Source organism: Microbacterium sp. T2.11-28, assembly GCF_950097975.1.
In the GTDB taxonomy this organism is placed as follows: Bacteria; Actinomycetota; Actinomycetes; order Actinomycetales; family Microbacteriaceae; genus Microbacterium.
Genome location: NZ_CATNHF010000001.1, coordinates 449,944 through 563,392 on the forward strand (window position 1 = coordinate 449,944; position 113,449 = coordinate 563,392).

A 113,449-nucleotide genomic window follows, 5' to 3' on the forward strand; every position below is an offset into this window, starting at 1 on the left:
TTCCACAGCCCGAATGCGAGCCCGGACGCCCGTGGTCCCGCTAGATTCGCCTCGGCGGACGTCGTTCCGCGGAAGGAGCGGGTGCGATGCTCAGCATCCCCGAGGCACTCGAGGCGCAAGCCGATGCGGCGATCCACAAGACCGAGGCGGTGCGCTCCCCCGGCCGCTTCCTCGTGTCGGGCATGCTGGCCGGCGCCTACATCGGCATCGGCGTCGTCCTCATGGTCGCGACCGCCGGCCCGCTCATCGAGGCGGGCACCGGACTCGGCAAGCTCGTCAGCGGACTCGTCTTCGGCGTCGCGCTGACCCTCGTCGTGTTCGCCGGCGGCGACCTGGCCACCTCGGCGATGATGGTGCTCCCCCAGGGCGCGCTCATGCGGGCGATCCGCCCCTGGCCTGCGGCCGGCACCCTCCTCGCGACGGTCGCGGCGAACCTCGTCGGGGCCTTGGTGTTCGCGGCGCTCATCGTCGCCTCGGGTGTGCTGCACAGCAACGCGCCGGCGGGCGTGATGCTCCAGGACATGCTGACGGCGAAGGCCCACGAGGCGCCGCTGGAGCTCTTCGTCCGCGGCATCCTCTGCAACCTGCTCGTCTGCCTCGCGGTGTGGATGGCGTCGCGCGTCGCCTCGGACGTCGCCAAGATCCTCCTCATCTTCGCGGCGATCCTCGCCTTCATCAGTTCCGGCTTCGAGCACGTCGTCGCGAACATGACGACCTACGGCATCGGCCTCTTCGGCGGCTACGCGGATGCCACGTGGTCGCTGTTCGCCGCCAACGTGCTCTGGGTGGGGCTCGGCAACCTCGTCGGCGGCGGACTGTTCGTCGGAGTCGCCTACTGGATCATCGCGGGCTCGCCGCGCCGCGATCGCGCCGGCGCCGAGTCCCCCGCAACGGCACGCCTGCACGCCTGACGCACCCGGCGGATTCGCAGGCCCGGGACGTCACGCGCTTGCGGTGCCCGTCGGTAGAATGAGCACCCTGCGGGAGTGGTGGAATGGCAGACACGCAGGATTTAGGTTCCTGTGCCGAAAGGCGTGTGGGTTCAAGTCCCACCTTCCGCACGGCCGACGGTCCTGAGACCTGCACTTCCTTTCACAGCACCGCGGAATAGGCCGCCGACCGACGCACGACCGACGGGACCCCTGTGCACTCCATCGCCCTCATCCCCTGGCTCGATCCGACCACGATCATCGAGGCGGCCGGCCCCTGGGCACTGCTCGTGGTCTGCTTCATCGTGTTCGCCGAGACCGGCCTGCTCGTGGGCTTCCTGCTGCCCGGCGACACCCTGCTGATCATCTCGGGCCTACTGACGCACACGAACGAGATCTTCGGCGTCAACATCTGGGTCGTCTCGCTCCTCATCGCCCTGGCCGCCTTCCTCGGCGGCGAGGTCGGCTACTTCATCGGCCACAAGGGCGGGCCGGCGGTGTTCGAGCGCAAGGAATCGGGACTCTTCAGCAAGAAGAACGTCGAGCGGACGAACATGTTCTTCGAGCGCTACGGGGGCCTGACCGTCATCCTCGCGCGGTTCGTGCCCATCGTCCGCACCTTCGCGCCCGTCGCCGCGGGCGTCGGTCACATGCCGTGGAAGCGCTACAGCCTCTACAACTTCATCGGCGCCATGATCTGGGGCTTCGGGCTCACCATGGTTGGCTTCCTCGTCGGGTACATCCCGTGGGTGGCGCACCTCGTCACCGAGTACATCGACGTCATCCTCCTCGTCGCAGTCGGCGGAACGGCGCTGTTCACCCTCTGGCACTACTTCAGCGAGCGCCGCAAGGTGCGCAAGGAGGCCGAGGCCGGCGGCGACGTCGTGATCGACGCGGAAGAGGCAGAGGAACTCGTCCTCGATCCCGAGGTGTTCGAGCGCGAGCCCGACCTCGGCGGGCACGGCGAGACCGAGCCGCCGCGCGTCTGACGCGACCCGCGACGCCTGGAGGCGCGTCTGCGCGTCTGCGCGTCAGGAGGCCTTGCTGGCCTTCTTCGCCGGCTTCTTGTCGGAGGCCGAGGCCTTCTTCGTGCCGCCGGACTTCTTCGTGGGCTTCTCGGCCTTCGACGACGACGCGCTGCTCTCGCCGCGCGCAGCGCGGCTGCGCTCGACGCTGGCGCGAAGGGCCGCCATCAGGTCGATGACCTCGCCGCCGGACTCCGCCTCCTCCGAGGCGCCGAACGTCTCGGAGGTGTCGAGCGCGTCGCCCTTCTCGAGCTTGGCGTCGATGAGGGTCCGCAGCTCCTGCTGGTACTCGTCGGTGAACGCGGTCGGGTCGAAGTCGCTCGAGAAGCTCTCGACGAGCGACGCGGACAGCTCCAGCTCCTTCGCGGAGATCTTCACCGGCTCGTCGAGGCCCGCGAACGAGGCCTCGCGCACCTCGTCGGCCCACAGCAGCGTCTGCAGCACGAGCACGTCGCCGCGCACGCGCAGCGCGGCCAGTCGCGTCTTCTGCCGCAGCGAGAAGCGGACGATGGCCGTGCGATCGGTCTGCTCGAGGGTCTTCCGCAGCAGGACGTAGGCCTTCGGCGACTTCGAGTCGGGCTCGAGGTAGTAGGCCCGGTCGAGGGTGAGGAGGTCGATCTGATCGGACGGCACGAACTCCACGACGTCGATCTCGCGACTGCGCTCGGCGGGCAGCGACGCGATGTCGTCCTTGGTCAGCACCACCGTCCGCTCGCCGTCGTCGTACGCCTTGTCGATGTCGGCGAAGGGCACGACCTCGCCGTCGATCTCGCAGATCCGCTGGTACCGGATGCGGCCGCCGTCAGCCGCGTGCACCTGGTGCAGGGGCACGTCGTGGTCCTCGGTGGCGGAGTACACCTTCACCGGCACGTTCACGAGGCCGAACGTCAGGGCGCCCTTCCAGATGGATCTCATTCCCCCAGTACACACCGCGCGCGGCCTCCCCTGCCAGGGGTTGCACATTAGCCTTGCGGCATGGCATCCGCAGCGCAGACGGTCGAGATCGGCGGTCGGCGGCTGCGCGTGAGCAATCTCGACAAGGTGCTCTATCCCGCCACGGGCACCACCAAGGGCGAGGTGATCGACTACTACGTGCGCATCGCGCCGCACCTTCTGCCGGTGCTGGCCGGTCGGCCCGTGACCCGCAAGCGCTGGCCCGAGGGCGTCGATCAGCCGCCCTTCTTCGCCAAGGCGCTGGAACAGGGGGCGCCGAGCTGGCTCCGACGGCACCCGATCGAGCACTCGTCGGGAGCGAAGGAGTACCCGGTGGTCGAGGAGACGGCGGCCCTCGCCTACCTCGCACAGGTGGCGAGCCTGGAGCTCCACGTGCCGCAGTGGCGTTTCGACCGCACCGGCGACCGCCTGCCGCCCGATCGCGTGGTGCTCGACCTGGACCCCGGCCCGGGCGTCGGCCTGGTGGAGTGCGCCAAGGTCGCCCGCTGGTGCCGGCTCGTGCTGAGCGACCTCGGGATGGATCCCGTCCCGGTGACCAGCGGCAGCAAGGGAATCCACCTGTACGCGCGACTGGAGGGATCCCGCTCCAGCGACGAGATCTCCGCCTTCGCCAAGGAGCTCGCGCGCGCGCTGGAGGCCGACCACCCCGACCTCGTCGTCAGTCAGATGAGCAAGAGCGCGCGTCCGGGCAAGGTCTTCCTCGACTGGAGCCAGAACAACGGGTCGAAGACGACGATCTCGCCCTACTCGCTGCGTGGCCGCGACGAGCCGACGGTCGCCGCGCCGCGCATCTGGGAGGAGCTCGACGACCCGGATCTGCGACAGCTCCGATTCGACGAGGTGCTCGCTCGCGCGGCGGAGATCGCCGCCGGGGCCGTCGATCCGCTCGCCGCACTGGTGCCCCATCGCGTGCCCGCGCTCGATCCCTATCTGGCCAAGCGATCCGCCGACCGCACACCGGAGCCCATGCCCAGTGCTCCGCCCGCGCTGCTCGGGGCGGGCGACTCGCCCCGGTTCGTCATCCAGGAGCACCACGCGACCCGGCTGCACCATGACCTGCGGCTGGAGCGCGAGGGCGTGCTCGTCAGCTGGGCGGTGCCCCGCGGTGTTCCCGACTCCCCCGACACCAACCACCTGGCCGTCATGACCGAGCCCCACCCGCTCGAGTACCTGACCTTCCACGGCGAGATCCCCCGCGGCGAGTACGGCGCCGGGACGATGACCATCTGGGACACCGGCACCTACGAGCTGGAGAAGTGGCGCGACGACGAGGTGATCTTCACGCTCGTCGGCGCTCCGGGCGGTCCGCTCGGCAGCGTCCGCCTCGCCCTCATCCGCACGTCCGGCGACGGCGAGAAGTCCCAGTGGCTGCTGCACCGGATGAAGGATCCGGCCTCCCGCGCACCGGCCGGACGGCACCGCCCGGGGCGTGCCCGCGCTGCGGCGCCCGCCGCATCCACCGGCGACGCGCCGATGCTCGCCACCCTCTCCACCCCGGGGCAGGCCACGGCCGCCGCCCGGCGCTGGGCCGAACGCAGCGGCGAGGTCTGGGCGGAGTTCAAGTGGGACGGCGTGCGCGCGATCGGCACGTGGGACGGCGACCGGCTGCGGCTGCGTGCACGCAGCGGCACCGACATCACGGCCCGCTACCCCGAGCTCACCGACCTCGATGCCGGACTCGGCAGCGAGCCGTGCGTGATCGACGGCGAGATCGTCGCCCTCGACAGCGCCGGCAGGCCCAACTTCACCCGCCTGCAGAACCGCATGCATCTGACCAAGCCGCACGAGATCCAGCGGGAGACCGCGCGCACCCCGGTCGCCTACTTCCTCTTCGATCTGCTCGCCCACGGCGGTACCGATGCTTCGGCGCTCCCGCTGACCGACCGCCGCGCACTCCTCGAACAGGTGGCCGCCGACGCGGTGGACACGATCGCGGTCCCGCCCGTGTCGCACGACGTCGACGCCGCCCTGGCCACCGCGCGCGAGCTCGCGCTGGAGGGCATCGTCGTCAAGGACCCGCGCTCTCGCTACCGCCGCGGGGTGCGGAGCGAGGAATGGCTGAAGGTCAAGCTCACGCAGACGCAGGAGGTCGTCATCGGCGGCATCCGCCCGGGCAAGGGCGGCCGGACCGGTCAGATCGGCTCCCTGCTGCTCGGCATCCCGGGCGACGACGGCCTGTCGTATGTGGGGCGGGTCGGCTCGGGGTTCAGCGAGGCCACGCTCGCCCGCCTGGAGGACCTCCTCACCCCGCTGCGGACCGATGTGAACCCGTTCGTCGGGGTGCCGGCCGCAGACGCGTCGGATGCGCTGTGGGTGCGGCCCGAGACCGTCGGCGAGGTGGAGTTCGCCGAGTTCACCCCCGGCGGCACGCTGCGACACGCACGGTGGCGGGGGCTGCGCTCCGACGTCGCCCCGGGCGACGTCACGCGCTGACGCAGGGTCAGTGCGCGTGGTGCTCGACGTGCCCGTCGGGTTCGAACTGGAAGGTCGAGTGCTCGACGTCGAAGTGCTCCGACAGACACGACTGGAGGCTCGAGAGAAGCTCCGGGGCGCGCCCGTCGGCGAGCACGGCTGCTTCGACCACGACGTGCGCGGTGAAGACCGGCGCGCCGCGGGTGAGCTGCCAGACGTGGACGTCGTGGACCGCCGTCACCCCCGGCTTGCTCAGCAGGTGCGCACGGATCTCCTGCACCTGCGTCCCCTCCGGCACGGACTCGGCGAGCACGGAGACGACCTCCCGCAGCAGCGCGATCGCGCGGGGGACGATCATCGCGGCGATCAGGAGCGAGGCGATCGCGTCGGCCGGGAGCCAGCCCGTCGTCACGATGACGACTGCGGCGACGATCACCGCGACCGAACCCAGCAGGTCGCCCAGGACCTCCAGGTAGGCCCCCCGCACGTTGATGCTGCGCTTCTGCGCGCTGGAGAGCAGCCACATCGCGACGGCATTGGCGAGGAGGCCGACCACCGCCACGACCAGCATGAGGCCGCCCGCGACCTCCGCGTCGGCGGGCTCCGCGAGGCGGCGGACGCCCTCGAACGCGATGGCCGTCGCCAGGACGAGGAGGATGATCGCGTTGATCAGGGCCCCGAAGACCTCCGCGCGCTGATAGCCGTAGGTGCGCCGGTCGTTCGCCGGTCGCGCTGCGACGGCACTCGCGACCAGGGCGATGATCAGTCCCGACGCGTCGGTGAGCATGTGGGCGGAGTCGGCCAGGAGCGCGAGCGATCCCGACAGGAGCGCACCGACCACCTGCACGAGGAAGACCACGCCGGTGAGTCCGAGCGAGATCGTCAGGAGGCGGCGGTTGCTCGCTCCTCGAAGCCCCGTGCCAGGCGCGTGATCGTGCATGCCACCAGGCTAGAGCCGCCCCCGGCACGCGGCGGCGCGGAACGCCTAGACGGGAATGAGAACGGTTATAGGTCGCGCAGGAGCGGCGCCAGCGCCACGAAGGCTCGGGCCCGGTGCGACTGCGCGTTCTTCTCCTCGGGCGACAGCTCGGCCGCTGTGCGCTCCGGACCGGTCTGGTCGTCGGGGATGAAGATCGGGTCATAGCCGAAGCCGCCGCCGCCGGCGGCTGCGGTCGCGAGGCGGCCCGGCCAGATGCCCTCGACGACGTGCTCCGCCCCCTCCGGTGTCACGAGCGCGATGACCGAGGTGAAGTGGGCGGTGCGGCGCGGATCGGCGATGTCGGCCAGCTGATCGAGGAGGAGCTCGACGTTGGCGGCGGCGTCCTTGCGGTGCCCCGCCCAGTACGCCGAGAAGGCCCCCGGCGCCCCGCCGAGGGCGTCGACGCAGATGCCCGAGTCATCGGCGAGGGCGGCCAGGCCCGTGTGCGCCGCTGCCGCCCGGGCCTTGATGAGCGCGTTCTCGGCGAACGTCACGCCGTCCTCGACCGGTTCGGGACCGTCGTAGGCGACGACCTCCAGGTCGGGACGGGTCGCTGCGACGATGTGACCGAACTCCTCCACCTTGTGGGGGTTGTGGGTGGCCAGGACGACGCGCGGCACGTCACGCCTCCGCGACGTCGCTCGCCAGCGCGCTGGACTGGAGGTCGCGCAGCGACGCGCAGCCTGCGAGCCCGAGCTCGAGGAGCGCGTCGAGCTCGCGCTTGTCGAACGGCGCGCCCTCGGCGGTGCCCTGCACCTCGACGAACAGGCCGCGCCCGGTGACGACGAGGTTCATGTCGGTCTCGGCGCGCACGTCCTCGACGTAGGCGAGGTCGAGCATGGGGGCGCCGTCGATGATGCCCACCGACACCGCCGCGACCGAGTCGACCAGCACCTGCGCCTTCTTGGCCACGAGACCCTTCGCGCGACCCCACTCGACGGCGTCGGCCAGCGCCACATACGCCCCCGTGATCGCCGCGGTCCGCGTGCCGCCGTCGGCCTGCAGCACATCGCAGTCGATGACGATCGTGTTCTCGCCCAGCGCCTTGGTGTCGACCACGGCGCGCAGGGACCGCCCGATCAGCCGGGAGATCTCGTGCGTGCGGCCGCCGATGCGCCCCTTGACCGACTCGCGGTCGTTGCGCGAGTTGGTCGCCCGCGGGAGCATCGCGTACTCGGCGGTGACCCAGCCCTTGCCCTTGCCGGTGAGCCAGCGGGGCACGCCGCCGGTGAAGGACGCGGTGCACAGCACCTTCGTGTCGCCGAACGAGACCAGCGCGGACCCCTCGGCGTGGGCGCTCCAGCCGCGTTCGATGACGACCGGTCGCAGCTGGTCGGTGGTGCGGCCGTCGGCGCGGACGATGTCGGTCATGGGGTCCCCTTCGGAAGGTCGATGGCGCCGGTCTGCACGAGGCGGACGCTCGAGACGCCGCGCCCCATCAGCCGGTGGGCGAGGCTCAGGAACTCATCGGCGGAGTCGCCGGTGGCTTCGTACACGTGGGTGGCGGTGGCATCGGGTCCGGCGAGGAGGTCGCGCGACACCAGCTGGCGGTACACGTCCTTCGCGGTCTCGGTGTCGCTCGAGACGAGCGACACGTCCGGTCCCATGACGTAGCTGATCGCGCCCTCGAGGAACGGGTAGTGGGTGCAGCCCAGCACGAGGGTGTCGACGCCGGCATGACGCAGCGGCGCCAGGTAGTCCTCGGCCACCGCGAGCACGTCGGGCGAGTCGGTGACACCCGCCTCGACGAACTCCACGAAGCGCGGGCAGGCCTGCGCGAAGACGGTCAGGTTCTCGTTCACCCCGAGCATGTCCTGGTAGACCCCCGAGCCGACGGTCCCGGCGGTCCCGATGACCCCCACCCGCCCGTTGCGCGTGGTCGACATCGCGGTGCGCACCGCGGGCCCGATCACCTCGACGACGGGCACGTCGTAGCGCTCGCGCGCGTCGCGGAGCATGGCAGCCGACGCGGTGTTGCAGGCGATGACGAGCATCTTCACGCCCTGATCCACGAGCGTGTCGAGCACCTCGAGCGCATAGCGGCGGACGTCGGCGATGGGCTTGGGGCCGTACGGCGAGTGAGCGGTGTCGCCGATGTAGAGCACGGATTCCCGGGGCAGCAGCTGCGAGACCGCGCGCGCCACCGTGAGTCCCCCGACGCCTGAATCGAAGATCCCGATCGGCGCGTCATTCACGATCCCAGCCTACCCGGCGCAGCCGGGCCGGATGCCGGCGGCGTCGATAGAGTGACCGCATGAGCGTCGCGCCGAGCGAGTCCCCGCACCCCTCTCCGAACCACTCCCCGAGCACCGCCCTCCTCACCGACCGGTACGAGCTGACCATGCTCGACGCCGCGCTGCGCGACGGCACCGCGGCGCGGCACTGCGTGTTCGAGCTGTTCGCGCGCCGGCTCCCCGGTGCGCGCCGCTTCGGCGTCGTCGCGGGCACCGGGCGCCTCCTGGCCGCCCTGCAGGACTTCCGCTTCGGCGAGGACGAGCTGCGCTTCCTGCGCGACGAGCACGTCGTGAGCGCCGAGACCCTCGCCTTCCTGGAGTCGTACCGCTTCTCCGGCTCGATCACCGGCTATGCCGAGGGCGAACTGTACTTCCCCGGCTCCCCCATCCTCACGATCGAGGGGTCCTTCGCCGAATCGGTCGTGCTCGAGACGCTCGCCCTCAGCGTGCTCAACCACGACTCCGCCGTCGCCAACGCCGCCGCCCGCATGAGCATCGCCGCCGGCGACCGGCCGCTCGCGGAGATGGGCTCCCGCCGCGCGGCCGAGCAGTCCGCCGTGGCCGCCGCGCGCGCCGCCTACATCACCGGTTTCGGCGCGACGAGCAACCTCGAGGCGGGCCGCCGCTGGGGCATCCCGACGATGGGCACCGCCGCGCACGCCTGGACGCTGCTGCACGACAGCGAGGAGGCGGCCTTCCGCAGCCAGATCGAGGCGCTCGGCACCGACACCACCCTCCTGATCGACACCTACGACATCCGCGAAGGCGTCGCCGCGGCCATCCGCGTCGCCGGCACGTCACTCGGCGGTGTCCGCATCGACTCGGGCGACCTCCCGACGGTGGCGGCCGAGGTGCGCGCCCAGCTCGACGAGCTCGGGGCCACGTCGACGCGGATCACCGTCACCAGCGACCTCGACGAGTTCGCGATCGCGGCGCTCGCGGCGTCTCCCGTCGACGCGTACGGCGTGGGCACCTCCGTCGTCACCGGCTCGGGCGCACCCACGGCCGGGATGGTCTACAAGCTGGTCGCGCGTCAGGCCGCCGACGGCTCCTGGGTGGGGGTCGCGAAGAACTCGACCGACAAGGGCTCCCGCGGCGGACGCAAGGCCGCCTTCCGCGAGCTCGAGCGCGGGAAGGCGGTCACCGAGCTCGTGACCGTCTCGGACGGGTTCGAACCGGTGCCCACACCCGCCGACCACCCCGACGCACGGGCGCTGCAGGTGCTGCTGGTCGATCACGGCGACACGGATGCCGCTCATCTCGGCCCGGAGGGCGTTGCCGCCGCCCGGGCGCACCACCTGCGGGTACGCGAGGAACTGCCGGTGCGGGCGCTCGCGCTCAGCCGCTCGGATCCCGCCCTGCCGACGGTCTTCCGCGACGTGGAGTGACGCTCAGCCCATCAGGGACTCGTAGATCTCCTTGCACGTCGGGCACACGGGGAACTTCTCGGGATCCCTCCCCGGCGTCCACTTCTTGCCGCACAGCGCACGGACCGGCTTGCCCGTGAGCGCCGACTCGAGGATCTTCTCCTTCTTGACGTAATGGGAGAAGCGCTCGTGGTCGCCCGGCTCGACGTTCTCCTCGCGGATGAGCTCTTCGAGCTCGCGATCGAGGGTGGCGAGGCCTCCCTGGTCGGGACTGTCCAGTGGCGTGCTCATGGACAGCGAGTCTACTGGCGCACGGTCACCGGCGGACGGTTCACGCCGATTCGACGAACTCCATCAGTCGCCCGCCGCGGCGCTCGAAGAACCAGCCGCCCAGGAGCACCCCGGCCGTCAGGACCGAGGCGCCGATCGCCAGCCCGCCCCAGAACGCCGACCATGCGGCCTCGTCGTCACCGCCGAGCGTGAGCCAGCCCCACCACAGGGCGGGGGCGCTCACGACGAGCGTGCCGACGAGCACGGCGCCCTGGGCCAGCGCTCCCCCGGTGCGCTGCGGCTGCTGGAAAGGCCCGTCGCCCGGTCGCGAGGCCGGGTAGGGGGCGAGCACCGACGAGAGCGAGGAGAGGCCGAGGCCCGAGAGGAACAGGCTGGCGCAGACGCCCACCATCGCGGGAAGCAGTGCCCACCGGCCGTGCATGCCGACGGTCACGGGGACGGCGATCGCCAGCAGCGGCACCGCGATCAGGGTCACCGGAACGAGCCGGCCCAGACGGTCCGCCGCACCGCGGACCGCTGAGGCGACATGCATCCACAGCGCGGTCGAATCGTAGGCGAGGTCGTTGTGCGCGAGCCAGCCGAAGAAGAGCGCGATGAAGGGTGCCGGCAGCAGCGCGGCGAGCGACAGGGGCACCCCGACCACGACCAGCGGCACCATCGTGAGGATCGCGGAGATCGGGACGACGAGGAAGTTCATGATGTAGCGCGGGTCGCGGAGCCAGTAGATGAGGCTCCGGGCGGCGATCGCGCCGGAGGGGGTGCCGGGGGTCACCGCGAACCATCCGAGCCCGCGCTGGGCGCGGGAGCTCAGCGGTCGCTCGGTCGTGGTGAGGAGCCAGTGGACCAGAGCCCACCACGTCGCAGCGAGCAGCAGGACGGTCCCGACGGCGACCAGCGCGGGCAGGAGCGCCGCATCGTCGAGAGCCCGCCACGGGAGCGCCCACGCGGCCCCGACGGGGGTGACCGCGAGGATGTCGACCGCTTCGGTGAGCTGGGTGGGGACGCGGCCGCGCCACTGCAGCGACGCCAGGAAGACGACGACCGGCACGACGACCACGAGCAGCCCCACCAGGAGCAGTCCGGTGAGCTCCCGGGAACGGCGGTGGCGGAGCACGCGTGCCGCGAGCGCGGCGGCCACCTTGCCCCCCAGCACGCAGGTCAGGATGCCGAGCACGACAGAGATCACGCCGACCGCCGGGGCGGCCCCGTGCGCGCCCCACAGCGCGACGAGTGCGACGCCGAGGGCCATCAGGGAGAGGACGGGCACGCTCGCCACGCTCGCCAGGAGCACCGAGCCGGCCAGAGCCGTCGGAGAGACGCCGAAGACCGCGAACCGCCGGGGGTCGAGCGGATCCTCCGGCCCGCCGAGGAGCGGGGTGACGAAGAACCCGACCGTGATGCCCGCGCCGCCGACGATCGTCACCGTCTGCGCCACCTCGTCCGGCGCGTCGCGCAGCCGGAGAAGACCCCAGACGACGGCGCCCAGTCCCACCACGAGCGCGGCGAGGACGGCGACCGACCGCGTCACCTGACGGGCATCGCCGCGGAGCGCACCGACGAGGAGAGCGAGCCTCAGCCGGAGAACGTGTGCAGCCACTCGAGGCCCTCCACGTCGCTCAGTCCGCCCGCCAGCTCGATGAACCTCTGCTCGAGCGTCAGCTCGCCGCGGACCTCCTCGACAGTGCCCTCGGCGAGCACCTGTCCGGCCACGACGACGGCCACCCCCGAGCACACGCGCTCGACCAGATCCATGCCGTGGGAGGAGAGGACGACCGTTCCCCCGTGGGCGACGTACGCCTTCAGGATGTCGAGGATGATCGCGCTGGAGACGGGGTCGACGGCTTCGAACGGCTCGTCGAGCACCAGCACTCGCGGCGAGTGGATCATCGCGCCCGCGAGCATGACCTTCTTGGTCATTCCCGCGGAGTAGTCGGCGACGGTGCGCCCCAGATCGCCGGCGAGATCGAACGCACGGGCGAGGTCGGCGGCGCGGCTCTCGACGACTGCCGGCGCCAATCCTCGCAGCACCCCGTAGTAGTGCAGGAGCTGCCGACCGGTGAGCCGGTCGAACGTGCGCAGCCGGTCGGGGAGGATGCCCATCATGCGCTTCGCGCGAGTCGGCTCGGCGGCGAGGTCGAGGCCGGCGATCTCGATCGTGCCGCGGTCGGGACGCAGCAGCCCCGCGATCATCGAGAGGGTCGTCGTCTTGCCGGCGCCGTTCGGGCCGACCACGCCGTAGAAGGTGCCCGCCGGGATGGACAGGTCGATCGCATCGACCGCACGGGTCTCGCCGAACGACTTGGCCACACCGCGCAGCCGCACGGCGGGGACGTCGGTCTCCGTGACGTCCTCCGACCCGGAAGCGACGTCGACCAGGACCGTCTGCCCGGGCGAGGGCTCCTCGCCGCCCGTTCCGACGTCGGCGACATCGAGGGGGTCGGCGACGACCTCCGCGGTCTCGGTGAGCGCCGGATCGACGGGCGACGCCACGTCAACCGGTTCGGAGGCACCAGCCGCCGAGCTCTCCGGCTCGGGCTCGGCGAGCTCGGGCTCGACGGGCTCGGCGAGCTCTTCCTCGGGTTCGGGTTCGGGTTCGGGCTCGGGCTCAGGCTCAGGCTCAGGCTCAGGCTCCGGCTCCGGCTCCGGCTCCGGCTCCGGCTCCGGCTCGACGATCCCCGAGGCTGCTTCCTCGGCCTCGTCGATCTCCGGCGCTGCCGCCTCGGGCTCGACGATCTCGGGCGCTGCCGCGTCGGGTGCGGCCACCTCGACCTGCGGAACGTCGGCCTCGGGCTCGGCCGGCACGACCGGACCTGCAGGGGACTTGGGCGGCTTCCGTGCGGGCGTCCTCTTCTTCTTCGGCGTCGGTCGGACCGCGGGCGCCGTAACCTCGTCAACCGTCGCGGAGGCGTCCGGCTCCGGCGCGGGCGGCACCTCGGCCGCTCGCTCGATCGACGCCTCGTCGCGGTACTGCGCGGCCACGGCGGCAGCCGACACCTGCGGCTTCGGCGGCGTGGCCGGCGGCTGCTCCGTCGCGGAGTCGTCGACGGCGGCCTTCTTGGGCCGAGGGGCGGCCTTCGTCCCCGATGCCGAGGACGTCGCCCGCGCCGACGATGATCGCGCCGGAGTGGGGCGCGGCGGGCGGGGCGGGCGGGGCGATGCAGCGGGTGCGGGAACCGTGCTCTCCGCCGCCTCGGCCGCAGAGATCCCCGGAAGCGGAGGGGCGGCCGAAGAGGAGTCCGTGATGTCCAAAGGATCTTCCTGCGACGGCGAGAGGGAGGCTGTCACCCGACCAACCTAGCAAGACCTCGCCGGGAGTCCGCCGGGTGCGTCACGGTGCGCCACGGACCGCCGCAGGTCACGAAAGGGCAACGAGCCGCGGGCATTCTGCGGGTTCCCAGGCGTCTTCGGTAGCATCGGATGCGGCACGAAGGCGTGTCTCTTTGTCTAACAGACAGTGAACACCTTCAGGAGCATCATCGTGACTCTTCAGATCGTCATCCTCGCAGCGGGCATGGGCTCGCGGCTCGGGCGCAGCCTGCCCAAGCCGCTCACCGAGCTCGCCGACGGTCGCACGATCATGCAGCAGCAGCACGACAACATCCGCGCCGCCTTCGGGCGCGACGCGCGCATCATGACCGTCGTCGGCTACCGCGCCGAGACGATCGTCGAGGCGTTCCCCGAGGTCGACTACGTCTACAACGACCGCTACGACCAGACCAACACGTCCAAGAGCCTGCTGCGCGCCCTCAAGGCGACGGGCAAGGGCGGCGTGCTGTGGATGAACGGCGACGTCGTCTTCGACCCGCGGGTGCTCGGACGCGCCATCGCGCACATCGAGCGCGGCCAGTCCTTCGTCACCGTGAACACGGCGAAGGTGAGCGACGAAGAGGTCAAGTACACCGTCACGCCCGACGGATACATCGACGAGCTCTCCAAGGTGGTCGTCGGCGGGATCGGCGAGGCGGTCGGCATCAACTTCATCTCCGCGGAGGACAAGCGCACGCTCATCGCGCACCTCGGCCGCGTCGACGACCAGGACTACTTCGAGCGCGGTCTCGAGAAGGCCATCGCCGAGAACGGCCTGCGCATCGAGCCGCTCGACATCTCCGACCTCTACGCGGTGGAGGTCGACTTCGCCGAAGACCTCGAGCGCGCCAATCAGTTCGTCTGACCTCGCGCCCCGGGCTCGGCGGCGCGCCCGCGGCCATCAGCACTCGCCCAGCGAGTGCTCCTACGATCGTGGCTGATATGGCCGAGGTCCCCCGCATCCACTCCCTGCCTCCCGACGCGCCGTGGGCCGGCGGCATCCCACCCGAGGGATCGCCGGAGCATCCGCGCGTGATCCGCATGCTCGACCGGGTCCTCGCCGTCCAGCGACCGGTCGTGGTGGCCCACCTGCGCAGCATCCGGCTGCGCCACCCCGGCGCCGACACCGCGCAGGTCGTGCGGATGCTCGAGCGGCGCTACCTCGCCGCCGTCACCACCGGAGGCGCCGCCGTCGGGGCGACCGCCGTGGTCCCCGGCATCGGCACCGGGATGACCCTCGCCCTGAGCGGCGTCGAGACGGTCGGCTTCCTCGACGCGACGGCGCTGTTCGCCCAGTCCCTGGCAGAACTCCACGGCATCCGCGTCGAGAACCCCGACCGCGCGCGCGCCCTCGTCCTCACCCTGATGCTCGGATCCGAAGGCGTCGACCTCGTGTCGCAGTGGGCTCGGCAGGCGTCCGGCAAGGGCGCCCCGCGGGAGAAGTACTGGGGTGAGCTCATCACGAAGTCTCTCCCCCGCGCCGCCGTCGGCCCGCTCGTCGACCGTCTCAAGACGGCGTTCGTCCATCAGTTCGCGGCCAAGGGCGGTGCCTCGATCCTCGGCAAGGCGCTGCCGTTCGGCATCGGCGCAGCCGTCGGCGGCACCGGCAACCACCTGCTCGGCCGCCGCGTGCTCGCCAACTCCCGGCGCGCTTTCGGAGCGCCGCCGCTCACCTACCCGGTCGAGCTCGAGCCCAAGCCCGGGGCCGTCCGCGTGGAGCACTCGCTGGTGCGCGCCGCCCGCCGCGCCGGCGGCGCGGTCGCGGGCGCCGGCAGGAGCGTCACCGACGCGGTGGGCCGTGCCGCCTCCGCTCCGCGCGCTGCGCTGACCCGACGCACGGACGCGGCCCCGACGGCCGACCCGGACGACCTCGGCGACGACTGACCCCCCTGACAGCGGCGCCGCCCGGGCGGTAGCCTCCGGGCGGGACCATTCGACGGTCCCGGACCTGGGCGAGACCACTGTGCGGGCAGGAGGGGATCGTGACGTCGTCGGAGCGGGACGGGCGGCCGGCGCTGCCGCGCGAGTTCGGGGTGTCGGGCACGGTGCCCGCGGTGGACGGGACGGAGCCGGCACCTCCCGGGCCGCCTCCGGCGTTCCCGCTGCCGGGGATGCCGTCGACGGTGTCCCTGGTGACGGACTCGGTGATCACCCGCCCGCTGGCGGAGCGGATGGCGGGCTCCGGCGACGGCGAGCGCATCGGCATCGTCCTGGAGGTGCGCAGCGACGGCGGGCTCGCGACCGACGAGGCGATGTCGCAGCTGCGGGTGCTGATCACCCTCACGGCTCCCGACGCGCCCGTGTGGGAGACCCGGTCGTACGTCCTGGCGGCCCTCACCCGCGAGGAGATCCTCGAGCTCGTCGAGCGCGACGCCGCGGCGGTCGACGGGGGTCGCGCGCCCTCACGGCACTCCCAGCGCAACGCGCCGCGCCGGTTCATCTCCCGCATCTGGCCGAACTTCGAGGTCCGCGCGACGATCCACCGCTCCGCTCTCACGGTGAAGGCCGATGCGGCGGTGCGATCCTTCGAGGCGACGGGCGCCGGGATCGTCTGGGCCGTGCTCGACACCGGCGTCGACGCGCGCCATCCGCACTTCCAGACCTACGACACCCTGGACCTGCCCGGCCGGCTCGCCCACCGGAGCTTCGTGGCGGGCAGTGACCGCCCTCTGGCCGACGAGAACGGTCACGGCACGCACGTCGCGGGCATCATCGCCGGCGGGAGGACGGCGACCGCGCGCAAGCCGATCGTCGCGGCCACCTGGTACCGCACGCCCGACGGCGGCGCCGGCGTCGAGCGCGTCGAGCTGGAGCGCATCAGCGGGATGGCGCCGCAGACGAAGATCCTGTCGCTGCAGGTGCTGCGGGAAGACCGCACCGGCGACGTGGCCGCGCTGCTCGAAGCGCTCGAATACGTCCAAGAGCTCAATCGCGGCGGTCGTGAGCTCAACGTCCACGGGGTGAACCTGTCGCTGGGCTATCCGTTCGACCCGTCCTGGTTCGGCACCGGGCTCTCCCCCGTGTGCCGCGAGGTGGACCGCCTCGTCGCGATGGGCGTGTGCGTCGTCGCGTCGGCAGGCAACACGGGCTACGGCGCAGCGCGCGACACGGCCGGGCGCGAGATGCGGCTCGGCTTCGGCATGACGATCAACGACCCGGGGAACGCCGCACGGGCCATCACCGTCGGATCGACCTCCCTCAAGCCGTATCAGACCGGCGTCTCGTACTTCTCGTCCAAGGGACCCACCGGCGACGGGCGGTCCAAGCCCGATCTGGTCGCCCCCGGCGAGCGCGTCGTCAGCGCCGGCGCCGGATCGATGCTCGCCCGGGCGCGGGAGCACGTGAAGGACGCCGGATACGTGGAGGATTCCGGGACGTCGATGTCGGCACCGCATGTATCAGGAGTGGCGGCCGCGTTCCTCTCTGTCCACAAGGAGTTCGTCGGCAGACCCGACGACGTCAAGCGCATCCTCATGGATTCCGCGGGCGACCTCGGCCGCGAGCGGACCTTCCAGGGCGCGGGGATCGTCGATGCCATGCGGGCGATCCAGTCCGTGTGAGGAGCGAGGAGGACGCGATGAAGCTTCCGTACGCCGAGGTGCGGATCGACGGGAAGGGCGCCTGGGTGGAGCCCGACGACGTGGACGGCGCCTCCGATCTGCTCGCCACCCACGCCGCGACCGATGTGCTGATCCTCTGCCACGGCTGGAACAACACCCCCGGCGACGCCCGTGCGCTGTACGAGCGGCTCGTGACGTCGATCGTCGCGGTGCGGGACGCCGTGCCCGGGAGTCGCCGCCGGCAGTTCGCCGTGGTCGGTGCGATCTGGCCGTCCATCCAGTGGGCACCGCCGGAGAACTCCGGCGCGGGCGCGGGGGCGGACGGCCCCGCGGAGGCCCTCCGATCCGAGATCGAGACCATGGTGACAGGTGCCGCCGCGCGTCGGAGGCTGCTGGCGCTCGTGGACCGGCTGGAGCACGACCCGGACGCGGCGGTGCAGTTCGTCGAGGTGCTGCGGACCACCCTGCCCCGCTCGACGAAGGGCGAGGACGCCGCGGCGTTCCGGATCTTCCGCAGCGCGCCGGCCCTGGAGGTGATCGAGGCCGTGCGCGGCGGCGCCGACGAGACCGCACCCGCCGCCGTCGGCGGAGCGGCCGTGCTGGACCTCGCGGCGCCGCCCGAGCCGGTGGACGGCGGCGGCGCAGGGCTCTTCTCCTCGCTGATCGACGCTGCGCGCAACGCGCTCAACATCGCCACGTACTACACGATGAAGGAGCGCGCCGGAGTCGTGGGGAGGAAGGGGATCGCACGGCTGCTCGAGCGCCTCCACGCGGATCATCCGCAGGCGCGCCTGCATCTCGTTGGTCACTCCTTCGGGGGCCGCGCGGTGACGGCGGCCGCCGACGCCGCGAGGGCTCCGGTGTCGTCGCTCACGCTTCTGCAGGCGGCTTTCAGCCACTTCGGGATGGCGCGGAACTGGGACGGGGCGGGGACCGACGGGCTGTTCGCCGGCGTGCCGGCCAAGGTGGAGGGCCCGATCCTCGTCACGTTCACGCGCAACGACACCGCGGTCGGTCTGGCCTACGCGATCGCCTCGCGCCTCGCCCGTCAGATCGGCGCCGCCATCGGCGACGAGAACGATCCGTACGGCGGAATCGGACGAAACGGCGCGCTGAAGACGCCGGCGTCCCTCCCGCCCGGGAAGCTGCGCGCCGTCGGCGGCGCCTACGACTTCCCGCCGGGACGGGTCGCCTCCCTCAACGCCGACTCCTACATCACCGGGCATTCCGACGTCACCGGCCGACAGGTCGCGTACGCGCTGCTGCGCGCCGTGGACGCCCCCGGCTGAGCGCGGGACGGTGGACGGCTGCGGCGCTCAAGTGAGACGCTGGCTCCTCCCCAGGTCGCTCTGCGTCGCCGCCATCCACCGCGGACCGGCGCCGAGGGTCGTACGCGTCCTCGGGCGTCGGACGCCGTACCTACGGTGGGGGCCATGCTGCACCTCCGGGAACCCGATCCGACGCCGGCCTACCGCGTCCCGTGGCGGGTCGAACGCCCCAACGAGACCCACCCGCTCATCGTGAACGACGGGGACGCGCCGGTCGACTTCGTGCGGGTCTTCCGCTCAGACGGGACGACCGAGCAGTGGGGCCGGCTGCACCCGGGGGAGACGATCGATCTCTGTCTCTGCGACACCGATCTCGATGCGGTCGTCGTGACCGTGTGCTGGTTCCGATCCGGTACGGGAGTGGAGTACGCGTGGCGATTCGTCATGTGACCCGGCGCTGGCCGCGACGCCTCGAACGGAGGACAATGGCGGCATGGGACTGTTCCAGCAGCGACCGGAAGAGCCGTCCGAGTGGGCAGGGCTTCCCGCCGAGCCGTGGGAGCCGCGGGAGCCCACCGAGGTGCTCGCCGAGCGCACGGCGGCCTTCGAGCTGCCGCTGTTCGGCGACGCGCCGCCGCGCGAGACGATCGCCTACACGATCCACACCGCTGAGCCCGCGTCGCAGGCGACGGGCGGCGATCACGTCGACGGGGACGACGCCGACTGAGTCGCGGCGCTCAGCCGATGGACTCGCGCCGCCGCAGCTCCCGGCGGAAATCGGCCTCGGAGTACGGGGTCAGGTCCTCCGGCAGGTCGGCCGCACCGAGTCCGGCGACGAACTCCTCCGGCCGGACGTCGAGCGCCGTGGCGAGCTGGATCAGCACGTAGAGCGTGGGGTTGCCCTGGCCGTTCTCGATCCGCGCGAGGTGCGACACATCGAGGTCGGCACGCTCGGCCAGCGTCTTCCGGCTGATGGTCTGTCGGTCCCGCAGCGCACGTACGAGCTGGCCCACATGGGCGGATGCTCTCGAGCGGGGTTCAGCCATGCCTACAGCCTGCGGGCGGCGTGCGCGATGTCAGGGGGCTTTCATGCGTGGGCTTTCCTGCCTATGCTGTGCCTCGCGGCGGAGTGAAGCTCCGCGCGGCGCCTCGACGCGGGCATGGCCCCGCACCGCGCGGCGCGCTCGACATGACCCGGGGGCGGCAATACGCTCGCGTCATGGACAGCACGCTGGCGTGCCTCGTCGACTGGATGCCGCGCCAGCGCTGGTACACGTCGAAGGGCCACTCCCCTCGCCTGCGCCTCCTCGGGGCGCTCGACCTCACCTCGCCCGACCCTTCGGCGCGCGTGCGGGTCCTCGTCGTCGCGGACGACGCCGTGGTTCCGGTGGTGGTCTACCAGGTCCCGGTGGTCCTGCGCGCGGGCGCGCCCACCGGCGCGGCGCTGATCGGCCGCACCCCCGACGGGCTCGCGCTCGTCGACGGACCGCACGACCCCGCCTTCACGACCGCGCTGCTGGCGGAGGTGTCGGACCACGCCGCGGCGGCGTCGGGGATGACCGCGCGCGTGCTCTCGGGAGAGCAGTCCAACACCTCGATCATCTTCGAAGGCGCGGGGCCGCCCGTCATCTGCAAGGTGTTCCGGCAGCTGAATCCCGGAGTGAATCCCGACATCGAGCTCCAGACGGCGCTGACCGACGGGGGCTCTCAGCACGTGCCGCGTGCGATCGGCCAGCTGGCCGCCTCGTGGACGGACCCGGCCGAGCCCGGACGGGAGACCACCGGATCGCTCGCCTTCGCGCAGGAGTTCCTGCCCGGGGTCGAAGACGCCTGGCGGGTGGCGCTGCGCGCCGCGGCCGCCGCCGAGTCCTTCACGTCCGCCGCGCACGCGCTGGGGGCCGCCACCGCCGACGTCCACCTCTCCCTCGCACGCCTGCTGCCGACGGCGGCCGCCGACGACGACGCCCGTGCGGCGGTGACACTCGCATGGCAGCGCCGCCTGGACATCGCCATCGCCGAGGTGCCGCCGCTGGCGCGGCATCGCGATGCGGTGTCCGCCGTCTACGAGCGCGCGCTCCGCACGCGGTGGCAGCCCCTGCAGCGCATCCACGGGGATCTCCATCTGGGACAGGTCCTGCACGCACCCGCCCGCGGCTGGGTGCTGGTCGACTTCGAGGGCGAGCCCATGCGCCCGATCTCCGAGCGACGGCGGCCCGATTCGGTCCTGCGCGATCTGGCCGGCATGCTCCGCTCCTTCGACTACGTGGCCGGCTCGCTCGGTCGTGACGGAGCGACCGCCCCGCCGGCGTGGGCGCCCGACGCGCGCCGCGCCTTCCTGGGCGGGTACGAGGGCCGGACCGGACACCCCGCCACCGGTCCGCTGCTGGACGCGTTCGAGCTCGACAAGGCCGTCTACGAGGCGATCTACGAGAGCCGCAACCGCCCCGACTGGCTGGCGATCCCGCTCGCCGCGATCGACCGCCTCGTCGGCACGGGCTAGCGCGTCCGGCATACGTCCAGCGGCGTAGTCGATACCCTGGGTCCAATGTCCAGTCCTTCGCCTCGGGTCGACGGCCGAATCCCGAGCCTCGACGGTCTTCGCGGTCTCGCCGCGACGATCGTGCTGCTGCACCACTGGCTCCTCATCGCACGGCCGCTGCTCGAGGGGTCGCTGAGCTGGGCGATCATCTCCCAGTCGCCCGTGAAGCTGCTCACCGCGGGCAACGAGGCGGTGCTGGTCTTCTTCGTGCTCTCCGGGCTGGTCGTCGTGCTCCCGGTGTTCCGTCCCGGGTTCTCCTGGATGGGCTTCCTCTCGGCCCGCATCGTCCGCCTGTACGGCCCGGTCATCGCCGCCCTCGCTCTGAGCGCCCTGCTGATCGTCCTCGTCCCGCGAGACCGCTCGACGATGCCCCCGGGATCCTGGATGGCGGAGACCCACGCCGACACCGTGACCTGGCAGGCCTTCCTGTCGCAGGCCTCCCTGGTCCCCCGCCAGTACTCGCTCAACAACCCGCTGTGGTCGCTGCACTGGGAGCTCCTGTACTCGATCCTTCTCCCGTTCGCCACGGCCCTCGCGCTGCTGGTCCGCCGCTGGGCGCTCACGGCGGTCATCGTCTGCTGCGTTCTCAGCCTGATCGGTCGCGTGTTCGAGCAGAGCGAACTGCTCTACTTCCCGATCTTCCTCATGGGCACGATCATGGCCGCGCGGATGCCGGATCTCCTCGCCTGGGTCGAGCGGCCCCGCGCCCGATGGTTCATGCCCGCGTTCGCGACCGCGAGCGTGCTCATGCTCATCGCCAGCTGGCTCGCGCGCCCGATCGCGCCGAGCGGGAGCGAGCTGAGCCACGTGCTCTGGGCGCTCGCCGCACCGGGGGCCGCCGGCATCGTCGTCGTGAGCCTCGCCTGGGCGCCGGCCATCCGCTTCTTCTCGACGCGCGTGCTGCAGTGGCTCGGCAAGATCTCGTTCAGCCTGTACCTCGTGCACGTGCCCGTGCTCGCCACCCTCGCGTTCGCGCTGGGCTCGGACCAGTGGCCGCTCGTCGGACTCATCGGCATCCCGCTGAGCTTCCTCGTCGCCTGGGTGTTCTATCAGGCGGTCGAAGCTAGAATCCATCAGGCTGCACGCCGCGTGCACCGAGCCGTCGCAGCCCGCGCGCATCGGCGTGCCGGCGAGATCGCGCCCTGAACGCCTCCGAACGAGAGCCCCACACCGTCATGCCCATCCGTCTGCCCTCCGCCGCGCGCTCCCTCCCTTCGCGCGCGCGCCGGATCGTCGCCGCCGAGCAGATCGCGGCGGCGCGGATGCTTCCGCTGCGACCGCGGACCGTCGTCTACGAGTCGTTCGCCGGCAACGGCGCCCTGTGCAATCCCGAGGCCATCTTCCGCGCACTCCTGGCCGACCCGGAGTTCGCCGATCTGGAGCACGTGTGGGCGATCAGCGAGCCGGGTGCGGCGGCGGCGCTGAAGCGCGAGTTCCGCGGCGTCAGGAATGTGCGCGTGGTCCGTCGCGGCGGCGCCGCGTACTGGCGCGCCGTGTCGACGGCGGGATACCTCGTCAACAACGCGACCTTCCCGCCCGCGTTCGGCAAGCGCACCGGTCAGGTCTACCTCAACACGTGGCACGGCACCCCCCTCAAGCTGATGGGCTTCGACATGCCCGGCGGTGCGATGGAGTCCGCCAACACGCTGCGGAACCTGCTCGCCGCCGACTACCTGCTGGCCGCCAATCCCTTCATGACCGAGGTCATGTACGAGGGCGCCTATCAGCTGCGCAACGTCTACCGCGGCGAGATCATCGAAGAGGGCTACCCGCGCATCGACCGCCAGCGGCTGAGCGACGCGGACACGGCGCGGCTGCGGGCCGAGCTCGCCGGATCCGTCGAGGCCGCACTCGACGGCCGGCGCCTGGTGCTGTTCGCGCCCACGTGGCGCGGCTCGTCCTTCCAGTCCCCCGATGCCGACCTCGCCCACCTCGCCTCCCAGGCTCAGCGCCTGCAGGAGGAGATCGGCCCCGACGCGGTCGTGCTCGTCAAGACCCACCAGGTCGTCCACGGCCTCGCGCGCCGCATCCCGGCGCTGGCGCGCCTGCTCGTGCCGAACACGATCCCCACCAACGCGCTCCTGGGCCTGGCCGACGCGCTCGTCACCGACTACTCGTCGATCTTCTTCGACTACCTCGCGACGGGGCGCCCCATCGGCTTCCTCGTTCCCGACGGCGACGCCTACGCCGCCGAGCGCGGCACCTACGTGCCCCTGGACGAGCTTCCCGGCCCGGTGCGCACCGACCCGGCGGCGCTCGGACGCGACCTCGCCGCTCTGCTCGCTCCCGGCGCCGAGCAGCACCCGCAGTACGCGACGTGGGCGGAACGGTTCACCCCCTACGAGGACGGTCACGCCACCGAGCGCGTCGTGGACGTCGTGTTCCGCGGCCGGACCGAGGGGCGTCGCGTGCGCCGGCCCGCGCGCGACGGCCGGGTCCGCCTGCTGTTCTACCTCGGCGGCATCCGCATGAACGGCATCACGACCTCGGCGGTCAACCTGCTGAACTCCCTGGATCCCGAGCGGTACGACGTCACCGCGCTCATGGCCCTCCCCCGCGGCGAGACCACCCGTCGCAATCAGCAGCGCCTGAACCCCGGCATCCGGCAGGTCTTCCGCATCGGCGGGATGAACGGCCTCAAGATCCGGCAGGTGCTGCGTCGCGTCGCCGACGTCAGCACCGATCCCCTGCGCGCGCACCGCCGCCTGGGTCACCGGACCCTCTGGCACGACGAGTGGACGCGCATCTTCGGATCGGCCAAGTTCGACTGGGTCGCCGACTTCAGCGGGTACAGCCCGTTCTGGGCCCACCTCATGCTGCATTCGCCCCGCGCGGTGCGGGCGATCTGGCTGCACAACGAGATGGCCGCCGACCGGGAGCGCACCGTCGCGGGACGCCAGCCCTTCCGCCACTCGCTCGGCCGGGTGTTCGCGATGTACCGGGCGTACGACCAGCTCGTCTCGGTGTCGCCCGCGCTCACCGAGCTCAACCGGGTGGAACTGGCGGCCTATGCCCCCGCCGACCGCTTCCGCACCCTGCGCAACCTGCCCGACGCGGTGAACGCGTCCGCGGCCGCCGCGCCGCCGGCGGACGCAGACATCGACGTCGATCCGGACGAGCCGTGGCGCGTGGCCCTGCGCGCGCCGGGTGCTCGCCGTTTCGTCACGGTCGGCCGTCTCTCCACCGAGAAGAACCACGCCCGCCTCGTCCGCGCCTTCGCACAGGTGCACGCCGACGCACCCGACACGCAGCTGTTCGTCGTCGGCGGCGGTCCCCTGGCCGCAGCGCTGCGCGAACAGGTGGCCGCCGCGGGGCTCGAGGAGAGCGTCTTCCTGACGGGCCCGCAGGCGGACCCGATCTCGATCATGCGCGCGAGCGACTGCTTCGTCCTCTCCAGCGACTACGAGGGGCAGCCGATGGTGCTCATCGAAGCCGCGCAGCTCGGCCTGCCCATCGTCTCCACGGCGTTCGGCTCCGCCGAGGGCGCCCTGCCCGGCGATGCCATGCTCATCGTCGAGCGCGACGACGCCGCGCTGGCGGAGGGCATGCGCGCGTTCCTCGGGGGCGGCGTGCCCCCGACGACACTGGACGTCGCCGAGTACACCGCCGAGGTGCTCGCCCAGTTCGACGTGCTGGTCCCCGATCCGGAATGATCGACGGCATGACCCGTGACGCCGCCGTCCCTCCCGCCGGAGCGGGCGTCACCTTCGTCATGCCGGTGCTGAACGAGGCCGACTACCTCGAGCGCGCGGTGCAGACGGTGCTCGCACAGGAGTTCGACGGCCCGGCGGAGATCGTGCTCGCGCTCGGCCCGTCGACCGACGGGACCACCGAGGTCGCCGAGCGGCTGGCTGCCGCCGATCCCCGCATCCGGCTCGTGCACAATCCCGAGGCCGACATCCCCGTCGGGCTGAACCTCGCGATCGCGGCGGGCTCCTATCCGACCATCGTCCGCGTCGACGCCCACTCCGAGCTCGCGCCGGGCTACACGGCCCGGGCGCTGGCCACCCTCGCGCTGGTGCGCGCCGCCAACGTGGGAGGCGTCATGCGGGCGCGGGGCCGCACGCCCTTCCAGCGCGCGGTCGCCTTCGCCTACAACTCGCCGATCGGCCTCGGCGGCGGCGCCTACCACAGCGGCGGCGCGGCCGGAGAAGCGGAGTCGGCGTATCTCGGCGTGATGCGGCGTGCGGTCGTCGCGGAGGTCGGCGGGTTCGACGAGTCGATCCGCCGCGGCGAGGACTGGGAGCTGAACCTGCGGATCCGCAACGCCGGCTACCGCGTGTGGTTCGAGCCGGCGCTCGCCGTCACCTACTGGCCGCGCGAGAGCTGGGTGCGCCTCGTGCGCCAGTTCCGGGCGACCGGGACGTGGCGAGGCGAGCTGGTGCGCCGCTTCGGCCGGCGCAACTCCGTGCGCTTCTTCGCGCCGCCCCTGCTCGTGCTGCTCCTCGTGGTGGCCCTCGGGGTCGCCGTCGCCCAGCTGACGAAGGTCCTGCCGGCAGCCTGGTCGCTCCTGGCCGCCGTCGTGTACGCACCGCTCGGGGCGTACGTGCTCCTCGTCGCGGCGGTGTCGCTCTTCGGTCGCGGCCCGGACGGGCGCGCCTCCTGGCATGAACGCCTGTGGCGCCTGGCCGTGATCCCGTCGATGCACGTGGCCTGGGGCCTCGGATTCCTCGTCGGCCTCGCCCGCGGGGCGCGCGACACGGTCGACACGTCGCGCCTGGCACGCAACACCCCGCTTCCCTGAGCGCGGCTGCGCGGGCCTCGGCGCACCTCCCCGGGGCGGCCGGAGCGCGCGTCAGCGGTCGATGAACCCCTGATCGAGGATCCGCGCCACGACGCGCTCGGCGGCCCCGCCGTCGTCGCGCGCGTTGAAGCGCGCCCGCCATGCGGCGTACCGATCGGCGTGACGGGCGGTGAGCGTGTCGTCGGCCAGGGCCTCCTCCAGCTCGGCCTGCGTGCTCACCAGCGGACCCGGCGCCGTCGCAGCCAGGTCGAAGTAAAAGCCGCGCAGCTCGCCGCGGTAATGCGCGAGGTCGGGGACGAAGAAGTAGACCGGCCGCCCCGTCACGGTGAAGTCGAACATGACCGACGAGTAGTCGGTGATGAGGGCGTCCGCGGCGAGCAGGAGTCGGGCCACGTCGGGGTAGGCGGTGACGTCGACGACCCGTGTCCCGCGGGCGTCGGCGCCGGGAAGCAGAGTGCGCGAGTGCCCTCGCACGAGCACCACGGCACCGGCGGCCGCCGCCAGCCGGTCCAGGTCGAGGAAGTCGACGATCCGCTCGCGGTCGTCGCGCCAGGTCGGCGCATAGAGGAGGACGCGCTCGTCGGCGCCGATCCCGAGCTCGCGCCGCACGGCCGATCCGTCTCCCGTCACCAGGACGTCGTTGCGCGGATACCCCTCGACCCAGACCGGGCGGCGACGGAAGGCGTATGCGGCGCGGAGGATGGCGGCGCCGTAGCCGTTCTGGGCGAGCAGCACGTTCCACCGACGCGACTCGCGCAGCACGGCGAGGATCCGGCGGGGGTCGAACCCGCGGCGATGAAGGGCGAGTCGCTTGAGAGGCGTGCCGTGCCAGGTCTGCAGGACGACCTGCCCCGGACGACGCGCGAAACGGCGACGCAGCCAGTCGTTGACGACGAGCAGCCGCGCCGCGCCGCGCGCCCGCCACCACTCCGGGCTGCCCTCGACCACCGGCACTGCCCCCTCGGGCACCTGCACCGAGAGGTCGACGACGCTCCAGTACCGCACCACATCGGGCGCCGCGCGTGCCAGCTCGCGATCGATCGCGAGCGGGTTGCAGCTCGCGTTCCGGCCGTAGAAGCTCTCGAAGAACACGGCGTTCTCCAGGCCCTGCGGTCGCGTCGCGTAGCGGCGCTCCAATGCGTCCTGCCCCTCGCCGGAGTCGTAGGCGGGATCCACGGGCGGTCCCACCACGAGCGCGCCGTCCCCCAGCTGCGCACGGAGGGTGCCGAGCTGGGTCAGCGGGATCTCCGCCTCGACCGGCTGCGGGCCGCCCCCGTCGGCGGGGGTGACGCCCACCTCGTACACGCCGGTGGGCAGCGGCAGGGCGGGACCCGACCAGCGCGACGCCCGGAGCGGGAGCACCGCACGCCAGGTCGTGCCGCGTCCGGTGAGGGCTGCCTCCACGCGCGCACGCGGACCGATCAGCTCCACGGCACGCGGCCTCGCGCCGGTGCCGCGCAGCTCCAGCACGGGTCCCTCGTCGAAACGGGCACGGATCATCGTCTGACTCCTTCCAGGCGCCGGCGGATGACCGCGTAGACGCGTGCCGTGTTCCGGCCGTCGCGGTGGGCGTGCACGCGCGCGTCGAGGGCGACCGCCCGCGCGACGCGAGCCGATCGCTCGGGCCCGGCCGGGATCACCTCGGCCAGCTGCGCCGCCGCCTCGGTCCAGGTGCGCGCCTGCGTGCCCTCCGTGACGTCGTCGTATCGTCCGTAGAACCCGCGCTCGACGGCGTAGTCCTCGGCATCGGGCGCGAGGAACACGACCGGAAGCGGCACCAGCGAGGCATCGAACACCAGCGACGAGTAGTCGGTGACGAGCACGTCCATCCCCGGAAGCAGCGGGGTGACGTCGGGCACGAGATCGCTGCCGAACAGCCGCACGCGCTCCCCCGCACCCGCCGTGTAGTCGCCGGCACCCAGCGGATGGGAGCGGATCAGCAGCACCGCATCGGTCGCCTCGAGCATCGCGTGGAGCGCCCGCCAGTCGGCGGCGTCGGGGACGGCCGGGTCGGGGTCGCCGTCACGCCACGTGGGGGCGTAGAGCACATAGGCGCGGTCGTCCGCGCCGGCCGGAGCGCCGACGAGCTGCGCGATGCTCGCCCGGGCGCTGTCGCGGCGTTGCGTCGCGGAGCCGGTCGAGAGGACGTCGACCCGCGGCTCACCGGTCACCGGCACCCGCTCGTCGTCGAGCGCGAAGGCCGACTCGAGTCGTCCCCGCACCAGATGCGACGCGGCGGGGAGCACGGCGATCCGCCGCTGCGTGGCGCGGTAGAGCGCAGCCACCAGCGGCGTCAGGAAGGGCAGCGGCGCACGCACGGTCGCCGGGGAGTCGAGGCCGATGCGCTTGAGCGGGATCCCATGCCACAGCTGGACCACGAGGGCTCCGCCCGTCGCGTACCGGTCGACGTCGCCGAACCCGTGGGTCACCACGACGACGCGCGCCCGCGCGGTCACCCAGAAGCCGCGGAGCGTTCCGCGCCGCACCGTGGGGATGCCCATGTCCGCGGCCTGAGCGTCCTGGGCCGCGTCCGCGGTCAGCCAGACACCCCGCTGGCCCTCCGCCGCGGCGTGGCGCCAGAGGGCGAGCGCGCCGTCGGCGATGCCGACCGCGCTGCCGAAGACCCAGCCGTCGCGCGTGCGGGGAATCACCCACGTCGCGACGCGACCCGCGAGGTACAGCGGTATCCGCAGGAGCTTGGCGGCGTTTCCCGCGCCGAATGAGAAGGACGCCACCCCGCGAGCCTATCGCGGGGCGGCGTCCTTCTCGTGGGGACGCGGGGGCGCGTCAGGGGGTGAGCTCGCCGAGAGTGACGTCGACGGATGCGGTCTGGCCGTCCCGCTCGTAGACCACGGTGGCGGTAGCCCCCGCGGCGAGGGCGCGCACCTGCGCGGTCAGGTCGGTCGCGTCGGTGATCGGCAGGCCGTTGAACGAGGTCACCACGTCGCCGGCGCGCAGGCCCGCCTCGGCGGCGGCGCCCCCGGCGGTCACCTCGCTGATGTAGGCGCCTGCGGTGGTCGCGTCCTCCTGCGAGGCGGCGTCGCCGACCATCGCACCGAGGAGGCCGTGGGTGGCCTCGCCGTTCTCGATCAGCTCGTCCGTGATGCGTTCGACGACGTTCGAGGGGATCGAGAAGCCGACCCCGATGGAGCCCGCCTGGCTCGAGCTGGAGCCACCGGTCGAGGCGATCGCCACGTTGATGCCGATGAGCCTGCCCTCCTCGTCGACGAGCGCGCCTCCCGAGTTCCCGGGGTTGATGGCAGCGTCGGTCTGGATCACCGCGATCGAGATCGAGCTGGTGGCCGTGGACTGCTGGTCGCCCTGACCGAAGTCGAACTGGAACGGCGACTGGCCGCCGCCCTGCTGCTGGTCCTCGTCCTCACCGTCGGGCGCTGCCGACGACGCGATCTGGATCGAGCGGTTCAGGGCGCTCACGATGCCGGTCGTCACCGTGTTCGACAGCCCCAGCGGGGCGCCGACGGCCACGGTCTGATCGCCCACGTTGAGGTCGCTCGAGTCGGCGAACTCGATGGGCGTCAGGCCCGACGCGTCCTCGAGCTTGATGACGGCCAGGTCGTAGGTGGGATCGGTGCCGACGACGGTGGCCTGGTACACCTTGCCGTCCGACGTGGTCACCGTGATGTCCGCGCTCCCGGTCGCGCCGTCGAGGGTGACGACGTGCGTGTTGGTCACGACGTAGCCGTCGCTGGTGAGCACGACCCCCGAACCGGTGCCGCCCGACGACGAGGAGGTGGCCGAGATCGTCACGACGCTGGGGAGCACCTTCGCGGCGATGGCCGTCGTCTGATTGACGGAGTCCGTGTTGTTGACCGTGACGGTCGACGGCCCGGCGGTGACGACGCTCGAGCCGGACGCGCCGAACAGCGACGCTCCGGCGGCCGAGCCGCCCAGGCCGGCGGCGCCGCCCACGAGGGCTGCGGCCACCATGATCGCGACGATCTTGCCGGCGCCGACGCGGCCCTGGTCGGCTTCGGCCGTGTGCGCACCGGTCGAGGCGGCCGGGCCGCCGGTGACGTGCGCGCCCTGCGGCTGGAGGGGCGCGGTGGGCTGGGTGTGGAAGGCGGACCCGTACGACGGGCCCTGCGGTGCGGGGGCGGCCGCCGGCAGCGGCGGGCGCGGCGGCAGGGACTGCTGCTGCGGCGCGGCGACGGCCTCGGACGCTGCAGGGACCTCGGGCGCGGCGGTGGGCGCCGCGGCAGCGGCAGGAGCCTCGGGCGCTGCGGGGGCCGAGGTCTCCGCGGGGGCGACGGACTCACCGGCGGCGGACTCGGCGGGGGTGGAGTCGTTCTCGTGGGATGACGTGGTGCTCATGGCGATTCCTTCTTTCCGGACGACTTCAGCATGACCCCGGAGTCTGTGCGTTTCTTATGGCCACACCCCGATGAGCCTATGCGTGTAGCGTGATCGCGATGCGACACATCCCCGGGGCCTGGTCACGCGCGGCGCGCGGCGCCGGCCTGCTGGCCCCCGACGGCACCGCCGTGGCCACGATCTTCGCCGAGATGAGTGCGCTCGCCGTGTCGACCGGAGCGATCAACCTCGGCCAGGGATTCCCCGACGAGGACGGGCCCGCCGTCGTGCTCGAGACCGCACGCGAGGCGATCGCGGCGGGGGCGAACCAGTACCCGCCCGGGCGGGGCATCCCCGATCTGCGCGCCGCCATCGCCGAGCACCAGGAGCGGTTCTACGGGATGGTCCTCGACCCCGAGCGCGAGGTGCTGGTGACCGCCGGGGCCACCGAGGCCCTCGCGGCGACGCTCCTCGCCCTGATCGACGGCCCCGAGGACGAGGTCGTCGTCTTCGAGCCGTACTACGACGCGTATGCGGCCTGCGTCGCGCTCGCCGGGGCCCGGCTCGTCGCCGTGCCGCTGCGCCGACCCGACTTCCAGCCCGATCTCGACGACCTGCGGCGCGCCGTCGGACCGCGCACGCGCCTCATCCTCGTCAACGATCCGCACAACCCGACGGGGGCGGTCTTCGCCCCGGAGGTGCTCGACGAGGTCGTCCGGCTCGCGGAGCGACACGATGCGGTGATCGTGACCGACGAGGTGTACGAGCATCTCGTCTTCGACGGCGCCCATACGCCGATCGCGGCGCGCGAGGACGCGCGCTCGCGCACCCTGACCATCTCGTCCGGCGGAAAGACCTTCTCGGCCACGGGATGGAAGATCGGCTGGGTCAGCGGCCCCGCCGACCTCGTCGACGCCGTCCTGGCGGTGAAGCAGTGGCTGACCTACGTCAACGGCGGCCCCTTCCAGCCGGCGATCGCGGTGGGCCTGCGCCTGGGCGACGAGTTCTTCCGGGACATGGCCGCGGCCATGCGTGCGAAACACGACCTCCTGGGCGCGGGGCTGCGCACCGCCGGCTTCGACGTGATCCCGCCGCGCGGCGGCTACTTCACCGTCGCCGACTCGTCCCGGGTGTGCGACCGCCTCGGAGTGGCCGACGCCGACGCCCTGTGCCGCATCCTCCCCGAGCGCGCGGGGGTCGCGGCGATCCCTCTCACCGCGTTCGTCACGGCCGAGCACCGCGCCGAGTACGCCACGCTCGTGCGGTTCGCCGCCTGCAAGCGCGTCGACGTGATCGAGGAGGCCTCCGGCCGCCTGGCGGCGCTGGCCGGCTGACGTCAGTCGCGGGGCTCCACGCGGAAGCGGCGCAGCCGGAGTGCGGGGTTGACGCGTCGCACCCGCTCGACGGTCGCGGTGTCGACGTAGGCGACGGCGACGTCCTGGGCCGTTCCCACGCCGGCGATCTCCACGCCCTGGGGATCCACGACGAGCGACGCCCCCACCCCCAGCGGCGGCGGGTGGTCGGCGGCGGCGACGAAGAACGTGTTCTCGATCGCCCGCGCGTGCAGGAGCGTGCGCCAGTGGTGCTCCTTCAGCGGCCCGCGCACCCACTCCGCCGCCACCAGCACCGCGTGCGCCCCGGCGTCGGCGAGGATGCGCGCGACCTCGGGGAACCGCAGGTCGTAGCAGGTCATGAGCGCGAACCGCACCTCCCCCACCTCGAACGTCTGCGGCGCGGCGATCTGCCCGGGCTCGACCCAGTCCGACTCCCGCTGTCCGAACGCGTCGTACAGGTGCAGCTTGCGGTAGGTCGCCAGAACCCCTGTGCCGTCCACCGCGACGACCGTGTTGCGCACGCGACCGCCCTCCCCGGGGGATCGCGTGCCGCGCTCCAGCAGTCCGGCGACCACCGTGATGTCGTGCCGTCGGGCGAGCTCGACGAGCGCCGCGACGAAGGGCCCGTCGATCTCCTGGGCGTGCTCGCTCAGCGTGTCGTCGAACGGGTCGACGAAGTAGGACGAGTACTCGGGGAACAGCACGACGCGCGCTCCGCGAGCGACCGCCCGCTCGGTCAGCGCGGCGATGGTGACGAGGTTGGCCGTCTCGTCGGCCGCGGGGGCGAACTGCGCCACCGCGACTCCCACGGCCTCCGCGCTCATCGGGAGCCGCCCCGCCGGCCGCGCATCGCCGCGGGCAGTGCGAGCCACAGCAGGGCGATCACCACCGCCAGCACCGCCGCCGCGATCCACGCCGCGGTCTCCCCCACCACGATGTCGAACACGAACGCGACCACGCCGACCGTGAGAGCCGACACGGTCACCAGGGCGGTGAGCAGTGCGGCATGCCCGTAGGCGACCGTCAGCGGCTTCTCCCCGCGGCGGAACAGGCGCCGGTGCAGGGCGACCGGGGCGAGCGCGATGATCGCGCTCAGCGCGGCGAGCACGACGAGCACGAGATAGAACACGCGCTGCCCGCCCGAGAGGTCGGCGAACGCCGGCTGGAAGGCCAGCGCCAGCAGGAAGCCGGTGAGGATCTGTGTGCCGGTCTGGAGCACGCGCAGCTCCTGCAGCACCTCGTTCCAGTTGCGGTCCGCGCGTTCGTTGCGGGTCTCATCGCGGCCGTCGCCCGGGCGGGCGTCGGTACGGGTCTCGGAGCGCGACGCGTCCGCAGTTGCAGCCATGCTCACATCCTCGCCGCTGGCCGGCACGCACGGCAACCGCCCGCCACCCGGATTCGCCCCCTCCCCGAACCCGTGCTAGGCTTTCTTCTTGTGCCGCGGGGTGGAGCAGCTCGGTAGCTCGCTGGGCTCATAACCCAGAGGTCGCAGGTTCAAATCCTGTCCCCGCAACGAGAGAAGGCCCGGAATCCTCGAGATTCCGGGCCTTCCGCCTGTCCGGGCATCCCTCGCTGCGTCCTCACTCGGCGGGAGAAGGCCCCGTGAGCGCCTCCGCCATGTCGTCCAGGAAGCGCACCACGGCGCGCAGCTCCTCGTCGCCGTAGTCGTCCATCGCGGCCGTCATCCGCCGTATCCACTCCCCGAAGTGGCGGGCGAACTCGGACCTGGCGCTCTCCGAGAGCACGACGATGCGCGCCCTCCGATCGTGAGGGTGCGGCCGGCGCTCCAGGTGGCCGCTCTCGGTCAGCCGGTCCAGCAGCTTGGTGGTCGACGCGGTCGAGATCGCCAGGTGCGTCGCGATGTCATGGGGCGACACGTAGCGCCCCCGTCGCTCGCGGACGATGAGCATCCGCAGCGCGGCGAGATCGCTCGCGTTCATGTCCATCTCGCCGCGCATGCCCATGTTCATGCGATCCACGGCGTCGGAGAAGGCGCGCACGGCGTGCAGCGCATCCCTCACGAGACCCTCGCGGGCGGTCTCGGGAACCCAGCCCCGCTCCACCGTGTGGACACCTCCTCTGCGAGTAGGTAGTATCGCTGAAAATCGCTAGATAAACTAGCAATAGGAGGCAGAATGTCCCCCGTCGACCTCGTCGTCCTGCTTGATGACGATGGCCGCGAGATCGGTACGGCACCCAAATCGAGTGTGCACGGCACCGACACCGCCCTTCATCTCGCGTTCTCGTGCCACGTGTACAACACGCGAGGCGAGACCCTCGTGACCCGCCGCGCCCTCGACAAGGGCACCTGGCCCGGGGTGTGGAGCAACTCGTTCTGCGGCCACCCGCGGCCCGCCGAACCGGTCCTCGCGGCCGTCCACCGCCGGGCGGAGCACGAGCTCGGGATCACACTGCGCGACGTGCGCCTCGCCCTCCCCCTCTTCCGCTACCGCGCGGTCGATGCCAACGGGATGGTCGAGCACGAGGTCTGCCCCGTCTACCTGGCGGTCACCGATGACGAGCCGGAACTGAACCCGCGGGAGGTCGCCGAGGCTCGCTGGGTCGATCCCGCCGAGCTCGCGGCAGGACTGCGCGCCACGCCCTGGGCGTTCAGCCCGTGGCTGGTGCTGCAGGCCGAGCAGCTGGACGTCCTCTCGAACGAACAGGAGCGGAGAGCCTCGTGATCGAGCTCTCCGACGCGCATCGCGCCCGCGTCGACGCCGCCATCGACCGGGCGCTGGCCCGGCTCACCGCGCGCTGCGCACCTCACGGCGACGGCGCGCAGGCCCTCGCCGCCGCCGTCAGCGCCTCCGCAGCCGACGGCAAGCGGCTGCGTCCGGCCCTTGTCGTCGCCTCCTTCACCGCCTTCGGGGGCGACACGGCCGCCACGCCGGCGCTGTGGGATGTCGCCGCGGCGTTCGAGATCCTCCACACCGCCCTGCTCGTCCACGACGACCTCATCGACCGAGACGTCGAACGGCGGGGCATCCTCAACGTCGCCGGCCGCTTCCGCGAACGCGCACACGCCTACGGGGCGGACGACCGCGGAACGGCCACCGTGGCCGACGCAGCCGCCGTGCTCGCGGGCGACCTGCTCCTCTTCGAGGCCACCCGGCTGGTGGCCACCGCGGCGCTCACCGACGACGAGCGCGACCAGCTGTTCGCGGTGCTCGACGAGGCGATCCTCGTCTCGGCGGTCGGCGAGCTCGCCGACGCGGAGCACGCCGCGCGCGCCGACCTCCCCGACGCCCACGCCCTGCTCACCGCCGCCCACGACAAGACGGCGGTGTACTCGTTCCGCGCGCCGCTGCGCGCCGGCGCGGTGCTCGCCGGCGCCACCTCGCACGCGGCGCTCTCCGATGCCGCCGCCGCGCTGGGGCTCGCCTTCCAGCTCGTCGACGACCTCATCGGCACCTTCGGATCCCGCCGCCAGGCGGGACGCGACCCGGGTGCTGATCTCCGCGAGGCCAAGCGCACGCCGCTCATCGCGCTGGCCCGGCAGACCGACGCCTGGCCGCGCGTGAGCGACGCGCTCGCGGTGGCCCACACCGGTCCCATCGCCGTCCGGCGCGCGCAGCGCGAGATCGAGGCGAGCGGCGCGCGGGTCGGGCTCGAGGAGCTCGTCCACGACAACCTGCGCCGAGCCCGCGCCCACGCGAGCTCCGCCGAGCTCCCCCCGCAGGCGGTCGTCCTGCTGGCGGCCCTGGCCGACGCCATCGAGAGACGGATCCCGTGACCGGCGGCGCGCTCTACGACCGCTGCGCGAGCGACGCCGCCGCCGCGGTCATCGCGACCTACTCGACCTCGTTCTCCCTCGCCACCCGCCTGCTCGGCGCGCGCGTGCGCCCGCGCGTGCGCGAGGTCTACGCCCTGGTCCGCCTCGCCGACGAGATCGTCGACGGCGCAGCGGAGGCTGCGGGGGTGCCCACCGCCGAGCAGCGCGCCCTGCTCGACGCCCTCGAGGACGAGACCCTGGCCGCGATCGGGCGAGGGTTCAGCACGAACCTCGTCGTCCACGCCTTCGCGCTCACCGCGGCGCGCTGCGGCATCGGCGAGGATCTCGTGCGGCCGTTCTTCGCCTCCATGCGCACCGACCTCGACCTCTCCCGTCACGACGCGGCATCCCACGACGCGTACGTCTACGGCTCGGCGGAGGTGGTGGGGCTCATGTGCCTGCAGGTCTTCGTCAACGCCGGCCGCGCCGCTCCCGTCGCGCCCGCGCCGCATCTCGTCGAGGGCGCCCGGCGCCTGGGAGCCGCATTCCAGGACATCAACTTCCTGCGCGACCTCGCCGACGACTCGGCACGCCTCGGACGCGACTACCTCGCGATGGGCGACGCGAGCGACCGGGCGGGGGTGCTCGCGCGCATCCAGGCCGACCTCGACGCGGCGGCGGTCGTCATCCCCGAACTGCCGGCGGACTGCCGTCGCGCCGTCACGACGGCGCACGGCCTGTTCGCCGAGCTCACGCGGCGACTGCGCGACGACGACGGCGACGCGCGCGTCAGCGTGCCGGCGCCCGTCAAGGCGGCGATCGCCGCGCGGGCCATCGCCGGACGACCTCCCAGGAAGGCTGACGCATGACCGCACGCACGGCGACCATCATCGGCGGCGGCATCGCGGGGCTCGCGACCGCCGCGCTCCTGGCCGACGACGGCTGGGAGGTGACGCTCTTCGAGGCCCGCGACGACCTGGGCGGCCGCGCCGGGTCCTGGGCGCGGGACGGCTTCCGCTTCGACACCGGGCCCAGCTGGTATCTCATGCCCGAGGTCTTCGAGCACTTCTTCGCCCTGCTCGGCACGTCGGCGGCGGCCGAGCTCGACCTCGTCGAACTGACTCCCGCCTACCGCGTGTACGCCGAGCCCACGGGTGACGGGCCCGGCGAGCGGGTCGACGTCACCTCCGGGCGGGACGCCGTGCGTTCGCTCTTCGAGGAGCGCGAGCCCGGCTCGGGTCCCCGCCTCGACGCCTACCTGGACTCCGCCGGCGACGCCTACGACCTCGCGGTCTCCCGCTTCCTCTACGACACCTACGCGTCTACCGAGGGGCTGCGCGATCGCCGCGTCGTCTCCCAGCTCCCCCGCCTCCTCCCCCTCCTGACGCGGCCGCTGGCCGGGCATGTGGCGAAGTTCTTCCAGGAGCCGGTGCTGCGGCAGATCCTCGGGTACCCCGCGGTGTTCCTCGGCGCGTCGCCGTTCGAGGCCCCGAGCCTGTACCACCTCATGAGCCACCTGGATCTCGACGACGGGGTGCTCTATCCCCGCGGCGGCTTCTCCGAGCTGATCGCCGCCGTCGAACGGCTCGCCCGCGGGCGGGGGGTCCGGATCCTGACGGGCTCGCCGGTGCGGGAGATCCTCGTCGACGGCAGCACGGCGACCGGCGTGCGCCTCGAGGACGGAACCGAGCACCGGTCCGATGTCGTGGTCTCCGGCGCCGATCTGCACCACACCGAGACGACCATGCTCCCGCCTCGGCTCCAGTCCTACCCCGATCGCTGGTGGGCGTCGCGCACCCCGGCGCCGGGTGCGCTCCTGCTGCTCCTCGGCGTGGACGGCGAACTGCCCGAACTGGCCCACCACACGCTGCTGTTCGCCCGCGACTGGGAGAAGAACTTCGGCGACATCTTCGGCGACCGCACGCGCATCCCCGATCCCGCATCGCTCTACGTGTGCCGCCCGTCGGCCACCGACGAGACCGTCGCTCCCCCCGGCTCGGAGAATCTCTTCGTGCTCGTGCCCATCCCGGCCGACCCCGGTCTCGGGCACGGCGGGACCGACGGGGGCGGCGACCCCGAGGTCGAGCGGGTGGCAGACCGCGTGATCGACCAGATCTCGCGATGGGCCGGGATCCCCGACCTCGCCTCCCGCATCCGCGTCCGCCGGACGATCATGCCCGCCGACTTCGCCGACGACCTCGGCATCTGGCGGGGTACGTCCCTGGGACTGGCCCACACGCTGCGGCAGAGCGCCGTGTTCCGGCCCCGGAACGTCTCGAAGAAGGTCGAGGGGCTGCTCTACACCGGCGCGTCCGTCCTTCCCGGGATCGGCCTGCCGATGTGCCTCATCTCGGCCGAGCTCGTGGTCAAGCGGCTGCGCGGCGACCGGGGCGCGGGACGGCTCCCCGTGCCGGTCGAGGCGGAGCGCTGAGGTGCCCGGCCTGTATCTCCTGTGCCTCGTGGTGTCGGCGGCCGGACTGGTCGCGCTCGATGCGCGGTTCCGTCTCGCGTTCTGGTGGACCCCGGGGCGCACCGCTGCCGCCGTCGCCCTCGGCACCGCCTTCTTCCTCGCCTGGGATGCCGTGGGGATCGCGACCGGGGTGTTCGTGAAGGGAGACAGCCCGGTGCTCCTGGGCGTGGATCTGGCCCCGCACCTTCCTCTCGAGGAGCCCGTCTTCCTCGCCTTCCTCTGCTACCTCGCCCTGCTCGTGTTCGCCGCCGTGCGGCGTCGGCAGGATCGGGCCGCAAGGGAGGACCGGTGACCTACGCGCTCATCGTGCTCCCGTTCGCCCTGGTGACGGCCGCAGTGACCCTCTCGACGCTCCGCAGGCCCCGCTTCGGCCGGCGCATGGCCGCATCGGGCATCGCCGCCGCCGTGCTCGTCGTGCTGACGGCCGTGTTCGACAACGCGATGATCGCCGCGGGGCTGTTCACCTACCCCGAGGAGCTCATCAGCGGCGTGCGGATCGGGCTCGCCCCCGTCGAGGACTTCGCGTATCCCGTGTGCGCGGCCTTCCTCGTCCCCGCCGTGCACGCGCTCCTCACGCCTCGGGGCGCGCCGGCGGCACCCGCCGGAAGAGAGCGGCGGGCGGCGGCATGACGGGCACCGTCCGGCAGCTCCTGCTCGCCTCGCGCCCTGTCAGCTGGGTCAACACGGCCTACCCCTTCGCCGCCGCGTACCTGCTCACCGTCCGCGAGGTCGACGCCGTGCTCGTGGTGGGCACGCTCTTCTTCCTCGTGCCCTACAACCTCGCGATGTACGGGATCAACGACGTCTTCGACTACGAGTCCGATCTCCGCAACCCCCGCAAGGGCGGCGCGCACGGATCGGTGCTGGACCGCCGCTTCCACCGCACGACGTTCTGGGCCTCCGCGCTCTCGTGCCTTCCGTTCGTCGTGTACCTCGTGGCCGTCGGCTCACCGGCGTCCTGGGGCGTGCTCGCGGTGAGCCTCTTCTTCGTGGTGTTCTACTCCGCTCCGCCGCTGCGCCTGAAGGAGCGGCCCTTCGCCGACTCCGTGACCAGCAGCATCCACTTCTTCTCGCCCGCGGTGTACGGGCTGGTGCTCGCCTCGGCCACCTGGACATGGCCGCTCCTCGCAGTGATCGGGGCGTTCGCCCTGTGGGGCGTCGCCTCGCACGCCTTCGGCGCGGTGCAGGACATCGTCGCCGACCGCGAGGCGGGCATCGCCTCCATCGCGACCGCGCTCGGCGCGCGCACGACGGTGCGTCTCGCCCTCGCGTGCTACGCGCTGTCCGGTCTCGCGATGCTCGGCAGCGCGTGGCCGGGACCGCTGGCGGCCGTGCTCGTGCTCCCGTACCTGGCCGCCGTGTGGCCCTACCGGAGCCTGGCCGACGAGGAGTGCACCGCAGCGACGACCGGCTGGCGACGGTTCCTGTGGATCAACCAGCTCACGGGCTTCGCCGTGACGCTGCTCCTCATCTGGTGGTGGTTCCTGACGGGGTGACCCGCCAGAGGGCGGGCCACCCGGTCGGAGGTCGATCGGCGCTCAGTCGCCGCTCAGGGCGATGAGCTTCTCCACGGCGGCGGTCAACTTGTCGTCGGCGACGGCGAAGGCGGCGAGATCGCCCGCCTTCAGCGCCGCGTCGCGCTCGAGCATCGCCTGCTGCGCCTCGCGGAGCGCGGTCTGGATGGCGACGTCCGTGCCCTCGCCGGGATCGGTCGGCTCCTCGCCCGGCGTGCCGCTGGGCGTCGGCGTCGGCGTGACGTCGCCGTCTCCGGTGCTGGCTCCCGAGTCGCCCTCGAAGATCGCGTCGAGCGCCTCTTGCAGCGTGTCCTCGAAGGCGACCTCGTCACCGAAGGCGACCAGGATCTTCCGCAGCGCCGGCAGCTGGGTGCCGCTGGAGGCCTGCACGAACACCGGCTGGACGTAGAGCAAGCCGCCGCCGACCGGGAGGGTCAGCAGGTTTCCGTTGAGCACCTCGGACTGCCCCTGCTTGAGCAGGTTGATCTGCGAGGAGATCTCCTGGTCCGAGTTGAACGTGTTCTGCACCTGGCCGGGACCCGGCACGCTCACGTCGGCGCTGATCTCCAGCATCCGCAGCTTGCCGTAGCCCTCGCCCTTGACGCCCTTGGTGGAGCCGGCGTTCGCATCGACGGCCAGATACCCCATGAGGACGTTCCGCGACCCTTCGCCCTCGGAGGCGGGGATGAACGACGTGAACATGGAGTACGTCGGCTCGTCCTGCCCCGGCATCTGCATCGTCAGGTAGTACGGGGGCTGGAGCACCTCGGTGCGCGAGACGGGGTCGTTGGGCGTCTTCCAGGCGTTGTCGCGCGCGTAGAACGATGCCGCGTCATCGACGTGGTAGGTGCCGAGCATGGCGCGCTGGACCTTGAAGAGGTCGCTCGGGTAGCGGACGTGGCTCATCAGGTCGGCCGACATCTCCGACACCGGCTTCAGCGTGCTCGGGTACACCTTCTGCCACGCCTGAAGCAGCGGGTCGGTCTCGTCCCAGGCGTACAGGGTGACCGAGCCGTCGTAGGCGTCGACGGTGGCCTTCACCGAGTTGCGGATGTAGTTGACGTCGTCGAGCGCGACCCGCGCCGCGTTGGTGGTGGTGTCGCTGATCGCCTGGCGGAGGCTCACGATCGACGAGTACGGGTAGTTGGCGCTCAGGGTGTATCCGTCGACGATCCAGACGATGCGGCCGTCCACGATCGACGGGTACGGGTCGTTGTCGAGCTCGAGGTAGGGCGCCGCCTTCTGCACGCGGTCGACGGGGTTGCGGTCGTAGAGGATCTGCGACTCCTCGTTGACGGCATCCGAGAAGAGGATGTCGGTCGACTGGAACTTGAGTGCGTAGATCAGGCGGTTGAAGATGCCGCCGATGGTCGGCCCGCCGTCACCGGTGAACGTCGTCTTGGTCTGGGCGGCGCCCTCGTCGGTGCCGCGCGGGTAGTCGAGCTCGATGTCCTCGGTGCCCTCGGGGGCGCCGACGATCGAGTATGTCGGCGAGGACTCGCCGAAGTAGATCCGCGGCTCGTACTCCTCCTGCGACGAGAGGACGCCCGAGGTGGGGATGCCGCGCTCGAGGAAGACGGGGTTGCCGTCGGCGGTGCGGTCGTTGCCCTTGGCGGCGACCATGCCGTAGCCGTGGGTGTACACGAGGGTCGTGTTGTACCAGGACGCGGCCTGACCGAGCTGACCGAGGTTGAGCTCGCGGACGGCCATGACGGTGTCCTGGGACTCGCCGTCGATCTCGTAGCGGTCGACGTCGAGGGCTTCGGAGAACTGGTAGTACGAGCGGTACTGCTCGAGCTGGCGCACCGTGGGCGGGATGATCGCGGGGTCCATGATCCGGATGGACGAGGTCGTCTCGGCGTCCTCGCGCAGCTGACCGGACTCCACCGTGGTCACCGCGTCGTAGCCGATCTTCTCCAGCCCGTCGATGCCGTACGCCTTCTTCGTGGCGTCGATGTTGCGCTGGTAGTACGTGCTCTCCAGGCGCTCCTGGTTCGGGATCACCTGGAACTGGTTGACGAACCACGGGTAGGCGACGCCGACGACCAGCGACGAGACGATCAGCAGTCCCGTCGCGATCAGCGGGAAGCGCCAGCGGCCGATGATCGCCGTCACGAAGAACAGGGCCGCGACGATCGCCGCGACGATCGACAGGATCGCCAGCCCGGGGATGATCGCGTGCACGTCGGTGTAGCCGGCGCCGGTGATCCGCTCGCCCTCGGACAGCAGCGTCTTGTAGCGGTCGAGCCAGAGGCTGACGGCCTGCACCGCGAGGTAGAGCCCCGCGAGGACGGCGAGCTGGATGCGCGCCGACTTGGAGATCCGCAGCTCCCGCTGTCCCACGCGGACGGCGCCGTACAGGTAGGCGACCACGGCCGAGACGGCCAGGCACACCAGCAGCACCGCTGAGGCGAAGCCGAGCAGCGACGTGTAGAACGGCAGCTCGAACAGGTAGAAGCTCGTGTCCAGCCCGAACTGGGGGTCGGCGTCACCGGTGGCGACGCGGTTCATCCACAGCCAGACGGTCTCCCACTGGGCCGACGCGGCGAAGCCGGCGAAGAAGCCGAAGAAGACGGGGATGCCCCACATGGCGAGCCGGCGCAGCGGCTCGACGACCTCCTGATAGTGGTCGAGCTGAGAGGTGAGTCGCGCGTAGACGGGCCGGAGGCGGTAGGCCAGCTGGATCGCGATGAAGACGGGCACCGCCATCGCGGCGAAGCCGACCAGGAACATGACCACGCGCGCCGTCCACTGCGTGACCAGCACGCCGTCGAAGCCCAGCTGCTCGTACCACAGCCAGTCGGCGAACAGGCTCGCGAACGTGAAGAAGGCCACCACCAGGGCGGCGATCACCGCCAGGGTGATGCCGATGGCGCGACGGAGCGGGTTGGGCGTGGCCTGGTTCGGCGCTGAGGTCGTGGTCACCCCTCCATCCTAGGCGCGCCCTTTCTGGGTGGACGCCGTGGAGATTCCTCGATCTCTCCCAGGAACGACCCGTCGACCGGCCCGGTTCACTCGCAGCCGGGCAGGGCGTCCAGATCGCCGCCGTCGCGCAGCGTCTCGAGCACCGTGAGCGCGTCGTCGAGCGTCGCCACGGAGAACACGCGCAGCCCTGCCGGAACGTGCCCCACGACCTCGTCGCAGTTGCTCTCGGGCGCGAGGAAGTAGTCCGCCCCGGCGTCGACGGCGCCGTAGAGCTTCTGCCGGATGCCGCCGATCGGTCCCACGGTGCCGGCCGAGTCGATCGTCCCGGTGCCCGCGATGTCCTCGCCGCCGTTGAGCTCCCCCTCGCTGAGGGTGTCGATGATGCCCAGCGCGAACATCATGCCCGCACTCGGGCCGCCGACGTTATCGAGCTGGATGGTGACGTCGATCGGGAAGACGTAGTCGTGGAGCGTGGTCACGCCGATGAGCCAGAGCGTCTGACCGTCGACGTCGGCCTGGCGCGGCGTCACCTCGACCGTCTCCTCGCGTCCGTTCCGCTCGATGACCAGGGAGACCGGCGATCCGCCGCCCTCGTTGATGACCGCGCGCAGCGCCTCGGTGTCGGCGATGTCGACGCCGCCGGCCTGCCGGATGATGTCATCGGGTTCGAGGATCCCCTGCGCCGCCGAGTCCTCCGTCAGCGCATAGACGCGCACCATCGGCTGCACGTCGTAGCCGAGCTCGGTCAGCGCGGCGGCGGTGGCCTCCTTCTGCGAGTCCACCATCATGGCGGCGCTCTGCTCGTTGCGCTCCTCGGTGGTCTGATCGGGCGGGAAGACGTCCTCGATCGGCAGCACGGCTCGCGAGGGATCGAACCAGGCCATGGCCAGCTCGAACCACGACGGCGTGCGGTCGCGGTTGCCGACCACCTGCACCGTCAGGAGGTCCAGCGACCCCGCCGTCGGGAACGTCTCGGCGCCCGACACGGAGATCAGGGGCACCTCGGCCCCGTCGGCGTCCTTCGCCGTGCCGAGCGTGTTGAACACCGGGCCGGGCTGCTGCACGACGAACGACGTCGGCAGGACCGTCAGCGCCAGCAGCGCGAGCAGCGCGACGGTGAGGGCCCAGATGCCGGCGACCGCCGAGCGCGGCAGTCGTCGACGGGGAGCGGGCACGACGTCGTCGCGCTCATCGAACAGTGCCACGTCAGACCTTCCTGGCCGGACGTTCGCGGCCGGCGTACACGAGACGCCCTCGAGCCGGACGGGCGTCGAACACGTGCGACTAGCGTAGAACGCGATGTCATCATCCTGCTGAAAGGCGCCTGACATGACCGACGACGACCGACCCGATCCCGACGACTTCGCCGAGCTGCTGCGCAACCTCCTCGGCGGCCAGGGCGGTTTCCCGAGCGGACCGGGCGGCATCGATCCCGCCCAGTTCGAGCAGCTGCGCGGCCTCGGTCTGGACCCGGCGATGATGCAGCAGGTCATCCGACAGCTCCAGGGCGCGTTCGCCGCCGGCGGCGACGGGGGGATCGACTGGGCCGCTGCGCGCACGCAGGCCCTCCACCTGGCCAACAAGGACGGTCTGGGCATCTCGAGCGGCGACCGGCAGGACTTCGATCACGCCTTCGCGCTGGCCACCCTGTGGCTGAGCGAGGCGACGACCATCTCGGAACTGGCCACCGCGCCGCGCGCTCTGACGCGGGGACAGTGGGTGGAAGCGACGCTGCCCGTCTGGCAGGAGCTCGCCGAACCGGTGGCGACCTCCATCGCCGACGCGATGACCGAGGCCATCGGCACGCAGCTCCCCGAGGAGATGAAGGACATGGCCGCCGGCGCCGGGCGGCTCATGCGCACGGTGGGCGGCTCGCTGTTCGCCGCGCAGCTGGGCGCCGTGGTCGGCGCCCTCTCGCAGGAGGTCGTGTCCGGCGGCGACGTTGGGATCCCGCTCCTGCCCGACGGCGAGGCGGCGATCCTGCCGCAGAACTTCGCCGACTTCGGGCGCGACCTCGAGATCGACGACGAGCAGCTCGCTCTCTACCTGGCCACGCGCGAGCTCGCCCACGCCCGCCTGTTCCGCCACGCCAAATGGCTGCGACTGCATGTGATCTCGCAGGTCACGGAGTTCGCGCGGGGCCTGCACGTCGACACCGACGCGCTCGAGGAGCTCGCCTCGCGGTTCGACCCGTCCTCGCCCGAGGAGCTGCGCCAGGCCCTCGAGTCCGGAGCACTGCTGCCCGCACGATCCGAGGCCCAGACGGCGGCCCTGACGCGCCTCGAGAACCTGCTCGCGACCATCGAGGGCTGGGTCGACGTCGTGACCGCGGACGCCACCGAGCGGCTTCCCGCCGCCGACCGCATCGCCGAGGCGGTCCGGCGCCGCCGGGCCGTGGGCGGTCCCGCGGAGCGGGCCATGGGCTCGCTCGTCGGCCTCGAGCTGCGTCCGCGCCGACTGCGCGAGGCGGCCGCGATGTGGCGCGCGGTGACCGACGCGGTGGGCACGGCCGGGCGCGACGGACTGTGGGACTATCCCGACCTCATGCCCTCGGCCGAGGACATCGACGACCCGGCCGCGCTCATCGCGCGGCTGCAGGCGGCCGCGCGCGGAGACGCGCCCGAGCGCGACGCCATGGACGACGCCCTCGACGCCCTGCTGGCCGCGGCAGCCGACGGATCCGAGGGGCTCTCCCCCGACTCCCCCGCCGGACCGGAAGGCGACGCGCAGACGGACGACGGGACGGACGCGCCGGAGGACCCCCGCCCGGTCTGAGCGTGGGCCGCCGCTGCGGCTCCTCCCCACGATCGCCGGTCCCGCCCGGTCTCCGCCTGATGTGGACAGTCGGCCCGGCGGGTTCGGGCGACCCGCAGAATCGGGCCATGCTGCGGCTCGCCCCCTCTCACGTGCCCCTGTGGCGCACGCCGACCTCGGTGCAGTTCGGCGCCGACGCCGTCGCGCGGATCGACGACGTCACACCATGGCAGGAGCGGTTGATCGATGCGCTCCAGTCGGGGGTGCCCGATGCGATGGTGGGGCGTCTCGCGGCCGGGTTGGGCGCTGCCCCCCGCGACGTGGAGCGGTTCCTCGACGACATCCGTCCGGCTCTGATCTCCCGGGCCGAGGCCGGTCCCGATGTGGTGCTGGAGCTGCCGCCGGACTTCGACCGGCTCGAGGCCGCGACGCTCGAGGAGGCGCTGCGCGACGCGGGAGTGCGCGTCGCGGCCGTCCGTCGCTGGCCGACCGACGACCACCGGCTTCCCGTCGCCGTCGTCGCCCACCGGCTGGTGGACCCCCGGCGGGCGGCGCAGCTCGCCTCGGCCGACGTCACCCACCTGCCCATCGAGCTGTCGGGCGACCGCGTCGACATCGGACCGCTCGTCGTCCCCGGCCGCACCGGCTGCCTCGCCTGCCTGCATGCCCACCGGCGGGAGGCGGACGCGGGATGGCCGCTGCTGGCCGCACAGCTGCTGGCGAGACCGCCGCTGCCCACCGAGCCCGCGCTCCTGCTCGAAGCGGCGCTCCTGGCCGCCCGTCTGCTGCGCACTCCGGCGCAGACGTCGTCGATGTCCGTGTCGGTCAGCGCCGCGAGCGCCCGGCGGAGGTGGCGCGCCCATCGGCCGCACGCACGGTGCCTGTGCCGATCTCCTGAAGGAACCGCGACCGCTGACGCTCTCGGTGACCGCTCGTCTGCGACCACGACAGCGACAGCGTACGCGCGGCCCGCGTGACCCCCACGTAGGCCAGTCTCCGCTCCTCGTCGATCTCCGTGAAGCTCGTGGCGTACGAGATCGGCAGAAGCCCTTCGGACATGCCGGCCAGGTGCACGTGGTCCCACTCGAGCCCCTTGGCGGCGTGGAGCGTCGCCAGCGTCACGGTGCGCAGCGCGAGCTCGTGCTGGTCCTTCGCGCGGGCCTGCAGGGTGTCGGTGAAGCGGCGGAGGGTCATGTCGGCGGGGGCGTCCTCGGCCAGCCGCAGCAGAGCGGCGCGCGCCTCCCACGCCTCCCGCAGCGCGCCGCCCGCCGGCGGCGGCTCATCGGTGAGGCCGAGGGAGCGCAGCACATCGCGGACGGCGGCGACGAAGCCGCTGTCGGTGGGTGCGACGGACGCGCCGCGGAGGGCGAGGAGCGCCTGGCGGACCTCGGGGAGATCGAAGAACCGCGTGCCGCCGAGCACCGTCGCGGGGATCCCGCGCGCGGCGAGAGCCGACAGCAGTGCCGCGGACTGCGCATTGGCGCGATACAGCACGGCGATGTCGCTCGGATCGGCCCCGGCCGACAGCTGCGTGGCGATCCGGCCGGCGATCCCCTGCGCCTCCGTCGCGTCGTCGGCGTACGCCGTGACGACCGGAGTCTCGCCGCGCGCGGCGTCCGAGTGGAGATGGAGTGCGCCCGGCCTGCCGCGCATGAGCTCGTTGGCCACGTCGAGGATCGCCGGATCCGAGCGGTAGTTGCGCTCCAGCCTCACGACCTTCGCGTCGGCGTAGCGCTCCTCGAAGCCGAGCAGGAAGCGCGGATCGGCGCCGGCGAAGGAGTACACGGTCTGGCTGGCGTCGCCGACCACGCACAGGTCGCGGCGGTCGCCGAGCCAGAGCTCGAGCAGCCGGTTCTGCAGCGGCGACACGTCCTGGAACTCGTCCACCGTGAAGTGCCGGTACTGCTCGCGCACCTGCGCGGCCACCCGCGGCTCGGATTCGAGCATGCCCGCGCAGGCCAGCAGCACGTCCTCGAAGTCGAGCTGGCGCCGCTCGTCCTTGATCTTCTCGTACGCCCGCTGGAGGTCGGCCATCGCCTGCACGTCCACGCGCCCGATCGCATCGGGGCGGTCTCGCGCCGCCTGCTCGATGGAGCGCATCGTGACCTTGCGCCATTCGATCCGGGCGGCCACATCGCGCAGGGTCGCGCCGTCCAGGTTGAGCCCGAGCGCGTCGGCGGCCTGCCCCAGCACCCGGACCTTGCCGGAGAGGATGGTGGGCGCCGTGTCGCCGGCGACCTGCGGCCAGAAGTGGTTCAGCTGGGCCAGTGCGGCGGCGTGGAACGTCCGCGCCGCGACGCCCTCGACTCCCAGCGCGCGCAGGCGGCCGCGCATCTCGCCCGCGGCCTTCGCGGTGAACGTGACCGCCATGACGCGCGCGGGCGAGTAGGCCCCCGTGTCGACGCCGTGCGCGATGCGGTGCGTGATCACCCGCGTCTTGCCCGTCCCCGCGCCCGCCAGCACGCAGACCGGGCCCCGCAGGACGGACGCGGCCTCCCGCTGCGCCCCGTCGAGGGCGTCGAGGGGGTCGCGGACGTCGAGAGGGTCGCCGCTCACGCCTCGACCCAGTCGCGGATGAGCCGGTGGGCGATCGACGCGCGTCCGGGGAGGCGGACCTCGCCCTCGCCGGCGAAGGCGGCGACGAGTTCGGCCCGGGTGAACCACCTGACGTCGACGATCTCCTCGCCGTCGGGGCGCGCACGGTCCGGGTCGGCGGCGACGGCGTGGAAGCCGAGCATGAGCGAGCGCGGGTACGGCCAGGACTGAGAGCCCCGGTACCGCAGGTCGGTGAGGTGCACGCCCGCCTCCTCCTCGATCTCCCGCAGGATCGCCGATTCGAGGGACTCCCCCGCCTCGACGAACCCCGCGAAGGTCGAGTACATGTTGCGCTCGGCCCACACGGCGTTCTTGCCGAGCAGCAGGCGTTCGCCGGGCTCGTCGGTGACCGCGACGATCACCGCCGGATCGGTGCGCGGGAAGTGCTCGCGTCCGCACACCGTGCACGAGCGCGCCCAGCCGCCCGATCGCAGCGTGGTCGTCCCGCCGCAGCGAGGGCAGTAGGCGGCGTCGATCAGCCAGCGGCCGAGAGCGAGCGCGCCGACGAAGAGGGCGGCCTGCTCGGCGGGGAGGTCGCCGCCGACGACGCGCAGCGAGCCCCACGTCGACGCGGCGACCGGTGCGTCCGCCTCGGCGTCGACGGCCGCGACGAGCACCGCCGTGCCGTCGGTCGTGCGGCCGAGGAAGGCCCAGACGGCTCCGGCACCGACCTCGGCGGGGGCGGACAAGGCGAGCGTCCCGTCCTCGGACAGGGGCGCGGTGTCGCCGCGCACGACGAGGACCCGGGTGTCGGAGCGGCCCCGGAGGCGCTCGACGATCCCCGGCTCGGCGCGCTCGTCGGCCGCGCGGTCGAAGCTCGCGCGTGCCAGCGGGGGCAGCTTCGGGGCGTCCGTCGGCGTCATCGAGGACCTCTCTTGCGGGCGTGGCGCGAAGGCACCGGGACGTGCCCCGCCTACCCTGGGGGGCATGGCACGCTCACCTCTCACTCTAGCCGCGTCGGTGACGGCCGCCCTTCCTCGCGCGGGAGTCGTGGGCGTCGCCTCGTTGACCGAAGGCGCCGCCGGACGCTACGACAGCGCCGTCGCCGCGCTCGACGACGGCCGCCGCGTGGTGGTCCGCGTGCCCGTCGACGCCGACGCCGACCGCGACCTGCGCGCCGAGGCCCGCGCCCTCGCCGCTCTCACCGCCGGCGTGCGGGCGGTGGTGCCGTTCACTGCTCCCGCCGTCCTCGGCGACACGGTCCTCGGCGGCAGCGCCGTCGTCGTGCAGACCTGGCTGCCGGGATACCGGGTCGATGCGGCGCAGGTCCCTCCCGGACCGGGCGTGGCGACCGCGCTCGGCGCCGCGATCGCGACCGTCCACGACCTGCCGGCCTCCGTCGTCCGCGACGCCGGGCTCCCGGTGCTCGACGCGACCCGGGTGCGCGCCGAGGCCGAGCGACTGCTCGATCGCGCCGAGGCCACCGGCCTTCTCCCCTTCGGCCTGCTGCGCCGCTGGAGCGCGGCGATCGCCGCCGACGCGCTCTGGCACTTCGAGACGACGGTGATCCTCGGCGGCGTCGACCCCGCCTCGTTCCTCTTCGAGGACGACGCCGAGGGCGTCCCGACGATCACGGGTCTGCTTCACTGGGGCGGACTCGCCGTCGGCGACCCCGCCGTCGACCTGCGCTGGCTCGCCTCCGGACCCGATGCCCGCGTCGACGTGCTCGACGCCTACGCCGAGGCGTCCCACCGCGCCGTCGACGGCGCCCTCTGGGAGCGGGCGCGCCTCCACGCCGAGCTGGAGTTCGCATCGTGGCTCGTGCACGGACACGCCGAAGGCGCGGACGGCGTCGTCGCCGACGCGGTCGCGCTGCTCGACGCCCTCGACGAGAGCGTGCGCGATGCGCCGCCCCTCGCGCAGGAAGCCGTCACCGTCGACGACGCCATCGCCGCGTTCGGACGGGTGCCCGAGGCCGCGGCCGTGGACACCTCGATGCAGACCGACACCTACGACGCCGAGGCGCTCGGGGAGTACACGAGCGATCACCCCGCCGAGGCGGCGACGAGCGGCACCGGCGTCACGGAGGAGGAGACCGCTCCGATCGAGCTGTCCGAGTGGTCGCCGCAGCTCCCCTCGGAGCACGCCGACGCCGACGACCCCGACCAGGCGGCGCGCAACGCGCTCCGGCGCTGGACCGAGACGGCCTGACCGCAGCACACCGGCGCGCAGGCGCGGCGGCGTCAGCCTCGGAGAACGAGGTCGTCGGCGACGTAGTACAGGACGACGTCGATGCGCTCCAGCGGCGTCCCGTGCTTGCGGTGGTACGCCTGCCGGTACAGCTCGAGCTGCAGCATCCGCTCCTCCCGCTCCGCGGCGGTGCGGGGCGGGCGTCCCGTCTTCCAGTCGACGATCTCGATCCGCCCCTCGCGCTCGTACACGGCGTCGAGCTTGCAGATCACGACGTGGGGGCGGCCGTCCGGCAGCAGGTCGTCGGCGGTGAAGTCGATCTCGGTCTCGACGGCGATCGGCTGCAGGCCGGCCCATTCCGAGGCGAGGAAGCGCTCCTTCAGCCCGGCGAGCGCTGCGGTGTCCGCGCCCGCCATCGCGGTCGACTCGTCCTCCTGCTCCCACAGGCCGTCGTCGTCGGAGGCGCCCGCGCCGCTGATCCCCGAGCGCTGCTCGACCCACGCGTGGAAGAGCGTGCCCAGCCGCGTCTGCCGATAGGGCCTCTCCGGCAGCGGGCGCGCCGCCGCCGCGGCGGCAGCGGCGTAATCCCCCGCGAACTCCTTGAACCGCGACGCCGGGATCCGCGTCGGCGCGACCGGCGCCGGGCCCGACCGCCGCGCCTCCCGCTCCGCCAGGAGCAGTGCCAGATCGCGCGACGGTTCGGCCGGGGGCCGCCGGGCGGCCGCGCGCACGGCGGCGGCGGCCTCCTCGACCCGTCTCCGACGCTCCCCCAGCGGATCGAGCGGCCACGACAGGAGGCGACGCTCATCGAGGTACGGATCCTCACCCGGGTCGCCGTCGGCATCGAGGGCGAGGTCCAGCGCGGCCGCGATCTCGCGGAGGAACGGGCTGGCCGCCCTCGGCGCGCGCGTGCCGGACCACGCGGCACCGGTCAGGAGCAGATGATCGCGGGCGCGCGTGACGGCCACGTACGCGAGCCGGCGCTCCTCCTCGAGGCGGCGCTCCTCCAGCGCGTGCTTGAAGGCCAGGAGCTCGTCACGGAGATCCTGCTGGGTGGGAGCGTCGTCGGCTCCCCACCGCAGCCGCGGCAGCCAGTCGCGGTCGCCGCGGAACGGATACGGGAGCACGCCGAAGCGCAGCCAGCCGAGACCGTCCCGCGCCTTGGCCGGCAGCTCCTCCTCGACGGCGCGGACGACGGCCACGGCGTCCCACTCCAGACCCTTGGATCCGTGGATCGTCAGGAGCTGCACGACGTCGTCCTCGGGCGGCTCGGTGCGGGGCGCGAACTCGTCCAGTCGTTCGGCGCGGTCCAGCCACGCGAGCAGCGCGGAGAGGGATCCGGAGTCGTCGGTGGCGAGGAAGCCCTGCAGCTCGTCCACGAACGCACGCAGCTGATCGCCGGCGATGCGCGCCGGACCGCGCGACTCGTTCGCGGCCAGCTCGATGTCCAGCCGGAGCTCGATCTCGATCAGTCGCACCAGATCGGGCACCGGGATGCCCACCGCGCGTCGGAGGCCCGCGAACACGGCGGCGGCCTCGCGGAGCCGGGCGCGGCCGGCGTCGCTGAATCCCGTCAGCCAGCCGTGGTCGGCCGGCTGACGAAGCACGAAGTCGAGGGCGTCGACGAGCGAGGCGGACTCGTCGCCCGCGCGGCGCATGCGGTCGGCGACGTCCGCGTCGAGCTGCTGCAGGGCGGTGTCGTGACGAGCGATCCGCCGCGCGAGGGCCGCCAGCGCGCGAAGATCGGCGAGACCGATCGCCCACCGCGGCCCCGACAGGAGCCGGATGAGCGCGGATCCCGCGGTGGGATCGCTGATGACCCGCAGCGCCGAGACCACGTCGACGACCTCGGGCGTGGACAGCAGGCCCCCGAGCCCCAGGATGCGGTGCGGGATGCCGCGGCGCGCGAGAGCGTCGGCGAAGCGCACCATGTGCTTCTTCGCACGGAACAGCACCGCACCGGTGGTCCCCCGACCCTCGGCGGCACGCTCGGTGCGCACGCGCGCGAACCACTCGGCGACGCGCTCCGCCTCGCCGTCGGCGTCGGTGTCGTAGCCGACGTCGACCCGGCCCCGCGGCGCCTGCGGGCGGGCCCGCAGCTCGCCCACCGTCACCTGCGACCGCGTCGCCAGCGGCTCGAGCACCGCGTTCGCGGCGGCGAGGACCGACTCGCTGTTGCGCCAGCTCGTCAGCAGCGCGAAGGTCTCGCTGTCGCCCGCCGGAGCGAACGCCGCCGCGAATCCGCCCAGGTTGCCCGCGCTCGCGCCCCGCCACCCGTAGATCGACTGATGCGGATCGCCCACCGCCATGACCGCGGCCCCCGCGAACACCTCGGCCAGCAGGTCGCTCTGCACCACCGACGTGTCCTGGTACTCGTCCAGGAGGACGACGCGGTAGCGGCTGCGCAGCTCCCCGGCCACCGACGGATGGCCGCGGACGATCTCGAGCGCTCCGGCGACCTGGTCGGAGAAGTCGATCACGCCGCGCCGCCGCTTCTGCTCGGCGTACTCGCGGGCGAGCGAGGTGAGGACGCCGAGGCCGTCGATCGCCGCGAGCGCCTTGTTCACGTCGGCGTAGACGCCCTGGCCCTGCCGGCGGGAGGGCCGCTCCCGCACCTGCGCGAGGGTCTCCGGGAAGGCGGCGAGCAGGTCGAGGTCCACCAGGTTGTCGGCGGCATCGCGAGCGATCCGCAGGGCGGCGTCGATGATCGTCGAGGGCCGGTACTCGATGCCCTCCAGACGCGGGTCGTCCGCATCGTGCACGACCCGGCGCATGAGCAGCCACGCCGCCGACTCGCTCAGCACCACGGCCTCGGCGTCGCGGCCCACGCGGACGGCGTTCTCGCGCACGATCGCGTCGGCGAAGCTGTTGTACGTGGCGACCGTCGGGCGGTGGAGCATCGCGTCGGCGGGGGCCTCGGCGGCGGGAGCCCCTGCCGCCAGGGCGTCCAGCGCGGCGCGGCGCGCACTCTCCGGCGCGCCCGCCTGCTCCATCCGGGCGAAGACGTCGAGGGCACCGGCTGCATGCAGCTCGGCGAGGCGGGGAAGCAGCCCGCGCTGCTCGAACTCCGCCAGCCGCTGGAGCCTGCGCTGGATGCGCTCGGCCAGCTCACCCGCCGCCTTGCGGGTGAAGGTGAGGCCGAGCACCTCCTCCCGCCGCACCAGACCGTTCGCGACCAGCCAGACCACGCGCCCGGCCATGGTCTCGGTCTTCCCGCTGCCCGCGCCGGCGACCACCAGCGCGGGCGCCAGCGGTGCGGCGATGACCGCGGCCTGCTCCTCGGTGGGCGGGAACTGTCCCAGGGCGGCGGCGACCGCATAGGGCGAGAGGAGCGCGCGGGTGCCGTCGGTCACGTGGAGCTCACCGCCCCGACCGTGTGGATCCGGCAGAGGCCGTGCGTGTGGTCGTCCCGGCAGTGCGCCTCGTAGGGGGCGAGGAACTCGCGCCCGCCCATCACCTGCACCGCCTGCTGGATGCGGGTCAGGAACGCGCCGCGCGTCTCGTCGTCGAAGGGCTGCTGCGCGGGCGTCGCATAGGGCGCGTTGCGCGTCTGCCGGAGGACCAGGAGCTTGGCGCCTCCCGCGGGCAGTCCCGCCGCGGCGGGGATCGCCCCCCGCTCGTGGGCGAGCTGGTACGCGCTCAGCTGGGGGTTGCCGGTGGCCGCCGCCGTCCCGGTGGCCTGGGAGCGGCCGGTCTTGAGGTCCACGATCACGACCGTGCCCTCGGCGGTGAGCTCCACGCGGTCGACCGTGCCGCTGATGACGGCGGGAAGGCCGGCGCCCTCGACGGGGACCTCGAGCTCGAAGTGCGGCTCCGCGCTCAGCAGGCGCGTTCCGGCGGCCTGCACGTCGCGCAGGTAGCGTCCGAGGCGCGACACGAGGTCGCGGGCTCGCACGCGCTCGGCGCGCTCGATCCAGGCCGCCTCGAACTCCAGCTCGCCCCACCGCTCCTCCACGACCGCCCAGAGGGCCTCCTCGTCGGCGCCCTCCGCATGCTCGAGCGCGGCGTGGATCAGGGTGCCCAGGCCCGCCGTCACACTGCCGGAGTCACCGCCCAGGTCGCCGATCACCCAGTTCAGCTGGCACTCGTCGATCGACTCGAGCTTGGACGGCGAGACGCGGGCCTGTTCGGTGCCGAGGTCGTAGAGCGGCGTGTCGGTCGACACCGGCGCGATCCCGTACCAGTGCTCGGGCGGCGCCCCCGCCACTCCCGCGGCCGCCAGCAGCGCCAGCTGCTCGGCAGCCTCCTGCCGCACGGGCGGCGGGACGCGGTCGGCGGTGAGGCTGCGGCGATGCTGTGCGACGAGACCGCGCAGCGACAGCGGGTGCTCGGCCGATCGCGGGGCCGGCTGGGCCGGCGGCAGGAGCTCGAACAGCACGCTCGGACCGGTGTCGTCGTCGTCGACGGCCGTGACGACGACGCGGCTGCGTGCCCGCGAGACCGCCCGCGCGAACAGCCGCAGTTCGTCGTGGAGCACCGCGCGGCGCCGATCGACGGTCGCCGGATCCACGCCTTCGTCGAGTCCGAGCCGCCAGGTCTCCAGGAGGCTCCCGCGCACCCGCAGGTTCGGCCAGACGCCGTCCTGCACGCCGGCGACCACCACGGTGTCGAACTCGGCGCCGAGAGCGCCGGCCGGCGTCATCACGCGGACCGCGTCGTGCGGCACGGGGGCGCTCAAGCGGTCCTCGGCGACGTCCGAGTCCAGGACGCCGCGGACGAACGCGAGCGCCGACGTGCCGTCCTCGCGCTCACCGTGCCGCTTGGCCGCCTGGAAGAGCGCCACGACCGCGTCGAGATCCCTGCCGGCCTGGTCGGCGAGCGGGCCATGGCCGCGCGCGGCCTCCTGCCATGCGCGCTCGCGTCCCGAGCGCTCCCACGCGGTCCAGAGCAGCTCGTGCGCCGTCGCCCCCTCCGCGAGCTGGCTGCGCAGCGCCTCGAGCGTCTGGGCCACCCGCGCCGCGCGGCGTCCCTCACGGGTGTCGAGCAGCTCGAACTCGAGCGGATGCCGCATCGCCGACAGCAGGAGCTCCCGCGCCGGGGAGTCGTCGGGATCCTCGCGACGGAGTGCGGCGTGACGCAGCGCGGTGCGCAGACGACGAAGCTCCACCGTGTCCATCCCGGCCCCGCGCAGCGCCTCGACGACCGCGTCCGCCTCCCACTGCCGCGGATCCTCCGCGGCGAGCTCGACCATCCGCAGCAGGTCGCGCACGGCGGCCGACGAGGCCAGCGTGCGCGTGGGCCCGGTCGCCCCGGTGGGCACCTCGCGCGCCGCGAGCTCGTCCTCGAGCGCCGCGACCTGCCGCGCGTCGTGGGCGATGACGGCGCACTGGGCCCACGGGATGCCGTCGTGCACGTGCCGCTCGCGCAGCAGGCGGGCGATCGTGTCGTACTCCTCGCCGGCCGACCGGAGCGCGTGCACGCGCACCGATCCGTCCGGATCGGCCCCGCTCGGCCGCCGTCTATGGGACACGACGCCACCGGCCCCGATGCGCGAGGTCACCTCGGCGACGAGGTCGAGCTGCGACGGTGTGCCGCGGTGCGAGCCGGTGAGCACGTGCACCTCGCCCGCCGAGGCCAGGCGGGCGAAGTTCTCGGGGGAAGCCCCCCGGAAGGCGCCGGAGCCCACATCGGGGTCGCCGAACGCGAGCACCGCGACGCCGCGGGCGCGCAGCGCCTCCAGCAGCTCGACTCCGCCGCTCGTGAGCTCCTGCGCGTCGTCGACCAGCACCACGCGCAGCGAGGCCAGCGGACCCAGCTCGCGCGCACCCTCGGGGAGCGCCCGCAGCAGCGAGACCGCCTCGCGCACCAGCCCGGCCGCGTCGCGGTGCGCACCGCGCATCCGCGCACGGACGTCGTGGTACTCCCGGGCGAAGGAGGCCATCGACGCCCACACCTCCACGCCCTCGCGCTCGGCGCGCGTCGCGAGCATCGGCGGGTCGATGCCGAGCGTGGTCATCTCCGCCAGGAAGGCGCGCACCTCCGCGCGGAAGCCCCGGGCGGCGCGGACATCGGCCGGGAGCCACGCCGGCCATCGCGACGCCCCCTCCGCCTCGTCCTCCGCGTCGCCGGCCAGCAGATCCTGGATGATGCCGTCCTCGTCCGGACCCGTGAGGAGCTGAGGCGGATCGGCGTCGGCGCTCACGCGGACGCTGCGCACGACCTGGAACGCCAGAGCGGCCACCGACTTCGCCAGGGGACCCGCGGTCGCCACCCCCACGGCCAGCGCGAGCTCGTCGCGCAGCGCCGTCGCCGCGGGCCGCGTCGGCGTGAGGACGACCAGCTCCTCGGGCGACAGTCCACCGCCGATCAGCGCCGCCACCCTCGCGAGGATGACCGAGCTCTTGCCCGATCCGGCAGCGCCGACCACGACGCCCGAGGCGTCCGCCGGCAGCGCGATCACCGTGCGCTGGGCGTCGTCGGAGACCAGAGCGGGAGACGGCGGCATACGCTCCACGCTAGCCGCCGCGCCCGACACCCGAGGGTGTCGTAGAGTCGGAGTGGCGCGCGAGATCGCACGCCGGAAAGGCAGTCACCCGTGGAGATCCGCATCGGCCTCGCGAACAGCCCCCGCGAGCTCAGCTTCGAATCCGAAGAGGCGGCCGACGCCGTCAAGAAGGCCGTCACCGACGCTCTCGAGTCCGGCACCGGCCACCTGTCCTTCACCGACGCGAAGGGCAACTCCTACGTCGTCCCCACCGCCGCGATCACCTTCGTCGAGGTCGGCACCGACCACTCGCGCCGCGTCGGCTTCGTCGCCTGACATGCAGATCATCATCGCGCTGGTGTTCGGCGCCGGCGTGGGCGGGCTGCTGCACTACCTGCAGCCCGGGCGGGACGTGCGCGGTGCGGCGCTCGCACCCGTCGTCGGCGCGTTCGCCGGTGCGTTCGTGTGGATGGTGCTGACCTGGCTCGGCGTCACCACGCTGAGCCCCTGGCTGTGGCTCGTCTCGTTCGCGGCCCCGCTGGTCGTCGTCCCAGTCCTTCTCGTCGTGCTGACGCGTCTGCGCGCCTCGCACGATGCGCGCGAGCGCGTGCGTCTCGGCATCGCCTGACGCAACCCGCGCGACGCCCTCACCGAGCCGACACGCCGCGTGCGAGCCGACACGGTACGACGCGCACCGAGCTTGTCGGCTCGCGCGGATCTTGTCGGCCCGGCACCGTACCGCCGGCACCGTGCAAGCCGGACGGCGCGGGATCAGGCGTCGAGGCCCATGGCGGCCATGCGACGCGAGTGCGCGCCGAGCAGCTCGGTGAACACCGGCTCCACGCGCTTCTCCTCGGCGGCGTCGAGGGACTGCGGGCGCAGCGCGCCGCGCGCGATCAGCAGCGTGTCGCCGACCAGCCGCCGGCCCCACAGCGCCAGCAGCGACCGCCATTCGGCGTCGGCGGCGATGGCGTCGGTGACGATCCCGACGAGTGCATCCCGCTCGTCATCGCGGTCGAGGATGCCGGCGACGCGCCGTCCGGTCGCCCCGTAGCTGGCGGACAGCGCCCGGTAGAAGTCGTCGAGCATGCCCGCGGTGATGTGCACCGACAGCATCGTCTCCAGCGGGCGGGCGCCGTGCGTGGCGCGACGGAAGGCGTCGAGGGGCTCCCGGAAGGGCAGCATGAGGTCGAGCGGATCCTGACCGCGCTCGCGGATCAGGTCGAGCAGCGCGCGGTGCTTGAGGAGCGCCGATCCGGCGGCGAGGGTGAGCGATTCCTTCTGCGTCAGGTCGGGCGTCGGGGCGATGAGCTCGCTCAGCGTCTCGAAGTAGCCGAGCTGCAGATACGCCGCCTGGCCGAGGAAGGTGTCGACCTCGGGCGCGAGCTCCTCGAAGTCCACGCGCGACACGTCGCCGTGATCGCCCCGGGAGCGCACCTTCAGCGTGCGCTCGGGAGCGCGTCCGCGTTGCCAGAACCACCTCACCACGGGTACAGCCTAGGGCGCCCCGCCGCGGCGCGCGGGGACGCCTCGCGAGGCCTCGCGGGGGCGCTGGGCTAGGCTGGGTGCGTCCCGGCGTCGGATCGGGACCCCGCGCCTGTGGCTGAGTGAAGGGCGTGGACCTCATCACCCGGCGGCTTCTCACCGCCAGACAGGCATGGAAACGTGACGACTTTCGCGGACCTCGGAGTCGATCAGGACATCGTCGACGCCCTCACCACCAAGGGCATCGTGGACGCGTTCCCGATCCAGGAGCAGACGATCCCCCTCGGACTGCCCGGTCAGGACATCATCGGTCAGGCCAAGACGGGCACCGGCAAGACCTTCGGCTTCGGAATCCCCGTCGTCCAGCGTCTCGGACTCGACCCCGCGCCCGGGGTCAAGGCCCTCATCGTCGTGCCCACGCGCGAGCTCGCCGTCCAGGTCTACGAGGACATGGACATGCTCACCTCCAACCGCTCGACGAGCGTCGTCGCCATCTACGGCGGCAAGGCGTACGAGGGCCAGATCGATCAGCTCAAGGCGGGCGCGCAGATCGTCGTCGGAACCCCCGGGCGCCTCATCGATCTGAACAACCAGCGCCTCCTCGACCTGTCGAACGCGACCGAGGTCGTCCTCGACGAGGCCGACAAGATGCTCGACCTCGGCTTCCTGCCCGACATCGAGAAGATCTTCACCAAGGTCGCGCAGGTCCGCCACACCCAGCTGTTCTCGGCCACCATGCCCGGGCCCATCGTCGCGCTCGCGCGGCGGTTCATGTCCAACCCCATCCACATCCGCGCCACCGACCCGGACGAGGGCCTCACCCAGGCCAACATCCGCCACCTCGTGTACCGCGCGCACTCGCTGGACAAGGACGAGGTCATCGCCCGCATCCTGCAGGCCGAGGGCCGCGGCAAGACCGTGGTATTCACCCGCACCAAGCGCGCGGCGCAGCGCCTCGTCGACGAGCTGAACGATCGCGGATTCAACGCGGGCGCGGTGCACGGCGACATGAGCCAGGAGTCGCGCGAGCGCTCGATGGCGGCGTTCAAGGCCGGCAAGAAGGACATCCTGATCGCCACCGACGTGGCCGCCCGCGGCATCGACGTCGACGACGTCACACACGTCATCAACCACACCATCCCCGACGACGAGAAGACGTACCTCCACCGCGCCGGCCGCACCGGTCGCGCCGGCAAGACCGGCATCGCGGTCACCTTCGTCGACTGGGAGGACCTGCACAAGTGGGCCCTCATCAACCGGGCGCTGGAGTTCGGTCAGCCCGAGCCCGTCGAGACCTACTCCTCGAGTCCTCACCTGTTCGAGGACCTCGACATCCCCGCCGGCACGCGCGGGCGCATCACGACCGCTCCGCGGACGCAGACCGTGCGCACCCAGCAGCCGGCGCGCGCGGCCGATGCCGCCGCCGGCGACACGACCGAGGGCGGCAGCCGTCGCCGTCGCCGTCGCCGCACCGCGTCCGGCGAGGGTCGCGTCGGCGCGACGTTCACCGAGGGCGCCGCCGACACCGGCGCCGGAGCGGGCTCGACCGACGGCGGCAGCGACCGCTCGGCCGACGGCGCCGGCACCCACGACGGTGCCGGCAAGGAGCACCACGACGGCAAGCCCGCCCCGGCGCGCCGCCGTCGGCGTCGTCGCGGCGGCTCCGGCTCAGGCGTCCCCGTCGCCGGCGCCTGACTCCGGCCCGGTCGACGGCGTCCGTCGCCGATCGTCGTCGACCGCTCGCGGCGGGTACACCCACGTGACCATCACCACCGAGATGATCATGAGCAGGAACCACGAGCCGAGCTTCGACGGCGACACGGGCTGCCAGCCGTCCAGCTGGTCGGGGTACAGCCACGCCCCGGCGCCGGTGCCGATGTTCTCCGCGAGGTAGATGAACAGCGCCACCCCGGCGAAGGCCGCCAGCACCGGGATCCGGATCACCCGGCGCCAGACCCGCGCGTGCATGATCGTCGGCAGCCACAGCGCGATCACCGCCGCGAACAGGAGCACGCGCGCGTCCCACCAGAAGTGGTGGGTGAAGAAGTTGGCGTACACGGCGATCGCGACCACGGTCGTCGCCCAGACGGGCGGATAGCGACGGAACCCCAGGTCGAACAGCCGGTGCACCCGCACGAGGTAGGAGCCCACGGCGGCGTACATGAAGCCGCTGAACAGCGGCACTCCCCCGATGCGCAGGATGCCGTCGGCGGCATACGTCCACGACCCGGCGTCGGTCTTGAACACCTCCATGGCGGTGCCTGCGATGTGGAAGAGCACGATCACCCACAGCTCGCGCCCCGTCTCGAGGCGGAAGGACACCATCGCGACCTGGATGAGGACCGCCGCGACGGTGAGGGCGTCGTTGGGCGCGACCGCGGCGTCGTCGGGCCACCAGACGCGCACCACGACGATCACCACGAGCAGGCTCGCACCGAACACGCACGCCCAGGCCTGCTTGACGACGAAGACGGCGAACTCCACGAGGCCCGCGCGCAGCCCGCGCGCCGGTGCCCGCGCGAGCAGCCGGTGCGCGGCGGCGTCGAGGCGGCGCTCGAGCGGGGTCGGCTGCTGCATCCTCCGACCGTAGCCGCCGCGCCGCCTCTGCGTCGCCGGCGTCAGGGGTAGACGGGGGCGCTCCCGCTTCCGAGGGCGATGAGCCGGGCCACCATGTCGTCGGCGGTCGTGTTCTCGCCGGGCAGGTTCGGCTTGCCGAGTCCGTGGTAGTCGCTCGAGCCGGTGACGAGGAGATCGTGCCGCTCGACCAGGGTCCGCAGGCGGGACAGCGCGGGCTCCTGGTTCTCCCGGTGCCCGAGCTCGTACCCGGCCAGTCCCGCGGCCAGCATCTGATCGGTGAGGCGTGCCGGCAGCAGCCCCGCGCGGCCGGCGGGATGCGCGACGACCGCGACGCCGCCCGCCGCCGTGACGGCGGCGACCGCGGTGACGGGGTCGGGGGCGTAGAGGGCGATGTAGTAGTCGCTGGCCGGGTGGAGGATCCCGGCGAACGCCTCACCGCGGTCGCGCACGAATCCCTTGGCCACGAGCGCGTCGGCGATGTGGGGTCGTCCCACGGTCGCCCCGGTGGCGGTCTGGGCGACGATGTCGTCCCAGTGCAGGTCGTAATCGCGCGAGATGCGGTCCGCCATGCTGCGGGCACGGCTGAGGCGCGAGTCGCGGATCCGGTCGGTGAGGGCGCGCAGCACCGCGTCGTCCGGATCGAACAGGTAGGCGAGCACGTGCACGCTCCGCCACTCGTGGCGCGCCGAGAGCTCCATCCCCGGGATGAAGGTCATGCCGAGTGACGTCGCCGCCTCGGCCGCCTCCGCCCACCCGGCCGTGGTGTCGTGATCGGTGAGGGCCACCGTGCGGAGCCCATGGCGGTGCGCAGCGGCCATGACCTTGGCCGGGGGCTCCGTGCCGTCGGAGTGGTCGGAGTGCAGGTGGAGGTCGCTCGGGCCGACGAACCGCCGACCGTCCGATCCCCGTCCCGGGACCCGGCGCTGAACGTCCGACGGCATCCTCCGAGCGTACCGCGATGCCGCGAACTCTCAGCCTGCTGACATAGAGTCGGCGGCGTGCTGCGGTTGCTCGGAATCCTCGTGACGGTGGTGTTCGCGATCGCGGCGGCACTCGTCACCTGGCCCCAGTTCTTCCGCCTCGAGCGCACCTTCCCCCTGGCCCAGATCGTCTCGCTGCGCGGCGCCCTCGCCCTCGCCTTCGGACTGATCGCCCTGCTCGCGCTGCTGCTCTGCATGGCCCGCACCGCCCGCGCCTTCGCCGCCTCGCTGCTGGCGATCGCCCTGGTCGCCGGCGGCGCGAACGCCGCGATCCTCCTCTCGCGCGGCACCGGATCGTCCGCCCTGCCCGAGCGCACCGAGCAGTCCCTGCGCGTCATGACCTGGAACACCGCGGGCGCCGCCGCCGACCCGGCGGTCATCGCGCGCACCGCCGTCGCGATGCAGGCCGACATCGTCGCCCTCCCCGAGACGACGATCGAGACCGGCGAGGAGGTCGCCGTCGCGATGCGCGAGATGGGCCACCCGATGTGGGCCCATCACGAGGACTTCGGCGAGCGGGAGGACTACCCCGACTGGGACGCCAACTCCACCACTCTCCTCATCTCGCCGGATCTCGGCGACTACGCCGTGGTGGAATCGACCTCGGCCGGGACCACCAACACGTCGGCGGTGCCGAGCGTCGTCGCGATGCCCATCGACGGCACGGGCCCGATCGTGGTCGCCGTGCACGCCGTCGCGCCGCGGCAGGACGCGATGGCCGCGTGGCGCGCCGACCTGCAGTGGATCGCCGACCAGTGCGCCGCGGACGACGTCATCCTCGCCGGGGACTTCAACGCGACCGTCGACCACATGGACCGCCTGGGCGTCGACGGCGGGACGATCGGGCGCTGCCGCGACGCCGCGAGCGCGACCGGAAGCGGTGCGGTCGGCACCTGGTCGACGACGTGGCCGCCTCTTCTGGGGACGCCGATCGATCATGTGATGGCCACCGAGGCATGGACCCCGGCGGCGTCGGTCGTGCTCACCACCCTCGATGACGCGGGCAGCGACCACCGGCCGCTCATCGTCCAGTACGAGCGCGCCGAGCCCTGACCGCCGGCCCTCGGGTCACGTGCTCGGGGCGGGAGCGGCCGTGAAGTGCGAGACTGGATCACATGAGCACGAGCGACAGCGACACCATCGCCGACACCCCCTCGGACGCGGCAACCGCCGAGCCCCAGCAGGCCGCCGAGCCCCAGCAGGCCGCCGAGCCCCAGCAGGCCGCCGAGCCCCAGCCGACCGCCGAGCCTCAGCCGACCGCTGAGCCTCAGGAGAACGCCAACCGCAAGCAGCCGTTCCCGCAGGGCTTCCTCGACACCATCTCGACCGGCTGGGCCGAGCGCCCGAGCGCCACCCCGGTCGAGCGCGCGCAGGCGCCGTACGCCGCCGCGCGCCGCCGCGCCGTCTCCGCCGAGTTCCCGGGGCGACGCCTCGTGATCCCCGCGGGCTCCCTCAAGCAGCGCTCCAACGACACGGACTACCCGTTCCGCGCGCACTCGGCGTTCGCCCACCTCACCGGCTGGGCCGCCGACGCCGTCCCCGATTCGATCCTCGTGTTCGACCCGACCGACGACGGGCACGACGCCACCGTGTACCTCCGCGAGCGCGCCGACCGGACGACGGCGGAGTTCTACGCCGATGCGTCGGTGGGCGAGTTCTGGATCGGCCCCCGCCCCGCGCTGGAGGGCGTGGCGAGCGATCTCGGCATCGCGACCGCGCACCTCGACGACTTCGAGGCCCATGACGACGACGTCGTGCTCGACGAGGACGCCGAGCTCGCCCGCTTCGTCTCCGAGCTCCGGCTCGTCAAAGACGCGTACGAGATCGAGCAGATGCGCCTCGCCGTCGACGTCACCGCACGGGGCTTCGACGACATCGTCGCCGACCTCCCGCGGATCATCGCCACGCCGCGCGGCGAGCGCGCGGTGGAAGGCGTCTTCCACCACCGCGCCCGCGTGGAGGGGAACGGCGAGGGCTACGACACGATCGCCGCCTCCGGGCCGCACGCGTGCTACCTGCACTGGACGCGCAACGACGCCCCTGTCGTCCCGGGCGACCTCATCCTCATCGACGCCGGGGTCGAGGTCGACAGCCTGTACACGGCCGACATCACGCGCACGCTGCCGGTGTCGGGCACCTTCACGCCGATCCAGCGCACGATCTACGAGACGGTCCGCGAGGCGGCCGACGCCGCGTTCGCCGCCGCGCGCCCCGGGGTCACCTTCCGGTCCGTGCACGAGGCGGCGATGAAGGTCATCGCCGCGCGCGTCGCCGAGTGGGGGCTGCTCCCGGTCAGCGCCGAGGAGGCGCTGGATGCGACCTCCGGCGGACAGCACCGGCGCTACATGGTGCACGGCACCAGCCACCACCTGGGCATCGACGTCCACGACTGCGCCCAGGCGCGGCGCGAGATGTACTACGACGGTCTGCTGGAACCCGGCATGGTCTTCACGATCGAGCCCGGTCTGTACTTCCAGATCGACGATCTGACGGTGCCCGAGGAGTACCGCGGCATCGGCGTGCGCATCGAGGACGACATCCTCATGACCGAGGACGGGCCGGTCAACCTCTCCGCAGGGATCCCCCGCACCGCCGACGACGTCGAGGCGTGGATCGCCCGGCTGACCGCGTGAGCTACACCGCGCCGGCAGCCTTCACGACCCGCCCGCAGCTGGAGGGCTCGCACGGCTTCGCCGCCTCGACGCACTGGCTCGCCACCGGTGCCGCTCAGGCCGTCCTCGAGCGCGGCGGCAACGCGTTCGACGCCGTCGTGGCCGGCGGGTTCGTCCTGCACGTGGTGGAGCCGCACCTGAACGGTCCCGGCGGCGACCTCGTCGGGATCTTCCAGGCGGCCGGGGCGCCGGATCCGATCGTCCTCATGGGTCAGGGTCCCGCTCCCGCCGGGGCGACGATCGAGCACTTCCGCGCAGAGGGCCTGGATCTCGTCCCGGGCGCGGGGGGCCTCGCCGCGGCGATCCCCGCGGCCGTCGACGCCTGGCTGCTGCTGCTGCGCGACCACGGCACGCTCGAGGTCGGCGACGTCCTCGCCGCCGCGAGCGGGTACGCCCGCGAGGGCCATCCCCTGCTCCCGGCGGCCGCCGCGACGATCGGACGCGTCGCGGACCTGTTCCGCCGGCACTGGCCGACGTCGGCGGACCTGTGGCTGCCAGGCGGCGAGGTTCCCCGCGCCGGCGACATCGTGCGCAACCCCGCGTACGCCGAGGTGCTCGAGACGCTGATCGCCGCGGGTACGGCCGGGCAGACGCGCGAGGAGCGCATCGACGCCGCCCGGGCGGCCTGGCGACGGACCCTGCACGACGCCGTCGACTTCCTCGCCGTCCCCCACCGCCACTCCTCCGGGACGGACCACGCCGCGGTGCTGACGGCCGGCGACGTGGACGGCTTCTCGGCAGGCTACGAGGACGCCCTGACCGCGACCTTCCGCGGCTTCACCGTCGCGAAGTCCGATGCGTGGGGACAGGGCCCCGCCCTGCTGCAGGCGCTGCGCATCCTCGAGCCGCTTCCGGATGAGCGCCTCGACCCGTCCACCGAGGAGGGCGCGCACACCGTCGTCGAGACCCTGAAGCTCGTGCTGGCCGACCGCGACGCGCACTTCGGCGACGGCGTCGACACCGCGCCCCTGCTCGCCGACGCCTACATCGCCGAGCGACGGGCGCTCCTCGGTGCGACGGCCTCGCGCGAGTGGCGGCCCGGATCCCCCGCGGGCGCCGCACCCCACCGCCCGCCGCTGCGTGAGGAGCAGGGCCGCACCGCCGGCACCGGCGAGCCGACCGTCGCCGTCTCGGGGCGCACCCGCGGCGACACCTGCCACATCGACGTCGTCGACCGCTGGGGCAACATCGTCGCCGTGACGCCCTCGGGCGGCTGGCTGCAGTCCTCGCCCACCGTCCCCGGACTCGGATTCTGCCTGGGCACGCGGCTGCAGATGTGCTGGCTCGATCCCGCCTCCCCCTCCGCGCTGCGGCCCGGCGCGCGCCCGCGCACGACCCTCACCCCGACGCTCGTCCTCCGCGACGGGGCGGCGGTGATGGCGCTCGGCACGCCCGGCGGCGATCAGCAGGACCAATGGCAGCTTCCGATGCTGCTGCGCATGCTCGTCGGCGGCTACACCGCGCAGCAGGCGATCGACGCGCCGACCCTCCACACGACCGCGATGATCGACTCGTTCTGGCCGCGCACGTGGAATCCGGCGGGCGTGGTCGCGGAGGACCGGCTCGGCGACGGCGTGCTCGACGGCCTCGCCGCGCGCGGGCACGACGTCGTCCGCGCGGGCGACTGGTCGCTCGGCCGGCTCTCCGCCGTCGGCATCGACGAGGTCCGCGGCGTGCTGTGGGCGGCCGCGAACGCGCGCGGGATGTCGGGGTACGCGGCCGGCCGCTGAGCGCGGCGCCCGCTCACGCGGAGGACAGCCGCCGGCCGAGCCAGGCGACGACGGGCGCCGCGAGGCGGGCGCCGACCTCCGCGGCCGGCCGCTTGGCGCCGGCGACCTCGAAGGAATGACCGCCGCCGTCGATCCAGAACACCTCGGCGTCGCGGCACGAGGCCACCACCTCGTCGAACTGCGTGAGCGGCTGGATGAACGGGTCCTTGGAGCCCTCGACGAACAGCTGAGGCGCGGCGATCGCCGGAAGGTGCGCCGCCCGCACCTTCAGCGGATCGCCGGGCGGATGCAGCGGGTAGCCGAGGTAGACGAGCGCCGACGGATCGATGCGGCCCTCGGACGCGGCCATCGACGCCATGCGGCCGCCGTACGACTTGCCGGCGGCGACGGCGGGGATCCCCGGCAGCTGCCGGCCGGTCTCGGCGAGGACGGCCTCCCACGTCGCGGCCGCGTGCGCTGCGGGACCGGGCATCCGCCGACCGGCCTCCACGTAGGGGAAGTTGAACCGCAGGCACGCGACCCCCGCCTCGCGCAGCGCGTCCGCGAAGCCCGCGAGGAACGGATGATCCATCCCCGCACCCGCACCGTGGGCGAGGGCGACGACCGCCGTCGGCGAGGCGGGGGCGCTCCACGCGATCGTGACCGGCGTCGCCCCGGCGGGGAGGGCGACGGGGATCGTGCTCACGCGACCGGGTTCGCCGGAGGCGCGGGGTCCTCGCCGGGTTCGCCGGGATGCGCCGACGGCCCGGGCTCCGGGTGGGGCGCGGGAGCCGGGGCCGGATCGATGCGCTCTCCGTACTGCGGCGGGACGGAGGGATCCACCGCCGGCGCGGGCGGCGCGGCCACCGCCGCGGGGGCGCCGAGGATCTCGCGCGCGCGGCGCAGCGACCGCGGCAGGACCGTGACCTCGTAGTGGTCGGCGATGAGCTGCGTGATCGACGTGTAGTCGCGACGACGACGGAGCACCGAGTAGGTGATGATGCTCATCAGCATGCCGATCGCGATGCCGACCAGCATGACGCCGACGAAGAGCTGGATCGCCGCGTTGGGGGTGCCCAGCACGAAGATCGCCGAGAACAGCAGGCCGAGCAGGATGCCGTTGATGGCCCCCTGACGCGCCGCGGCGGCGTAGCCGAGGCGACCGGTGACCGTCTCGACGGAGCGGAGCCCCCGGCCCACGATCGCGATGTCCTTCGCGGGGATCTCGGCGGCGATGAGGCGCGAGACGCTCTTCTGCGCGCCCTCGTACGAGGGGTACTCGGCGATGGTCTCGCCGTGCTCCTGGGGGGTCCCGCCCATCATGCTCACGCGGTCCATCTTGTCACGCCGGGCTCGGAAAGGCCCGAGTGCGACAGACCGGCCGCGCACGGGCGCCCCGCGGACACGCGCACTACGCTGGTCAGGTGAGTACGCAGCGGGTTTTCGTCGCGCGCCTGGTCGGGTGCGCCGTCTTCGACCCCGCCGGCGACCGGCTCGGCAAGGTCCGGGATGTCGTCGTCATCTTCCGAAAAGACGATCCGCCCCGCGTCGTCGGCCTGGTCGTCGAGATCCCCGGGCGTCGGCACGTGTTCCTCTCGATCGGGCGCGTGACCTCGATCGCCACCGGGCAGGTCATCACGACGGGTCTCATCAACGTGCGCCGCTTCCAGCAGCGCGGGGGCGAGGTGCGGGTCATGGCCGAGCTCCTCGGCCGCCGCGTGTACCTGCGCGACGGGTCGGGACCGGCGGTCATCGAGGATGCCGCGATCGAACGCAACCGCCTGGGCGAGTGGGACATCGGGCAGCTCTTCCTGCGCCGCCCCAAGACCAGCGCCTCGCCGTTCGCGAAGGGCCCGACCACGTTCGCGCAGTGGAGCGACGTCCGCGAGGACTCCACGCCGGGCGAGGCGCAGTCCGCCGAGCAGCTGGTCGCCAGCTACTCCGAGCTCAAGCCCGCCGACCTGGCCAACACCCTGCTCGACCTTCCCGAGGAGCGTCTCCTGGAGGTCGCCGAGGAGCTCCCCGACGACCGCCTCGCCGACGCGCTCGAGGAGATGCCCGAGGAGGAGCAGGTCCACATCCTCGAGGCCCTGGGCGACGAGCGCGCCGCCGACATCCTCGACCAGATGGAGCCCGACGACGCCGCGGACGTGCTGGCCCAGCTTCCCGAGCAGCAGCGCGAGGAGCTCCTCGAGCTCATGGAGCCCGAGGAGGCCGAGGACGTCCGCGAGCTCCTGAAGTACGGCTCCGACACCGCCGGCGGTCTCATGACGAGCGAGCCGATCGTGCTGTCGGCCGACGCGACGGTCGCCGAGGCGCTCGCCCTCATCCGGCGCCACGAGCTGCATCCCGCGCTGGCCGCCGCCGTCTTCGTCACGCTGCCGCCGTACGAGACGCCGACGGGACGGCTGCTGGGCACCGTGCACTTCCAGCGGATGCTGCGCTATCCCCCGCACGAGCGGCTCGGCGCGATCATCGACGACGCGGTCGACGCCGTGCCGGTGACCGGTTCGGCCGCCGAGGTCGCGCGGCTGCTGGCCAGCTACAACCTCGTCTCCCTTCCGGTGGTCGACGCCGCGCACCGTCTGGTGGGCGTGGTCAGCGTCGACGACGTGCTCGACTACCTGCTGCCCGAGGACTGGCGCTCCCATGACGGCGACGCCGCTCCCGCACCCGCGACGGCGCGAGGGAGGCGATGATGGCCCGCACCCCCCGCCAGACCACTCCGCTGGACGCCCCGCTCGGACGCACGACCCGGCGCGCCCCGCAGCCGTCGCGCGACCGCTTCGGCCGCTTCACCGAGTGGATCGCCCGCGCCATGGGAACGCCGATGTTCCTCCTCATCCTGTCGCTGTTCTGCATCGGCTGGATCTCATGGAACACGCTGATGCCGGTCTGGCTCCGCTTCGACTCGCAGGAGTACGGATTCACCGTCCTCACCCTGGTGCTCTCCCTGCAGGCGTCCTACGCGGCCCCGCTCATCCTTCTCGCCCAGAACCGCCAGGACGACCGCGACCGCGTGCAGATCGAGCAGGACCGTCAGCGGGCCGAGCGCAATCTCGCCGACACGGAGTACCTGGCCCGCGAGGTCGTCGCGCTGCGGATGAGCATCACCGATCTCACGGGCGAGCTCGTGACCAAGGACGCACTGCGGCAGGAGCTCGCCCGGCTGATCGAGCAGCTCGACGCGCGCGAGACCGCCCCGACCGACGACGCGCGACCGTGAGCGCGGACTCCCCCGCCGACGAGGTGCGGCGGGCGGTCTCGGCCGTCATGGATCCCGAGCTGCGCCTGCCGATCGGCGAGCTGGACATGGTGCGCGAGGTGGTCGTGACCGGTGACGTCGCCGAGGTGGCGATCGCCCTGACGATCGTCGGATGTCCGGCCGCCGACCGGATCGAACGCGAGGTGCGCGCCGCCGCCGCGGGCGTCGCCGGCATCGGGCGGGTGGACGTCGCGGTGGGCGTCATGTCGCCCGCCGAGCGCGCCGCGCTCACCGAACGGCTGCGCGGCGGCCGGCGCCGGATGCCGTTCGGGCCCGAATCGCTCACCCGCGTCATCGCCGTCACCAGCGGCAAGGGGGGCGTGGGCAAATCGACCGTCACGGCGAACCTCGCCGTCGCCCTGGCCGGGCGCGGACTGGCCGTCGGCCTGATCGACGCGGACGTCCACGGCTTCTCGATACCGGCGCTGCTCGGACTCGTCGGCCCCGACGGACTCCCGCCCCAGCCGACCCGGGTCGACGACCTGATGCTGCCGCCGGTCGCCTACGGCGTCAAGGCGATCTCGATCGGGATGTTCCTCCCCCGGGGCGAGCGCGGCGGCGGGGCCGTCGCGTGGCGAGGACCGATGCTCCACCGCACCATCCAGCAGTTCCTCACCGACGTGTACTTCGGCGACCTCGACGTGCTGCTCATCGACATGCCCCCGGGCACGGGCGATGTGGCGATCTCGGTGGGCCAGACCCTCCCCCACGCGGAGGTCGTCGTGGTCACCACCCCGCAGGCCGCTGCCGCCGACGTGGCGATCCGCAGCGCGCTCGTCGCGCGTCAGACCGGTCAGAAGGTGGTCGGCGTCATCGAGAACATGGCCGCGATGACCCTGCCCGACGGCACCGTCCTCGAGCTGTTCGGTGCGGGCGGGGGCGCTGCCGTCGCCCAGGCGCTGAGCACCGACGGGGACGTGCCGCTGCTCGGATCGATCCCCCTCGACGCGCAGGTGCGCGTGGGCGGCGACACGGGCGCGCCGATCGTGGTCTCGCACCCGGACGATCCCGCCGCCCGGGCGATCCTGTCGGTCGCCGAACGGCTCATCGCGCGGCCTCGCGGACTCGCCGGCCGCGCGCTGCCCGTCACCCCCCGCTGATCAGGTGGCCTCGGAGTCGAACGGCACCGGGGCGTCGGGATCGCGACCCGGCCGGGGATCGGAGTCGGCGAGCGTGCCCGTCGGGGACGGCGCGACAGCGGGCGCGGCGACGACGGCCGGGGCGATCGCCGAGGCCCGGGACGGCGGTGAGGGGGTGTCGTCGAGGAGCGCGTCGCGGATGATCCGCCGCGGGTCGTACTGCCGCGGGTCGAGCTTGCGCCACTCGATGTCGTCGAAGTCCTCGCCCATCTCGTCCTTGACGCGGGAGCGCGCCCCGTTGAGCCAGTCGCGGGCACGCACGGTGAACTTGGCGAGCAGCTCCGCGTAGCGGGGAAGCTTCTCCGGGCCGAGCAGGAGCGCCGCCACCACGAGGATGATGACGATCTTCTCCATGTCGATGCCGAAGAACATGGCTCAAGGTTACCCGTGCGCCTCGGCCGTCACGGCGCCCTCGCGGCCTACTCTGGCAGAGGAGGTCCAGGCGATGCGTGACAACGAGGCGGCCCGCGAACACGAGGCTTTGCGCCGGTACGCGGATGAGGCGACGATCGAGCCGGAGGCGATCGCCCGCGCGCGCGCTCACGCCCTCGAGCTGGGCGCGGACCCGGTGAGTGCGCCGGTGGGAGCGCAGTGCGCCGTCATCGCGGCGGCGACCGCGGCGCTCAACATCGTCGAGATCGGCACCGGCGGCGGCGTGTCTGGGCTGTGGCTGCTGCGCGGCTCGCCGCGCGCCACGCTCACCACCATCGACATCGAGCCCGAGCATCTCGCCGCCGCGCGCAGCGCGTTCGCCGACGCCAAGGTGCCGCCCGCGCGCGCCCGCTTCATCTCGGGCCGCGCCGCCGACGTGCTGCCGCGGATGAACGAGGCGTCCTACGACATCGTGCTCGTCGACGCCGACGCCGAGGGCGTCATCGAGTACGTCGAGCACGGCCTGCGGCTCGTGCGCGCCGGCGGCACGGTGCTGGTCCCCCGGGTGCTGGCCGGGGGCGCCGTCGCGGATCCGGTCAAGCGCGACGCGATCACGAGCGCCTACCGCTCGCTGATCCAGGAGACGCAGTCCTCGCCGGCGGTGCTCGGCGCACTGTCGATCGTGGGCGAGGGCCTGTTGCAGCTGACCACCACGGCGACCGACGGCCGCTGAGCCCGCCGCGCCGCGGACCGAGCGGAGACGACGAGAGGCCGGTCCGAAGACCGGCCTCTCGTCTGTCGTGAGGTCAGGCGGCGCCGACGACCTCGCCCAGAACGCTGTGGAGTTCCTTGGCCTCGTCGTCGTTCACCGATACGACCAGACGTCCGCCGCCTTCGAGAGGCACGCGCACGATGATCAGGCGTCCCTCCTTCACGGCCTCCATCGGTCCGTCACCGGTTCGCGGCTTCATGGCTGCCATTGCGGCTCCTTTTCGTTGACTACCTGTCAAGTTTACCCGTCCGCGCGGAGAGCGCGTTCCCAGGGCCGAGGAATCGTCCGCAGAACGTCGACGCGTGCGCTCAGGGGATCTGGAAGTAGGTGCTTGCGAGGGCGAACATGTTGTAGATCCACCACCACTGGCCGACGAGGCACGCGGCGAGCACGCCGAACCGCCACGGCATCGAGCGCGGGACCGCGAACGCCCCGAACAGCGGCGACAACGGCACGAGGAGGCGGAAGATGCTCGACTGCGGGAAGAACACCGCGAGCAGGTACAGGAGGTAGGACGCGGACCACAGCCGGATCTCCGCCCCCAGCCGCTTCACCGGCGGGGCGAACAGCAGGAGCGCCGCCGTCGCGGCCACGCCGAGCGCGAGCGCGACGTAGCCCCACGCCTCGGGAAGCCCCCACAGGCGGAACCAGATCGCGGCAGCCTGCACGAAGCCGTCGAACGGCACGAACGCCCCGTCCTCCCCCGTCCACGAGCGCCGCCAGCTGAGCTCGGTCTCGAGATATCCCGAGGGGTCCCCGGTGACGGCGCCGGCGATCAGCTGCCAGGAGAACCCGACGGCCGCCGCCAGGAGGCCCGTCGCCACGATGTGGACGATCTCGCGCCCGCCCAGCGCGTCGCGGTCCCGGCGCAGCCAGCGCCAGATCCCGTAGAGCGCCAGGAAGAGCGAGAAGGCGAGCACCCCGGGGCGGGTGTAGCCCATGAGCGGGATGAGCGCGTACAGCCAGCCGAAGCGGCGCTGCTGCACGCACCGCAGCGCGAGGAACAGCCAGAGGAGGAACAGCGACTCGGCGTAGCCGATCTGGAAGAGGGCCGCCAGCGGACCGTTCGCGAAGAGCACCACCGCCCACATCGCCGCGGTCGCGCCGATGCGTCCGCGGAGCAGGGCGAACAGCACGAGCGCGGCGAGGTACCCCGCCACGAGCGACACCACGAGGGCGCCGCGCGAGTAGTCGCCGAGGCCGACCACCTTCGCCAGCGCCGGGTACAGCGGCATGAACGCCCACTGGTTGGTGGTGACGTTCCCGGCGTCGTCGCGCGGCAGCTCGGTCGGATAGCCGACGCCCGCGATGAACGAGTACCACTCGGCATCCCACCCCATGACGAACGAGCCGACGGTGGCCTGGTCGCCGAACCGCGACCCGGGTCCGGAGAGTTCCGCCGCCACGAAGAGCATGGCCGTGGTCACCGCGCGCGCGAGGAGGTACACCACGGCGACCCGCGCAGCGACGGGCAGCCGGCGCCAGCGCGCGTGCGCGAACGCCCCCGCCGATCCCCCTCGCCGCCCGCGCCGGGGCGGGCCGGCGGCGTCGCCCGCGCTCAGGGCGCCGTCAGCCACGCCCGCAGTCCCCGCTCGACGTCCTCGATCTGGGCGACGGGCACGCGCTCCTCGTCGTGGTGGGCCAGGTGCGGATCGCCCGGCCCGTAGTTGACGGCGGGCACCCCGAGCTGCGAGAACCGCGCGACGTCGGTCCAGCCGTACTTGGGGCGCGGCTCGGCGCCGACCGCGGCGAGGAACTCCTGCGCGAGCGGCGCGTCCAGCCCGGGGCGGGCACCCGGGGCGACGTCCACGATCTCCACGTCGAAGCCGGCGAAGACGTCGCGCACGTGGGCCGCGGCCTCCTCGCCGCTGCGCTTGGGCGCGAAGCGGTAGTTCACCTCGACCTCGCACAGATCGGGGATGACGTTGCCGGCGATGCCGCCGCGGATGCCGACCGCGTTCAGCCCCTCGCGGTACACCAGGCCGTCGACCTCCAGATCGCGCGTGCGGTACTCCGCCAGCCGGGCGAGGATCGGCGCCGCCTTGTGGATCGCGTTCTCCCCGATCCAGGAGCGCGCACTGTGGGCGCGCACGCCGCGGGTGCGGACGACCGCGCGGAGAGTTCCGTTGCATCCGCCCTCCACCTGTCCGTTGGAGGGCTCGCCGAGGATCGCGAAGTCGGCCTGGAACAGGTCGGGCCGGGTCTCCACGAGGCGGGTCAGCGCGTTGCGGTCGGAGTCGACCTCCTCGTGGTCGTACCAGATCCACGTCAGATCGACACGCGGCGCGACGAGCTCGGCGGCGAGTTTGAGCTGCACCGCGACCCCGGCCTTCATGTCGACGGTGCCGCGCCCCCACAGGTACGCCTCGTCGTCGATCTCCATGTCCCGCGTGGGGAGATTGGCGTTGATCGGGACCGTGTCGATGTGGCCGGCGATGGCGACCCGCTGAGCGCGTCCGAGCCGGGTGCGGGCGATGATGGTGTCGCCGTCGCGCTCGACGTGCAGGTGCGCGTACGCGCTGATCGCCGCGTGGATCGCGTCGGCCAGGGTGGTCTCGTCGTCGGAGACGCTCGGGATGTCGCAGATGGCCCGGGTGAGCTCGAGCGCGGACACGGTCAGATCCAGCGTGGGCATGACGACGAGTCTACTGAGGCGTCGGGGCCCACTAGCCTGGAGGGATGAGCGATCAGCGTCGGGTGTGGGGTGTCGGTCTGGCCACGGTGAGCGCCGATGGGACGGTCCTCGACACCTGGTTCCCCGAGCCCGCACTCGGCTCCGCGCCCGCGGACGCCGACACGGAAGCCCTGGCAGGCGCCGCCGGTCCCGACGAGCGGCGGGCGGTGACCGTCGAGGTCGTCCTGATCGAGGCCGATCTCGACGAGGAGCCCGCCGGCACCTCCGACGCCTACCTGCGCCTGCACGCGCTCTCGCACCGCCTGGTCGCGCCGAACGACGTGAACCTCACCGGCATCTTCGCCCACCTGCCCACCGTCGCCTGGACCAACGCGGGCCCCGTGCACCCCGATGAGCTCACCCGCCTGCGCCCGCAGCTCCAGCGCGCCGGGATCCAGGTGCAGAGCCTCGACAAGTTCCCGCGCCTGCTCGACTACGTCGTGCCCTCGGGGGTGCGCATCGCCGACGCCTCGCGTGTCCGCCTGGGCGCCCACCTGGCGGCCGGCACCACGGTGATGCACGAGGGCTTCGTCAACTTCAATGCGGGCACGCTCGGAACCTCGATGGTCGAGGGGCGGATCTCGCAGGGCGTCGTCGTCGGAGACGGCAGCGACATCGGCGGCGGGGCCTCCATCATGGGCACGCTGTCGGGCGGCGGCAGCCACCGCGTCTCGATCGGGCGCCGCACCCTGCTGGGCGCCAACGCCGGCATCGGGATCTCGCTCGGCGACGACTGCGTCGTCGAGGCCGGCCTGTACGTCACGGCCGGGTCCAAGATCGTGCTCGCCGACGAGCCGCCGCGCGCCGACGGATCCCGGCCGACGGTCAAGGGCGCCGAGCTGTCCGGTCGCGACGGCATCCTGTTCCGGCGGAACTCCCTGACCGGCGCCGTGGAGGCCGTCCGCCGCGCCGGCGCGGGCGTCACCCTCAACGACGCGCTCCACGCCTGAGAGCGCGGCCTCAGCCGCGCAGTACGGCGGCCCGCGCCTCCCGGTGCTCGTCGGCGGTGATCACCCCGCGCGCCAGCAGTCCGTCGAGCTCGGCGAGGCGCTCCTCGATGGAGCGCGGCGCCGTCGCAGGCTCGTCGGAGCCCCGGAGCACGTCGCTGCGGAGCACCTTTGCCGCCACCGCCGCATCCACGGTGAACGGATCGGTCCCGGCGTCGCGCAGGATCCGGTACTTGCGGATGCCGACGACGGCGCTGAAGATCGCCGCCCCGATGAAGAGCACGACGAAGAGGCCGATGAAGCCCCCCATGCCGGTGGCGGCACCCATCGTGGTGGGATCGATCACGGGGTCGTCGACGAGACCGGCGGTGCGCATACGGTCAGCGTAGAGCCCGGCGACGGGCTCGTCGAGATGCGGTGAGCCGTCAGTCGCGGATTCGCACCGAGAGGCAGGTGACGCAGCCCTCGAGCTTCTCGAACTCGCTCACCGGCACGGTCACCACCTCCAGGCCGCGTTCCCGGTAGACCGCCGCGGTCCTCGGCGCGTCGTCCGACATCAGCACCGTGGCGTCGTCGAGCACCACCACGGCGGTGCCGTGCTCCTCGGGGATGCCGAGGAAGACGGGGAAGAGCGACGGATCGTCGACCAGCGGCGCGAAGCCGACCACGGTGCCGTCGGGGAGCGCGGTGACCCCCGACTTCAGATGCAGCACGAGGGTCACCGGGATCTCCACCACGTCCCAGCCGCGGGGCTCGAGCAGTGCGCGCAGCTGTGCGATGCCCGCCGCGTTGGTGCGCGAGGAGGCGCCGACGTACACCGTGCGCCCGACCTTCAGCACGTCGCCGCCGTCGAGGGTGCCCGGCTCCTCGATGCTCTCCACCGTGAGTCCGGTCGCCCGGGCCGCCGCGGCGGCGGTCGTCGCCTCTCCGCGCCGGCTCTCCGCGCCCGCCCGGCAGAGCACCACGAGGTCGCCGAAGACGATGAGCGCGTCCTCCACGAACACGCCGTCCGCCTGGGCGTCGTCCGGCTCGATCTCCACGACGTCCCACCCGCGCCTACGGAAGACGTCGACGTATCCCCGCCATTGGCGCACGGCCAGCTCGGGGTCGACGGGCACCCGCTCGAGGTGGGTGAGCTCGCCGTCGGCGAGTCGCGGGGACGGGCGGCGGACGAGGAGTCGAGGCATCCCTCGACCCTAGCGCCAGGAGGATCCCGGTGCGGCGCGCGTCAGACGGTGCCGGGGTAGTCGCGCTCCGCCGCACCCGTGTACAGCTGCTGCGGGCGACCGATCTTGGTCTGCGGGTCGAGCTGCATCTCGCGCCAGTGGGCGAGCCAGCCGGGAAGTCGGCCGATCGCGAACAGCGGCGTGAACATGCGCGTCGGGAAGCCCATCGCCTTGTAGATCACGCCGGTGTAGAAGTCGACGTTGGGGTAGAGCCGACGCTCCTTGAAGTAGTCGTCGTTGAGGGCGATGTCCTCGAGCTCCTTGGCGAGGTCGAGGAGCGGGTCGTGCACGCCCAGCTCTGCGAGGACCTCGTCGGCGGACTCCTTGACGAGCTTCGCGCGGGGATCGTAGTTCTTGTAGACGCGGTGCCCGAAGCCCATCAGCTTGACACCGTCCTCCTTGTTCTTCACGCGCTCCACGAAGCGCTGCACCGTCTCGCCCGAGTCGCGGATGCGGGCGAGCATGTCCAGCACGGCCTCGTTGGCGCCGCCATGGAGCGGGCCGTAGAGCGCGTTGATCCCCGCGGAGATCGACGAGAACTGATTCGCGCCGGTCGAGCCCACCAGGCGGACCGTCGAGGTCGAGGCGTTCTGCTCGTGATCCTCGTGGAGGATGAGCAGCCGCTCCAGCGCGCGCGAGGTCACCGGGTTCACCTCGTAGAGCTCCGCGAGGACGCCGAAGTTCAGCTTGAGGAAGTTGTCGACGAAGCTCAGCGAGTTGTCGGGGTACAGGAAGGCCTGGCCGATGCTCTTCTTGTGCGCGTAGGCCGCGATCACCGGGAGCTTGGCGAGCAGGCGGATCGTGTTGAGCTCGACGTGGTCGGGGTTGTTGGGGTCGGACTGCCCCTCGTAGTAGGTCGAGAGGGCCGCGGTGGCCGCCGACAGCATCGACATCGGGTGGGCCGTGTGGGGCAGCGCGGAGAAGAAGCGCTTCAGGTCCTCGTGCAGCAGCGTGTGGCGGCGGATCTTGTCGTCCCACTCGGCGAGCTGATCGGCCGTCGGCAGATCGCCGTAGAGCAGCAGCCACGCCACCTCGAGGTAGGTGCTGTTCGTGGCGAGCTGCTCGATCGGATAGCCGCGGTAGCGCAGGATGCCGGCGTCACCGTCGATGTAGGTGATCGCGGACTTCGTCGCCGCGGTGTTGACGAAGCCGTAGTCCAGCGCCGTGTGGCCGGTCTGCTTCGTGAAGGTCGAGAAGTCGACGGCGGGAGTGCCCTCGGTTCCGGTGAGGATCGGCAGCTGCGCCGTCCGCTCTCCGACGGTGACAGTGGCCTGCTGGGGGGTTCCCGACTCGCTCACGAAGCCTCCTTGCGGTCGATCTGGGCGTCCTTACAGCCTAGTGGGCCCGGCGGCCTACTCCGATCGGAGCCAAAGGATCACGGCATCCATAGGAGGAAATCTACGACGAGCGCGAGGCGTCCAGGCGTGCCGCCGCCGCGGCGATGCGCTCATCTGTGGCCGTCAGCGAGAAGCGGACGTGCTGCGGGAAATGTGTCCCGTAGAAGTGGCCGGGGCCGGCGAGGATGCCGATGGCGGCGAGCCTCTCCATCGACGCCCAGGCGTCCTCGCCCGCCGTCGCCCAGAGGTAGAGGCCGCCCTCGCTGTGGTCGATGCGGAATCCGGCCCGCTCCAGGGCGGGCTTCAGGAGGTCCCGGCGGGCGCGGTAGCGCTCGCGCTGGGCGACGACGTGCGCGTCGTCGCCGAGCGCCGCCGTCATCGCCGCCTGCACGGGGGCGGGGAGCATGAGGCCGAGGTGCTTGCGCGCGGTCAGGAGGCCGGCGACCAGGGCGGCGTCGCCCGCGAGGAAGGCGGCGCGGTAGCCGGCGAGATTCGACTGCTTGCTCAGCGAGTAGACGGACAGGAGCGAGGAGACATCGCCTCCGGTCACGCGCGGGTCGAGGACGCTCGGCACGGGCTGCTCCGCCCACGGGCCCTCCCAGCCGAGCTCGGCGTAGCACTCGTCGGACGCCAGCACGGCGCCGAGCTCGCGCGCCCGCGCCACCGCGGCGCGCAGCTCGTCGACGTCGAGGACCCTGCCGTCGGGGTTGCCCGGCGTGTTGATCCAGATCAGACGGGCGCCCTGGGGCCACTCGGCGGGATCGTCGGCCGCGACCGGCGTCGCACCCACGAGCTTGGCCCCGACCTCGTACGTCGGATACGCGGCCCGCGGATGGACGACCACGTCGCCCGCTCCCAGGCCCAGCAGCAGGGGCAGCAGCGCCACCAGCTCCTTCGAGCCGACGGTGGGGAGCACCTGGTCCACGTCGAGGCCAGAGACGCCCCGGCGCCGGGCGTACCAGTCCGCGATCGCCCGGCGCAGCGCCGCCGTTCCGACCGTCTGCGGGTACGCGTGCGCGTCGGTCGCCGTGCGCAGCGCGGTGGCGACCACGTCAGGGGTGGGGTCGACGGGCGACCCGATCGACAGGTCGACGATCCCGTCGGGGTGTGTCCGCGCCGTCGCAGCGAAGGGCGCGACGGCGTCCCAGGGGTAGTCGTCGAGGTCGTGGACCGTCATCCGTGCGACTGCGGCGGAAGCGCCGCGATCAGCGGGTGGTCCTTGGCGATGACGCCGATCTTGGCGGCGCCGCCGGGAGAGCCGATGTCGTCGAAGAAGTCCACGTTGGCGGCGTAGTAGTCCTGCCACTCCTCCGGCAGGTCGTCCTCGTAGTAGATCGCCTCGACGGGGCACACGGGCTCGCAGGCGCCGCAGTCCACGCACTCGTCGGGGTGGATGTACAGCGAGCGCTCACCCTCGTAGATGCAGTCGACGGGACACTCGTCGATGCACGCACGGTCCTTCACGTCCACACAGGGCAAGGCGATCACATATGTCACGCCTTCGAGTCTAGTTCGTCACTCCGCGTGCGGACCGCCGCGCGCCGCGCTGGGCCAGGCGACGATCAGGGCGACGAGGATCGGCACCGCGATCGTCCAGACGACGCCGGTCGAGAACGCGCCCTCGGCGGGCGCGGGCACCACCACCGAGCCCCCGGGGCCGCGACCGGAGAACAGCAGCGTCGTCGCCATGGCGCCGAGTCCGGTCGCCAGCGCGGACCACCGGTCCCCCGTCAGCAGCCGCACGGCGAGGACGATGGCGCCAGCGCCGACGACGGCGACCAGCAGGCCCACCGGGAACCAGCCCCACAGGGCGGACTGCGCGATGGTGCCGGCCACGCCGAAGACGGCACCGATGATCAGCGCGACGAGCCAGGTGCCCACCCGCGAAAGCGTCATTCCCACCGCGTCAGTCTAGGCGCCGCGTCATGCCGCGAGGCCCCACAGGCGCAGGAGGGCCGCCACGACGGCGGCGGCGATGACGACGAGGAGGAAGGGCGCGCGGAGCAGGAGCAGCCCCGCGGCGACGAGGACCGCGGGCACGCGCGCGTCGACCACGATCTGCTGCCCCGCCCCGAACGTCTGGACGGCGACCAGCGCGGCCAGCAGCGCCACCGTCAGCAGATCGGTGATGCGCGACGGGACGGGCGCTTCGAACCAGCGCGGCGGGATCAGGTAGCCGATCCCCTTCAGTGCGACGCAGACGATCGAGGCGATCAGCACCGCATTCCACATCGTCATGCCGGCACCTCCGAGGTTGGCCGCGCACCGAGCCAGTTCGTCCATCCGACGAGCACCGCGACGAGCGCGGCGACGAGGACGGGGATGCCCGGCATCAGCGCGGGGGTGAGGACCGTCGCCACGACGGCGGCGGCCACCCCGACGGCGACCGCCTGCCTCCGCCGCAGCCGCGGCCACAGGAGCGCGAGGAAGGCCGCGGCGGCCGCCGCATCCAGCCCGTAGGCGCGCGGATCCCCCAGGACGTCGCCGAGGAGCGCGCCGGCGAGGGTGGAGAGGTTCCACCCCAGCCAGATGCCGATCCCGGTGACCCAGAAGCCGACGCGGCGAGCGCGCGGCGTCTCCTGGGCGAGGGCGACCGCCGTCGACTCGTCGATCGTGAACTGCGCCGCGGCGGCACGCCGCCAGGGGCCGGCGCCGACGATCGGCGACATCCGCAGGCCGTAGGCGACGTTGCGCACCCCCAGCAGGCCGGCCGACGCGATGGCCGCCGGCGCGGCGGCGAGGCCGCCCGCGCCGAGGACGCCCACGAAGGCGAACTGCGAACCGCCGGTGAACATCAGCAGGCTCAGCACGCACGTCTGCCAGACGTCGAGTCCGGAAGCCACCGAGAGCGCGCCGAAGGAGACGCCGTAGGCGCTGGTGGCCAGCGCCACGCCGACGCCGTCCCGCCAGGCCCGGCGCGACGCCGCCTCCTCGGCGAGGGCCGTGCGGCGGCTGCCTTCCGGCTGCTCTGGTGAACGCATGATCAGAATGATGAACGATGACTGACTGTTCGTCAAACTGACCGACTGTTTGTCATACTGAACTCATGGACACCCTCGGACCTCGCATCGCGCAGACGCTGCGGCGCGAGCGCGAGCGGGCCGGGCTGGCGCTCTCGGAGCTCGCCCGGCGCGCCGGCGTCTCCAAGGCCACCGTCTCGCAGCTCGAATCCGGCAGCGGCAATCCCAGCGTCGAGACCCTGTGGGCGATCGCGACCGCGCTCGAGGTGCCGTTCTCGGTCTTCGTCGAAGAGCGTCGCGACGGGCCGCAGCTCATCCGCGCCGCCGATCGGTCCGGCATCCGCTCCGCCGAGTCGCCGTACGAGGCGCTGCTGCTCGCCGCCGGTGCGCCCCACGCGCGCAGCGACCTGTACCTGCTGCGCGCCGAGCCGGGCGAGCCCCGGCGTTCACTCCCCCACTCGGCGGGGACCACCGAGCATGTCGTCCTGGTCACCGGGCGCGCCCTCGTCGGGCCGGCAGACGGCGCCTTCACGCTGGATCCGGGCGACTACCTCCGCTACCCCGGAGACGAGCCGCACGTCTTCGAGGCGCTCGAGGAGGGCACCTCGGCCGTCCTGGTGTCCGAGGTCCGGTGACCCGGTACCCTGCCAGCATGAGCAGGATCGAGCGCATGGCCTTTGCCGCGGTCTACCCGCTGTACGTCCAGAAGGCGGAACGGAAGGGGCGCACGAAGGCCGAGGTCGACGAGATCATCGAGTGGCTCACCGGGTTCGGCCCGGCGGACCTGCAGCGTCACCTGGACGCCCAGACGACTTTCCCGGCATTCTTCGACGACGCCGACCTCAACCCCGACGCCTCGCTCATCACCGGGGTGATCTGCGGCGTGCGCGTCGAGGAGATCGACGACCCGTTCATGCGGAAGGTCCGCTATCTCGACAAGCTCGTCGACGAGCTGGCCCGCGGCAAGGCGATGGAGAAGATCCTCCGTCACTGAGCCGCACGCCTCGCGCGTGTCCGGGCGGACTCAGGCGTTGGCGTCCTGGCGCTTCAGGCGAGCCGTGGCGCGGCCGCGCTCGGTCGCGTCGAGCACGACCTTGCGGATGCGCACCTTCTCGGGCGTCACCTCGACGCATTCGTCGTCGCGGGCGAACTCCAGCGACTCCTCCAGCGACAGGGTGCGCGGCGGCGTCATCGACTCGAACGAGTCCGAGGTCGAAGAGCGCATGTTGGTGAGCTTCTTCTCCTTGGTGATGTTCACGTCCATGTCGTCGGCGCGCGAGTTCTCGCCGATCACCATGCCCTCGTAGACCTCTTCGGTGGGCTGCACGAAGAACGACATGCGCTCCTGGAGCGCGATGATCGCGAACGGCGTGACCACGCCGGAGCGGTCGGCCACGATCGAGCCGTTCTGGCGCGTGGAGATGTGACCCGCCCACGGCTCGTAGCCGTGCGAGATGGCGTTGGCGATGCCGGTGCCGCGGGTGGTCGTGAGGAACTCGGTGCGGAAGCCGATGAGGCCGCGCGAGGGCACGACGAACTCCATGCGCACCCAGCCGGTGCCGTGGTTGGTCATCGTCTCCATGCGGCCCTTGCGGGCGGCCAGCAGCTGCGTGATCGCGCCCAGGTACTCCTCCGGCGCGTCGATCGTCAGGTGCTCGAACGGCTCGTAGGTCTTGCCGTCGACCTTCTTGGTGACCACCTGGGGCTTGCCGACCGTGAGCTCGAAGCCCTCGCGGCGCATGTTCTCGACCAGGATGGCGAGGGCGAGCTCGCCGCGGCCCTGGACCTCCCACGCATCGGGGCGCCCGATGTCGACGACCTTCAGCGACACGTTGCCGATGAGCTCGCGGTCCAGACGGTCCTTGACCATGCGGGCGGTCAGCTTGTGGCCCTTGACCTTGCCGACCAGCGGCGAGGTGTTGGTGCCGATCGTCATCGAGATGGCCGGGTCGTCGACCGTGATGGCCGGGAGCGGACGGACGTCCTCCGGGTCGGCGATCGTCTCGCCGATGGTGATCTCCTCGATGCCGGCGATGGCGACGATGTCGCCGGGGCCGGCCGACTCGGCCGGGTAGCGCTCGAGCGCCCGGGTCTTCAGCAGCTCCGTGATGCGGGCGTTGCTGTGGGTGCCGTCATGGCGCACCCAGGCGACGGTCTGGCCCTTCTTGAGCGTGCCGTTGAACACGCGCAGCAGCGCGAGCCGGCCGAGGAACGGCGAGGAGTCGAGGTTCGTCACCCACGCCTGCAGCGGAGCCTCGTCGTCGTACGACGGTGCGGGCACGTGCTCGAGGATCGCGCCGAACAGCGGCTCGAGGTCGTCGTTGTCGGGCAGCGAGCCGTTGTCGGGACGGGTGAGCGACGCGGCGCCCGCGCGCCCGGACGCGTAGACCACCGGCACGTCGAGGAGCGCGTCGACATCGAGGTCGGGCACGTCGTCGACGAGGTCGGAGGCGAGTCCGAGGAGCAGATCGTGCGCCTCCTCCTCCACCTCGGCGATCCGGGCGTCGGGACGGTCGGTCTTGTTGACGAGCAGGATGACGGGCAGCTTCGCCTCGAGCGCCTTGCGCAGCACGAAGCGGGTCTGCGGCAGCGGACCCTCGCTGGCGTCGACGAGCAGCACGACGCCGTCGACCATCGACAGCCCGCGCTCCACCTCGCCGCCGAAGTCGGCGTGGCCCGGGGTGTCGATGACGTTGATGGTCACGGGCACGTCGGTGTGGACGCCGTTGTAGGTGATCGCCGTGTTCTTGGCGAGGATCGTGATGCCCTTCTCACGCTCCAGGTCGTTGGAGTCCATCGCCCGCTCCTCGACGTGCGCGTGCTCGCCGAAGGAGCCCGTCTGACGGAGCATCGCGTCGACCAGCGTCGTCTTTCCGTGGTCGACGTGCGCGACGATCGCGACGTTGCGGAGGTCGGGACGAAGGGCGCGCGCCATGAGATTCCTAAAAGAAGAAGGGGATGCACCCGGAGTCGGGTGCATCCCATTCTACAAGCCGTCGGCCGCGTGCGCGGCCTCGGGGGTTCCTCAGCTCGCCGGGCGGTACTTCTCCTGGGTCGCCAGGAGGGCGGCGCGGGCCTCGCGGCGCTCACGCTGCTCGGTCGGGTCGGGCACCGGAACCGCCGCGATGAGGCGCTGCGTGTACGGATCCTTCGGGTTGCGGAGGATCTGCTCCTTCGAGCCCTGCTCGACGATCTTCCCGTGCTGCATCACCGCGATGCGGTCGGCGAGCAGGTCGACGACGGCGAGGTCGTGCGTGACGAACAGCGTCGCGAACTGCTTCTCCTTCTGGATGTTCTGCAGGAGCTCCAGCACACGCGCCTGCACGGAGACGTCGAGGGCGCTGGTCGGCTCGTCGGCGACGAGGACCTCGGGGTCGAGCGCGAGAGCGCGCGCGATGCCGATGCGCTGGCGCTGACCGCCGGAGAGCTCGTGGGGATAGCGGTTGCGGAAGTCGCGCGGGAGCTCGACCATGTCGAGCAGCTCCTCGACGCGCTTGCCGATCTTGCCGCGCTCCCACTCGGCGAGCTCGAGAGGCTCGCCGATCGAGACGCCCACGGGCCACCGCGGGTTCAGCGACGACCCCGGGTCCTGGAACACGATGCCGAGCTTGCGGCGGACGGCGCGCAGCTGCTTGGCGTCCACGCCCACCATCTCCTGACCGGCCACGCGCAGGGTGCCCTCGGAGATCGGGACGAGACCCACGATCGCGCGGGCGATGGTCGTCTTGCCGGAGCCGGATTCGCCCACGAGGCCCAGGACCTCGCCGGGCTGGATCTTCAGCGACGCGGCTTCGACGGCCTTGAACGCCGGCACGCGCCCGCGCTTGGGGTACTCGATCGAGACGTTGTCGAGGAAGAGCGCCGCCGTCGCGTCCTCGCTGATGCGGTCCTCCTCGGGAGTCGCCTCACCGAGACCGAGGTGCGGGACGGAGGCCATGAGCGCCCGCGTGTAGGGGTGCTGCGCGTTCTCGAAGATCTGCGCGACCGGACCGTGCTCGACGACGTCGCCGTCCTTCATCACCATGACGTCGTCGGCCATGTCGGCGACGACACCCATGTCGTGGGTGATGAGGATGATGGCCGAGTCGAGCTTCTGGTGGAGGTTGCGGAGGAGATCGAGGATCTCCGCCTGCACCGTGACGTCGAGCGCCGTCGTCGGCTCATCGGCGATGAGCACGCGCGGGTCGAGCGCGATCGACTGCGCGATCATGGCGCGCTGCCGCTGACCGCCCGACAGCTGATGCGGGTAGGAGTTGTGCGCCTTCTCGGGGTCGGGCATCTCGACGAGGCCGAGCAGTTCGATCGCGCGGTTCTTCGCCTGCTTGCGCGTCATGCCCGGACGGTGCGTCTGCAGCGTCTCGGCGATCTGGAACCCGATCGTGTAGACGGGGTTGAGCGCCGTCATCGGCTCCTGGAAGATCGCCGCGATGCCTTCGCCGCGCACCTTCCGCAGCTGCTCGGGCGACGTGCCGATGAGCTCGTGACCGGCGAGTCGGGCACTGCCCGTCACGCGCGCGTTCTTGGGCAGCAGCCCCATGATCGCCATGGAGCTCGTGCTCTTGCCGGACCCGGACTCGCCGACGATCGCGAGCACCTTGCCGGGGTGCAGGTCGTAGGTGACGTGCTTGGCGGCGGCGGCCCACTTCGATCCGACCCAGAACTCGACGTTGAGATCCTTGACGGCCAGCGCGGGTCCGTCGTACTTCGCGCCCGGCACGTAGGTGCGCAGGGAATTGCGGCCGTGCTCGATCGAGCCGGTCTCGGGATTCACGTTGTTCGTCTGGGGATCCTTCGCCGCGGTCATCGCTGTGCCTCCCGTGTCAGGATGGGCAGATGCCCCACCCGGTTGTCTTCCGTCCGCGCGGCGGCGTGATCCTCGCCGTCCTCGCCATCGCCCTGTGCCTGGCGATCCTGATCTCCATCGTCGTGACCGACGGTGTCGCGGGCCTGCTCGCGTGGAGCTGGCCCGTGATCGCCGTCGGCTGGCTCGCGTGGCTCCTGTACGTCCGTCCGAGCGTCACGCTCACCGACGGCTTCGTCGAGATCCGCAATCCGCTCCGCACGCATCGCGTGCCGTGGGGCGACATCCTCGACGTCGAGTCGCGCTACGCGCTCAGCATCACCACGACCGATCGTCGGGTGATCCGCGCGTGGGCCGCTCCGGCGCCCGGCGCACGCCAGGCCCTGGGGACCCGCCGCGCCGATGTCGCGCGCGCTCCCGGCGACGGCGAGACGCGCCGCCCGTCGGACGCCGAGGGCACCCACTCGGGCGAGGCGACCGCACTGGTGATCCGCGCGCTCGAGCAGCACCGTCGCACCGGCGGCGCGAGCCTGCCCGGCGGCACCGTGTCGACGTGGGCCGTGCTGCCCCTGGCCGTCACCGCGGTGCTGCTGATCGCCGCGGTGGTCAGCCTGTCGCAGGCGATCGCTCACGGCTGATCGCCCCGCTCACGGGCGGCGGCGTTCGGATCGTCCGAGGCCACGCCCTCCGGGTCGCTCGCACTCGTCGGGCCGTCGACGAAGATCGGCGCCTGGGCCGACGGGATCGCGGCGACGGCACGGGCGGCCTTGCGCTTGCTGACCTTCGACTGCTGGCGCGGGTCGAACGCATCCCGCAGGCCGTCGCCGATGAAGTTGATGCACAGCGCCAGGATGATGATGAAGAAGCCGGGCCACCAGAAGAGCCAGGGACGCGTGCGGAACGCCTCGCGGTACTCGGAGATGATCTGGCCGAGGGAGACGTCCGGGTAGCTGATGCCGAAGCCGATGAAGGCGAGGGCCGCCTCCGTCAGCACGGCCGCACTCATCAGCAGCGTGGTGTTCACGATGATGATGCCGACGGCGTTGGGCAGGATGTGGCGGAAGATCACGCGGCCGCTGGACGCGCCGGCGACGCGTGCGGCGTCGACGAACTCGCGCTCGCGCAGGGCGAGGAACTCGCCGCGCACCAGTCGCGCGAGGCCTGTCCAGCTGAGGATGCCCAGGAAGAGACCGAAGACGATGGCGCTGGAGCCGCCCAGCAGCTTTCCGATGATCGAACCGATGACGATGATCGGGATGATGATCACGACGTCGGTGAAGCGCATGATCACCGCGTCGACCCAGCCGCGGTAGAAGCCCGACAGGGCGCCGAGAAGCACGCCGAGGACGAGCGACACGATCCCGACGATGAACATGACCGTGATCGACTGCTGGGTGCCGCGCATGACCTGCGCGAACACGTCCTTGCCGAGCGTGTCCTGCCCGAACGGGTGCTCGCCGATCGTCAGCGTGAAGATGTTGAGGGTCGGCATGCCGCCGTTGACGACCGGGTAGGTCGTGAACCAGTCGAGCGGCCACCAGCCGGGGATGCGGAAGCCGTTCACCTGGAGCGCGCCGTCCGGACCCGCCTCGAGGCTGCCGGTGCCGCCGACGACGGTGCCGACCGACGTGAACGCCAGCAGGATCGTCAGGACGAGGACGACGAGGGCGACCATCGCGCCCTTGTGGCGGAAGAACCTGCGGCGGACGAGCTGGCCCTGACTGAGACCGGCGAGGGCCTTCTGCTCGAGGGACTGCTCCGACCCGCGGTCCTGCGGGGCGTCGGTGGGAAGTGGTGTGGTCGACATGTCAGCTCACCCGGATCCGGGGGTCGAGTGCGGAGTACAGCAGGTCCGCGATGAGGTTGAAGATGACGGCGAGGACGCCGGTGACGAGGAAGAAGCCCATGACGAGGTTCACGTCACCGTGCCCGAGGCCGTCGACGAACAGGGAACCCATGCCCTTCCACGCGAAGATCGTCTCGGTGATGACGGCACCGCCGATCAGGGCGCCGATGTCGAAGGCGATGATCGTGGCGATCGGGATGAGGGCGTTGCGCATCGCGTGGCGGACGATGACCGTCCGCTCGCTCAGGCCCTTGGCACGCGCCGTGCGGACGTAGTCCTGGTTCATGACCTCGAGCAGGCTCGAGCGCGCGTACCGCGTGTAGGCGGCGATCGACACGAGGGACAGGGCGATGGTCGGCAGCAGCAGGTGCGTGAAGCCGTCCATGATCTGGAACCACATGTCCCCGGACAGGTTGGGGGTCTGCGAGCCGATCGTGGCGATCGCGCCGGACTGCGGGATCTTCCGCAGGTAGTCCTCGTACACGAGCATCGTGCGGTCCACCACCATCGTGAAGAAGGTGATGAAGCTCACGATCGCCGCCGTGCGGGCGGCCTCCTTCTTGCCGTCGCCGCCGACGACGAAGCCGACGCCGATGCCGAGGGCGATCGCCACGAGGTACATGAGGATGAGCATCCAGCCCTGCGGCACGAAGAAGAACAGGTACTGGATCGGGAAGTACACGGCGACCCAGATCGCCACGACGATGAGCGCGGCGTAGAGCGTCCGGCGGTTGGCGAGACCCGTCGAGATCGCGGTGACGCCGACGGCTGCGCCGACGCCGGTGAGGATCACGCCGACGATGCCGATCGACGGCGAGGCGAACCAGTCCGTGATCTGCAGGAACGCGAGCAGGAGGACGGTGACGAGGAACGCCGAGCCGAAGGTGATGAGGCGCTTCCTTGCGCCTCCCCCGAGGATGCTCATGAAGACGAACCCGGCGACCAGGCCGCTGACGATCATCACCGTGATCGGGATGTCGGGATCGGCGAGGAACTGGTTGAACTGGATGGCGCCGAACTCCTTGAGGAGCACCGCGATCCAGAAGATCGGGAGCGAGTACACGATGAAGGTCATGAAGGTGACCGTGTAGTCGAAGCCGCTGTACTGGCGCAGAGCCGTCAGGATGCCGATCGTGAGACCGACGATGATCGCGATGATCGTCGCGGCGGTGACGAGCTGGATCGTCGAGTTCGCCGCGTTGGCCACAGCGGCGGTGACGGGCTGGTCGCTGCGGCTGAAGGCGACGCCGAGGTCGCACTGGCCGATGAGGCACTTCGATGCGCCGCCGAGCCACAGGAAATAGCGGACGATGACCGGAGAGTTGAGGTTGAGCTTCTCGATCCGCAGAGCGATCTGCTCTTCACGGTTCGGGGCGTTGCTGCCGCGCAGTTCGCGGAGCGGATCGGACCCGATCGACGTCAGGGTGTAGACGATGAACGAGGCGACGAGGAGGACCAGCAGGATGGCGCCGAGCCGACGCAGGATGAAGGTCAGCACGTGCAGCCTCTCAGGTGGGTGGCTGAGGACATGGGTATTTCCATTCGCAACGAGGCGGGTAAGCCTCAAAAGTACTACGCGTCGGCGCCGAGGACAGGACGGAGGAGACGGCGGGCCGACACGACTGTGGGTGCCGAGGGGTCACCTCGGCACCCACAGTCAAGAGTCAGAGCGAAGGCTCCGGGTGGGAGGCGCTGGCCGCCCACCCGGAGCTTCGGATCACTCCGATGCCGCGCCGGCCGGCGCCCACTCCCAGAAGTTCCAGAAGTAGTCGGGGCTCAGCGGCATGATCTTCACACCGGTGACGCGGTCGCTCGAGACGAGCAGGCCCGGGAACTGGTACAGCGGGATCGAGGCGGCGTCCGCCCAGATGCCGGTCTCAGCCGTCTTGAGCAGCTCCGTCTGAGCGTCGGCGTCCGACGTCGTGTTGAGCGTGCGCAGCGCCTCCGAGGTCTCCTCGTTGCAGAAGCCGTTGTAGTTTCCGCCCTTGGCCATCGGGTCGTCGTAGCAGGCGTAGATCTGGTCCGAGCCACCCACGGCGAGCGAGGTCTGCGACCAGGCGAAGATCGTCGCGTCGTGCGGGTTGATCGGCTCCTGCGACGGGTCGGTGAAGACCCAGTTCGGCTCGCTCTCGTCGACGAGCTTGAAGCCCGCCTTCGCTGCCGAAGCGGCGATGAGCTCGTACTCCTGACCACGACGGACGTTGCCCTCGGGGTACCAGAAGCCGACCTCGACCTCACCGGTCACGCCGGCCTCGGCCAGGAGCGCCTTGGCGCCCTCGATGTCGACCTCGGCGTAGTCGGCGGAGCCGTTGGCCTCGGACAGGATCGGGTAGCGGACCGTGTCGGACGCGCTCACCAGGTGCGTGTTGCGGACGGTGGCGTCCGGGTTCAGCGGCTTGATGATCTTGTCGACGATCTCCTGACGCGGGATGGTCTTCAGGAACGCCTGGCGAACCTTGAGGGCCTTCTCCTCGTCGCCGCCGTAGGTGGCGGGGTCGAACGGACCGCCGTTGTTGAACGTCAGGTCGACGTGCTCGTGCGAGGCCTGGACACCGGTCTGCACCTCAGCGGTCTCGATGCCGTTGGCGAGCTCGAGGATGTCCGACGTCGGCTGACCCGTCCAGATGTCGAGCTCACCCGACTGGAGGGCCTGCAGCGCCGTGGTCGAGTCGGCGATCGCGCGGATCGTGATCTTCTCGTACTGCGGCGACTCGCCCCACGTGAACAGCGGGTTGGCGACGAGGGTGGTGTACTCGTCCTCCTTGGTGTCCAGCAGGTTGTACTGACCGGCGGTCAGGAACGCCGCGGGGCTCTCCGGCATCTCGGTGTAGACGTAGTCGTCGTTCCACGCCGTCGCGAGGGCGGTGAGGACCTCGGTGTCGCCGTCGGTGATCGCCGCGATGACCTTCTCCTTGGCACCCTCGGCGAAGGTCTTCGCCGCGTCGGTGTACTTGGTGAAGTCGTCGTCCGACTCGGAGGACTTGTAGGTGTCCCAGGCGGCCTGGACGTCGGCGTACTCGTCCGGGTAGGCGAGCGCGTAGGTGCCGTGCGCCGAGACGGTCAGCGGCTGGATGAGCTCCCAGTCCACGTAGGGCTCGTCGTACTTGAGCGTGATCTCCTTGTCGCCGGTCTCCGGCGTCTCGGTGATCAGCGCGTAGCCCGTCGTGGCGGCCGGAGCCCAGCCACCCTCGACGTTGCCCGAGAGCGCGGCCCAGGCCATCAGCATGTCGGCCTCGTCGATCGGGACACCGTCGGACCAGACCGCGTCAGCGGTGATCTTGTAGTTGACCGTCAGCGGGTCGTCGCTCGTCTTGTCGTACGTACCGAAGTCCGTGTTGCGGACCCACTCCGGCGTGTTGTCGTAGTAGCCCCACGACGACGCCGAATCGGTGATGTACTTCACGTTCGAGTTGGCGGTGTTGTTGCCCGCGCTGCTGCTCGAGTTGAAGGCCATGAAGCCCTCGTTGTAGGCAACGAAGATCTCGGTGCCTTCCTGAACGTCCGACTGGTACGGGTTGCCGCAGCCGGAGAGCACGAGTGCCCCCACTGCCAGGACACCCACGCCCGCCGCAAGACGTGCGATCTTCACATTTCCTCCTGTGCAAAGGTGATGCGCCCAGCCTGAAACAGCCCTGGGCACGGATACGACACACCATAAGCACGGGGCCCGGCACCGGACAAACCGACTCGGGGAACCGTTACAGATCCTTTACTGAAATCAACATGCCTGTGACAATCTGACAACGTGACCGACACACACGCCGCGATATCGCCCAGTTCTGCTCACGCACGCGCGCGATTGTGGTGGGAGATCGCGCTCGTGCTGGCGCTGTCGGTCGGCCGCTCGGCGCTGTACTCCGTGCTCTCGCTGATCCAGGCGCTGACGCGGGAAGAGGCGCTCGGCGACCAGTCGACCTCCCTCAACCCCGGCGCCGACGCCCAGCAGTTCTGGGACGTGCTCTACCAGTTCCTGGCGCAGTTCTTCGCGCTCGTGCCGGTGGCGCTGGCGATCTACTTCCTCTGGGAGCCCGGCCGCTCGGCGTTCCGGCGGATCGGCCTCGACTTCCGGATGTTCGGCCGCGACGTCGGGGCCGGCGTGCTGCTCGTGGCGGTCATCGGCATTCCGGGCCTGGCGCTCTACGCCGGCGGACGCGCCCTCGGCATCACGGTGCAGGTCGACGCCTCGCCCCTCGATCCCTCGTGGTGGACGATCCCCCTGCTGCTGCTCGCGGCGCTGCGCGCGGGTCTGACGGAGGAGGTCGTCTTCCTCGGCTATCTCTTCGATCGCCTCCGCCGCCTCGGCTGGAGCACGTGGACGATCATCCTGTCCACCGCGGCGCTGCGCGGCGCCTACCACGCCTATCAGGGCTTCGGTGCGATCGTGGGCAACATCGCGATGGGCGTCGTCTTCGGCTGGGTGTACCACCGCTGGGGCCGCGTCATGCCGCTCGTGATCGCCCACGTGCTCATCGACATCGTCGCCTTCGTCGGCTATCCCCTGGCCGCCGCCTGGTGGCCCGCCCTGTTCTGACCTCGTCGCCTCGCGGAAACACGACGAGACGACGAGGTCGGACGGTCAGGCGAAGGCCTCCACGGGAGGGCACGCGCAGACGAGGTTGCGGTCGCCGAAGGCGTTGTCGATGCGGCGCACGGGCGGCCAGTACTTCGTGCGCACGAGGCTGCGCACCGGATAGACGGCCTCTTCGCGGGTGTAGGCGTGATCCCACGCGGTCGCGACGACCGCCTCCGCGGTGTGCGGGGCGTTCACCAGCGGGTTGTCGGATGCCGGCCACTCCCCCGCCTCGACGCGGGCGGCCTCGGCGCGGATGGCGACCATGGCCTCGACGAACCGGTCGAGCTCGCCGATGTCCTCGGACTCCGTCGGCTCGACCATGAGGGTGCCCGCGACCGGGAACGACATCGTCGGAGCATGGAACCCGTAGTCGATGAGGCGCTTGGCGACGTCGTCGACGGTGATCCCCGTCTGCTCCTTGAGCGGACGCAGATCGAGGATGCACTCGTGGGCGACGAGGCCTCCCTCGCCCGCGTACAGGACCGGGTAGTGGTCCTTCAGGCGATGCGCGACGTAGTTCGCCGCGAGCACCGCGGCCCCCGTCGCCTCGCGGAGGCCCTGTGCTCCCATCATCCGGACGTACGCCCACGAGATCGGGAGGATCGAGGCCGACCCGTAGGGCGCCGCGGAGACGGGACCGCCGTCGAACACGAAGCCGCCGGCATGCTCGGCGCGCTGGGCGAGCGGGTGCGACGGCAGGTACGGCGCGAGGTGCGCCTTGGCCGCCACCGGACCGACGCCCGGGCCGCCCCCGCCGTGCGGGATCGCGAACGTCTTGTGGAGGTTGAGGTGCGACACGTCGCCGCCGAGGTCGCCGAAGCGGGCGAAGCCGAGGAGGGCGTTGAGGTTCGCGCCGTCGACGTAGACCTGTCCGCCCGCGGCGTGGACGGCCGCGGTGATGTCGAGGACGTCGTGCTCGTAGACGCCGTGCGTGGACGGGTAGGTGATCATGAGCGCGGCGAGCGCGTCGGCGTGGGCCGTCACCTTCTCCCGCAGATCGCCCAGGTCGACGTTCCCGGCCTCGTCGCACGCCACGACGACCACCTTCATCCCGGCGAGGACGGCCGAGGCCGCATTGGTGCCGTGGGCGGAGGACGGGATGAGGCAGACGTCGCGGTGCGTGTCGCCGTTGGCGTGGTGGTAGCCCCGGATCGCGAGCAGACCCGCCAGCTCCCCCTGCGAGCCCGCGTTGGGCTGCAGCGACACCGCGTCGTAGCCGGTGACCTCGGCCAGCCACGACTCGAGCTGCTCGATCATCACGAGGTAGCCGGCGACGTCCTCGGCGGGCGCGAACGGATGCACCCGGGCGAACTCGGGCCACGAGACGGCCGCCATCTCGGTGGCCGCGTTCAGCTTCATCGTGCACGATCCGAGCGGGATCATGCCCCGGTCCAGCGCGTAGTCGCGGTCGGCGAGCTGCTTCAGGTAGCGCATCATCGCCGTCTCGGAGCGGTGCGTGTGGAACACCGGGTGCGTGAGGAACTCGTCCTCGCGCACCAGCGAGGCGGGCGCCTGGTCGGCGAACGAGCCGGACACGAACGCGAAGGCGCGCGACTCCGGCCCGCCGAACACCTGGGCGAGCGCATGCAGCTCGGAGACGGTGGTGGTCTCGTCGACCGAGACGCCCACCGAGTCGGCGTCGCGGAACCAGAGCTGGAGCCCGCGGCCGCGCGCCGCATCGACGATCGCCTCGGCGTTGCCCGGCGTGCGCACGACGATCGTGTCGAAGAAGTGCTCGTGGAGCACGTCGCCGCCGGCGTCGACGATCCAGTCGCGCAGGAGCGCCGCGTGTCCGGCGACGGTGCGGGCGATCTGCGCGAGACCGTCCGGACCGTGGTACACCGCATACATCGACGCCATCACGGCGAGCAGGACCTGCGCGGTGCAGATGTTGCTCGTCGCCTTCTCCCGGCGGATGTGCTGCTCGCGCGTCTGCAGGCTGAGGCGGTACGCCGGATGGCCGACCGCGTCCTGCGAGACGCCGACGAGGCGCCCGGGGAGCTGACGCTCGAGTCCGGCCCGCACCGCGAGATAGCCGGCGTGGGGGCCGCCGAAGCCCATCGGCACGCCGAAGCGCTGCGTCGTGCCGACCGCGATGTCCGCGCCGAGCGACCCGGGCGAGCGCAGCAGCGTGAGCGCGAGGAGGTCCGCGGCGACGACCACGAGCCCGCCCTGGGCCTGCACGGCGGCGATGACCTCGGAGGGGTCCCAGACCCGTCCCGTCGCGCCCGGGTATTGGATGAATGCGCCGAAGGCGTCGACGGGCTCAGGGGCGCCATCGGCCGGCGACGGGTCGAAAGCGGTCTCTCGCACCTCGATGCCGAGGGCGGCGGCACGGTGCGCGATCAGCGCCTTGGTCTGCGGCAGGGCGTCGGCGTCCACGAGGAACACCTGGGAGCGGCTCCGCGAGGCGCGCCGGGCGACGAGCATGCCCTCCACGACCGCGGTCGACTCGTCGAGCATCGACGCACCGGCCGTCTGGAGACCGGTGAGGTCGGTCACCATCGTCTGGAAGTTGATGAGCGCTTCGAGCCGGCCCTGGGAGATCTCCGGCTGGTAGGGCGTGTACGCCGTGTACCAGGAGGGGTTCTCGAGCACGTTCCGGGCGATCACCGACGGCGTCAGCGTGTCGTAGTAGCCGAGCCCGATGAAGGAGCGCGCGACGCGGTTCTGGGATGCGAGGTTGCGCAGCTCCGCGAGGGTCTCCGCCTCCGATGCCGCAGGCGGGATCACGGAGGCGTCGCCCAGCGGCGTCGCATGGATGGAGGCGGGGACGGCGCGCTCGACCAGCGACTCCACGCTGTCGAATCCCAGGATGCCCAGCATCCGCTCCTGCGCCGGGGCGTCCGTGCCGATGTGCCGGCGGGTGAAGGGAACGGTCACGCCTCGCCGCCCGTGAGTGCGACGTAGGCGGCGCGGTCGAGCAGACCGTCGACGTCGGCGGGCGAGACCCGCAGGCGCACGAGCCACCCGGCGAACGCGTCGGCGTTCACGAGCGACGGGTCGGCCACGACGTCCTCGTTCACCTCGAGGACCTCACCGGTCAGCGGCGCGTAGAGCTCCCCCACCGACTTGGTGGACTCGATCTCGCCGCAGACCTCCCCCGCCGTCACGGCGGAGCCGACGGCCGGGAGGTCGACGTAGACGACGTCGCCGAGCTTGTCGGCCGCGTAGTCGGTGATGCCGACGGTCGCCACGTCGCCGTCCAGGGCGATCCACTCGTGCTCGTCGGTGTAGCTGAGGCTGTTCAGATCGGTCACTTCGTCCTCCGGTAGAAAGGCAGTTCGGTCACGGTTGCGGGGATGCGGGTGCCGCGCACGTCGAGGGCGAGCTCGGTGCCCGCGGTCGCATGCGTGGGAGCGACGAGGGCCATCGCGATCGGATGCCCGAGGGTGGGGCTGAGGGCGCCGCTGGTCACCGTTCCGACCGTGGCGCCGTCCGCGTCCACGACGGCGTAGCCGGCACGGCCGGCGCGTCGGCCGTCGGAGACGAGGCCGACCAGCACGGGCGCGTCCGTCGCGACGACCGACTCGAGCGCGGCCTTGCCGACGAACTCCGCCTTGTCGACGGCGACCACACGGCCGAGGCCGACCTGGACCGGGAGCACCTCGAGCGACAGCTCGTGCCCGTAGAGCGGCATCCCCGCCTCGAGCCGCAGCGTGTCGCGCGCGGCCAGGCCCGCGGGGACCAGCCCGTGCGGCGCTCCGGCCTCCGTCAGCGCATCCCACAGCTCCTCGGCGCGCGACGGCTCGATGTAGAGCTCGAACCCGTCCTCGCCGGTGTAGCCGGTGCGCGCGATGAGCACGCGAGCACCGCGGAACGACCCCTCGGCCGACGCGTAGTACGGCAGATCCTCGAGCGGCCTCGTGCGCGCAGCGAGCCCCGCCGTCTGCTCCAGGATCGTCCGGGCCGACGGCCCCTGGACGGCGATCAGCGCGTACTCGTCGGTCACGTCGGTCACCGTGCCGTCGAACCCGGCGCTGCGCGCCCGGAGGGCCTCGGCGACCGGGGCGCGGTTGCCGGCGTTGGCGACGACGAAGAAGCTGTCCTCGGCGAGACGGTAGACGATCAGGTCGTCGACGATGCCGCCGGACTCGGCCAGCAGCAGGCTGTACTTGGCCTTCCCCACCGGCAGGGTCGACAGGCGCCCCGCCAGCGCGTGATCGAGCAGGGCGCCGGCGCCCGGGCCGTCGACGGCGAACTCCGCCATGTGCGAGATGTCGAACAGCCCCGCGGCGGAGCGCACGGCGTGGTGCTCCGCCAGGTCGGAGCTGTAGCGCACGGGCATCGACCAGCCGCCGAAGTCGGTGAACGACGCGCCGAGGGCGCGATGACGATCGGCGAGGGCGGTCTCGCGCGGCGGGGCTGATTCGCACGGAAGGGCTGGGTCGGTCATGAGTTCTCCCGGGCTCGGGCGGGCGGACACCGGGGACCCGGCGTCCGTGAACTCCCCCTCTGTCATTGGCCTGAGAGTTTCACCGGCCGGCGCGCGGAGCACGATCGACGGTTTTCACCTTCGGCACGGACGCCGACGCGAGGTCGAAGCCCGTTTTCCAGAGCGGCCGGGACGCGAGCGGTACGCGGACCTGAGAGATTGGCGGGGAGGCTTGCTCCTTCGGTGCCCGGGCGGTGCCGCCCGGAGCTCTCCCGCACACGTCATGCGGCCTGTCTTCAGTTGCACGGCCAGCATAGCGCGGCCTGCGCGGCGGTCCGGTCAGGCGGTGCACCGTCCGGGCTCCACGGCCGGATCCGACGCCTCGCGGCCGTCGAGGGCCGGCCGCAGCTCCGTCGTCGTCATGGCGTATCCGCGCCCCTCTCCGTCGGCGCCGCGTGCGAAGACGACGCCGACGACCCGGCCGTCGCCGTCGAGCAGCGGGCCCCCCGAGTTCCCCGGCCGCACATCGGCATCGAGCGCGTAGATGTCGCGGGGGGTGGTGGAGCGGTCGTAGATGTCGGGGACCGGCACCTCGGCGACCGACAGCACCGCGGCCGCCGTGCTCGTGAACGGACCGCCCAGCGGGTATCCCTGGACCGCGGCCCGCGTGCCCGGCGCCGCCGGGTCGGCGATCTCGAGCGGCGCCGCATCGAGGCCGGGGACGGCGATGAGGGCGAGGTCGTCGACGGGGTCGACGTAGATGAGCCGCCCCTCTTGCACGCGCCCGCCGGGCAGCTCCACCACGGGAGCGGACACCCCCGCCACGACATGGGCGTTGGTCACGACGATGCCGTCGGCGGCCACGAACCCGGACCCCGTCATCGAGACGCCGCAGGCGTAGGCGGTGCCGCTGATGCGGGCCACCGAGGCGGAGGCCGCCTGCAGGTCGGGGTCGTCGAGCGCGATGGGCGGCTCGGTGGGCGCGACGACGGTGCCGATGACGTCGCCGAGCCGCGGCAGGGTGTCCGTCATCACCATCCCCCGCACCTGCGAGAGCGCGTCGTCCAGCGGCGCGGGGGTCAGCCGGTCGAGCACGTCCAGCACGCGGGAGGAGGCGACGGCGGGAGAGAGCACGGGGATGCCCGAGGACATCACCCCGGCCGCGACCATCACGAGCACGAGCCCCGTCGCGACGGTGGCGACCACGCCGCCCAGGAAGCGCTCCACGCCGCGCAGGGGCGTGCGGTCGACGCCGCGGCGGATCAGCGCGCCGACACCGGCGCCCACGGCCGTGACGACGATCACGATGCCGATGACCAGAGCGGCGAGCGCGGCGCTTCGCCACATGCCGATCGGCACGATGGCCGAGACGGCGGGCGTCGCGAGCGGGACGAGCCACAGGGCGATGAACGCCCCGGCCACCATCCCGACGATGGTGCCGAGGCTCGCGAAGAACCCGCGGGCGAGACCGGTCACGAAGGCGGCGAGCAGCGCGACCACGGCGACGATGTCGACGATGAGCATGGGGGTCCTCCTGACGGGCCACGCTACCGGCCCCGGGCTCGGCATCCGCTGAATGCCCGGCGCGCGCCGTTTGCCTTCGGGTCGCAGGGACTATAAGATCGTTCCCGAGGTTATAGTCACCATGACAAGAACAAGCGCATCACCCGCCGACGACACGATCCGCGTCGCGGTGTCGACCGTCATCTTCAGCCTGCGGCGGCACCCGGACGAGGATCGCGCGCGCGTCGTGCTGCCCCTGGTCAAGCGCACCCGCGACCCGCACGAAGGGCAGTGGGCGCTTCCCGGCGGGTGGCTCGGGACCGACGAGAACCTCGAGGCGGCCGCCTCGCGGACGCTCGCCGAGACGACCACCCTGGCCCCGAGCTACCTCGAGCAGCTCTACGCGTTCGGCGACGTGGACCGCTCCCCCTCGCGCGTCGTGTCCATCGTGTACTGGGCCCTCGTGCGCGAGGACGTCTCGCTGAGCTCGGAGCAGCACAACGTGGCGTGGTTCGACGCGGGAGCGCTGCCCTCGCTCGCCTTCGACCACGACCACATCGTCGACTACGCCCTCTGGCGGCTGCGCAACAAGGTCGGCTACAGCCGCATCGCCCACGGCCTCCTCCCCGCCGAGTTCACGCTCGCCGAGCTCCGCGAGGTGTACGAGGCGATCCTCGGGCGTCGCCTGGATCCCGCCAACTTCCGCCGTCAGGTCGAGAACTCCGACACCCTCATCCCCACCGACGACTTCCGCACGGGCAGCCACCGCCCCGCGCGGCTCTACCGCTACAACCACGACGTCGAGCTGGCCGACCGCGGCCCACTCCCCCAGCACTGACTGCGAAGGACAGATCATGGCAGCCTCGATCCTCACCCTCTCCCCGCGGCCCGAACAGCCGCTCCCGAAGGACCCCAGCGTCGACCACGAGATCCAGGCGATCGTCTCGGGCCGGATCGTCGCGGAGACCTGCAACACCGACCTGGCCGCCGCACCGTGGACGTTCGACACGCGCCCTGGGTACGGACCGGGCTCGTCGATGGGAGATGTCATCCCGACCGGCTCCCCGCGGCAGGGCGAGCTGCCCGAGGAGTACCGCACCGCCTCCGAGTCCGAGCTCGCCGACCGCATCCGCGCCGCCAAGGCGACCCTCGGCGACCGCGTCGTCATCCTCGGGCACTTCTATCAGCGCGAGGAGGTCGTGACCCACGCGGACTACGTCGGCGACTCCTTCCAGCTCGCCAACGCCGCCCTGGCGCACCCCGAGGCGGAGGCGATCGTCTTCTGCGGCGTGCACTTCATGGCCGAGACCGCCGACCTGCTGTCGCGGCCCGAGCAGGCCGTGATCCTGCCGAACCTGGCGGCCGGCTGCTCCATGGCCGACATGGCGGACATCGACCAGGTCGAGGAGTGCTGGGAGCAGCTCGCCGACGTCTACGGCGACCTCGACGTCCCCGACGCCGAGGGGCTCCTGCCGGTGATCCCGGTGACGTACATGAACTCGTCCGCGGCCATCAAGGGCTTCGTCGGCCGTCACCACGGGATCGTCTGCACGTCCTCGAACGCGCGCACCGTGCTGGAGTGGGCCTTCGCCCGTGGACGGCGCGTGCTCTTCTTCCCCGATCAGCATCTCGGCCGCAACACCGCCAAGGCGATGGGCGTGCCCCTCGAGCAGATGCCCATGTGGAACCCCCGCCGCCCGCTGGGCGGTTCCACCGAGGCGCAGCTCGACGACGCGCGCGTCATCCTCTGGCACGGGTTCTGCTCCGTGCACCGGCGGTTCACCGTCGACCAGATCGCGGCGGCGCGCGCCGAGCACCCCGATGTGCGCGTCATCGTCCACCCGGAGTGCCCCATGGACGTCGTGGACGCCGCCGACGCGGCCGGGTCGACGGACTTCATCCGCAAGGCCATCCAGGCCGCGACCGAACCGACGACCTTCGCGATCGGCACCGAGATCAACCTGGTGCAGCGGCTGGCCGCCGAGCACCCTCAGCACGAGATCTTCTGCCTCGACCCGGTCGTCTGCCCGTGCTCGACGATGTATCGCATCCACCCCGGCTACCTCGCCTGGGTGCTCGAGGGCCTCGTCGCCGGCGAGGTGCGCAACCGCATCTCGGTGACCGACGACGTCGCCGAACCGGCGCGGGTCGCGCTGGAGCGCATGCTGGCGGCGAAGCCGTGAGCAGCCGCGCACCGGCGGTCGACGTCGTCGTGGTCGGCTCGGGCATCGCGGGGCTGACCGCTGCCCTTCACGCCCACGCCGACGGGTGCCGGGTCACGGTGGTGACCAAGGGCGCGCTGAGCGACTCCAACACGCGCTACGCACAGGGCGGGATCGCCGGAGTGACGTCGGCCGACGACAGCGTCGCCGACCATGCGCGCGACACGCTCGTGGCGGGGGCGGGACTCGCCGACGCCGCCGCGGTGGACGTGCTCGTCTCCGAGGGCCCCGCCCGTCTCGCGGAGCTGATCGAGCGGGGCCTCGCGTTCGACCGGACCGCGGACGGCGCGCTGGTGCGAGGTCTCGAGGCGGCGCACTCCGCACCGCGGATCCTGCACGCCGGCGGGGACGCGACGGGCGCGGCCATCGAGGAGGCCCTGGTCGCCGCCCTCCGTCGCGCGTCCCGCGACGGCCGCCTGCAGATCCTGGAGCACGCCTTCCTCCTCGACCTCGCGCGGGAGCACGATGCGATCCGCGGCGTCGAGGTGCTCGTGGACGGTGACCGCCGGGTGCTCCCCGCCCGGGCGGTCGTCCTGGCCACCGGCGGTGCGGGCCAGCTGTACGCCCACACGACCAACCCCGCCGTCGCCACCGGCGACGGGATCGCCGCCGCGCTGCGGGCCGGCGTCGCGGTGAGCGACCTCGAGTTCGTGCAGTTCCATCCGACCGTGCTTCCGTCGGCGGCCGGTCACGGGGCGTTCCTCGTGTCCGAGGCGGTGCGGGGCGAAGGGGCGGTGCTCCGTGACGCCCACGGCAGCCGGTTCATGCTCGACGTCCACCCCGACGCGGAGCTGGCTCCCCGCGACGTGGTGGCGCGCGCGATCGCCGAGACCATGTCGGCGCAGGGCGGGCGGCCCGTCGTGCTCGACGCGACCGGTCTCCGCGACTCCGATGCCGAGACCGCCTCCTTCCTCGCACGACGGTTCCCGACGATCGACGCCGCGATGCGCGCGCGGGGTCTGGACTGGGCGCGCGTCCCGGTCCCGGTCACGCCGGCGGCGCACTACCTGATGGGCGGCATCGACACCGATCTGCACGGGCGCACGAGCCTGCGCGGTCTCTACGCGGTGGGCGAGACCGCGCGCACCGGCGTGCACGGCGCGAACCGGCTGGCGTCGAACTCGCTGCTGGAGGGCGTCGTGTTCGGCGCACGGGCCGGCGACGCGCTCCGTGCCGACATCGCGTCCGGGGCGTGGCCCGCCGGCGGCGGGACGTCCGACGCGACCCCCCTCGCAGAGGTGGACGCGTCGGCGCCGGCGTTCGACCGGCGAGCGCTGCAGGAGCTGCTGTGGCGTGACGCGGGGCTGGTGCGCGACGCCGACGGGCTCCGCCGCGCGGCGTCCGTTCTGGCGGGCTGGACCGCGCAGCAGCGGGAACCCCGGACCGTCGCCGAGTGCGAGGACCGGAATCTCCTCCTGGTCGCTCAGCATCTCGTGGCGGCCGCGCTGGCGCGGCGTGGGTCTGTCGGTGCGCACTTCCGCTCCGACGCACCGTCGAGCCGAGCGTCCGCACCCCGCGGCGCCGATCGCGACACCCGGCAGCAGAGCCGCCGCAGTGCGCCGCGACGTGCACCCGAGCCCGCTCGAAAGGTCCCCGCCTGATGCTGACGCCCGCACACATCGATCGCATCGTCGCTGCGGCCCTCGAGGAGGACGCACCCTGGGGCGACCTCACCAGCGAGTACCTCATCCCGGCAGAGGCGACCGCGCGGGCCGATCTCGTCGCGCGGGAGCCGGGGGTGTTCAGCGGCGGCGCGGTCTTCGCGGCCGCCTTCCGCCTCACCGATCCCCGCATCGAGGTCGAGCTGCTCGTCGACGACGGCGCCGTCTTCGCCGCCGGCGACGCCCTGGCGACGGTCGCCGGACCCGCGCGCGGCGTGCTCACCGCGGAGCGCATCGGCCTGAACTTCGCACAGCGGATGAGCGGCATCGCCACCCTGACGCGCCGCTACGTCGACGAGGTCTCCCACACCGGCGCGCGCATCGCGGACACCCGCAAGACCACTCCCGGCCTCCGTGCGTTCGAGCGCCACGCCGTCCGCAGCGGCGGCGGGCACAACCACCGCTTCTCGCTCTCGGACGCCGTGATGGCGAAGGACAACCATCTCGCGGTCCTCACGGCGACCGGCCCCGACGGATCCGTCTCGATCACGGATGCGCTGCGCGCGGCCGTCGCGCGGCTGCCGCACACGGTGCACCTCGAGGTGGAGGTCGACCGGCTGGACCAGATCGACCCCGTGCTCGCCGCCGGACCCGGGACGATCATGCTCGACAACTTCTCCCTCGACGACCTGCGCACCGGCGTCGCGCGCGTCGCCGGCCGCGCCACCGTCGAGGCGTCGGGCGGTGTCTCGCTGGAGGGCGTCCGCGCCATCGCCGAGACGGGGGTCGACGTCATCTCGGTCGGCGCGCTCACCCACTCGGCGCCCGCGCTGGACCTCGGCCTGGACGTGCGGGTGACCGTGCCGGACGGCGACTGACGTGCTCTACCTCGATCATGCGGCGACCGCCCCCGTGCGCCCCGAGGTGCTCGAGGCGATGCTCCCCTACCTGCGCGACCGGTTCGGGAACCCGTCGAGCCATCACACGGTCGGCGAGGCGGCCGCGCATGCCCTCGACGACGCGCGGCGGCGGGTCGCCTCGGTGCTCGCGATGCGTCCGGGCGACGTCGTGTTCACCTCGGGCGGCACCGAGGCGAACAACCTCGCTCTGAAGGGGCTCTCCATCGGGGCGTCGCAGCGCTCGGGCACGCCGGTGCACCTGGTCACCACGGCGATCGAGCACGAGTCGATCCTCGCCGCCTGCGAGTACCTGGAGCGCGTGCACCGGTTCGCCGTGACGCGACTGCCGGTGTCCTCGACGGGGCGGATCGATGCCGACCACCTCCGCGACGCGCTGCACACGCGGCCGGGCGGCGCGCCGACGGCGCTGGTGAGCGTCGGCTACGCGAACAACGAGGTGGGGACCGTGCAGGACGTGGCGGGCCTGGCAGCGGTCTGCCGCGAGGCCCGGGTGCCGCTGCACCTCGACGCCGTGCAGGCCGCCGGCTGGCTGCCCCTGGCCGGCACCGGCGCCGACGCCCTGTCGATCGCCGGCCACAAGATCGGCGCTGCCCCCGGAGTCGGCGTGCTGGCCGTGCGCGGCCGGCTTCCCCTGGAGCCGCTGCTGCACGGCGGCGGACAGGAGCGCGAGCGACGCAGCGGGACGGAGAACGTCGCCGGCGCCGTGGGGTTCGCGGTCGCGCTGGAGCGCGCCGAGGCCGAGCGCGTCGACACGGCCGCGCGCACCGCGGCGCGACGCGACGCGTTCATCGCCCGCGTGCTGTCGCTCGTGCCCTCCGCACGCCTCACCGGCGACCCGGTGGAACGACTCCCGGGCACCGCGAGCTTCACCTTCGCGGGCGTCTTCGGCGAAGCGGTGCTCCTGGAGCTCGAACGGCGCGGCATCGTGTCCTCGAGCGGCTCCGCGTGCGCGGCGGGCAGCGACGAGCCCTCGCACGTGCTGCTCGCCCTCGGCATCGCTCCCGAGGTCGCCCAGACCGCGGTGCGCTTCACCTTCGGCCACGGCGGCGACCTCGACCTCCTGCCCGTCGCCGACGCGGTCGCCGACGCCGTCGCGGCGGTACGATCGGGCGGGTGAGCCTGCCCGCCGTCACCGTCATCGTCCCCGGCCGCGACGTCGCCGCCTACGCCGCCCAGGCCCTCGACTCGCTCCGCGCGCAGACGTTCCCCGACTGGCGCGCGATCCTCGTCGACGACGGCTCGACCGATGCCACGACGACGATCTTCGAGGCGGCCGCGGCCGGCGACTCACGATTCACCGTGATCCGTCACGAGGCCCCGCGAGGGCTGGGGGCCGCCCGCAACGCCGCCCTCGACCTCGTCGACACGCCGTTCGTCGGCTTCCTCGACGCCGACGACGAGCTCACCCCCTCGGCGCTGGAGCGACTCGTGGGGACACTGTCGGCCTCGGGCAGCGATCTGGTGGTCGGCGCGTACGTGCGCCTGCGTCCGGAGACGGGACCGGGCGACACGGTCGTCTACTCCCCGGGAGTCGTGCAGCCCTGGGTGGCCGCGGCCACCGACCCCGCCCGCCGGGGCACGACGCTGGCCGCCCACCCGGAGGTGTCGGGGAACATCGTCGCCTGGTCGAAGGTGAGCCGGGTCGAGTTCTGGCGCCGTCACGGAATCCGCTTCCCGGAGGGGAAGCTCTACGAGGACCAGATCGTCGCCCAGCGGATGTACACCCTCGCGCGCGCGATCGACGTCGTCCCCGATGTCGTCGTGCTGTGGCGGGAGCGCGCGGACGGTTCGTCGATCACCCAGCACAAGGACGCGGTCGCCGTGCTCCTGGACTACCTCGATGCGCTCCGCGGCGGACTCGCGGTGCTCGATGCGGCCTCGCAGGACGCGGCGGCGCGCGCGCGGGTGCGCCTGATCCTCGATATGGACACCCCGCCGCTGATCCGGATCGCGCAGGACCACCCCGACGACGCCTACCGCCGCGCACTCGGGGCGTTCGTCCGCGACCTCGCCGGCCGGGCCGAGGAGGCCGGCCTCGTCCTCGATCCTGCCGCCGCCCCGCTGCTGGCCGCCGCGCGCCTGTGGTGAGCCCTCGGTCGGGCATCCAGACGGCCGGCGGAGAGGGCGCGGCCTGCTTCCCTCGTCAGCCGAGCGGCGTCCACTCCGACTCCGCGCGCGGAGGTTCGGTCACGACCACCACGGGCGCCGGCGTGTCGGACGGCGCCTGATCGGCGCGCCGGTCGGCGTGGTCCGCGGGCGGCGTCGCGGCATCGATGCCCTCGATGCGGGCCGCGGCCATCTGCTCGGCGGCCAGCTCCGCATACAGTCCCCCGCCGGCGAGGAGCTCGGCGTGCGTGCCGGACTCGACGATCCGCCCGGCATCGACCACGTGGATCACGTCGGCGCCCACCACCGTCGACAGCCGGTGCGCGATCGACAGCGTCGTGCGCCCGCGGGCGACGTTGTCGAGGGCTTCCTGCACGACGCGCTCGGAGACCGTGTCGAGCGCCGAGGTCGCCTCGTCCAGCAGCAGGATGGGCGGATCCTTCAGCAGCACCCGCGCGATCGCGATGCGCTGCTTCTCGCCGCCCGACAGGCGGTACCCCCGCTCGCCCACGACCGTGTCGTAGCCGCGTTCGAATCCGGCGATGACGTGGTGGATGTTGGCCGCGGCGCACGCGGCCTCCAGTTCCGCGTCGGTGGCGTCGGGCTTCGCGTACCGCAGGTTCTCCCCGATCGTCGCGTGGAACAGGTAGGTCTCCTGCGACACGATCCCGATGTGGTCGACGATCGACTCCTGTGTGAGCCGCCGCACGTCGGCACCGGCGAACAGCACGGCTCCCTCGGTGGCCTCGTACAGCCGGGGCGCGAGGTACAGCACGGTGGTCTTGCCCGCGCCCGACGGTCCGACGAATGCCACGTGACGTCCGGGCTCGGCCACGAAGCTCACGCCGTCGAGCGTCGCGCGGGTGTCGCCGGCGGCATCGGGATAGCGGAAGACGACGTCGCGGAACTCGATCCGCCCGATCGGTCCGGGCGCCGCCGAGACGGGGATCGCGTCCGGCGCGTCGACGATGGCCGGACGCAGATCGAGGTACTCGAAGATGCGCGCGAAGAGGGCGCGCGAGGTCTGCAGGTCGAGGGCGACGCGCATGAGGCCCATGAGCGGCTGGAGCAGCCGCGCCTGGACGGTCGTGAAGGCCACCACCGTGCCGGCCGTGATGAGCCCGGCCTCGCCCGCCAGGAGGTACCCGGCGACCAGGTAGATCACGGCGGGAACGGAGGCCATGAGCACCTGGACGACGGCGAAGAACCCCTGACCGCTCATCGCTCGGCGCACCTGGAGCTGGACCTGATTGCGGTTCTCCTCCTGGTAGCGGGCCGACTCCGAGCGCTGACGGTTGAACGCCTTCGAGAGGAGGATGCCCGACACCGAGAGCGTCTCCTGCGTGATCGAGGTGAGCTCGGACAGCGACTCCTGGGTCTGTCCCGCGATCCTGGCGCGCACCTGTCCGACGCGGCGCTGCACGATCACCAGCACCGGCATCAGCACGACCGCGATGATCGTCAGCCGCCAGTCGATGAGGATCATCGCCACGAGCGCGGAGATCACCGTGACGGCGTTTCCGAGGATGCTCGTCACGGTGTTCGTCAGCACGCCCGAGACCCCGCCCACGTCGTTCTGGAGCCGCGACTGGATGACGCCGGTCTTGGTCCGCGTGAAGAATCCGAGCTCCATCGACTGCAGGTGCTCGAACAGCTGCACGCGGAGATCGCCGGTCACCTTGTTGCCGACCGTGGCGGTCAGCCAGGTCTGGACCACGCCGATGCCGGCGGAGAGCAGGAACAGGCCGATCATCAGCAGCACCAGCACGAGCAGGAGCGGAAGATCGGGACCGGACCCGTCCACGGGAAAGAGCGCGTCGTCGAAGATCCGCTGGACGATCAGGGGCGGGATGACCCCGACCGCCGCGCCGACCACCACCAGGATCCCGGTGACGACGATGCGCGCCGTGTACGGGCGGAAGAGCGCGACCACGCGGCCGCGGAGGTCGCGGATCTGCGGGGCGTCGGCGTTGAGCCTGCGCTGAGCGTCCTCGTCGACGCCGCGGAAGCCGCGGGGCCCGCCCATGCCGCCCATGCTCATCCGTTCACTCTAGTGAGCGCGGAGGACACCGGGGCCGGCCCGGGCCCCGGCGACGGGCGCTCAGCCGAGCGAGGTGACGAGGTTGATGACCGTCGCCAGGATCACCGCGCCGAACAGGTAGGCCAGCAGCGTCTGCGCGATGACGATGCGGCGGATCTCCCCCCGCGTCACGTTCGTGTCGGCGACCTGGTAGGTCATCCCGAGCCCGAGCGAGAAGTAGGCGAAGTCGGTGTACGCCGGCGGCTCCGCCTGATTGAAGTCGATGCCGCCCTCCGGCTCCCCGTAGTACTCCCGCGCGTACCGGAGGAGGTAGTCGACCTGGATGAGCGCCCACGAGGCGGCCACCGCGACGACCGCGACCCCGGCGAGCACGAAGGCGGTCACCTCGTCGGCGTCGCGCGTCTGGACGAGCACGACGACGACGGCGCCGAGGCTCGCGACGCTGCCGAGCACCGCCACGACCCGCGCCACCCGTCTGCCGGGATCCTCGATCAGGGCGTGGGCGCGCGTCTGCGCGGCATCCATCCGCCACACCACGGCCAGCACCCAGGCCACGTCGATCGCCGCGAGGAGCGCCCATCCGGCCAGCAGCCCCGCCGCCAGCCCGAGCGCCTCCGTCACGGCCACGGCGCCGACGACGCCCGCGATCACGGCGACCGCTTCTCGCAGCGGTGCACGGGTATGGTGGAGGGCTCCCATGAGCGCTATCGTTCCACGGATCGGGAATGCCGTGTCGGCTCCCCGGGTTACCGTCGTCAGGCGCCCCCTTCGCGTGGGCGCTTCTGCTTTCCCACCACTTCATCCGCCGAGGAGACCCATGACGTCTGCGACGACGACCCGCACCGCCGCCCCCCTGCTGGCTCCCCGCGAGAGCCGCATCGTGTGGCTGCTGCTGGCGGCCGCCTTCGTCGCGATCCTCAACGAGACGACGATGGGCGTGGCGATCCCGCACCTGATCGACGACCTCGGCATCACGGCGCTGGCCGCACAGTGGCTGACCACCGCGTTCATGCTGACGATGGCGGTCGTCATCCCGATCACCGGCTTCCTGCTGCGCCGCTTCACGACGCGGCAGGTGTTCATCACCGCGATGAGCCTCTTCTCCCTCGGAACGCTGATCGCCCTCCTCGCCCCGGGGTTCGGCGTGCTGCTCGTGGCGCGCGTCGTGCAGGCGATGGGCACCGCGATCATGATGCCCCTGCTGATGACGACGCTCATGACGATCGTCCCGGCCCACTCGCGCGGCCGCATGATGGGCCGCGTCTCCATCGTGATGTCCCTGGCGCCGGCCATCGGTCCCACGCTGTCGGGCGTGCTGCTGGAGACCCTCAGCTGGCGCTGGATCTTCGGCATCGTGCTGCCGATCGCCCTCGTCGCGCTCGCGATGGGCGCCCGGTGGATCCAGAACCTCGGTGAGACCACCCACGCGCCGATCGACGTGCTCTCCATCGTGCTGTCCGCGTTCGGCTTCGGCGGCATCGTCTACGGGCTCAGCCAGATCGGCGGGGCAGCGGCGCACGGCGGCACGGCCGCCGAGACGGCCGCCCAGAACTCGTCGACCCTCGCGCTGGTCGTCTCGTTCGTCGTCGGGATCATCGCCCTCGGCCTGTTCCTGTGGCGGCAGGTGCTGCTGCAGCGCGCCGACGACGCGCTCCTCGACCTCCGCGTGTTCCGCGACCGCAACTTCTCCCTCGCGATCGGACAGATGGCCCTGCTGTCGCTGGCGTTCTTCGGGACGATCACGGTGCTGCCGCTGTACATGCAGCGCGCGCTCGAGTACAACGCCCTCGAGACGGGCCTGGCGGTGCTCCCCGGGTCGCTCCTCATGGGCGTCGCGGGACCGTTCATCGGCCGTGTCTACGACGCCCGCGGCACGCGGGTGCTGCTGGTGCCCGGCGCGATCCTCGCCGTAGCGGTGCTGTGGCTGTTCGCGCTGACGTTCACCGCCACCACGCCGATCTGGTTCATCGTGATCGCGCAGACGATCCTGTCGCTCGGTCTCGCGCTCTCGTTCACTCCGCTGTTCACGGCCTCGCTGGGGTCGCTCCAGCCGCGGTTCTACGCCTACGGCTCGGCTGTGCTGGGCACGGTGCAGCAGGTCGCCGGCGCGGCAGGGATCGCTGTCATGATCACCGTCATGTCGGCGGTCTCGGTCTCGGCCCAGGAGTCGGGCGTCGTCGAGACGGCAGCCGAGGCCCAGGGGGCGCACGCCGCCTTCCTGCTCGCGGCGATCGTCTCCCTGCCCCTGCTCATCGGCGCCCTCCTCATCCGCAAGCCCGAGGACGCGCCGGGCGGCGCAGAGGGTGCGCCCGTCGGTCACTGACACAGACGGGTCGTCGACGCCCGTCGCGCACCGACCTTCGCGACGTATCTGAGGTGGCATGACGGGCCTCCTGCGAGTAAGCCGGTATCACCGCATTCTCCAGGAGGCCCCCATGCTCATCCGCACGCCCGATCCCGAGACGGCAGACGGCGTCGTCGCCGACTTCTACCGCAGCGATCTCGACGACGACGGATTCGTGTTCAGCCATACCCGCGCGATGGCGGTGAACCCGGAAGCGCTGGCCGCGTTCGAGACCCTCGTGCACGCGATCGTCCCCTCGATCGGGGTGCGCACGTACGAGCTCGTGACGCTGGCCGCGGCGGGCGCCCTCCGCTCGCCCCACTGCCTGCTCGCGCACGGACGCAAGGCGCTGCGGACGGGTGCGCTCGACGAGGATCAGCTGGAGGGCGTGGCGTACGAGGGCGACCACCCCGAGCTCAGCGACGCCGACCGCGCGGTCATGCGCTTCGCCCGACGCGTGTCGACGGAGCCGACCGCCATGACCGACGCGGATGCCCAGGAGCTGCGCGACGCCGGATTCGACGACCGGCAGATCGTCGACATCACGCTCGCCGCCGCGGCGCGGAACTACTTCAGTCGCACCCTCCAGGCCCTCGCCGTGCCGGTCGAGACCGACCTCGTGGGGCTGAGTCCACGGCTGCGCGACGCGCTGCTGTCGCCCACGCGCGGATGACGCGCCCGCGCCGCGGGGCGCGTAGCGTCAGCGTCAGCGTCCGTCGAGCGCGGTAGCGAGCGCGCTCGACTCCTGAGCGATCGTCGCTTCCGGCACGAGGTCGGACGCACCCGCGGTCAGGGTGTCCGTCCACGCCTGGAGGATCGACGCCGCGTCGCCCGAATCGACGAGCTCCGCCTGAAGGCGCTCGAGCTCCGCCGCGTACAGTGCCTGGAACCGGTCGGACGCGAGGAAGCGCTCAGCGAGGATGTTGGATCCGCCGCCGCGGCCGGGTCCGCCCACGTCCGCGGCCGTCTGCGCGTCCGCGTCGCCCTCGGCCGGTGGCTCGCGCAGCTGGTCCCCCTGCTCGCCGCGAGCACCACCGCCGTCGCCCGGGACCTGACCCATCCCTCCTCCGCCGGGACTCGCGCCGAACGCGAGGTTGAGGTCCCAGGTGACGACGGTCATCAGTCCGGTGGTCCGATCGTAGGAGAGGTACGAGTTGTTGCCCGGCCCGTCGATGTCGTCGAAGTTGTCGACGAGCTCCTGGAAGGCCAGATAAGTCGCGAAGGCGTCCACGTCGAGGTGCGCGCCGAGCTCGGCCGCGAAGGTCGCGTCGGAGGCCTCGTTGATCCACTCCAGAAAGTCGATGAGCGGCGTCAAGTCGTCCTCGCCCGCCTCCTGGTCGAACACGTCCTCGTATGCGGACGCCTCCTGGCCGCGGTAGCTGTAGTCACCACCCGCCTCCGCCTTGTAGAGCAGCACGTCGCCGAGCTCCCGCTCGGCCCACTCGTCGCCCGGGTTCTCGATCACGAGACGCAGGGTCTCGGCCGACCCGTCGACGCTGAACCTCGTCGCGATGGCCGCCTCCGACGCCAGCCCCGTCTGCTCGAGGAGGTCGAGCGCCAGCGCCTCGTTGAGCGAGGTCTCGGAGCTGTTTCCGCGCACGACGAGCTCGGTCGTGCCGTCGAGGTTCTGACCGTCGACGAACTTGTCGAGCCGGATGATCCACGGCAGATCCTCCGGGCGCTGGGAACTGAGGGTGGCGTCCGCATCGGTCGAGAGTGCCCGCAACGAGGAGTTGCCCTTGAGCTTGAGCCCGACGTCGTCGAACGTCTGGCCGTCGATCGTGACCGACGCCGTGATCCAGATCTTCTCGCCCGTCGACAGATACGTCTCGATCAGGTCGTCGTAGTCGGTTTCGTCGTACGACACGGAGACGGAGTGGACGGTGGTCGAATCCCAGAGTTCCGGTGCGGCCGCGTCGGACGTGGCCGGGGCGTCAGAGCCCGACGACGCGTCCACCCCATCATCTCCGGCGGCGCATCCGGTGAGGATGAGGGCCGTCAGGCCGACGAGAACACTGACGCGGGCGATACGAGGGGCTGCCATTCCCCCAGATCAGCCGACGCGCCTATGCGTCAGCCCGCATGCCGATATGACCGCCGTACGAACGAGGCGGCGCGTGCCGACCGCGTCAGCTGCAGCAGCCGCCGCCGCAGCAGGAGGCGCCCTCGGAGACGACCTCGATGAGGTTCTTCTCGTCGGCGACGGGCTGCAGCTGCGGGGTGGGGAGATTCGAGGTGGCCATACCGCCATCCTACGACGTGCCGCCGGGACGGGACCCGTGCCGGCGCCGTGTCTGTCAACCCCCTCGGATCCGGCGCGGGCCGCGCCTAGCGTGAGGGCATGGCAACTCTCACCGGTAAGAAGATCGCGTTCCTGGCCACCGACGGATTCGAGGACAGTGAGCTGACCTCTCCCTGGCAGGCGGTGACGGAGGCCGGCGGATCGCCGGTCATGATCGCTCCGGCGTCGGACCCCATCACCGGCAAGAACGGGCACGAGCAGCCGGTCGATGCCACCTCGGGTGACGTCGACGCGTCGGACTTCGACGCTCTGGTGCTCCCGGGCGGGGTCGTGAACGCCGACCACCTCCGACTCGACGAAGCCGCCGTCCGCTTCACGCGGGACTTCTTCGCCCAGCACAAGCCCGTCGCGGCGATCTGCCACGCCGCGTGGATCCTCGCCGAGGCCGAGGTGCTCGACGGACGCACGCTCACCAGCTACCCGAGCCTGCGCACGGACCTCACCAACGCCGGCGCGACCTGGGTAGACGAGGAGGTCGTCGTCGACGAGGGCCTCGTCTCGAGCCGCACCCCCGACGACCTTCCCGCCTTCAACGCGAAGCTCGTCGAGGAGATCTCCGAGGGCAAGCACGACGGTCAGACCACCTGACGTGAGCGGTCGGCACCCGCATCAGCCGATGACGAACTCGCCGATCACAGTCTCACCGTCTTCCAGGTAGACGGGCACGCTGTGGCGAACGCCCCTATTGCGCTCCTGCCACTCCAGCGCGTCTTGTGGACTCCGGAAGCCCTCCGCGGCGGTGGTTCCGTCTGCGTCGGCGAGCGCATCGGCGTACACGTACCCCGATCGCCCGTTCGTCGCCAGGACCGCGATGAGATCCGGCTCGCCGTCGGGCCCGCCGCCCACGCCGAAGGTGTCGCCGTTGGCGTTGACGCCGAGTGGAAGCGGATCCGCGCGGAGGTAGGTGGCAGTGAGGCGCCACCGCTCCCCTGCACCGGCATCCACGGAGAGCGTGTCGCTGACCTCGGTGAGCGGGAGGTCGATCCATGCGCGGGCTCGCGGTGTTCCGACGTCGTCGGCGGTGCACGTCATCTCCCCGGCGCCAGCCGGGAAGGTGAAGGTGCCCGCACTCTCGCAGGTCAGCTCCAGACGGATCTTGTTCGCGTCGCCGGGGGCGGGCTCGAGCGTGAGCGATCCGGCGCCGCTGCCCTCATGGGAAGCGGGCTCACCCACCAGCGTCGTGTCCTCTCCTCCGGGAAGCGCCCCGATCACCCCCGCGACTGCGACACTTCCTCCCGCGATCAGCAGCAGGCTCAGACCGCCGACGATCGCCAGGCGCGTCGTCGTCGTCGGCGACTGCTGCCGTGCGAACCGAACCAACCCGTCGCGGAGTCCCGCACGAAACGCGGGGTTGATGTCCTTGGCGATCATGCCGTCTCCTCCCGTGTGGCATCCGATGTCGTCAGGTGCGCACGGATCCGCGCCCGCGCCCGCGTGAGGCGGGTACGTGCCGCGCCCGCGCTGAGGCCGACCGCAGCCCCGGCCTCGCTCGACGTGAATCCCTCGAACACAGAGAGCACGACGAGCTGCTGCTCGATCCTTCCGAGCGGCGCCAGCATCTCCTGCACGGCCGCCTGATCGGCGATCTCGTCGGCCGCCGATCGACGCGTGTCCGTGCGAGGGAGGGCGTCGAGCAGCTTCCGGTAGCGCGCCGAGGAGCGCGTCAGGTTGCGAAGCGCGTGCGTCGTGGTGGCGAGCAGCCACGGCAACGGCGACCCGTCGACCAGCCGGACGCGGTCCCGTTTGCGCCACATCTCGAAGAAGGCGACCGCCGTCGCATCCTCCGCGTCGCGCCTGTCGCCGGCCAGACGGGCCGCGTGCCGGAATACGCGATCGACATGGCACTCGTACAGCTCGGCGAGCGCACGCTCATCGCCGTCCTCGACGATGAGGCGCCACAGCTCCGAGTCCCGCATACCCCGTATTGTCCGGCAGAGCGAAGATCGTTACAGCAGCGAACGCTTGGCGGGCTTCACGCCCGCGGTTCACCTGGGCGCAACACCATCCACGCCCCATCGGCCCACCCTCTGATCATGGCCGTCTCGATGACGCCATCTCCACTCCTCCGATCGATGACGAGGACCGGAATCGAGTTCGATCCAGATCTCGTCGCCACTGTGCTCGGCTGCCGCCAGCACGGTGCCGGGAGTGAGCCGACGAAGCACATCGGCGTATCCGCGCCTGTGCTCGGATCAGCTGCGACCGTCGACCTCCACGATCGGCCAGACGACCGAAGTCAGCGTCACCGCGCCTTCCGCGTCCGCAGCTCCGTCGAACCGGAACTGCACGTCGTCGTTGAGAGCGAACTCGACGGAGTGCATCCGGTCGCCTGCCAGGCGAGCCAGCAGTCCAACCGGCGAGTCTCGGCGGGTCATAGTGTCGTCCTATGAACGACGATCAGACCCGTTCGGCGTGGCGCGAACTGTCCCCCGCAGAGCGGTCGCTTGTCAACACGTGGCTCGACAACTGGAACGACAGGTCAGGCGACACCGCCACGCTCCAGCCCGACGCTCTGGCGCGCTCAAGTTGCGAATGCGGTACCTGCCCGTCTTTCGCGGTGCGGCCGCTTGCTCTCAACGCTGCTCGCGGGAGCATCTCCACGCCGTATCTGGGGGAAGGCCACGCGACGATGACGAACGGCGCCGGACCCGGACTCCTCGTGTGGGGGCTCTCGCCTGACCTCGCGCGAGACGAAGTCGACTTCGAGATCTACTCCGTCGACGGCGACCCCGTCGCGCTTGAGGGCCTCCGCTTCCGGTTCGACGACTGACTGACGCGAGTCCAGATCTTCAGTCCGGGCGACCGAACTCCGCCGCGTGCTTCTCGACCTCCACCGCGACGTCTTCGGCAGTCCGGCCCGTGACATCGATGACGCGGTGCGTGTCGACCCACGGCGCCATCGCGCGCCCGGCCACGTCGG

103 protein-coding genes, 2 tRNA genes and 1 riboswitch (1 of these 106 cut by a window edge) are annotated in these 113,449 nt (G+C 72.1%); of the genes, 51 read left to right on the top strand and 54 right to left on the bottom strand.

The window, feature by feature from the left end; translation table 11 throughout:
- Window positions 1-86: 86 nt before the first annotated feature.
- The 3 genes from QQZ13_RS02270 to QQZ13_RS02280 all read left to right on the top strand — a co-directional run bounded on the left by QQZ13_RS02270 (window position 87) and on the right by QQZ13_RS02280 (window position 1,918).
- On the top strand, window positions 87-911 hold the full coding sequence (locus tag QQZ13_RS02270; RefSeq protein ID WP_284527500.1) for a formate/nitrite transporter family protein: 825 nt from the start codon (window positions 87-89) through the stop codon (window positions 909-911).
- A 69-nt stretch (window positions 912-980) separates the two neighbouring features.
- Window positions 981-1,061: transfer RNA gene (locus QQZ13_RS02275), tRNA-Leu, on the top strand.
- A gap of 83 nt (window positions 1,062-1,144) precedes the next feature.
- Window positions 1,145-1,918 (top strand): DedA family protein, encoded by a 774-nt coding sequence (locus QQZ13_RS02280; protein WP_284527501.1) that lies wholly within the window; start codon window positions 1,145-1,147, stop codon window positions 1,916-1,918.
- A gap of 42 nt (window positions 1,919-1,960) precedes the next feature.
- Here QQZ13_RS02280 and QQZ13_RS02285 read toward each other — a convergent pair whose 3' ends face one another.
- Window positions 1,961-2,869 carry a Ku protein gene (locus QQZ13_RS02285; protein WP_284527502.1) on the bottom strand — a complete coding sequence of 303 codons (909 nt, stop codon included), beginning with the start codon at window positions 2,867-2,869 and terminating at the stop codon, window positions 1,961-1,963.
- A 60-nt stretch (window positions 2,870-2,929) separates the two neighbouring features.
- Between QQZ13_RS02285 and QQZ13_RS02290 the strand changes: the two genes are divergently transcribed.
- The gene (locus QQZ13_RS02290; protein ID WP_284527503.1) at window positions 2,930-5,341 is read left to right on the top strand and encodes an ATP-dependent DNA ligase; all 2,412 of its coding nucleotides are present in this window, start codon (window positions 2,930-2,932) and stop codon (window positions 5,339-5,341) included.
- 7 nt (window positions 5,342-5,348) lie between these two features.
- Here QQZ13_RS02290 and QQZ13_RS02295 read toward each other — a convergent pair whose 3' ends face one another.
- The 4 genes from QQZ13_RS02295 to murI all read right to left on the bottom strand — a co-directional run bounded on the left by QQZ13_RS02295 (window position 5,349) and on the right by murI (window position 8,494).
- Window positions 5,349-6,260 (bottom strand): cation diffusion facilitator family transporter, encoded by a 912-nt coding sequence (locus QQZ13_RS02295; protein WP_284527504.1) that lies wholly within the window; start codon window positions 6,258-6,260, stop codon window positions 5,349-5,351.
- 65 nt (window positions 6,261-6,325) lie between these two features.
- Window positions 6,326-6,919, bottom strand: a complete 594-nt coding sequence (gene rdgB / locus QQZ13_RS02300) for an RdgB/HAM1 family non-canonical purine NTP pyrophosphatase (RefSeq protein ID WP_284527505.1) — start codon at window positions 6,917-6,919, stop codon at window positions 6,326-6,328.
- Window position 6,920: 1 nt separating this feature from the next.
- Entirely contained in the window at window positions 6,921-7,670 is a 750-nt protein-coding gene (gene rph, locus QQZ13_RS02305) for a ribonuclease PH (protein WP_284527506.1), read from the bottom strand.
- On the bottom strand, window positions 7,667-8,494 hold the full coding sequence (gene murI / locus QQZ13_RS02310; protein WP_284527507.1) for a glutamate racemase: 828 nt from the start codon (window positions 8,492-8,494) through the stop codon (window positions 7,667-7,669). The genes rph and murI overlap by 4 nt, the downstream gene beginning before the upstream one ends.
- 59 nt (window positions 8,495-8,553) lie before the next feature.
- Here murI and QQZ13_RS02315 point away from each other — a divergent pair, with 59 nt between their 5' ends.
- On the top strand, window positions 8,554-9,921 hold the full coding sequence (locus QQZ13_RS02315) for a nicotinate phosphoribosyltransferase (protein WP_284527508.1): 1,368 nt from the start codon (window positions 8,554-8,556) through the stop codon (window positions 9,919-9,921).
- A 3-nt stretch (window positions 9,922-9,924) separates the two neighbouring features.
- Here QQZ13_RS02315 and QQZ13_RS02320 read toward each other — a convergent pair whose 3' ends face one another.
- From QQZ13_RS02320 to QQZ13_RS02330, 3 genes are read right to left on the bottom strand one after another with little or no spacing between them, the layout of a single operon-like run.
- The gene (locus tag QQZ13_RS02320; RefSeq protein WP_284527509.1) at window positions 9,925-10,191 is read right to left on the bottom strand and encodes a DUF3039 domain-containing protein; all 267 of its coding nucleotides are present in this window, start codon (window positions 10,189-10,191) and stop codon (window positions 9,925-9,927) included.
- Window positions 10,192-10,231: 40 nt separating this feature from the next.
- Complete coding sequence (locus QQZ13_RS02325) at window positions 10,232-11,788, bottom strand: hypothetical protein (RefSeq protein ID WP_284527510.1); 1,557 nt, start codon at window positions 11,786-11,788, stop codon at window positions 10,232-10,234.
- The gene (locus QQZ13_RS02330; RefSeq protein WP_284527511.1) at window positions 11,764-13,440 is read right to left on the bottom strand and encodes an ATP-binding cassette domain-containing protein; all 1,677 of its coding nucleotides are present in this window, start codon (window positions 13,438-13,440) and stop codon (window positions 11,764-11,766) included. Before QQZ13_RS02330 ends, QQZ13_RS02325 begins: the two co-directional genes overlap by 25 nt.
- Before the next feature lie 229 nt (window positions 13,441-13,669).
- Here QQZ13_RS02330 and QQZ13_RS02335 point away from each other — a divergent pair, with 229 nt between their 5' ends.
- From QQZ13_RS02335 to QQZ13_RS02360, 6 genes are all read left to right on the top strand, one after another.
- Window positions 13,670-14,362: a phosphocholine cytidylyltransferase family protein gene (locus tag QQZ13_RS02335; protein ID WP_284527512.1), complete on the top strand. Its 693-nt coding sequence runs from the start codon at window positions 13,670-13,672 to the stop codon at window positions 14,360-14,362.
- Window positions 14,363-14,439: 77 nt separating this feature from the next.
- Window positions 14,440-15,381 (top strand): hypothetical protein, encoded by a 942-nt coding sequence (locus QQZ13_RS02340; protein ID WP_284527513.1) that lies wholly within the window; start codon window positions 14,440-14,442, stop codon window positions 15,379-15,381.
- Window positions 15,382-15,479: 98 nt separating this feature from the next.
- Complete coding sequence (locus QQZ13_RS02345; RefSeq protein ID WP_284527514.1) at window positions 15,480-17,057, top strand: S8 family peptidase; 1,578 nt, start codon at window positions 15,480-15,482, stop codon at window positions 17,055-17,057.
- A 17-nt stretch (window positions 17,058-17,074) separates the two neighbouring features.
- Window positions 17,075-18,346, top strand: coding sequence for an alpha/beta fold hydrolase (locus QQZ13_RS02350; RefSeq protein WP_284527515.1), 1,272 nt, complete (start codon window positions 17,075-17,077; stop codon window positions 18,344-18,346).
- Between the two features lie 144 nt (window positions 18,347-18,490).
- A complete protein-coding gene (locus QQZ13_RS02355) occupies window positions 18,491-18,775 on the top strand; it encodes a hypothetical protein (RefSeq protein WP_284527516.1) in 285 nt (94 codons plus the stop codon).
- Window positions 18,776-18,818: 43 nt separating this feature from the next.
- Window positions 18,819-19,052 carry a hypothetical protein gene (locus QQZ13_RS02360; protein WP_284527517.1) on the top strand — a complete coding sequence of 78 codons (234 nt, stop codon included), beginning with the start codon at window positions 18,819-18,821 and terminating at the stop codon, window positions 19,050-19,052.
- A 10-nt stretch (window positions 19,053-19,062) separates the two neighbouring features.
- Here QQZ13_RS02360 and QQZ13_RS02365 read toward each other — a convergent pair whose 3' ends face one another.
- Window positions 19,063-19,371: a helix-turn-helix domain-containing protein gene (locus tag QQZ13_RS02365; RefSeq protein WP_284527518.1), complete on the bottom strand. Its 309-nt coding sequence runs from the start codon at window positions 19,369-19,371 to the stop codon at window positions 19,063-19,065.
- Window positions 19,372-19,544: 173 nt separating this feature from the next.
- Here QQZ13_RS02365 and QQZ13_RS02370 point away from each other — a divergent pair, with 173 nt between their 5' ends.
- From QQZ13_RS02370 to QQZ13_RS02385, 4 genes are read left to right on the top strand one after another with little or no spacing between them, the layout of a single operon-like run.
- Window positions 19,545-20,825 carry a phosphotransferase gene (locus tag QQZ13_RS02370; protein WP_284527519.1) on the top strand — a complete coding sequence of 427 codons (1,281 nt, stop codon included), beginning with the start codon at window positions 19,545-19,547 and terminating at the stop codon, window positions 20,823-20,825.
- A 45-nt stretch (window positions 20,826-20,870) separates the two neighbouring features.
- A complete protein-coding gene (locus QQZ13_RS02375) occupies window positions 20,871-22,010 on the top strand; it encodes an acyltransferase (protein ID WP_284527520.1) in 1,140 nt (379 codons plus the stop codon).
- Window positions 22,011-22,039: 29 nt separating this feature from the next.
- On the top strand, window positions 22,040-24,517 hold the full coding sequence (locus tag QQZ13_RS02380; protein ID WP_284527521.1) for a glycosyltransferase: 2,478 nt from the start codon (window positions 22,040-22,042) through the stop codon (window positions 24,515-24,517).
- An 8-nt stretch (window positions 24,518-24,525) separates the two neighbouring features.
- The gene (locus QQZ13_RS02385; protein ID WP_284527522.1) at window positions 24,526-25,608 is read left to right on the top strand and encodes a glycosyltransferase family 2 protein; all 1,083 of its coding nucleotides are present in this window, start codon (window positions 24,526-24,528) and stop codon (window positions 25,606-25,608) included.
- Window positions 25,609-25,659: 51 nt separating this feature from the next.
- Here QQZ13_RS02385 and QQZ13_RS02390 read toward each other — a convergent pair whose 3' ends face one another.
- The 3 genes from QQZ13_RS02390 to QQZ13_RS02400 are packed head-to-tail and all read right to left on the bottom strand — an operon-like array spanning window position 25,660 to window position 29,940.
- A complete protein-coding gene (locus QQZ13_RS02390) occupies window positions 25,660-27,108 on the bottom strand; it encodes a CDP-glycerol glycerophosphotransferase family protein (RefSeq protein ID WP_284527523.1) in 1,449 nt (482 codons plus the stop codon).
- Window positions 27,105-28,343, bottom strand: coding sequence for a CDP-glycerol glycerophosphotransferase family protein (locus QQZ13_RS02395; RefSeq protein WP_284527524.1), 1,239 nt, complete (start codon window positions 28,341-28,343; stop codon window positions 27,105-27,107). Before QQZ13_RS02395 ends, QQZ13_RS02390 begins: the two co-directional genes overlap by 4 nt.
- Before the next feature lie 52 nt (window positions 28,344-28,395).
- Window positions 28,396-29,940 (bottom strand): S1C family serine protease, encoded by a 1,545-nt coding sequence (locus QQZ13_RS02400; RefSeq protein ID WP_284527525.1) that lies wholly within the window; start codon window positions 29,938-29,940, stop codon window positions 28,396-28,398.
- Window positions 29,941-30,038: 98 nt separating this feature from the next.
- Here QQZ13_RS02400 and QQZ13_RS02405 point away from each other — a divergent pair, with 98 nt between their 5' ends.
- Window positions 30,039-31,253: an aminotransferase class I/II-fold pyridoxal phosphate-dependent enzyme gene (locus QQZ13_RS02405; RefSeq protein WP_284527526.1), complete on the top strand. Its 1,215-nt coding sequence runs from the start codon at window positions 30,039-30,041 to the stop codon at window positions 31,251-31,253.
- Window positions 31,254-31,255: 2 nt separating this feature from the next.
- On the opposite strand, the gene QQZ13_RS02410 is transcribed toward QQZ13_RS02405, so the two are convergent.
- Both QQZ13_RS02410 and QQZ13_RS02415 read right to left on the bottom strand, forming a co-directional pair.
- Window positions 31,256-32,077, bottom strand: a complete 822-nt coding sequence (locus QQZ13_RS02410) for a carbon-nitrogen hydrolase family protein (protein ID WP_284527527.1) — start codon at window positions 32,075-32,077, stop codon at window positions 31,256-31,258.
- Window positions 32,074-32,598, bottom strand: a complete 525-nt coding sequence (locus QQZ13_RS02415) for a DUF6328 family protein (RefSeq protein WP_284527528.1) — start codon at window positions 32,596-32,598, stop codon at window positions 32,074-32,076. Before QQZ13_RS02415 ends, QQZ13_RS02410 begins: the two co-directional genes overlap by 4 nt.
- A 94-nt stretch (window positions 32,599-32,692) precedes the next feature.
- Here QQZ13_RS02415 and QQZ13_RS02420 point away from each other — a divergent pair.
- Window positions 32,693-32,766: transfer RNA gene (locus tag QQZ13_RS02420), tRNA-Met, on the top strand.
- Window positions 32,767-32,833: 67 nt separating this feature from the next.
- Here the strand turns inward: QQZ13_RS02420 and QQZ13_RS02425 are convergent.
- Window positions 32,834-33,316: a MarR family winged helix-turn-helix transcriptional regulator gene (locus QQZ13_RS02425; protein ID WP_284527529.1), complete on the bottom strand. Its 483-nt coding sequence runs from the start codon at window positions 33,314-33,316 to the stop codon at window positions 32,834-32,836.
- Between the two features lie 72 nt (window positions 33,317-33,388).
- Here QQZ13_RS02425 and idi point away from each other — a divergent pair, with 72 nt between their 5' ends.
- Genes idi through QQZ13_RS02460 form a run of 7 tightly spaced genes read left to right on the top strand, consistent with a single transcriptional unit; the run spans window position 33,389 to window position 38,934 of the window.
- On the top strand, window positions 33,389-33,937 hold the full coding sequence (idi, locus tag QQZ13_RS02430) for an isopentenyl-diphosphate Delta-isomerase (protein ID WP_284527530.1): 549 nt from the start codon (window positions 33,389-33,391) through the stop codon (window positions 33,935-33,937).
- A complete protein-coding gene (locus tag QQZ13_RS02435) occupies window positions 33,934-34,989 on the top strand; it encodes a polyprenyl synthetase family protein (RefSeq protein ID WP_284527531.1) in 1,056 nt (351 codons plus the stop codon). Before idi ends, QQZ13_RS02435 begins: the two co-directional genes overlap by 4 nt.
- Complete coding sequence (locus QQZ13_RS02440; RefSeq protein ID WP_284527532.1) at window positions 34,986-35,837, top strand: squalene/phytoene synthase family protein; 852 nt, start codon at window positions 34,986-34,988, stop codon at window positions 35,835-35,837. The genes QQZ13_RS02435 and QQZ13_RS02440 overlap by 4 nt, the downstream gene beginning before the upstream one ends.
- Entirely contained in the window at window positions 35,834-37,399 is a 1,566-nt protein-coding gene (gene crtI / locus QQZ13_RS02445) for a phytoene desaturase family protein (RefSeq protein WP_284527533.1), read from the top strand. The genes QQZ13_RS02440 and crtI overlap by 4 nt, the downstream gene beginning before the upstream one ends.
- A gap of 1 nt (window position 37,400) precedes the next feature.
- Entirely contained in the window at window positions 37,401-37,730 is a 330-nt protein-coding gene (locus QQZ13_RS02450) for a lycopene cyclase domain-containing protein (protein ID WP_284527534.1), read from the top strand.
- A complete protein-coding gene (locus QQZ13_RS02455) occupies window positions 37,727-38,068 on the top strand; it encodes a lycopene cyclase domain-containing protein (protein WP_284527535.1) in 342 nt (113 codons plus the stop codon). The genes QQZ13_RS02450 and QQZ13_RS02455 overlap by 4 nt, the downstream gene beginning before the upstream one ends.
- Complete coding sequence (locus QQZ13_RS02460) at window positions 38,065-38,934, top strand: prenyltransferase (protein WP_284527536.1); 870 nt, start codon at window positions 38,065-38,067, stop codon at window positions 38,932-38,934. The genes QQZ13_RS02455 and QQZ13_RS02460 overlap by 4 nt, the downstream gene beginning before the upstream one ends.
- Before the next feature lie 42 nt (window positions 38,935-38,976).
- Here the strand turns inward: QQZ13_RS02460 and QQZ13_RS02465 are convergent, their stop codons facing one another.
- Both QQZ13_RS02465 and QQZ13_RS02470 read right to left on the bottom strand, forming a co-directional pair.
- A complete protein-coding gene (locus tag QQZ13_RS02465) occupies window positions 38,977-41,877 on the bottom strand; it encodes a UPF0182 family protein (protein WP_284527537.1) in 2,901 nt (966 codons plus the stop codon).
- 86 nt (window positions 41,878-41,963) lie between these two features.
- On the bottom strand, window positions 41,964-43,082 hold the full coding sequence (locus QQZ13_RS02470) for a PDZ domain-containing protein (protein WP_284527538.1): 1,119 nt from the start codon (window positions 43,080-43,082) through the stop codon (window positions 41,964-41,966).
- A gap of 124 nt (window positions 43,083-43,206) precedes the next feature.
- Here QQZ13_RS02470 and QQZ13_RS02475 point away from each other — a divergent pair, with 124 nt between their 5' ends.
- Window positions 43,207-44,652, top strand: a complete 1,446-nt coding sequence (locus tag QQZ13_RS02475) for a zinc-dependent metalloprotease (RefSeq protein WP_284527539.1) — start codon at window positions 43,207-43,209, stop codon at window positions 44,650-44,652.
- A gap of 804 nt (window positions 44,653-45,456) precedes the next feature.
- Here the strand turns inward: QQZ13_RS02475 and QQZ13_RS02480 are convergent.
- Entirely contained in the window at window positions 45,457-47,187 is a 1,731-nt protein-coding gene (locus QQZ13_RS02480) for an ATP-dependent helicase (RefSeq protein WP_284527540.1), read from the bottom strand.
- On the bottom strand, window positions 47,184-48,089 hold the full coding sequence (nudC, locus tag QQZ13_RS02485; protein WP_284527541.1) for an NAD(+) diphosphatase: 906 nt from the start codon (window positions 48,087-48,089) through the stop codon (window positions 47,184-47,186). The genes QQZ13_RS02480 and nudC overlap by 4 nt, the downstream gene beginning before the upstream one ends.
- A 64-nt stretch (window positions 48,090-48,153) precedes the next feature.
- Between nudC and QQZ13_RS02490 the strand changes: the two genes are divergently transcribed.
- A complete protein-coding gene (locus QQZ13_RS02490) occupies window positions 48,154-49,377 on the top strand; it encodes a phosphotransferase (protein WP_284527542.1) in 1,224 nt (407 codons plus the stop codon).
- A gap of 32 nt (window positions 49,378-49,409) precedes the next feature.
- Here QQZ13_RS02490 and QQZ13_RS02495 read toward each other — a convergent pair whose 3' ends face one another.
- Both QQZ13_RS02495 and QQZ13_RS02500 read right to left on the bottom strand, forming a co-directional pair.
- Window positions 49,410-52,709 (bottom strand): ATP-dependent DNA helicase, encoded by a 3,300-nt coding sequence (locus QQZ13_RS02495; protein ID WP_284527543.1) that lies wholly within the window; start codon window positions 52,707-52,709, stop codon window positions 49,410-49,412.
- Window positions 52,706-55,801 (bottom strand): ATP-dependent DNA helicase, encoded by a 3,096-nt coding sequence (locus QQZ13_RS02500; protein WP_284527544.1) that lies wholly within the window; start codon window positions 55,799-55,801, stop codon window positions 52,706-52,708. Before QQZ13_RS02500 ends, QQZ13_RS02495 begins: the two co-directional genes overlap by 4 nt.
- A 90-nt stretch (window positions 55,802-55,891) precedes the next feature.
- Here QQZ13_RS02500 and QQZ13_RS02505 point away from each other — a divergent pair, with 90 nt between their 5' ends.
- Together QQZ13_RS02505 and QQZ13_RS02510 are read left to right on the top strand one after the other, a co-directional pair.
- A complete protein-coding gene (locus QQZ13_RS02505; protein WP_284527545.1) occupies window positions 55,892-56,116 on the top strand; it encodes a DUF3107 domain-containing protein in 225 nt (74 codons plus the stop codon).
- A gap of 1 nt (window position 56,117) precedes the next feature.
- Entirely contained in the window at window positions 56,118-56,408 is a 291-nt protein-coding gene (locus QQZ13_RS02510) for a hypothetical protein (protein ID WP_284527546.1), read from the top strand.
- Window positions 56,409-56,551: 143 nt separating this feature from the next.
- On the opposite strand, the gene QQZ13_RS02515 is transcribed toward QQZ13_RS02510, so the two are convergent.
- Window positions 56,552-57,268 (bottom strand): ferritin-like fold-containing protein, encoded by a 717-nt coding sequence (locus QQZ13_RS02515; protein WP_284527547.1) that lies wholly within the window; start codon window positions 57,266-57,268, stop codon window positions 56,552-56,554.
- A gap of 177 nt (window positions 57,269-57,445) precedes the next feature.
- Here QQZ13_RS02515 and QQZ13_RS02520 point away from each other — a divergent pair, with 177 nt between their 5' ends.
- Window positions 57,446-58,960, top strand: a complete 1,515-nt coding sequence (locus tag QQZ13_RS02520; protein WP_284527548.1) for a DEAD/DEAH box helicase — start codon at window positions 57,446-57,448, stop codon at window positions 58,958-58,960.
- Here the strand turns inward: QQZ13_RS02520 and QQZ13_RS02525 are convergent.
- Window positions 58,934-59,842, bottom strand: a complete 909-nt coding sequence (locus QQZ13_RS02525) for a DUF817 domain-containing protein (RefSeq protein ID WP_284527549.1) — start codon at window positions 59,840-59,842, stop codon at window positions 58,934-58,936. The two genes, QQZ13_RS02520 and QQZ13_RS02525, sit on opposite strands and share 27 nt — an antisense overlap.
- Before the next feature lie 41 nt (window positions 59,843-59,883).
- Window positions 59,884-60,783, bottom strand: coding sequence for a PHP domain-containing protein (locus tag QQZ13_RS02530; protein WP_284527550.1), 900 nt, complete (start codon window positions 60,781-60,783; stop codon window positions 59,884-59,886).
- A gap of 57 nt (window positions 60,784-60,840) precedes the next feature.
- Between QQZ13_RS02530 and QQZ13_RS02535 the strand changes: the two genes are divergently transcribed.
- The 3 genes from QQZ13_RS02535 (at window position 60,841) to QQZ13_RS02545 (ending at window position 65,224) form a co-directional block, all read left to right on the top strand.
- Window positions 60,841-61,875, top strand: a complete 1,035-nt coding sequence (locus tag QQZ13_RS02535; protein WP_284527551.1) for an endonuclease/exonuclease/phosphatase family protein — start codon at window positions 60,841-60,843, stop codon at window positions 61,873-61,875.
- 62 nt (window positions 61,876-61,937) lie between these two features.
- Window positions 61,938-63,455 carry an aminopeptidase P family protein gene (locus QQZ13_RS02540; RefSeq protein WP_284527552.1) on the top strand — a complete coding sequence of 506 codons (1,518 nt, stop codon included), beginning with the start codon at window positions 61,938-61,940 and terminating at the stop codon, window positions 63,453-63,455.
- Window positions 63,452-65,224 carry a gamma-glutamyltransferase family protein gene (locus tag QQZ13_RS02545; RefSeq protein ID WP_284527553.1) on the top strand — a complete coding sequence of 591 codons (1,773 nt, stop codon included), beginning with the start codon at window positions 63,452-63,454 and terminating at the stop codon, window positions 65,222-65,224. The genes QQZ13_RS02540 and QQZ13_RS02545 overlap by 4 nt, the downstream gene beginning before the upstream one ends.
- Before the next feature lie 13 nt (window positions 65,225-65,237).
- On the opposite strand, the gene QQZ13_RS02550 is transcribed toward QQZ13_RS02545, so the two are convergent.
- Together QQZ13_RS02550 and QQZ13_RS02555 are read right to left on the bottom strand one after the other, a co-directional pair.
- Window positions 65,238-65,900, bottom strand: a complete 663-nt coding sequence (locus tag QQZ13_RS02550) for an alpha/beta family hydrolase (protein WP_284528011.1) — start codon at window positions 65,898-65,900, stop codon at window positions 65,238-65,240.
- Between the two features lie 5 nt (window positions 65,901-65,905).
- On the bottom strand, window positions 65,906-66,526 hold the full coding sequence (locus tag QQZ13_RS02555; protein ID WP_284528012.1) for a general stress protein: 621 nt from the start codon (window positions 66,524-66,526) through the stop codon (window positions 65,906-65,908).
- A 101-nt stretch (window positions 66,527-66,627) separates the two neighbouring features.
- Between QQZ13_RS02555 and QQZ13_RS02560 the strand changes: the two genes are divergently transcribed.
- Genes QQZ13_RS02560 through QQZ13_RS02570 form a run of 3 tightly spaced genes read left to right on the top strand, consistent with a single transcriptional unit; the run spans window position 66,628 to window position 69,568 of the window.
- Entirely contained in the window at window positions 66,628-67,902 is a 1,275-nt protein-coding gene (locus QQZ13_RS02560; protein ID WP_284527554.1) for a CBS domain-containing protein, read from the top strand.
- Window positions 67,902-68,429 carry a DUF1003 domain-containing protein gene (locus QQZ13_RS02565; protein ID WP_284527555.1) on the top strand — a complete coding sequence of 176 codons (528 nt, stop codon included), beginning with the start codon at window positions 67,902-67,904 and terminating at the stop codon, window positions 68,427-68,429. Before QQZ13_RS02560 ends, QQZ13_RS02565 begins: the two co-directional genes overlap by 1 nt.
- Entirely contained in the window at window positions 68,426-69,568 is a 1,143-nt protein-coding gene (locus QQZ13_RS02570; RefSeq protein ID WP_284527556.1) for an Mrp/NBP35 family ATP-binding protein, read from the top strand. Before QQZ13_RS02565 ends, QQZ13_RS02570 begins: the two co-directional genes overlap by 4 nt.
- Here the strand turns inward: QQZ13_RS02570 and QQZ13_RS02575 are convergent, their stop codons facing one another.
- Window positions 69,569-69,979, bottom strand: coding sequence for a Sec-independent protein translocase TatB (locus QQZ13_RS02575; protein ID WP_284527557.1), 411 nt, complete (start codon window positions 69,977-69,979; stop codon window positions 69,569-69,571).
- A 73-nt stretch (window positions 69,980-70,052) separates the two neighbouring features.
- Between QQZ13_RS02575 and QQZ13_RS02580 the strand changes: the two genes are divergently transcribed.
- Window positions 70,053-70,712 (top strand): O-methyltransferase, encoded by a 660-nt coding sequence (locus tag QQZ13_RS02580; protein WP_284527558.1) that lies wholly within the window; start codon window positions 70,053-70,055, stop codon window positions 70,710-70,712.
- A 73-nt stretch (window positions 70,713-70,785) separates the two neighbouring features.
- On the opposite strand, the gene QQZ13_RS02585 is transcribed toward QQZ13_RS02580, so the two are convergent.
- The 3 genes from QQZ13_RS02585 to dapE form a co-directional block, all read right to left on the bottom strand.
- On the bottom strand, window positions 70,786-70,959 hold the full coding sequence (locus tag QQZ13_RS02585) for a DUF3117 domain-containing protein (protein ID WP_082406089.1): 174 nt from the start codon (window positions 70,957-70,959) through the stop codon (window positions 70,786-70,788).
- 100 nt (window positions 70,960-71,059) lie between these two features.
- A complete protein-coding gene (locus tag QQZ13_RS02590; RefSeq protein WP_342395256.1) occupies window positions 71,060-72,328 on the bottom strand; it encodes a hypothetical protein in 1,269 nt (422 codons plus the stop codon).
- Window positions 72,310-73,386, bottom strand: a complete 1,077-nt coding sequence (gene dapE / locus QQZ13_RS02595; RefSeq protein ID WP_284527559.1) for a succinyl-diaminopimelate desuccinylase — start codon at window positions 73,384-73,386, stop codon at window positions 72,310-72,312. Before dapE ends, QQZ13_RS02590 begins: the two co-directional genes overlap by 19 nt.
- Before the next feature lie 44 nt (window positions 73,387-73,430).
- Here dapE and dapD point away from each other — a divergent pair, with 44 nt between their 5' ends.
- A complete protein-coding gene (dapD, locus tag QQZ13_RS02600) occupies window positions 73,431-74,375 on the top strand; it encodes a 2,3,4,5-tetrahydropyridine-2,6-dicarboxylate N-succinyltransferase (protein ID WP_284527560.1) in 945 nt (314 codons plus the stop codon).
- Between the two features lie 10 nt (window positions 74,376-74,385).
- Here dapD and QQZ13_RS02605 read toward each other — a convergent pair whose 3' ends face one another.
- The 8 genes from QQZ13_RS02605 to QQZ13_RS02640 form a co-directional block, all read right to left on the bottom strand.
- The gene (locus QQZ13_RS02605; protein WP_284527561.1) at window positions 74,386-74,748 is read right to left on the bottom strand and encodes an SHOCT domain-containing protein; all 363 of its coding nucleotides are present in this window, start codon (window positions 74,746-74,748) and stop codon (window positions 74,386-74,388) included.
- Window positions 74,749-74,797: 49 nt separating this feature from the next.
- Window positions 74,798-75,559 carry a dimethylargininase gene (gene ddaH / locus QQZ13_RS02610; protein ID WP_284527562.1) on the bottom strand — a complete coding sequence of 254 codons (762 nt, stop codon included), beginning with the start codon at window positions 75,557-75,559 and terminating at the stop codon, window positions 74,798-74,800.
- A 41-nt stretch (window positions 75,560-75,600) separates the two neighbouring features.
- Complete coding sequence (locus QQZ13_RS02615; protein ID WP_284527563.1) at window positions 75,601-76,896, bottom strand: citrate synthase; 1,296 nt, start codon at window positions 76,894-76,896, stop codon at window positions 75,601-75,603.
- Between the two features lie 100 nt (window positions 76,897-76,996).
- Window positions 76,997-78,112, bottom strand: coding sequence for a succinyldiaminopimelate transaminase (dapC, locus tag QQZ13_RS02620; protein ID WP_284527564.1), 1,116 nt, complete (start codon window positions 78,110-78,112; stop codon window positions 76,997-76,999).
- Window positions 78,109-78,432, bottom strand: a complete 324-nt coding sequence (gene fdxA, locus QQZ13_RS02625) for a ferredoxin (RefSeq protein WP_284527565.1) — start codon at window positions 78,430-78,432, stop codon at window positions 78,109-78,111. The genes dapC and fdxA overlap by 4 nt, the downstream gene beginning before the upstream one ends.
- Window positions 78,433-78,450: 18 nt before the next feature.
- Window positions 78,451-78,831 carry a DUF6113 family protein gene (locus QQZ13_RS02630; RefSeq protein ID WP_284528015.1) on the bottom strand — a complete coding sequence of 127 codons (381 nt, stop codon included), beginning with the start codon at window positions 78,829-78,831 and terminating at the stop codon, window positions 78,451-78,453.
- A gap of 27 nt (window positions 78,832-78,858) precedes the next feature.
- Window positions 78,859-79,173, bottom strand: coding sequence for an AzlD domain-containing protein (locus QQZ13_RS02635; protein WP_284527566.1), 315 nt, complete (start codon window positions 79,171-79,173; stop codon window positions 78,859-78,861).
- Window positions 79,170-79,916 carry an AzlC family ABC transporter permease gene (locus tag QQZ13_RS02640; protein WP_284527567.1) on the bottom strand — a complete coding sequence of 249 codons (747 nt, stop codon included), beginning with the start codon at window positions 79,914-79,916 and terminating at the stop codon, window positions 79,170-79,172. Before QQZ13_RS02640 ends, QQZ13_RS02635 begins: the two co-directional genes overlap by 4 nt.
- A gap of 65 nt (window positions 79,917-79,981) precedes the next feature.
- On the opposite strand from QQZ13_RS02640, the gene QQZ13_RS02645 reads away from it, so the two are divergent.
- Complete coding sequence (locus tag QQZ13_RS02645) at window positions 79,982-80,530, top strand: helix-turn-helix domain-containing protein (RefSeq protein ID WP_284527568.1); 549 nt, start codon at window positions 79,982-79,984, stop codon at window positions 80,528-80,530.
- 17 nt (window positions 80,531-80,547) lie between these two features.
- Window positions 80,548-80,889: a DUF2200 domain-containing protein gene (locus QQZ13_RS02650; protein WP_284527569.1), complete on the top strand. Its 342-nt coding sequence runs from the start codon at window positions 80,548-80,550 to the stop codon at window positions 80,887-80,889.
- A 30-nt stretch (window positions 80,890-80,919) separates the two neighbouring features.
- Here QQZ13_RS02650 and typA read toward each other — a convergent pair whose 3' ends face one another.
- Together typA and QQZ13_RS02660 are read right to left on the bottom strand one after the other, a co-directional pair.
- Window positions 80,920-82,830: a translational GTPase TypA gene (typA, locus tag QQZ13_RS02655; protein WP_284527570.1), complete on the bottom strand. Its 1,911-nt coding sequence runs from the start codon at window positions 82,828-82,830 to the stop codon at window positions 80,920-80,922.
- 90 nt (window positions 82,831-82,920) lie between these two features.
- Window positions 82,921-84,699 (bottom strand): ABC transporter ATP-binding protein, encoded by a 1,779-nt coding sequence (locus QQZ13_RS02660; protein ID WP_284527571.1) that lies wholly within the window; start codon window positions 84,697-84,699, stop codon window positions 82,921-82,923.
- 29 nt (window positions 84,700-84,728) lie between these two features.
- On the opposite strand from QQZ13_RS02660, the gene QQZ13_RS02665 reads away from it, so the two are divergent.
- Window positions 84,729-85,334 (top strand): PH domain-containing protein, encoded by a 606-nt coding sequence (locus QQZ13_RS02665; protein ID WP_284527572.1) that lies wholly within the window; start codon window positions 84,729-84,731, stop codon window positions 85,332-85,334.
- Here the strand turns inward: QQZ13_RS02665 and QQZ13_RS02670 are convergent.
- The 3 genes from QQZ13_RS02670 to QQZ13_RS02680 all read right to left on the bottom strand — a co-directional run bounded on the left by QQZ13_RS02670 (window position 85,325) and on the right by QQZ13_RS02680 (window position 90,131).
- Window positions 85,325-86,503, bottom strand: a complete 1,179-nt coding sequence (locus QQZ13_RS02670) for an ABC transporter permease (RefSeq protein WP_284527573.1) — start codon at window positions 86,501-86,503, stop codon at window positions 85,325-85,327. The two genes, QQZ13_RS02665 and QQZ13_RS02670, sit on opposite strands and share 10 nt — an antisense overlap.
- Before the next feature lies 1 nt (window position 86,504).
- The gene (locus QQZ13_RS02675; protein ID WP_284527574.1) at window positions 86,505-88,040 is read right to left on the bottom strand and encodes an ABC transporter permease; all 1,536 of its coding nucleotides are present in this window, start codon (window positions 88,038-88,040) and stop codon (window positions 86,505-86,507) included.
- Between the two features lie 219 nt (window positions 88,041-88,259).
- On the bottom strand, window positions 88,260-90,131 hold the full coding sequence (locus tag QQZ13_RS02680; RefSeq protein ID WP_284527575.1) for an ABC transporter family substrate-binding protein: 1,872 nt from the start codon (window positions 90,129-90,131) through the stop codon (window positions 88,260-88,262).
- Between the two features lie 156 nt (window positions 90,132-90,287).
- Here QQZ13_RS02680 and QQZ13_RS02685 point away from each other — a divergent pair, with 156 nt between their 5' ends.
- On the top strand, window positions 90,288-91,073 hold the full coding sequence (locus tag QQZ13_RS02685; protein ID WP_284527576.1) for a CPBP family intramembrane glutamic endopeptidase: 786 nt from the start codon (window positions 90,288-90,290) through the stop codon (window positions 91,071-91,073).
- Between the two features lie 45 nt (window positions 91,074-91,118).
- On the opposite strand, the gene gcvP is transcribed toward QQZ13_RS02685, so the two are convergent.
- From gcvP to QQZ13_RS02705, 4 genes are all read right to left on the bottom strand, one after another.
- Window positions 91,119-93,998 carry an aminomethyl-transferring glycine dehydrogenase gene (gene gcvP / locus QQZ13_RS02690; RefSeq protein ID WP_284527577.1) on the bottom strand — a complete coding sequence of 960 codons (2,880 nt, stop codon included), beginning with the start codon at window positions 93,996-93,998 and terminating at the stop codon, window positions 91,119-91,121.
- The gene (gene gcvH / locus QQZ13_RS02695; RefSeq protein ID WP_284527578.1) at window positions 93,995-94,375 is read right to left on the bottom strand and encodes a glycine cleavage system protein GcvH; all 381 of its coding nucleotides are present in this window, start codon (window positions 94,373-94,375) and stop codon (window positions 93,995-93,997) included. Before gcvH ends, gcvP begins: the two co-directional genes overlap by 4 nt.
- Window positions 94,372-95,511, bottom strand: a complete 1,140-nt coding sequence (gcvT, locus tag QQZ13_RS02700; protein ID WP_284527579.1) for a glycine cleavage system aminomethyltransferase GcvT — start codon at window positions 95,509-95,511, stop codon at window positions 94,372-94,374. Before gcvT ends, gcvH begins: the two co-directional genes overlap by 4 nt.
- Window positions 95,512-95,679: 168 nt before the next feature.
- Window positions 95,680-95,775, bottom strand: a riboswitch (glycine riboswitch).
- 54 nt (window positions 95,776-95,829) lie between these two features.
- Window positions 95,830-97,014, bottom strand: coding sequence for a MarP family serine protease (locus tag QQZ13_RS02705; protein ID WP_284527580.1), 1,185 nt, complete (start codon window positions 97,012-97,014; stop codon window positions 95,830-95,832).
- Window positions 97,015-97,135: 121 nt separating this feature from the next.
- Between QQZ13_RS02705 and QQZ13_RS02710 the strand changes: the two genes are divergently transcribed.
- From QQZ13_RS02710 to QQZ13_RS02735, 6 genes are read left to right on the top strand one after another with little or no spacing between them, the layout of a single operon-like run.
- Complete coding sequence (locus tag QQZ13_RS02710; RefSeq protein ID WP_284527581.1) at window positions 97,136-97,831, top strand: NUDIX domain-containing protein; 696 nt, start codon at window positions 97,136-97,138, stop codon at window positions 97,829-97,831.
- A gap of 16 nt (window positions 97,832-97,847) precedes the next feature.
- The gene (gene nadA, locus QQZ13_RS02715) at window positions 97,848-99,176 is read left to right on the top strand and encodes a quinolinate synthase NadA (RefSeq protein ID WP_284527582.1); all 1,329 of its coding nucleotides are present in this window, start codon (window positions 97,848-97,850) and stop codon (window positions 99,174-99,176) included.
- Window positions 99,173-100,816, top strand: a complete 1,644-nt coding sequence (gene nadB / locus QQZ13_RS02720) for an L-aspartate oxidase (RefSeq protein ID WP_284527583.1) — start codon at window positions 99,173-99,175, stop codon at window positions 100,814-100,816. Before nadA ends, nadB begins: the two co-directional genes overlap by 4 nt.
- Window positions 100,816-101,694, top strand: a complete 879-nt coding sequence (nadC, locus tag QQZ13_RS02725; RefSeq protein ID WP_284527584.1) for a carboxylating nicotinate-nucleotide diphosphorylase — start codon at window positions 100,816-100,818, stop codon at window positions 101,692-101,694. Before nadB ends, nadC begins: the two co-directional genes overlap by 1 nt.
- Before the next feature lies 1 nt (window position 101,695).
- Entirely contained in the window at window positions 101,696-102,853 is a 1,158-nt protein-coding gene (locus QQZ13_RS02730; protein WP_284527585.1) for a cysteine desulfurase family protein, read from the top strand.
- The gene (locus QQZ13_RS02735) at window positions 102,850-103,824 is read left to right on the top strand and encodes a glycosyltransferase family 2 protein (protein ID WP_284527586.1); all 975 of its coding nucleotides are present in this window, start codon (window positions 102,850-102,852) and stop codon (window positions 103,822-103,824) included. Before QQZ13_RS02730 ends, QQZ13_RS02735 begins: the two co-directional genes overlap by 4 nt.
- A 55-nt stretch (window positions 103,825-103,879) precedes the next feature.
- Here the strand turns inward: QQZ13_RS02735 and QQZ13_RS02740 are convergent, their stop codons facing one another.
- Both QQZ13_RS02740 and QQZ13_RS02745 read right to left on the bottom strand, forming a co-directional pair.
- A complete protein-coding gene (locus QQZ13_RS02740; protein WP_284528016.1) occupies window positions 103,880-105,877 on the bottom strand; it encodes an ABC transporter ATP-binding protein in 1,998 nt (665 codons plus the stop codon).
- Window positions 105,878-105,943: 66 nt separating this feature from the next.
- Window positions 105,944-106,582, bottom strand: coding sequence for a DUF1345 domain-containing protein (locus tag QQZ13_RS02745; RefSeq protein WP_284527587.1), 639 nt, complete (start codon window positions 106,580-106,582; stop codon window positions 105,944-105,946).
- A 118-nt stretch (window positions 106,583-106,700) separates the two neighbouring features.
- Between QQZ13_RS02745 and QQZ13_RS02750 the strand changes: the two genes are divergently transcribed.
- Both QQZ13_RS02750 and QQZ13_RS02755 read left to right on the top strand, forming a co-directional pair.
- Window positions 106,701-108,206 (top strand): MDR family MFS transporter, encoded by a 1,506-nt coding sequence (locus tag QQZ13_RS02750; RefSeq protein WP_284527588.1) that lies wholly within the window; start codon window positions 106,701-106,703, stop codon window positions 108,204-108,206.
- A 112-nt stretch (window positions 108,207-108,318) separates the two neighbouring features.
- Complete coding sequence (locus QQZ13_RS02755; RefSeq protein WP_284527589.1) at window positions 108,319-108,900, top strand: carboxymuconolactone decarboxylase family protein; 582 nt, start codon at window positions 108,319-108,321, stop codon at window positions 108,898-108,900.
- 33 nt (window positions 108,901-108,933) lie between these two features.
- Here QQZ13_RS02755 and QQZ13_RS02760 read toward each other — a convergent pair whose 3' ends face one another.
- On the bottom strand, window positions 108,934-110,271 hold the full coding sequence (locus tag QQZ13_RS02760) for a CotH kinase family protein (protein ID WP_284527590.1): 1,338 nt from the start codon (window positions 110,269-110,271) through the stop codon (window positions 108,934-108,936).
- Between the two features lie 297 nt (window positions 110,272-110,568).
- Here QQZ13_RS02760 and QQZ13_RS02765 point away from each other — a divergent pair, with 297 nt between their 5' ends.
- Entirely contained in the window at window positions 110,569-111,117 is a 549-nt protein-coding gene (locus QQZ13_RS02765) for a type 1 glutamine amidotransferase domain-containing protein (protein WP_284527591.1), read from the top strand.
- A 21-nt stretch (window positions 111,118-111,138) separates the two neighbouring features.
- On the opposite strand, the gene QQZ13_RS02770 is transcribed toward QQZ13_RS02765, so the two are convergent.
- The 3 genes from QQZ13_RS02770 to QQZ13_RS02780 all read right to left on the bottom strand — a co-directional run bounded on the left by QQZ13_RS02770 (window position 111,139) and on the right by QQZ13_RS02780 (window position 112,904).
- Window positions 111,139-111,900, bottom strand: coding sequence for a hypothetical protein (locus QQZ13_RS02770; RefSeq protein ID WP_284527592.1), 762 nt, complete (start codon window positions 111,898-111,900; stop codon window positions 111,139-111,141).
- Window positions 111,897-112,445 (bottom strand): RNA polymerase sigma factor, encoded by a 549-nt coding sequence (locus QQZ13_RS02775; protein ID WP_284527593.1) that lies wholly within the window; start codon window positions 112,443-112,445, stop codon window positions 111,897-111,899. Before QQZ13_RS02775 ends, QQZ13_RS02770 begins: the two co-directional genes overlap by 4 nt.
- Before the next feature lie 276 nt (window positions 112,446-112,721).
- Window positions 112,722-112,904 carry a hypothetical protein gene (locus QQZ13_RS02780; RefSeq protein WP_284527594.1) on the bottom strand — a complete coding sequence of 61 codons (183 nt, stop codon included), beginning with the start codon at window positions 112,902-112,904 and terminating at the stop codon, window positions 112,722-112,724.
- Between the two features lie 11 nt (window positions 112,905-112,915).
- On the opposite strand from QQZ13_RS02780, the gene QQZ13_RS02785 reads away from it, so the two are divergent.
- Window positions 112,916-113,299, top strand: a complete 384-nt coding sequence (locus tag QQZ13_RS02785; protein WP_284527595.1) for a hypothetical protein — start codon at window positions 112,916-112,918, stop codon at window positions 113,297-113,299.
- A gap of 19 nt (window positions 113,300-113,318) precedes the next feature.
- Here the strand turns inward: QQZ13_RS02785 and QQZ13_RS02790 are convergent, their stop codons facing one another.
- Window positions 113,319-113,449, bottom strand: partial view of an ATP-binding protein gene (locus tag QQZ13_RS02790; RefSeq protein WP_284527596.1) — the final stretch only. 388 nt of this gene lie beyond the right edge of the window; only the last 131 of its 519 coding nucleotides appear in the window; its start codon lies off the right edge, out of view — the gene reads right to left on this strand; its stop codon occupies window positions 113,319-113,321.

Bases quoted from the DNA above. Each gene is read 5' to 3' on its own strand.
- dapC (WP_284527564.1), bottom strand. From the start codon at position 78,112: ATGACGGTCCACGACCTCGACGACTACCCCTGGGACGCCGTCGCGCCC.
- QQZ13_RS02355 (WP_284527516.1), top strand. From the start codon at position 18,491: ATGCTGCACCTCCGGGAACCCGATCCGACGCCGGCCTACCGCGTCCCG.
- QQZ13_RS02665 (WP_284527572.1), top strand. From the start codon at position 84,729: ATGCCCCACCCGGTTGTCTTCCGTCCGCGCGGCGGCGTGATCCTCGCC.
- nudC (WP_284527541.1), bottom strand. From the start codon at position 48,089: ATGACGCCGACGGACGCCCCGAAGCTGCCCCCGCTGGCACGCGCGAGC.
- QQZ13_RS02270 (WP_284527500.1), top strand. From the start codon at position 87: ATGCTCAGCATCCCCGAGGCACTCGAGGCGCAAGCCGATGCGGCGATC.
- idi (WP_284527530.1), top strand. From the start codon at position 33,389: ATGTCCCCCGTCGACCTCGTCGTCCTGCTTGATGACGATGGCCGCGAG.
- QQZ13_RS02475 (WP_284527539.1), top strand. From the start codon at position 43,207: ATGACCGACGACGACCGACCCGATCCCGACGACTTCGCCGAGCTGCTG.
- QQZ13_RS02500 (WP_284527544.1), bottom strand. From the start codon at position 55,801: ATGCCGCCGTCTCCCGCTCTGGTCTCCGACGACGCCCAGCGCACGGTG.
- QQZ13_RS02460 (WP_284527536.1), top strand. From the start codon at position 38,065: ATGACGGGCACCGTCCGGCAGCTCCTGCTCGCCTCGCGCCCTGTCAGC.
- QQZ13_RS02365 (WP_284527518.1), bottom strand. From the start codon at position 19,371: ATGGCTGAACCCCGCTCGAGAGCATCCGCCCATGTGGGCCAGCTCGTA.
- QQZ13_RS02605 (WP_284527561.1), bottom strand. From the start codon at position 74,748: ATGCGCACCGCCGGTCTCGTCGACGACCCCGTGATCGATCCCACCACG.
- QQZ13_RS02630 (WP_284528015.1), bottom strand. From the start codon at position 78,831: ATGACGCTTTCGCGGGTGGGCACCTGGCTCGTCGCGCTGATCATCGGT.
- QQZ13_RS02510 (WP_284527546.1), top strand. From the start codon at position 56,118: ATGCAGATCATCATCGCGCTGGTGTTCGGCGCCGGCGTGGGCGGGCTG.
- QQZ13_RS02555 (WP_284528012.1), bottom strand. From the start codon at position 66,526: ATGATGGGCGGGACCCCCCAGGAGCACGGCGAGACCATCGCCGAGTAC.
- dapD (WP_284527560.1), top strand. From the start codon at position 73,431: ATGAGCGATCAGCGTCGGGTGTGGGGTGTCGGTCTGGCCACGGTGAGC.
- typA (WP_284527570.1), bottom strand. From the start codon at position 82,830: ATGGCGCGCGCCCTTCGTCCCGACCTCCGCAACGTCGCGATCGTCGCG.
- QQZ13_RS02320 (WP_284527509.1), bottom strand. From the start codon at position 10,191: ATGAGCACGCCACTGGACAGTCCCGACCAGGGAGGCCTCGCCACCCTC.
- QQZ13_RS02575 (WP_284527557.1), bottom strand. From the start codon at position 69,979: ATGTTCTTCGGCATCGACATGGAGAAGATCGTCATCATCCTCGTGGTG.
- QQZ13_RS02745 (WP_284527587.1), bottom strand. From the start codon at position 106,582: ATGGGAGCCCTCCACCATACCCGTGCACCGCTGCGAGAAGCGGTCGCC.
- QQZ13_RS02775 (WP_284527593.1), bottom strand. From the start codon at position 112,445: ATGCGGGACTCGGAGCTGTGGCGCCTCATCGTCGAGGACGGCGATGAG.
- QQZ13_RS02530 (WP_284527550.1), bottom strand. From the start codon at position 60,783: ATGCCGTCGGACGTTCAGCGCCGGGTCCCGGGACGGGGATCGGACGGT.
- ddaH (WP_284527562.1), bottom strand. From the start codon at position 75,559: ATGCCTCGACTCCTCGTCCGCCGCCCGTCCCCGCGACTCGCCGACGGC.
- dapE (WP_284527559.1), bottom strand. From the start codon at position 73,386: ATGCCCACGCTGGATCTGACCGTGTCCGCGCTCGAGCTCACCCGGGCC.
- QQZ13_RS02490 (WP_284527542.1), top strand. From the start codon at position 48,154: ATGGCACGCTCACCTCTCACTCTAGCCGCGTCGGTGACGGCCGCCCTT.
- QQZ13_RS02405 (WP_284527526.1), top strand. From the start codon at position 30,039: ATGCGACACATCCCCGGGGCCTGGTCACGCGCGGCGCGCGGCGCCGGC.
- QQZ13_RS02710 (WP_284527581.1), top strand. From the start codon at position 97,136: ATGACAAGAACAAGCGCATCACCCGCCGACGACACGATCCGCGTCGCG.
- QQZ13_RS02750 (WP_284527588.1), top strand. From the start codon at position 106,701: ATGACGTCTGCGACGACGACCCGCACCGCCGCCCCCCTGCTGGCTCCC.
- QQZ13_RS02370 (WP_284527519.1), top strand. From the start codon at position 19,545: ATGGACAGCACGCTGGCGTGCCTCGTCGACTGGATGCCGCGCCAGCGC.
- QQZ13_RS02670 (WP_284527573.1), bottom strand. From the start codon at position 86,503: ATGTCGACCACACCACTTCCCACCGACGCCCCGCAGGACCGCGGGTCG.
- QQZ13_RS02400 (WP_284527525.1), bottom strand. From the start codon at position 29,940: ATGAGCACCACGTCATCCCACGAGAACGACTCCACCCCCGCCGAGTCC.
- QQZ13_RS02350 (WP_284527515.1), top strand. From the start codon at position 17,075: ATGAAGCTTCCGTACGCCGAGGTGCGGATCGACGGGAAGGGCGCCTGG.
- gcvT (WP_284527579.1), bottom strand. From the start codon at position 95,511: ATGACCGACCCAGCCCTTCCGTGCGAATCAGCCCCGCCGCGCGAGACC.
- nadA (WP_284527582.1), top strand. From the start codon at position 97,848: ATGGCAGCCTCGATCCTCACCCTCTCCCCGCGGCCCGAACAGCCGCTC.
- QQZ13_RS02565 (WP_284527555.1), top strand. From the start codon at position 67,902: ATGGCCCGCACCCCCCGCCAGACCACTCCGCTGGACGCCCCGCTCGGA.
- QQZ13_RS02635 (WP_284527566.1), bottom strand. From the start codon at position 79,173: ATGACGATGTGGAATGCGGTGCTGATCGCCTCGATCGTCTGCGTCGCA.
- QQZ13_RS02585 (WP_082406089.1), bottom strand. From the start codon at position 70,959: ATGGCAGCCATGAAGCCGCGAACCGGTGACGGACCGATGGAGGCCGTG.
- QQZ13_RS02290 (WP_284527503.1), top strand. From the start codon at position 2,930: ATGGCATCCGCAGCGCAGACGGTCGAGATCGGCGGTCGGCGGCTGCGC.
- QQZ13_RS02385 (WP_284527522.1), top strand. From the start codon at position 24,526: ATGACCCGTGACGCCGCCGTCCCTCCCGCCGGAGCGGGCGTCACCTTC.
- QQZ13_RS02755 (WP_284527589.1), top strand. From the start codon at position 108,319: ATGCTCATCCGCACGCCCGATCCCGAGACGGCAGACGGCGTCGTCGCC.
- QQZ13_RS02760 (WP_284527590.1), bottom strand. From the start codon at position 110,271: ATGGCAGCCCCTCGTATCGCCCGCGTCAGTGTTCTCGTCGGCCTGACG.
- QQZ13_RS02645 (WP_284527568.1), top strand. From the start codon at position 79,982: ATGGACACCCTCGGACCTCGCATCGCGCAGACGCTGCGGCGCGAGCGC.
- QQZ13_RS02315 (WP_284527508.1), top strand. From the start codon at position 8,554: ATGAGCGTCGCGCCGAGCGAGTCCCCGCACCCCTCTCCGAACCACTCC.
- rph (WP_284527506.1), bottom strand. From the start codon at position 7,670: ATGACCGACATCGTCCGCGCCGACGGCCGCACCACCGACCAGCTGCGA.
- QQZ13_RS02340 (WP_284527513.1), top strand. From the start codon at position 14,440: ATGGCCGAGGTCCCCCGCATCCACTCCCTGCCTCCCGACGCGCCGTGG.
- QQZ13_RS02705 (WP_284527580.1), bottom strand. From the start codon at position 97,014: ATGCTCATCGTCGACATCGTCGCCGTGGTCGCGCTGCTCGCCGCCTTC.
- QQZ13_RS02770 (WP_284527592.1), bottom strand. From the start codon at position 111,900: ATGATCGCCAAGGACATCAACCCCGCGTTTCGTGCGGGACTCCGCGAC.
- QQZ13_RS02765 (WP_284527591.1), top strand. From the start codon at position 110,569: ATGGCAACTCTCACCGGTAAGAAGATCGCGTTCCTGGCCACCGACGGA.
- QQZ13_RS02415 (WP_284527528.1), bottom strand. From the start codon at position 32,598: ATGGCTGCAACTGCGGACGCGTCGCGCTCCGAGACCCGTACCGACGCC.
- QQZ13_RS02295 (WP_284527504.1), bottom strand. From the start codon at position 6,260: ATGCACGATCACGCGCCTGGCACGGGGCTTCGAGGAGCGAGCAACCGC.
- nadC (WP_284527584.1), top strand. From the start codon at position 100,816: ATGCTGACGCCCGCACACATCGATCGCATCGTCGCTGCGGCCCTCGAG.
- QQZ13_RS02410 (WP_284527527.1), bottom strand. From the start codon at position 32,077: ATGAGCGCGGAGGCCGTGGGAGTCGCGGTGGCGCAGTTCGCCCCCGCG.
- QQZ13_RS02540 (WP_284527552.1), top strand. From the start codon at position 61,938: ATGAGCACGAGCGACAGCGACACCATCGCCGACACCCCCTCGGACGCG.
- QQZ13_RS02360 (WP_284527517.1), top strand. From the start codon at position 18,819: ATGGGACTGTTCCAGCAGCGACCGGAAGAGCCGTCCGAGTGGGCAGGG.
- QQZ13_RS02375 (WP_284527520.1), top strand. From the start codon at position 20,871: ATGTCCAGTCCTTCGCCTCGGGTCGACGGCCGAATCCCGAGCCTCGAC.
- QQZ13_RS02780 (WP_284527594.1), bottom strand. From the start codon at position 112,904: ATGACCCGCCGAGACTCGCCGGTTGGACTGCTGGCTCGCCTGGCAGGC.
- QQZ13_RS02785 (WP_284527595.1), top strand. From the start codon at position 112,916: ATGAACGACGATCAGACCCGTTCGGCGTGGCGCGAACTGTCCCCCGCA.
- QQZ13_RS02525 (WP_284527549.1), bottom strand. From the start codon at position 59,842: ATGCAGCAGCCGACCCCGCTCGAGCGCCGCCTCGACGCCGCCGCGCAC.
- QQZ13_RS02285 (WP_284527502.1), bottom strand. From the start codon at position 2,869: ATGAGATCCATCTGGAAGGGCGCCCTGACGTTCGGCCTCGTGAACGTG.
- QQZ13_RS02660 (WP_284527571.1), bottom strand. From the start codon at position 84,699: ATGACCGCGGCGAAGGATCCCCAGACGAACAACGTGAATCCCGAGACC.
- crtI (WP_284527533.1), top strand. From the start codon at position 35,834: ATGACCGCACGCACGGCGACCATCATCGGCGGCGGCATCGCGGGGCTC.
- QQZ13_RS02650 (WP_284527569.1), top strand. From the start codon at position 80,548: ATGAGCAGGATCGAGCGCATGGCCTTTGCCGCGGTCTACCCGCTGTAC.
- QQZ13_RS02640 (WP_284527567.1), bottom strand. From the start codon at position 79,916: ATGCGTTCACCAGAGCAGCCGGAAGGCAGCCGCCGCACGGCCCTCGCC.
- QQZ13_RS02380 (WP_284527521.1), top strand. From the start codon at position 22,040: ATGCCCATCCGTCTGCCCTCCGCCGCGCGCTCCCTCCCTTCGCGCGCG.
- QQZ13_RS02740 (WP_284528016.1), bottom strand. From the start codon at position 105,877: ATGGGCGGCATGGGCGGGCCCCGCGGCTTCCGCGGCGTCGACGAGGAC.
- QQZ13_RS02390 (WP_284527523.1), bottom strand. From the start codon at position 27,108: ATGATCCGTGCCCGTTTCGACGAGGGACCCGTGCTGGAGCTGCGCGGC.
- QQZ13_RS02580 (WP_284527558.1), top strand. From the start codon at position 70,053: ATGCGTGACAACGAGGCGGCCCGCGAACACGAGGCTTTGCGCCGGTAC.